The organism is Bacillus sp. AK031 (assembly GCF_053903065.1).
Window position 1 is genome coordinate 916,045 of record NZ_CP096424.1, and the last position, 115,343, is coordinate 1,031,387.

At 42.5% G+C, this 115,343-nt stretch carries 102 protein-coding genes and 1 other annotated feature (1 of these 103 running past the window's edge); of the genes, 72 read left to right on the forward strand and 30 right to left on the reverse strand.

What is annotated here, in order from left to right; genetic code table 11:
• Positions 1–158 precede the first annotated feature (158 nt).
• Together M1E09_RS04630 and M1E09_RS04635 are read left to right on the forward strand one after the other, a co-directional pair.
• Positions 159–1,097 carry an ABC transporter ATP-binding protein gene (locus M1E09_RS04630; protein ID WP_456273690.1) on the forward strand — a complete coding sequence of 313 codons (939 nt, stop codon included), beginning with the start codon at positions 159–161 and terminating at the stop codon, positions 1,095–1,097.
• Complete coding sequence (locus M1E09_RS04635) at positions 1,067–1,807, forward strand: ABC transporter permease (RefSeq protein WP_456273691.1); 741 nt, start codon at positions 1,067–1,069, stop codon at positions 1,805–1,807. Before M1E09_RS04630 ends, M1E09_RS04635 begins: the two co-directional genes overlap by 31 nt.
• A gap of 49 nt (positions 1,808–1,856) precedes the next feature.
• Here M1E09_RS04635 and M1E09_RS04640 read toward each other — a convergent pair whose 3' ends face one another.
• Complete coding sequence (locus M1E09_RS04640) at positions 1,857–2,345, reverse strand: hypothetical protein (protein ID WP_456274902.1); 489 nt, start codon at positions 2,343–2,345, stop codon at positions 1,857–1,859.
• Positions 2,345–2,818: a hypothetical protein gene (locus M1E09_RS04645; protein ID WP_456273692.1), complete on the reverse strand. Its 474-nt coding sequence runs from the start codon at positions 2,816–2,818 to the stop codon at positions 2,345–2,347. The genes M1E09_RS04640 and M1E09_RS04645 overlap by 1 nt, the downstream gene beginning before the upstream one ends.
• 200 nt (positions 2,819–3,018) lie before the next feature.
• Between M1E09_RS04645 and M1E09_RS04650 the strand changes: the two genes are divergently transcribed.
• The gene (locus M1E09_RS04650) at positions 3,019–3,438 is read left to right on the forward strand and encodes an SRPBCC family protein (protein WP_456273693.1); all 420 of its coding nucleotides are present in this window, start codon (positions 3,019–3,021) and stop codon (positions 3,436–3,438) included.
• Positions 3,439–3,816, forward strand: a complete 378-nt coding sequence (locus M1E09_RS04655; RefSeq protein ID WP_456273694.1) for an ArsR/SmtB family transcription factor — start codon at positions 3,439–3,441, stop codon at positions 3,814–3,816. It begins immediately after the preceding gene.
• A 154-nt stretch (positions 3,817–3,970) separates the two neighbouring features.
• Here M1E09_RS04655 and cysK read toward each other — a convergent pair whose 3' ends face one another.
• Complete coding sequence (cysK, locus tag M1E09_RS04660; protein ID WP_456274903.1) at positions 3,971–4,903, reverse strand: cysteine synthase A; 933 nt, start codon at positions 4,901–4,903, stop codon at positions 3,971–3,973.
• Positions 4,904–5,132: 229 nt separating this feature from the next.
• Between cysK and thpR the strand changes: the two genes are divergently transcribed.
• The 5 genes from thpR (at position 5,133) to M1E09_RS04685 (ending at position 10,775) form a co-directional block, all read left to right on the forward strand.
• The gene (gene thpR / locus M1E09_RS04665) at positions 5,133–5,690 is read left to right on the forward strand and encodes an RNA 2',3'-cyclic phosphodiesterase (RefSeq protein ID WP_456273695.1); all 558 of its coding nucleotides are present in this window, start codon (positions 5,133–5,135) and stop codon (positions 5,688–5,690) included.
• A gap of 64 nt (positions 5,691–5,754) precedes the next feature.
• Positions 5,755–6,738 (forward strand): NERD domain-containing protein, encoded by a 984-nt coding sequence (locus tag M1E09_RS04670; RefSeq protein WP_456273696.1) that lies wholly within the window; start codon positions 5,755–5,757, stop codon positions 6,736–6,738.
• A complete protein-coding gene (locus tag M1E09_RS04675) occupies positions 6,735–7,682 on the forward strand; it encodes a diacylglycerol/lipid kinase family protein (RefSeq protein ID WP_456273697.1) in 948 nt (315 codons plus the stop codon). The genes M1E09_RS04670 and M1E09_RS04675 overlap by 4 nt, the downstream gene beginning before the upstream one ends.
• A 25-nt stretch (positions 7,683–7,707) precedes the next feature.
• A complete protein-coding gene (gene pulA / locus M1E09_RS04680) occupies positions 7,708–9,855 on the forward strand; it encodes a type I pullulanase (RefSeq protein WP_456273698.1) in 2,148 nt (715 codons plus the stop codon).
• A 146-nt stretch (positions 9,856–10,001) separates the two neighbouring features.
• Positions 10,002–10,775, forward strand: a complete 774-nt coding sequence (locus M1E09_RS04685; protein WP_456273699.1) for a phosphotransferase — start codon at positions 10,002–10,004, stop codon at positions 10,773–10,775.
• On the opposite strand, the gene M1E09_RS04690 is transcribed toward M1E09_RS04685, so the two are convergent.
• The gene (locus M1E09_RS04690; protein WP_456273700.1) at positions 10,772–11,050 is read right to left on the reverse strand and encodes a YtzH-like family protein; all 279 of its coding nucleotides are present in this window, start codon (positions 11,048–11,050) and stop codon (positions 10,772–10,774) included. The two genes, M1E09_RS04685 and M1E09_RS04690, sit on opposite strands and share 4 nt — an antisense overlap.
• 388 nt (positions 11,051–11,438) lie before the next feature.
• Positions 11,439–11,564 (reverse strand): hypothetical protein, encoded by a 126-nt coding sequence (locus tag M1E09_RS04695; protein ID WP_456273701.1) that lies wholly within the window; start codon positions 11,562–11,564, stop codon positions 11,439–11,441.
• Between the two features lie 379 nt (positions 11,565–11,943).
• Between M1E09_RS04695 and trmB the strand changes: the two genes are divergently transcribed.
• Both trmB and M1E09_RS04705 read left to right on the forward strand, forming a co-directional pair.
• On the forward strand, positions 11,944–12,588 hold the full coding sequence (gene trmB / locus M1E09_RS04700; protein ID WP_456273702.1) for a tRNA (guanosine(46)-N7)-methyltransferase TrmB: 645 nt from the start codon (positions 11,944–11,946) through the stop codon (positions 12,586–12,588).
• A 100-nt stretch (positions 12,589–12,688) separates the two neighbouring features.
• Complete coding sequence (locus M1E09_RS04705) at positions 12,689–13,531, forward strand: YtnP family quorum-quenching lactonase (protein WP_456273703.1); 843 nt, start codon at positions 12,689–12,691, stop codon at positions 13,529–13,531.
• A gap of 47 nt (positions 13,532–13,578) precedes the next feature.
• On the opposite strand, the gene M1E09_RS04710 is transcribed toward M1E09_RS04705, so the two are convergent.
• Positions 13,579–13,893 (reverse strand): hypothetical protein, encoded by a 315-nt coding sequence (locus tag M1E09_RS04710; protein ID WP_456273704.1) that lies wholly within the window; start codon positions 13,891–13,893, stop codon positions 13,579–13,581.
• 177 nt (positions 13,894–14,070) lie between these two features.
• On the opposite strand from M1E09_RS04710, the gene M1E09_RS04715 reads away from it, so the two are divergent.
• Together M1E09_RS04715 and M1E09_RS04720 are read left to right on the forward strand one after the other, a co-directional pair.
• Entirely contained in the window at positions 14,071–15,144 is a 1,074-nt protein-coding gene (locus tag M1E09_RS04715) for a M42 family metallopeptidase (RefSeq protein ID WP_456273705.1), read from the forward strand.
• Positions 15,145–15,555: 411 nt separating this feature from the next.
• Positions 15,556–16,077, forward strand: coding sequence for a DUF84 family protein (locus tag M1E09_RS04720; RefSeq protein WP_456273706.1), 522 nt, complete (start codon positions 15,556–15,558; stop codon positions 16,075–16,077).
• Between the two features lie 320 nt (positions 16,078–16,397).
• Here the strand turns inward: M1E09_RS04720 and M1E09_RS04725 are convergent, their stop codons facing one another.
• The gene (locus tag M1E09_RS04725) at positions 16,398–16,844 is read right to left on the reverse strand and encodes a YtoQ family protein (RefSeq protein WP_456273707.1); all 447 of its coding nucleotides are present in this window, start codon (positions 16,842–16,844) and stop codon (positions 16,398–16,400) included.
• A gap of 189 nt (positions 16,845–17,033) precedes the next feature.
• Between M1E09_RS04725 and M1E09_RS04730 the strand changes: the two genes are divergently transcribed.
• The 9 genes from M1E09_RS04730 to murC all read left to right on the forward strand — a co-directional run bounded on the left by M1E09_RS04730 (position 17,034) and on the right by murC (position 27,346).
• Positions 17,034–17,546 (forward strand): hypothetical protein, encoded by a 513-nt coding sequence (locus M1E09_RS04730; RefSeq protein ID WP_456273708.1) that lies wholly within the window; start codon positions 17,034–17,036, stop codon positions 17,544–17,546.
• A 165-nt stretch (positions 17,547–17,711) separates the two neighbouring features.
• Complete coding sequence (locus tag M1E09_RS04735) at positions 17,712–18,728, forward strand: PTS transporter subunit IIC (protein ID WP_456273709.1); 1,017 nt, start codon at positions 17,712–17,714, stop codon at positions 18,726–18,728.
• A 1-nt stretch (position 18,729) separates the two neighbouring features.
• Positions 18,730–19,041 (forward strand): thioredoxin family protein, encoded by a 312-nt coding sequence (locus M1E09_RS04740; RefSeq protein WP_456273710.1) that lies wholly within the window; start codon positions 18,730–18,732, stop codon positions 19,039–19,041.
• Between the two features lie 192 nt (positions 19,042–19,233).
• Complete coding sequence (locus M1E09_RS04745) at positions 19,234–20,040, forward strand: DUF1444 domain-containing protein (protein ID WP_456273711.1); 807 nt, start codon at positions 19,234–19,236, stop codon at positions 20,038–20,040.
• A gap of 2 nt (positions 20,041–20,042) precedes the next feature.
• Complete coding sequence (gene ytpR / locus M1E09_RS04750; RefSeq protein WP_456273712.1) at positions 20,043–20,654, forward strand: YtpR family tRNA-binding protein; 612 nt, start codon at positions 20,043–20,045, stop codon at positions 20,652–20,654.
• Positions 20,655–20,892: 238 nt separating this feature from the next.
• Positions 20,893–23,730 (forward strand): DNA translocase FtsK, encoded by a 2,838-nt coding sequence (locus M1E09_RS04755; protein ID WP_456273713.1) that lies wholly within the window; start codon positions 20,893–20,895, stop codon positions 23,728–23,730.
• A 328-nt stretch (positions 23,731–24,058) separates the two neighbouring features.
• On the forward strand, positions 24,059–25,162 hold the full coding sequence (locus tag M1E09_RS04760; protein ID WP_456273714.1) for a nicotinate phosphoribosyltransferase: 1,104 nt from the start codon (positions 24,059–24,061) through the stop codon (positions 25,160–25,162).
• Positions 25,163–25,174: 12 nt separating this feature from the next.
• A complete protein-coding gene (locus M1E09_RS04765) occupies positions 25,175–25,837 on the forward strand; it encodes a hypothetical protein (protein WP_456273715.1) in 663 nt (220 codons plus the stop codon).
• A gap of 198 nt (positions 25,838–26,035) precedes the next feature.
• Entirely contained in the window at positions 26,036–27,346 is a 1,311-nt protein-coding gene (murC, locus tag M1E09_RS04770; RefSeq protein ID WP_456273716.1) for a UDP-N-acetylmuramate--L-alanine ligase, read from the forward strand.
• A 172-nt stretch (positions 27,347–27,518) separates the two neighbouring features.
• On the opposite strand, the gene M1E09_RS04775 is transcribed toward murC, so the two are convergent.
• On the reverse strand, positions 27,519–28,634 hold the full coding sequence (locus tag M1E09_RS04775) for an aminopeptidase (RefSeq protein ID WP_456273717.1): 1,116 nt from the start codon (positions 28,632–28,634) through the stop codon (positions 27,519–27,521).
• Between the two features lie 280 nt (positions 28,635–28,914).
• On the opposite strand from M1E09_RS04775, the gene M1E09_RS04780 reads away from it, so the two are divergent.
• Genes M1E09_RS04780 through ytxJ form a run of 3 tightly spaced genes read left to right on the forward strand, consistent with a single transcriptional unit; the run spans position 28,915 to position 30,324 of the window.
• Positions 28,915–29,427 carry a DUF948 domain-containing protein gene (locus tag M1E09_RS04780; RefSeq protein ID WP_456273718.1) on the forward strand — a complete coding sequence of 171 codons (513 nt, stop codon included), beginning with the start codon at positions 28,915–28,917 and terminating at the stop codon, positions 29,425–29,427.
• Between the two features lie 26 nt (positions 29,428–29,453).
• Entirely contained in the window at positions 29,454–29,948 is a 495-nt protein-coding gene (locus M1E09_RS04785; RefSeq protein WP_456273719.1) for a YtxH domain-containing protein, read from the forward strand.
• Entirely contained in the window at positions 29,920–30,324 is a 405-nt protein-coding gene (gene ytxJ / locus M1E09_RS04790; protein WP_456273720.1) for a bacillithiol system redox-active protein YtxJ, read from the forward strand. The genes M1E09_RS04785 and ytxJ overlap by 29 nt, the downstream gene beginning before the upstream one ends.
• Positions 30,325–30,393: 69 nt before the next feature.
• On the opposite strand, the gene M1E09_RS04795 is transcribed toward ytxJ, so the two are convergent.
• Entirely contained in the window at positions 30,394–32,544 is a 2,151-nt protein-coding gene (locus M1E09_RS04795) for a cell division protein FtsA (RefSeq protein WP_456273721.1), read from the reverse strand.
• A gap of 501 nt (positions 32,545–33,045) precedes the next feature.
• Here M1E09_RS04795 and M1E09_RS04800 point away from each other — a divergent pair.
• Both M1E09_RS04800 and ccpA read left to right on the forward strand, forming a co-directional pair.
• Positions 33,046–34,110: a bifunctional 3-deoxy-7-phosphoheptulonate synthase/chorismate mutase gene (locus tag M1E09_RS04800; RefSeq protein WP_456273722.1), complete on the forward strand. Its 1,065-nt coding sequence runs from the start codon at positions 33,046–33,048 to the stop codon at positions 34,108–34,110.
• 239 nt (positions 34,111–34,349) lie between these two features.
• The gene (gene ccpA, locus M1E09_RS04805) at positions 34,350–35,348 is read left to right on the forward strand and encodes a catabolite control protein A (protein ID WP_456273723.1); all 999 of its coding nucleotides are present in this window, start codon (positions 34,350–34,352) and stop codon (positions 35,346–35,348) included.
• Between the two features lie 228 nt (positions 35,349–35,576).
• On the opposite strand, the gene M1E09_RS04810 is transcribed toward ccpA, so the two are convergent.
• The 3 genes from M1E09_RS04810 to M1E09_RS04820 are packed head-to-tail and all read right to left on the reverse strand — an operon-like array spanning position 35,577 to position 38,059.
• Positions 35,577–36,755 carry an acetoin utilization protein AcuC gene (locus tag M1E09_RS04810; protein ID WP_456273724.1) on the reverse strand — a complete coding sequence of 393 codons (1,179 nt, stop codon included), beginning with the start codon at positions 36,753–36,755 and terminating at the stop codon, positions 35,577–35,579.
• Positions 36,752–37,399, reverse strand: coding sequence for an acetoin utilization AcuB family protein (locus tag M1E09_RS04815; RefSeq protein WP_456273725.1), 648 nt, complete (start codon positions 37,397–37,399; stop codon positions 36,752–36,754). Before M1E09_RS04815 ends, M1E09_RS04810 begins: the two co-directional genes overlap by 4 nt.
• Before the next feature lie 27 nt (positions 37,400–37,426).
• The gene (locus M1E09_RS04820; RefSeq protein WP_456273726.1) at positions 37,427–38,059 is read right to left on the reverse strand and encodes a GNAT family N-acetyltransferase; all 633 of its coding nucleotides are present in this window, start codon (positions 38,057–38,059) and stop codon (positions 37,427–37,429) included.
• Positions 38,060–38,297: 238 nt separating this feature from the next.
• Here M1E09_RS04820 and acsA point away from each other — a divergent pair, with 238 nt between their 5' ends.
• Positions 38,298–40,016 carry an acetate--CoA ligase gene (acsA, locus tag M1E09_RS04825; protein WP_456273727.1) on the forward strand — a complete coding sequence of 573 codons (1,719 nt, stop codon included), beginning with the start codon at positions 38,298–38,300 and terminating at the stop codon, positions 40,014–40,016.
• A 248-nt stretch (positions 40,017–40,264) separates the two neighbouring features.
• Positions 40,265–41,455: an IS4 family transposase gene (locus M1E09_RS04830; protein WP_456272525.1), complete on the forward strand. Its 1,191-nt coding sequence runs from the start codon at positions 40,265–40,267 to the stop codon at positions 41,453–41,455.
• Positions 41,456–41,680: 225 nt separating this feature from the next.
• Here M1E09_RS04830 and M1E09_RS04835 read toward each other — a convergent pair whose 3' ends face one another.
• Positions 41,681–44,659: a transglycosylase domain-containing protein gene (locus tag M1E09_RS04835; RefSeq protein ID WP_456273728.1), complete on the reverse strand. Its 2,979-nt coding sequence runs from the start codon at positions 44,657–44,659 to the stop codon at positions 41,681–41,683.
• A gap of 322 nt (positions 44,660–44,981) precedes the next feature.
• Positions 44,982–45,203, forward strand: a binding site (T-box leader).
• A 78-nt stretch (positions 45,204–45,281) separates the two neighbouring features.
• Here M1E09_RS04835 and tyrS point away from each other — a divergent pair.
• The gene (gene tyrS, locus M1E09_RS04840) at positions 45,282–46,544 is read left to right on the forward strand and encodes a tyrosine--tRNA ligase (RefSeq protein WP_456273729.1); all 1,263 of its coding nucleotides are present in this window, start codon (positions 45,282–45,284) and stop codon (positions 46,542–46,544) included.
• 829 nt (positions 46,545–47,373) lie between these two features.
• Here the strand turns inward: tyrS and M1E09_RS04845 are convergent.
• The gene (locus M1E09_RS04845; RefSeq protein WP_456273730.1) at positions 47,374–48,084 is read right to left on the reverse strand and encodes a TerC family protein; all 711 of its coding nucleotides are present in this window, start codon (positions 48,082–48,084) and stop codon (positions 47,374–47,376) included.
• 324 nt (positions 48,085–48,408) lie between these two features.
• Positions 48,409–49,011, reverse strand: a complete 603-nt coding sequence (rpsD, locus tag M1E09_RS04850; protein ID WP_456273731.1) for a 30S ribosomal protein S4 — start codon at positions 49,009–49,011, stop codon at positions 48,409–48,411.
• 694 nt (positions 49,012–49,705) lie between these two features.
• Here rpsD and M1E09_RS04855 point away from each other — a divergent pair.
• Both M1E09_RS04855 and megL read left to right on the forward strand, forming a co-directional pair.
• Positions 49,706–51,613, forward strand: a complete 1,908-nt coding sequence (locus M1E09_RS04855; protein WP_456273732.1) for a sensor domain-containing diguanylate cyclase — start codon at positions 49,706–49,708, stop codon at positions 51,611–51,613.
• A 258-nt stretch (positions 51,614–51,871) separates the two neighbouring features.
• Positions 51,872–53,059 (forward strand): methionine gamma-lyase, encoded by a 1,188-nt coding sequence (gene megL, locus M1E09_RS04860; protein ID WP_456273733.1) that lies wholly within the window; start codon positions 51,872–51,874, stop codon positions 53,057–53,059.
• A 927-nt stretch (positions 53,060–53,986) separates the two neighbouring features.
• Here megL and M1E09_RS04865 read toward each other — a convergent pair.
• Positions 53,987–54,496 (reverse strand): cupin domain-containing protein, encoded by a 510-nt coding sequence (locus tag M1E09_RS04865; RefSeq protein ID WP_456273734.1) that lies wholly within the window; start codon positions 54,494–54,496, stop codon positions 53,987–53,989.
• 173 nt (positions 54,497–54,669) lie between these two features.
• A complete protein-coding gene (locus tag M1E09_RS04870; protein WP_456273735.1) occupies positions 54,670–55,149 on the reverse strand; it encodes a GAF domain-containing protein in 480 nt (159 codons plus the stop codon).
• Positions 55,150–55,432: 283 nt separating this feature from the next.
• Between M1E09_RS04870 and refZ the strand changes: the two genes are divergently transcribed.
• Positions 55,433–56,071 carry a forespore capture DNA-binding protein RefZ gene (gene refZ, locus M1E09_RS04875; protein WP_456273736.1) on the forward strand — a complete coding sequence of 213 codons (639 nt, stop codon included), beginning with the start codon at positions 55,433–55,435 and terminating at the stop codon, positions 56,069–56,071.
• 6 nt (positions 56,072–56,077) lie between these two features.
• Here refZ and hisJ read toward each other — a convergent pair whose 3' ends face one another.
• The gene (gene hisJ, locus M1E09_RS04880) at positions 56,078–56,869 is read right to left on the reverse strand and encodes a histidinol-phosphatase HisJ (protein ID WP_456274904.1); all 792 of its coding nucleotides are present in this window, start codon (positions 56,867–56,869) and stop codon (positions 56,078–56,080) included.
• Between the two features lie 225 nt (positions 56,870–57,094).
• Between hisJ and ezrA the strand changes: the two genes are divergently transcribed.
• Positions 57,095–58,795, forward strand: coding sequence for a septation ring formation regulator EzrA (gene ezrA / locus M1E09_RS04885; protein ID WP_456273737.1), 1,701 nt, complete (start codon positions 57,095–57,097; stop codon positions 58,793–58,795).
• A 43-nt stretch (positions 58,796–58,838) separates the two neighbouring features.
• On the opposite strand, the gene brnQ is transcribed toward ezrA, so the two are convergent.
• The gene (brnQ, locus tag M1E09_RS04890) at positions 58,839–60,170 is read right to left on the reverse strand and encodes a branched-chain amino acid transport system II carrier protein (RefSeq protein WP_456273738.1); all 1,332 of its coding nucleotides are present in this window, start codon (positions 60,168–60,170) and stop codon (positions 58,839–58,841) included.
• Positions 60,171–60,558: 388 nt separating this feature from the next.
• Between brnQ and M1E09_RS04895 the strand changes: the two genes are divergently transcribed.
• The 6 genes from M1E09_RS04895 (at position 60,559) to rarD (ending at position 67,908) form a co-directional block, all read left to right on the forward strand.
• Positions 60,559–61,710, forward strand: coding sequence for a cysteine desulfurase family protein (locus M1E09_RS04895; RefSeq protein ID WP_456273739.1), 1,152 nt, complete (start codon positions 60,559–60,561; stop codon positions 61,708–61,710).
• Positions 61,707–62,918 carry a tRNA uracil 4-sulfurtransferase ThiI gene (gene thiI, locus M1E09_RS04900; protein ID WP_456273740.1) on the forward strand — a complete coding sequence of 404 codons (1,212 nt, stop codon included), beginning with the start codon at positions 61,707–61,709 and terminating at the stop codon, positions 62,916–62,918. Before M1E09_RS04895 ends, thiI begins: the two co-directional genes overlap by 4 nt.
• Before the next feature lie 85 nt (positions 62,919–63,003).
• Complete coding sequence (locus M1E09_RS04905) at positions 63,004–63,210, forward strand: alpha/beta-type small acid-soluble spore protein (RefSeq protein WP_148945666.1); 207 nt, start codon at positions 63,004–63,006, stop codon at positions 63,208–63,210.
• 306 nt (positions 63,211–63,516) lie between these two features.
• Positions 63,517–65,100 carry an acyl-CoA synthetase MbcS gene (mbcS, locus tag M1E09_RS04910; RefSeq protein ID WP_456273741.1) on the forward strand — a complete coding sequence of 528 codons (1,584 nt, stop codon included), beginning with the start codon at positions 63,517–63,519 and terminating at the stop codon, positions 65,098–65,100.
• 210 nt (positions 65,101–65,310) lie between these two features.
• The gene (locus tag M1E09_RS04915; RefSeq protein ID WP_456273742.1) at positions 65,311–66,906 is read left to right on the forward strand and encodes an amidohydrolase; all 1,596 of its coding nucleotides are present in this window, start codon (positions 65,311–65,313) and stop codon (positions 66,904–66,906) included.
• 78 nt (positions 66,907–66,984) lie between these two features.
• Positions 66,985–67,908: an EamA family transporter RarD gene (gene rarD / locus M1E09_RS04920; RefSeq protein WP_456273743.1), complete on the forward strand. Its 924-nt coding sequence runs from the start codon at positions 66,985–66,987 to the stop codon at positions 67,906–67,908.
• 135 nt (positions 67,909–68,043) lie between these two features.
• Here the strand turns inward: rarD and M1E09_RS04925 are convergent, their stop codons facing one another.
• A complete protein-coding gene (locus M1E09_RS04925) occupies positions 68,044–68,844 on the reverse strand; it encodes an NAD kinase (RefSeq protein WP_456273744.1) in 801 nt (266 codons plus the stop codon).
• Positions 68,845–69,066: 222 nt separating this feature from the next.
• Between M1E09_RS04925 and sppA the strand changes: the two genes are divergently transcribed.
• Entirely contained in the window at positions 69,067–70,077 is a 1,011-nt protein-coding gene (gene sppA / locus M1E09_RS04930; RefSeq protein ID WP_456273745.1) for a signal peptide peptidase SppA, read from the forward strand.
• Positions 70,078–70,096: 19 nt separating this feature from the next.
• The gene (locus tag M1E09_RS04935; RefSeq protein WP_456273746.1) at positions 70,097–70,603 is read left to right on the forward strand and encodes an RDD family protein; all 507 of its coding nucleotides are present in this window, start codon (positions 70,097–70,099) and stop codon (positions 70,601–70,603) included.
• Positions 70,604–70,636: 33 nt separating this feature from the next.
• Here M1E09_RS04935 and M1E09_RS04940 read toward each other — a convergent pair whose 3' ends face one another.
• Together M1E09_RS04940 and M1E09_RS04945 are read right to left on the reverse strand one after the other, a co-directional pair.
• Positions 70,637–71,077 (reverse strand): SRPBCC family protein, encoded by a 441-nt coding sequence (locus M1E09_RS04940; RefSeq protein WP_456273747.1) that lies wholly within the window; start codon positions 71,075–71,077, stop codon positions 70,637–70,639.
• A 349-nt stretch (positions 71,078–71,426) separates the two neighbouring features.
• Entirely contained in the window at positions 71,427–72,212 is a 786-nt protein-coding gene (locus tag M1E09_RS04945) for an SRPBCC domain-containing protein (protein ID WP_456273748.1), read from the reverse strand.
• Positions 72,213–72,368: 156 nt separating this feature from the next.
• Here M1E09_RS04945 and M1E09_RS04950 point away from each other — a divergent pair, with 156 nt between their 5' ends.
• The 6 genes from M1E09_RS04950 (at position 72,369) to M1E09_RS04975 (ending at position 78,213) form a co-directional block, all read left to right on the forward strand.
• Positions 72,369–73,085, forward strand: a complete 717-nt coding sequence (locus tag M1E09_RS04950; protein ID WP_456273749.1) for a DUF2953 domain-containing protein — start codon at positions 72,369–72,371, stop codon at positions 73,083–73,085.
• Between the two features lie 98 nt (positions 73,086–73,183).
• Positions 73,184–73,675, forward strand: coding sequence for a GerW family sporulation protein (ytfJ, locus tag M1E09_RS04955; protein WP_456273750.1), 492 nt, complete (start codon positions 73,184–73,186; stop codon positions 73,673–73,675).
• A 211-nt stretch (positions 73,676–73,886) separates the two neighbouring features.
• Positions 73,887–74,387 carry a thiol peroxidase gene (gene tpx, locus M1E09_RS04960; protein ID WP_456273751.1) on the forward strand — a complete coding sequence of 167 codons (501 nt, stop codon included), beginning with the start codon at positions 73,887–73,889 and terminating at the stop codon, positions 74,385–74,387.
• Between the two features lie 145 nt (positions 74,388–74,532).
• Positions 74,533–75,519: a class I SAM-dependent methyltransferase gene (locus M1E09_RS04965; protein WP_456273752.1), complete on the forward strand. Its 987-nt coding sequence runs from the start codon at positions 74,533–74,535 to the stop codon at positions 75,517–75,519.
• A gap of 501 nt (positions 75,520–76,020) precedes the next feature.
• A complete protein-coding gene (locus M1E09_RS04970) occupies positions 76,021–77,208 on the forward strand; it encodes an acetate kinase (protein WP_456273753.1) in 1,188 nt (395 codons plus the stop codon).
• A 165-nt stretch (positions 77,209–77,373) separates the two neighbouring features.
• Positions 77,374–78,213, forward strand: coding sequence for an EcsC family protein (locus M1E09_RS04975; protein WP_456273754.1), 840 nt, complete (start codon positions 77,374–77,376; stop codon positions 78,211–78,213).
• Between the two features lie 38 nt (positions 78,214–78,251).
• Here M1E09_RS04975 and M1E09_RS04980 read toward each other — a convergent pair whose 3' ends face one another.
• On the reverse strand, positions 78,252–78,707 hold the full coding sequence (locus M1E09_RS04980) for a universal stress protein (RefSeq protein ID WP_456273755.1): 456 nt from the start codon (positions 78,705–78,707) through the stop codon (positions 78,252–78,254).
• 108 nt (positions 78,708–78,815) lie between these two features.
• On the opposite strand from M1E09_RS04980, the gene M1E09_RS04985 reads away from it, so the two are divergent.
• A complete protein-coding gene (locus M1E09_RS04985) occupies positions 78,816–78,974 on the forward strand; it encodes a hypothetical protein (RefSeq protein ID WP_456273756.1) in 159 nt (52 codons plus the stop codon).
• A 360-nt stretch (positions 78,975–79,334) separates the two neighbouring features.
• Here the strand turns inward: M1E09_RS04985 and spoIIP are convergent, their stop codons facing one another.
• On the reverse strand, positions 79,335–80,240 hold the full coding sequence (spoIIP, locus tag M1E09_RS04990) for a stage II sporulation protein P (RefSeq protein ID WP_456273757.1): 906 nt from the start codon (positions 80,238–80,240) through the stop codon (positions 79,335–79,337).
• The gene (locus M1E09_RS04995) at positions 80,233–80,757 is read right to left on the reverse strand and encodes an RNA polymerase sigma factor (protein ID WP_456273758.1); all 525 of its coding nucleotides are present in this window, start codon (positions 80,755–80,757) and stop codon (positions 80,233–80,235) included. Before M1E09_RS04995 ends, spoIIP begins: the two co-directional genes overlap by 8 nt.
• A 265-nt stretch (positions 80,758–81,022) precedes the next feature.
• On the opposite strand from M1E09_RS04995, the gene M1E09_RS05000 reads away from it, so the two are divergent.
• Positions 81,023–81,145, forward strand: coding sequence for a hypothetical protein (locus tag M1E09_RS05000; protein WP_456273759.1), 123 nt, complete (start codon positions 81,023–81,025; stop codon positions 81,143–81,145).
• Positions 81,146–81,162: 17 nt separating this feature from the next.
• On the opposite strand, the gene M1E09_RS05005 is transcribed toward M1E09_RS05000, so the two are convergent.
• The gene (locus M1E09_RS05005; RefSeq protein ID WP_456273760.1) at positions 81,163–82,503 is read right to left on the reverse strand and encodes a purine-cytosine permease family protein; all 1,341 of its coding nucleotides are present in this window, start codon (positions 82,501–82,503) and stop codon (positions 81,163–81,165) included.
• Between the two features lie 290 nt (positions 82,504–82,793).
• Between M1E09_RS05005 and ald the strand changes: the two genes are divergently transcribed.
• The 4 genes from ald (at position 82,794) to M1E09_RS05025 (ending at position 86,587) form a co-directional block, all read left to right on the forward strand.
• Positions 82,794–83,912 (forward strand): alanine dehydrogenase, encoded by a 1,119-nt coding sequence (gene ald, locus M1E09_RS05010; RefSeq protein ID WP_456273761.1) that lies wholly within the window; start codon positions 82,794–82,796, stop codon positions 83,910–83,912.
• 176 nt (positions 83,913–84,088) lie between these two features.
• Positions 84,089–84,772 carry a metal-dependent hydrolase gene (locus M1E09_RS05015; RefSeq protein WP_456273762.1) on the forward strand — a complete coding sequence of 228 codons (684 nt, stop codon included), beginning with the start codon at positions 84,089–84,091 and terminating at the stop codon, positions 84,770–84,772.
• 177 nt (positions 84,773–84,949) lie between these two features.
• A complete protein-coding gene (locus M1E09_RS05020; protein WP_456273763.1) occupies positions 84,950–85,195 on the forward strand; it encodes a hypothetical protein in 246 nt (81 codons plus the stop codon).
• Between the two features lie 72 nt (positions 85,196–85,267).
• On the forward strand, positions 85,268–86,587 hold the full coding sequence (locus M1E09_RS05025; RefSeq protein WP_456273764.1) for a DRTGG domain-containing protein: 1,320 nt from the start codon (positions 85,268–85,270) through the stop codon (positions 86,585–86,587).
• Between the two features lie 81 nt (positions 86,588–86,668).
• On the opposite strand, the gene M1E09_RS05030 is transcribed toward M1E09_RS05025, so the two are convergent.
• On the reverse strand, positions 86,669–86,974 hold the full coding sequence (locus tag M1E09_RS05030; RefSeq protein ID WP_456273765.1) for a YtpI family protein: 306 nt from the start codon (positions 86,972–86,974) through the stop codon (positions 86,669–86,671).
• A 106-nt stretch (positions 86,975–87,080) separates the two neighbouring features.
• On the opposite strand from M1E09_RS05030, the gene M1E09_RS05035 reads away from it, so the two are divergent.
• Positions 87,081–88,019 (forward strand): DHH family phosphoesterase, encoded by a 939-nt coding sequence (locus M1E09_RS05035; protein WP_456273766.1) that lies wholly within the window; start codon positions 87,081–87,083, stop codon positions 88,017–88,019.
• Positions 88,020–88,985: 966 nt separating this feature from the next.
• Here M1E09_RS05035 and ytrI read toward each other — a convergent pair.
• Together ytrI and M1E09_RS05045 are read right to left on the reverse strand one after the other, a co-directional pair.
• Positions 88,986–89,492: a sporulation membrane protein YtrI gene (ytrI, locus tag M1E09_RS05040; protein WP_456273767.1), complete on the reverse strand. Its 507-nt coding sequence runs from the start codon at positions 89,490–89,492 to the stop codon at positions 88,986–88,988.
• Positions 89,489–89,824, reverse strand: coding sequence for a YtrH family sporulation protein (locus tag M1E09_RS05045; protein ID WP_456273768.1), 336 nt, complete (start codon positions 89,822–89,824; stop codon positions 89,489–89,491). Before M1E09_RS05045 ends, ytrI begins: the two co-directional genes overlap by 4 nt.
• A 221-nt stretch (positions 89,825–90,045) precedes the next feature.
• On the opposite strand from M1E09_RS05045, the gene dnaE reads away from it, so the two are divergent.
• The 8 genes from dnaE (at position 90,046) to M1E09_RS05085 (ending at position 101,605) form a co-directional block, all read left to right on the forward strand.
• Positions 90,046–93,399, forward strand: coding sequence for a DNA polymerase III subunit alpha (dnaE, locus tag M1E09_RS05050; protein ID WP_456273769.1), 3,354 nt, complete (start codon positions 90,046–90,048; stop codon positions 93,397–93,399).
• A gap of 168 nt (positions 93,400–93,567) precedes the next feature.
• Entirely contained in the window at positions 93,568–94,806 is a 1,239-nt protein-coding gene (locus M1E09_RS05055; protein WP_456273770.1) for an NAD(P)-dependent malic enzyme, read from the forward strand.
• 8 nt (positions 94,807–94,814) lie between these two features.
• Complete coding sequence (locus tag M1E09_RS05060) at positions 94,815–95,459, forward strand: FadR/GntR family transcriptional regulator (RefSeq protein WP_456273771.1); 645 nt, start codon at positions 94,815–94,817, stop codon at positions 95,457–95,459.
• 148 nt (positions 95,460–95,607) lie between these two features.
• Entirely contained in the window at positions 95,608–96,477 is an 870-nt protein-coding gene (gene accD / locus M1E09_RS05065; protein WP_456273772.1) for an acetyl-CoA carboxylase, carboxyltransferase subunit beta, read from the forward strand.
• Complete coding sequence (gene accA, locus M1E09_RS05070) at positions 96,471–97,451, forward strand: acetyl-CoA carboxylase carboxyl transferase subunit alpha (RefSeq protein ID WP_456273773.1); 981 nt, start codon at positions 96,471–96,473, stop codon at positions 97,449–97,451. Before accD ends, accA begins: the two co-directional genes overlap by 7 nt.
• Positions 97,452–98,231: 780 nt before the next feature.
• A complete protein-coding gene (gene pfkA / locus M1E09_RS05075) occupies positions 98,232–99,191 on the forward strand; it encodes a 6-phosphofructokinase (protein WP_456273774.1) in 960 nt (319 codons plus the stop codon).
• Positions 99,192–99,243: 52 nt separating this feature from the next.
• Complete coding sequence (gene pyk, locus M1E09_RS05080) at positions 99,244–101,004, forward strand: pyruvate kinase (RefSeq protein ID WP_456273775.1); 1,761 nt, start codon at positions 99,244–99,246, stop codon at positions 101,002–101,004.
• A gap of 214 nt (positions 101,005–101,218) precedes the next feature.
• Positions 101,219–101,605 carry an FxsA family protein gene (locus M1E09_RS05085; protein ID WP_456273776.1) on the forward strand — a complete coding sequence of 129 codons (387 nt, stop codon included), beginning with the start codon at positions 101,219–101,221 and terminating at the stop codon, positions 101,603–101,605.
• An 85-nt stretch (positions 101,606–101,690) separates the two neighbouring features.
• On the opposite strand, the gene ytvI is transcribed toward M1E09_RS05085, so the two are convergent.
• Positions 101,691–102,815 carry a sporulation integral membrane protein YtvI gene (gene ytvI, locus M1E09_RS05090; protein WP_456273777.1) on the reverse strand — a complete coding sequence of 375 codons (1,125 nt, stop codon included), beginning with the start codon at positions 102,813–102,815 and terminating at the stop codon, positions 101,691–101,693.
• Between the two features lie 704 nt (positions 102,816–103,519).
• On the opposite strand from ytvI, the gene citZ reads away from it, so the two are divergent.
• The 9 genes from citZ to polA form a co-directional block, all read left to right on the forward strand.
• The gene (gene citZ, locus M1E09_RS05095; RefSeq protein ID WP_456273778.1) at positions 103,520–104,638 is read left to right on the forward strand and encodes a citrate synthase; all 1,119 of its coding nucleotides are present in this window, start codon (positions 103,520–103,522) and stop codon (positions 104,636–104,638) included.
• 155 nt (positions 104,639–104,793) lie between these two features.
• Positions 104,794–106,062: an NADP-dependent isocitrate dehydrogenase gene (icd, locus tag M1E09_RS05100; protein WP_456273779.1), complete on the forward strand. Its 1,269-nt coding sequence runs from the start codon at positions 104,794–104,796 to the stop codon at positions 106,060–106,062.
• A gap of 95 nt (positions 106,063–106,157) precedes the next feature.
• Positions 106,158–107,096, forward strand: coding sequence for a malate dehydrogenase (mdh, locus tag M1E09_RS05105; protein WP_456273780.1), 939 nt, complete (start codon positions 106,158–106,160; stop codon positions 107,094–107,096).
• A 785-nt stretch (positions 107,097–107,881) separates the two neighbouring features.
• Positions 107,882–108,358, forward strand: coding sequence for a MaoC/PaaZ C-terminal domain-containing protein (locus M1E09_RS05110; RefSeq protein ID WP_456273781.1), 477 nt, complete (start codon positions 107,882–107,884; stop codon positions 108,356–108,358).
• A gap of 185 nt (positions 108,359–108,543) precedes the next feature.
• Positions 108,544–109,263 (forward strand): response regulator transcription factor, encoded by a 720-nt coding sequence (locus M1E09_RS05115; protein ID WP_456273782.1) that lies wholly within the window; start codon positions 108,544–108,546, stop codon positions 109,261–109,263.
• A complete protein-coding gene (pnpS, locus tag M1E09_RS05120) occupies positions 109,260–111,050 on the forward strand; it encodes a two-component system histidine kinase PnpS (RefSeq protein ID WP_456273783.1) in 1,791 nt (596 codons plus the stop codon). Before M1E09_RS05115 ends, pnpS begins: the two co-directional genes overlap by 4 nt.
• A gap of 392 nt (positions 111,051–111,442) precedes the next feature.
• Complete coding sequence (gene hflK, locus M1E09_RS05125; RefSeq protein WP_456273784.1) at positions 111,443–112,405, forward strand: FtsH protease activity modulator HflK; 963 nt, start codon at positions 111,443–111,445, stop codon at positions 112,403–112,405.
• Positions 112,398–113,333, forward strand: a complete 936-nt coding sequence (hflC, locus tag M1E09_RS05130) for a protease modulator HflC (protein WP_456273785.1) — start codon at positions 112,398–112,400, stop codon at positions 113,331–113,333. Before hflK ends, hflC begins: the two co-directional genes overlap by 8 nt.
• Before the next feature lie 170 nt (positions 113,334–113,503).
• A protein-coding gene (gene polA, locus M1E09_RS05135; RefSeq protein ID WP_456273786.1) for a DNA polymerase I crosses the window boundary here: on the forward strand, positions 113,504–115,343 show its 5' portion. 788 nt of this gene lie beyond the right edge of the window; the window shows 1,840 of its 2,628 coding nt (coding positions 1–1,840); it begins with the start codon at positions 113,504–113,506; its stop codon lies off the right edge, out of view.

The following is a 115,343-nucleotide window of genomic DNA, read 5'->3' on the forward strand; positions in this document are numbered from 1 at the left end:
TCATAAATATTAGCATGAGAAAATGTTTCGGGAGAGCGGCAGTTAATTCATCTGAAACTTTATTCTCATTTTTCCGTACATAAACTATAGATCTGGAAAATTATTGAGTGGTTCATGGAAAGTATTAATTATATTTGCATTTTAAAGGGGAGAAGTGTGTGGAGAACGTCATTACGGTAGAAAACTTATCCAAAAGCTTCGGCCAGGTTCAAGCGGTGAAAAATGTTTCATTCGCAGTAAGGAAAGGGGAAATTTTTGGCATTATCGGGCCGAACGGAGCGGGCAAGACGACCACGCTGGAAATGCTCGAGGGTATCAGCAAGCCTGATCAGGGGAGAGTCGATGTGCTTGGACTTGTTCCGAGCAAGCAACTAAGGGAGTTGAACAAGCGAATCGGTGTTCAGTTTCAGGCTACCTCCATTCAAAAGAAGATGAAAGTAAAAGAAGCACTGGATTTGTTTGCTTCTTTCTATAAGGAATCGACCAAAAAAGAGTATTTGATTGACCTGTTGAACCTGGATGAGAAATTGAATGTCCGCTTTGAGGATCTTTCGGGCGGATGGAAGCAGAGAGTGACATTGGCCCTGGCGACCCTGCACAGCCCGGAAATTTTATTTCTTGATGAACCCAGCATGGGACTCGATCCCCATGCGCGCAGAGAAATGTGGTCGTTGATTCAATTGTTAAGAAATCAAGGGTGCACAATCGTTGTCACGACTCATTATATGGAAGAAGCTGAAAAGCTTTGTGACCGTGTTGCCATGATCTACAGCGGAGAACTGAAGGCGCTGGATACGCCTGGCGAGCTGCTGAATAACAGTGCAGCTCAATATATTGCATTTGAAAGTGAACAGCTGGCTGATGATTTGTTGAGTTCTTTTCCTCATGTAGTCCGCATAGACAGAGAAGATAAGCTCATCAAAGTGTTCAGTGAAAATCAGCAGGAAACGGCTTATTTTATTTTTCAGTATTGCCATGAAAATGAGATCACTCTGTCGAACTTCAAGTTTGAAAAAGGCTCTTTAGATGATTTGTTTGTTGAATATTTGGAAAAGGAGAAAACAGAATGGCAGCAATCGCAAAGCTTGCAAGTTTAGAAACCAAAATGTTTTTCAGGGACCGCCTTAGTGTTTTTTGGACATTTTTGTTCCCTGTGGCGATGATTTGGCTGTTCGGATCCATGTTTGTCGGACAAGAGATGGACAGCACGACGTTCGCCGAAATGTTCGTTCCTTCCTGGATTGGCGTTAATATTGTCACCACCTCCTTTTTTACATTGGGGACAGTATTAACAGGCTATCGTGAAACAGGGGTATTAAGGCGCTATCAGTCTACACCTCTACAACCGTGGAAAATCCTTGCTGCCCATACCTTCCAAGGGACCGTTATTTTCACGATATCTGCGGTTCTTTTGATGGTTTTCGGCATGCTGATGTATGATCTGTCCTTCCCGGCTTATATTGGAAGTACTTTACTGGCTTTGCTGATCAGTATTCTGGCATTTTTCCCGTTTGCCTTGTTCATGACATCTCTTGCTAAAAATACGCAAGGGGCAGCAGCAATCAGTTCATTATTCCTGAACCTGATGTTGTTTTTGTCAGGAGCGACCTTTCCTCTCGAACTTATGCCAACGATCCTTCAATATGTAGCAAAGATATTGCCGCTCTACTATGTAATCCAAATGCTGCGAGGCACTTGGAGTGAGGCTCCCATTACCGATTACGGCCTTGAAGCATCAGTCCTGATTGGTATCGCTGTGGTGTCGACTATTCTCGCTTCCCGGTTTTTTCGGTGGAGTGATAAATAAGAATAATTTATCGAAAGGGCGCTGCCGTAAATGCACCGCCCTTTTGTTGTTATTTCAAATCGCGCAAATTCCTGACAAGCTGATAATACAAGGCCGTAGCGGATTGAATTATTAAGAATACAGCCAATGAATAATAGATTTTATAGCCATTTTGATAATGGGTCAACCCCATTATGGAAGAGACCTTCTCCATGGCCATCCCTATCACAGACCAGCCAAATACGTAGAGGATAAAGCCCGCACCCCTTATTTTGAAAACTTCATAGAAGTACACGAAAAAATAAGAGAACGCGGCAAATAGAAAATAACTCAAGAGGTCAAAAAATTCATATCTGTTAGAATCGTTTACTCTATAAAAATCGATCAATCCTCCGCCGATGGTGAAGTCAAATAACGTAGAAACAGAAAATCCCCACACCAAAAACAAAGCGGTTATATTCGTTGGAAGTTTTTTAGGCAATATGAAAAATGCAGAATACGCGGCCGCCAGCATGATCAAAATATAAATCTCATTTTTATCAAAGGCTTCCCATAACATCAACTCTCACTCACCACATTCCTGGTAATCTTACTGATCAGCTTATATGAAAGAGCAGAAGCGAAAATCAATAGCAAATAATACAGTGCATCGAATCCTAAGTTCCATCTCTTATATGTCAGAATATCCAAAGAGGTGGAAGCAAAACTGATTGCAACAAGAGTTATAACTGAAATAATAGAAATCATGATCTTCTTTGACCAAGAATCACTTTTTAGGATGAAGAGCACATATATTAAAACTGTCAGTGGGATGATGATACTTCGATTCAGAAGATAGGCGGTATAGGGCATTCCCTTTTCTGTTAAAGAAATCAAATTCATTTCGTCGATGATAATCCAGGAAAAGTTGATGCTCAAGGTCAAAGTTATGAAATATGTAAATGTATTTTCAACTATTTTTTTCATGCTTGATACTACGGCAAAGATTGAAATGACGAGCCAGGTCAGGAAGAAGAAAACGGTAAAACCCATAATAAGCCCCCAAAGAAATTTTTACTGTTAGTATGACCGTATGGAAGTAGAAAATGCATGATCGCTTGATATGGTTTTTTTAAATAGAGAATAAAAAATAGAAGAATAGCTAAAATAAAGTAGATATGAAACCAAAAGGTGTTATAATATGGTTTATATGAAACCAAAAGGTGTTATATATTTATAGGAGGGCATTTATAATGAATACATTGGAAGATATTAAACAAACAGTTATATTTAAAGCTCCGATTGAAAAAGTTTGGAATACGGTATCAACGTCTGAGGGCATTGCTTCCTGGTTTATGCCGAATGATTTCAAACCTGAGGAAGGGCATGAATTTCATATTCAATCTCCATTCGGACCTTCTCCGTGCAAGGTATTGGAAGTTGAGGAGCCGACTAAGATTTCATTTGCTTGGGATACTGATGGCTGGGTTGTTCATTTTATATTGAGAGATCTTGGAGAAGAGACTGAGTTTACACTAATACACAGCGGCTGGAAGGAACCAGATGATATTTTGCCTAAAGCACGTGAGAAAAGCAGTATTGTAAGAGATAGAATGAATGGCGGATGGGTTGGAATCGTCAACGAGAATCTTAGAAAGGTGCTTGAAGGGTAAGTGGGAGCAGCGAAGCATGATGTATTTCAGGCGATTGCCGAACCGACCCGCCGGGAGATACTGCGGCTTCTGGCTAATGACAATCTTTCCATTGCAGATATCACTTCACATTTCCAGGTAAGCAGAACAGCGATTGCAAAGCACTTACACGTTCTGTCTGAAGCAGAACTGGTAAAAGCCGAAAAGGCCGGAAGGGAAAAAATCTATCATCTTAACCCTGAACCGCTGGGTGAGGTAAAGCAATGGCTTTCTTACTATGAACAATTCTGGAGCAATAGATTATCAATTCTTAAACATGTCGTTGAAAATGAAAATGATTCTGAGACAGAATTGCAATTGCTGAAGGAAGAGGATGGAGACAATAAGAAAAAACTTTAAGGTTCAGGAGCTTTTCGTGCTCTTGAGCTTTTTTGTAGTTTGGAGTTTTACAAGAAAATGCTACCTTACTGCTTATGGTGTGCGTTAAGAAAAATTAAAATAAAAAAGATGCGGATTTCCTCTACAAGAAGGAAGTCCACATCTTACTATACTTTTAGAATCGAAATAAGTCGCTGCTAAGATATCTTTCCCCGGTATCACAAGCGATACAAACAACCACATCATCAGTGGATAGCTTTTTCGCAACCTGGATCGCAGCATAGCAGGCAGCCCCTGATGAAGGACCTACGAGGATCCCTTCTTCACTTGCCATGCGGCGGGCAATATCATAAGCGTCTTCATCTTCAATTTTGTGGATTTCATCATAAACATCCTGATTCAGGATCTCAGGGATGAATCCGGGGCTGGTCCCGACCAGTTTATGCTTTCCTGGCTGGCCGCCTGAAAGGACAGGAGAACCTGCGGGCTCCACGACATGAACCTCTAGGTCCTCGTAATGTTCCCTTAAGACTTCCCCGGTACCTGTGATGGTGCCTCCCGTACCGGCCGTTGCCACAAAAGCTGATAACGGTTTTCCGAGTTCTTTCATAGCTTCGATGATTTCTAAAGCTGTCGTTTTTCGGTGAGCGTTCGGATTCGATTCATTCTCAAACTGCATCGGCATGAAGCTGTTCGGAATTTCATCTGTCAGCTCTTTCGCTTTTTGGATGGCTCCAGGCATTTTCTCATCGCCAGGTGTCAGGACGACTTCCGCACCATAGGCTTTTAACAGGTTGATTCTTTCTTGAGTCATGGTATCCGGCATAACGAGAATCGCCTTATAGCCTCGTGCAGCTGCATTCATCGCAAGGCCGATCCCTGTGTTTCCGCTCGTTGGTTCAATAATAGTGGAACCCGCTTTCAACAACCCGGCATTTTCTGCTTCAATAATCATTTGAAACGCAGCGCGGTCTTTTACACTTTTACTCGGGTTATAGAACTCGAGCTTTACATATACATCCGCTCCGCCTTCAGGGTTGAGGCGGTTTAGTTTTACCAGCGGCGTATCGCCAATTAAATCCGCTATATTATGCACAACTTTCATTATATGATCTCCCTTTCTTTATATAGAAAACGAATAATGTTCCTTTATATTATGTTACTAATTCTAACAAATCTTATCAAATATATCAGTTTTCTTGTATTCCTTGGAGTGTTTAACTTTATAGCCTAAAGGTAAATAAGAATGGCAATAATGAGGATGGAATGATTCTATATTTTTCCTAAGTCAAGTTTGATAAAATAAAAATAATGATAAATCCGGAAAGGCGTGTACTATGAAACGGCATCACTACTTTTATGCAGTCCCGCTTCCGAAAGATACGAAACAGCAAATTGATCAATGGTCTTCTGATACCAGGGCGGCGCTATCTTTTCAGCGCTGGGTTTACCCCCAGGATTTGCATATTACTTTGGCATTTTTGGGTGGCACAGAAGAAGAACCATTGAAACAGGCAACTCAAAGAATCCATAAGGCAACTGATTCTTTCTCACCATTTTCACTGAAAACAAGCAATCTGGGAGTCTTTGGCAGCCCTTCTTCTCCCCGCATTCTTTGGGCAGATGTAAGTTCTTCGCCCTCACTTGTGGAATTGAGGGACATGGTTTATAAAGCATGTCAGCAGGAGGGATATGAGCTTGATAAAAGGCCATTCAATCCTCACATCACCATCGCCCGAAAATGGGCGGGTGAGAATCAGTTCGAAGAGGATATACTAAAGCCTTTTTCCCTATCCACTCCATTGCAATTCGAGGTACAAGAACTGGTACTTTACAGGACACACTTGGACCGGATACCAAAATATGAAGTTGTTGAGCGTTTTCATTTAGGTTAAAGGAAAAAGTCTTCGTATTTTAATCCTTTAGATAAACATATAATGCAAGAGGGGAAATAATATTATGGCACAGTTAATAAAGCTGCAAGATTATGTTTCAAGATATGAGCTGGACACTTATCGGTATCCTTCCCAATTTGTCCGGTTAAAAAAGCAGCAATGGGAAAAATGGAAAGAAAGCTGGGAGCAGGGTGAACTGCTTTCTCATGAAGAAACAGCCGATACCGAAGAAGTAGAAGAGAAAAAGAGTTTCATTTCCAAATTTGGAGGCATCTTTAGGCGCCGTGAAAAAGAAGAGGATTGGACAGAAGCGGAAATGGCTGAGGTTTCCCATGATGAAGAGAGTGACATGAACCTCAGTATTTCTGAACTTCCTTCTACTGAAGAAGAATTGAAACATCTTTTCCTTGATCAGCTGTTTCATTTTCAACTCAGGTGGGCATCCTCTACACTTGTAGAAAAATCTTATGTTGACAAAAGCTATATGTCGGATGAAAGATTGATGTACTTCTTGAAAAGGTTTCCAGATTCTATTTTTCTGCTTTACTTTCCTGTATTCAAGTTCAAAAATGCCCCTATGGAAATGGACATCCTGCTGTTAACCCCGACCGAAATCTGGTGCTTAACTTTTCTGGAGGAAGAGGATGGAGCTGCGTTCATCGGTTCTCAGGATCGATTCTGGATGAAGAAGCTTGGAGACAAGGACACCAAGGTCCTTAATCCTATGATTTCACTTAACCGGATGGAGTCGGTGGTATCTTCGGTTATGAACCACTTCCAAATTGACTTTCCACTCAGGAAAGGAATCATCTGCCGGAATGGATACGTCGATTTCCATGAGGGACCGCAAAACCTTTCTTTATTAGATAAAAGATCACATGAAGGGTGGTTCGAAAAAATGCGTTCTTCCCATACTCCTATCAAGAGTGTTCAGTTAAAGCTGGCTAAAGGACTGCTGGATTTTTGTCAAAGTACCTCTTTCAAACGTTCAGGATGGCAATCTGATTATGAACCAGCTTTAGAGGCAGATCGGGAAGAAGAACAATGAGAACCGTATACATCATCAATATCAATGCGAAAAATGCCTACTCCACTAAGGTGTGGAACCGGCTGAGCAAGCAGCTGGATGTATCTGATGAGGACGTGTTTTACACCCGCTCAGTATCAGAACTTAAGGACATCATTCAACATGCGGTGGAAACCAGCGGTGATGAAAAGCTCTTTATTGTGGGAGTAGGCGGGGACGGGACAATCAGTGCATTGATTAACCATTGTCTCGGTTATGAAAATGTATCGATCGGGTATTTTCCCGCCGGCAGCGGGAATGATTTTGCCAAAGGATTTTCATGGCCAACAAATGCAAGACAAGGTGCTGAAGTGATTCAAATGTATCAGCGCAATGAAATCAGCGAAAAGTTTTATGATTCAGGACAGTATGTGTTGAAAGGGTATCGCAAAGGCTGCTTTGTGAATAGTATGGGAGCAGGGTTTGATGCACAAATCACGAAGAAAGCGAACAATTCCATTATAAAAAAATGGCTCAATAGATTATCAATGGGGAAGTTCATTTACGCCATCCTCGTAGTTTTTGAAGCGTTTACTTATAAACCGTCTTTGGTTGAAGCGGTCATTGATGGGGAAAAGAAAAAATTTGAGCGAACGTGGTTTATGACTATTTCCAATCAGCAATATTATGGAGGAGGAATGAAGATTTCTCCTGGAGCGGACTCGTCTGATGGAATGCTGGATCTTACTGTCGTTCACAGTTTGTCCAGACTGAAGCTCCTGATTGTTTTCTTATCTGTATTTGCCGGGAAACATACCGGATTCAAAGAAGTTGAAACGTATAAAGTAACTGAAGTTAAGCTGAATTCCGTCAACTCGATCCCTGTACAGGCCGATGGCGATTATATAGGGAAAATTGATAAAGGCGGCAATCTACATATCACAGTCCAGCATCATAACTGGAGATCGGCTGAGATGAAGTGCTGAGAGAGAAAATGGGGAGGTGACTCTTTTGTTGATCATTCAAAGAAGATTTTTTGCCTATTTAGACGAAATGAAAACGGTAACCATCCTGCTTCCCCACTCTTACTTCGAGGGCAATTCTTCTGCTTTTTATATAAGAGAAGGCGATAGTGAAAAGCTCCCTCTGAAAACCGTTGAAATGATTCCCTTGCAGGAGCAGAATAAATATATTTGTTCACTCAATTTTTCACCTGAGCTGGGAAAGACGTATTACATTGAAGATTCGCATGGAAACGAAACGGATCTGCAAATTGGTGCAGTCATCAGAACGGATGAGTTCGATGAAGAATATTTTTATGGCGGCAATGATTTAGGGGTTACCCTTGAAAGCGAACGTACAGTATTTAAAGTATGGGCTCCTACAGCAACTGGAGTACTCTTGAAATTGACCGGTCCTGATATGAAATCTCAGGAAAAGCATGAAATGGTGAGAGGCGAAAAAGGGGTATGGACCTTTTCCCTTAACAGAAATGCGGATGGCTTTTTCTATCGGTTTCTGACCTGCATTAATTTAAATTGGCAGGAGGCAGTTGACCCGTATGCTAAGTCAGTCTCCCTCGACAGCAGGTGGGGAGCTGTTGTCGATCTTAAGAGGTGCATTCCTGACATTGAACCGCTTCCTCCATTGGAATCCAAAACAGACAGTATCATTTACGAACTTCATGTAAGGGATTTTTCAATCCATAAGGACAGCGGGATGAAATATAAAGGGAAATACAGCGCTTTTACGGAAAAAGGAACAACGACGCCTGATGGCTTCAGTACCGGTATTGATTACTTGAATGATCTAGGGGTTACTCATGTGGAGCTGCTCCCTGTCAATGACTTTGAAGGGGTGTCAGACCACAACACGGATGGAAGGTATAACTGGGGGTATAATCCTTTATACTTCAATGCACCGGAAGGAAGTTATTCTAGCAGGCCTGAAGATCCTTATTCAAGGATAAAAGAGTTGAAAGCCCTGATCCAATCACTCCATGAAGAAGGAATCAGGGTTATCCTTGATGTTGTGTACAACCATGTCTATATAAAAGAAAATTCTTCCTTTGAGAAAATTGTGCCCGGATACTATTTCCGCCATGACGAGAATGGAATGCCTTCTAATGGGACTGGGGTGGGAAATGATATTGCTTCAGAGAGAAAGATGGCTAGAAAGTTCATCGTCGATTCTGTCCAATACTGGCTGGGTGAGTATAAAGCAGATGGGCTGAGATTCGACTTGATGGGGATTCTTGATATCGAGACCATGAACCTGGTGCAGCAAGAAGCTGAAAAGATTTTGCCAAATGTCTTGATCATCGGTGAGGGCTGGGATCTGAACACCCCGCTTCCTCCAAAAATGAAAGCGAACCTCCGCAATTCAACCAAGATGCCGGATATCAGCCAATTCAATGACAACTTCCGGGATGGAATTAAAGGAAGTACCTTTAATCTGTATGATAGAGGTTTTGCCCTTGGCCACAGCGGCCTTGAAAAAAAGGCGGCTGAAGTACTCACGGGGAGCATCGGTTTGACAAAGGAGGGGAGTCTCTTCCTTCACCCGTCTCAAACCGTCAATTATGTTGAATCACATGATAATCATACGCTATGGGATAAGATTACAGCCTGCTGTTCGGATGAATCTGAGGCAGCGAAAAGGCATGTTCTGGCTACAACGATGGTGCTGGTATCTCAAGGGATCGCTTTTTTGCATGCCGGCCAGGAATTTTTCCGGACGAAACAAGGCGTTGAAAACAGCTATAAGTCTCCTGACGAAATTAATCAACTTGATTGGCATAGAAGAACCTTATATCAGGATAAGGTAAATTATATAAAAGGCCTGATTGCCATCAGGAAGGCTCACGGGGCTTTCCGGTTCAGCACAGCGAAGTTAATCCGCAAACATGTTCAGCCGAATTACAGCCTGCCGGGTATGGTGACGTTGCATTTTGATAATGTAAAAGCTTATGGACCATGGAACGAAATGTTTGTCGTCTTTCATGCAGGTGAAGAGGAAAAGATACTCGACATTCCGGACGGGAATTCCCCTTGGAAAGTCATTTCTGACGGGGAGAAAGCAGGGTTGGAGACTCTGAAGACCCTCACCGGCAATACACTGGCGGCTGCACCTGTCAGCTGCTATATCTGCTGCCGGTAGTTTTAATAGGACTTGACGAAACAGGGCAAGAGACGATAATATTGAAAAAGATGGCTATTGTACTTTGTGCCCAATAGCTGTCTTTTTTATTTTGAAAAGAAATTATTCTACTATAAATGAAGCGAACCAATAGAAGGTGAATATTATTGGAACACTTATTTGATCAAGAATGGGAAATTGTTCCAGCTGGAGGAGCGACAGGGGAAGCCTTTTTTGCCCAATGCCAGGAACAGAAGCTTTTTCTAAAAAGAAATTCTTCTCCTTTTTTAGCTGTATTATCAGCAGAAGGAATTGTCCCTAAACTTGTCTGGACTAAAAGAATAGAAAGCGGCGATGTCATTACAGCCCAACACTGGCTGAATGGCAGGGAGTTGAATCCGGTCGAAATGGAAGAAGAGCGTGCGGCAAAGCTTTTGAAAAAAATCCATTCTTCCAGACCTCTTCTAACAATGCTCGAGAGATTGGGGAAAGAGCGATTTCAGCCGGAACACATGTTGACCGAACTGGAAACCGGTCTTGATTTTGACTTGATTTCGCATCCGAAGGTGAGAGAGGCTTTATTCTTTCTTCAAACTGAACTCGCCAATATCACTCATGACGAGTATGTTGTCTGCCATGGAGATGTAAATCATAACAACTGGCTGCTTTCTGATAACAACCAGCTGTATCTGATCGATTGGGATGGCGCCATGATTGCCGATCCCGCCATTGATATTGGCCTTCTGCTTTATTGGTATATTCCTGAAGAGAATTGGGAAACTTGGCTTTCCCAATACGGAGTGCCTTTAACAGACAACCTGAAATTACGGATGAAGTGGTATGTGGTTTCCCAGACACTGTTATCAATTCAGTGGCATAAAGGGAAAGCGCGTTTCCATGAAATGAACCACTGGATTGAATATCTTCATACCATTATTTAAGATAAGGTGTTCATATCCTGGACCCATTGAGACAGGTGTTGCTTCTGAGAGGTGATATGGTCATCCAGATTGGATGAATTGATTCCATTTTGGCTGTAGGTATAAACCTCCTGGAGAATCGGTTTAATACCATCGCCGATATTGGTGTTCACCATCAGTGATTTCACCAGACGTTCCAATTGCTCACACTCTGCAACAGAACCGCAGCAATCATCCGAGTGATTCTGTAATATATCCTTTAATAAGTTCATTTGATCTTGATGTCCGAGCGGCATACTAACACCCTTTCCGGTTTATAGATAAAAAGAATTCACAATTAGTTTGTGAATTCTTTTTTTGTTTATGCATGGAGGATAGATGGGTGACTGTCACCACCCGGAATATGTCGGTTTTTGTCGATGGTGTCCAGGAGAATCATCAAGAAATAGCGGACTTCATTGTCATCATCTGTCAGAGAGAAATGATATCGTTCGCATGCTCTCGGCGAAGGGCATCATCGAGGCCGAAAAGAGAAATAATGCTGTTCGCCTAACGAGCGAAGTACATCAATGGCGCAGCCACTCAATAATCATGTCTTCCCTTGTACCCAAGTATATACCTTAATAAAAAAGCCGCCGCAAGGTTGAGAAGCATCTCTCAACCTTGCGGCGGCTTTTAGTTATCTTATATTGAAAACGAACGCTGCGTAAGTTTCTCGACAGGATATACTGTCAGGCTGTAGCCTACGAACGCAACCGCCATTCCAGCCAAAATAGAAACCTCTGCAACCATGTTGATTAATTTACTCATTCAATTTTCATCCCCTTTGTTTTTTTTCCAAGACCGTACAAAACAATTTACATTAATAACCTTAACAGAAGCACGCCACAATCTAAATTGTGATACATAAGGTCTCAGCACCCCTATCTCGGATAACCTTTTATGTAAACGCATACAAAACCGAGATCTATATAAATACTTGTATATCCTCGTGAATACTTCGGATTATAGAAATAAATAGGTTTATTAGCATTGTTTGCGGGTATATTTTGTCAATGCTTGCAGAGAAACAGATGTCATGGTATTGTTTTGTCGATAAGAAATTATAAAATTGATCAGCTTTTTTAAAAAATCCTGTCCATTTAAGAACATATACTTTAAAAGAGCCTAAGAAAAATGAGGTGTCTAAATGCGTTTAAGAAATAAACCATGGGCAAGCGAAAAGCTTAATGACTATCCTCAATATGTCATTGCCCAGCCTGAAGAACATAAAGGAAAATGGAATGAAGTTTTTGGTAATGATAATCCTCTTCATATAGAAGTCGGAACCGGTAAAGGACAGTTTGTTACGGAAATGGCCAAAGCCAATCCTGATGTCAATTATATAGGAATTGAACTATATGAAAGTGTCATTGTTTCTGCGTTGGACCGAATTATTGAAGCGGAAATTCCAAATGTGAAACTGATGAATGTCGATGCCAAAAACCTAAAAGAATACTTTGAGAAAGATGATGTGGATCGTGTGTATTTGAATTTCTCTGATCCATGGCCGAAAAGCCGTCATGAAAAGCGACGACTTACATTCAAGTCCTTTCTGAAGCTGTATGAAGATATACTGGTTAATGAAGGAGAAATTCATTTTAAGACAGATAACCAGGGGCTGTTCGAGTATTCTCTAATGAGCTTCTCTCACTATGGACTTCTGTTGAATTATCTAAGCCTTGATCTTCATAACAGTGATTTTGAAGGAAACATCATGACAGAATATGAAGAAAAGTTCTCATCAAGAGGACAAAGAATCTACCGGTGTGAAGTGAAATATCCAAAAAAATAAACGAGTAAAAGGAGCAGTTCAACAAATGGACTGTTCCTTTTTTTGGTTCAAATGTTTGAATATTTCTGATAATATGATGAAGAAGAAAGGGGAGAGAGCAATGGAATCATTGGAACTGAATGGCCTGACCTTTACCTGGCTTGACGGAGGGGTTACCAGAATGGACGGCGGTGCAATGTTCGGAGTTGTGCCAAAACCGCTATGGTCCAGAAAGTATGAGGTAAATGAAAGAAATCAAATAGAACTAAGAACCGATCCGATCTTCTTCCAGCTTGATGGGAAAAATATATTAATTGAATCTGGAATCGGAAAAGGAAAGCTTACGGACAAGCAAAAAAGGAATTATGGGGTAACTGAAGAGTCTTCTATCGAAGAGTCCCTGGAAAAGGTGGGGATGACGCCGGAAGACATTGACCTTATATTAATGACTCATATGCATTTTGATCATGCATGCGGATTGACAAAATATGTCGATGGAGAGCTTCAGCCGGTTTTTCCGTATGCGGAAATATACACATCCCAAACAGAATGGGATGAAATGAGAAATCCTAACATACGTTCAAAAAATACATACTGGAAAGAAAACTGGGAACGCATCGCTCACCAGGTCAAGACATTCACCGAGGAAAAAGAAGTGCTGAATGGCGTTAAAATGATTCATACAGGAGGACACAGTAACGGCCATTCGATCATCTTGATTGAAAGAGGCGATAACAAGCTCATTCACATGGCAGACCTTATGCCTACCCATGCCCATAAGAATCCTCTATGGGTTCTCGCTTATGATGACTATCCGATGACCTCGATTTATGCAAAAGAAAAATGGATCGAAAAAGCAATTGATGAAGGATACTGGTTCCTGTTTTATCATGATGCTGTTTATCGTGCTCTGAAGTGGAGCGTACAGGGGGAGATAGAGAAGGAAGTTGCAAGAGAAAGATAATAAAACCAAAAACGGAAAGGCATTTTAATGCCTCTCCGTTTTTTTTTTTAGGATAGCTGTTGAACATCAAGAATGCTTCCGCTGTGCGAGTCAGCAATAAACTCATACTGCTGAAGGTCACCATCTTTATGGCGTGAAATCCCGCCGCGGTATACCTTTGTTTTCACAGGGTAGACTTCATAGCTTTCCGGCACCATGCCGATCCATGAACCATCAATTGGGCCCTCTTTTTTGAAGGCATTCTTAACATTTTGCAGGACTTTTTCAGGAGAATGCAACGTGTTTTTATCAGCGATGTCTTTTAGCAAATATCCTCCGGCGATTCCTAATCCTGCACCGAGTATAAAAGATTTCCAATTCATTACGTTTCCTCCTAGGCGAATAGTAATTGACTTTATTATACTAAACTTTTTGATTAGGTACATCCTATAGAGGCCGGAACCGTAAAAGTTGAGTAAGAATGGTGGAAAGTCGCTTGAAAGTTCTGTAAAATGGATAATGGAGATTATCAATACATACATAAAGGGGTTAAAGCCAATATGAATCAAGAGACACTGGAATTATTTCGTACACTGACTGAATTGCCTGGCGCACCGGGTAACGAACACGCTGTACGTAAATTTATGAAAGAACAGCTGACTAAATACTCTGATGAAGTCATCCAGGACGGACTGGGCGGCATTTTCGGTGTGAAAAAAGGAAAAGAAAACGGCCCGAAAGTAATGGTTGCCGGACATATGGATGAAGTAGGCTTCATGGTTACTTCAGTAACAGAAAACGGGATGATCCGCTTCCAGACACTTGGCGGATGGTGGAGCCAGGTCCTATTGGCTCAGCGCGTACAAGTGATCACAGATAACGGCCCTGTAACAGGGGTTATCGGATCGATTCCACCTCATTTATTGGAAGAATCACAAAGAAGCAAGCCGATGGATATCAAAAATATGCTGATCGATATCGGTGCTGATGATAAAGAAGATGCGAAGAAAATCGGAATCAAGCCCGGCCAGCAAATTGTGCCGATCTGTCCTTTCACCCCTATGGCAAATGAAAAGAAAATCCTTGCCAAAGCTTGGGATAACCGTTACGGATGCGGACTTTCAGTTGAACTTTTAAAAGAATTAAAAGATACAGACCTTCCAAACACTTTATATTCTGGAGCTACTGTTCAGGAAGAGGTAGGTCTTCGCGGTGCACAGACTGCTGCCAATATGATCGACCCTGATATCTTCTTTGCGCTTGATGCTAGTCCGGCCAATGATATGTCCGGCAGCAAGAAGGAATTCGGCCACTTAGGAAAAGGAGCACTTCTCCGTATCCTTGACCGTTCAATGGTTACTCACAGAGGAATGAGAGAATTCATCCTTGATACTGCTGAGTCTAACGATATTCCTTATCAATATTTTGTTTCCCAAGGCGGTACAGATGCTGGCCGCGTACACATCTCCAATGAAGGTGTGCCAAGTGCTGTCATCGGAATTTGTTCCCGATACATCCACACTGCAGCGTCCATGATCCATATCGATGACTATGCAGCTGCGAAAGAGTTGATCACAAAGCTTGTTAAAGAATGTGACCGCTCAACAATTGAAAGCATCCGCCAAAATTCTTAATAGTTACAACCAGAAAGAGAGGGGAAACCTTCTCTTTCTTTATGTAAAGGCCCTGTTATAAGTAAAGTTGATTTATGAATATATTCATATGGTGCTACCTGATTTCCGCTCCAGGTGTTCGACTCCGCGGGGCGGGCGGTGAGCCTCCTCAGCTTCGCCTGCGGGGTCTCACCTGTCCCGCTAATCCCGCAGGAGGTCGCACACCTTCCGCTCCAATCAACCATTGTTTCTATACTTCACTGAATTCTTGAGGTTCTAGAACTAATAAAGTATTTGCTTTAATAAATGGATCCGCAGCACCTAATTACTAATAACACAAGTAGCATCAGACCATTACTGCAATTTATTAATGGATAAGATAAACAACATCGTCAACTAACAGAGCCTAGGTGAAAAATAAGGAGGTTCAAAATGATTATCGGCATCGGAACTACGAATAAAGCCAAAATAGCTGCAGTCCGAAATGGATTTGCTGAATTAGTGAATGAAAAATTGATATTTGAAGCTTACAAAACAGAGTCAGGTGTAAGCGATCAGCCTTTTTCCGATGAAGAGACAATCAAAGGTGCGATTAACCGCGCTTCCTCTGTATTGAAAATGGCAAATGCCAATATAGGTATCGGGTTGGAGGGCGGAGTGGTCCAAACAGAGTTCGGCATGTTTTTGTGCAACTGGGGAGCTCTTTATGAAACAGGAATGAATCCGATTATTGCCGGAGGAGCAAGAATTCTTCTTCCAGAATCAGTTTCACAGAGGCTGCTTAACGGTGAAGAGCTCGGGCTGGTCATGGATGATTATTGCCAGAAAGAAGGAATCCGCCATCACGAGGGTGCCATGGGCATCTTCACAAGCGGCGCGGTAAACAGGGATGAGATGTTTCAGCATACAGTTAAACTCCTTGTCGGTCAGAGGCAGTATCAGAGAAGAGGCTAATTTAAGGAATTTCTTATTCTTTTTTAAAGACTCTTTTCTAAAAGATTGTTGCTTTTAATGCTATTTTACCCTCTACCCTATAACGTAGGAGGATTGGAGCGGAAGGGGTGCGACCTCCTGCGGGACTAGCGGGACAGGTGAGACCCCGCAGGCGAAGCCGAGGAGGCTCACCGCCCGCCCCGCGGAGTCGTGCGCCTGGAGCGGAAATCCATCACTTTTAAACAGCCACAATCTTTGCGAAAAGAACGTTTTTAAAAGATATTTATAACCTCACTAGAAACCATACAAAAAAGGAAGCTCAATGGCTTCCTTTTTTGTCATTATTCCGCTTCATAGATATAAGAAAGAGCTTTGATTGCCTGATTTACCGTTTCGACTGTAACATTTGCTTTATTGGAAAGCTCTTTTAATGGATGATGCAACTCCTTAGGGCGCACCAGGATAAGAGGCTTTCCTTTAGCGATCGCCGCACTTGCATCCATTGCTGTGTTCCATTGCTTATACTTTTCCCCGAAAAGGGCAATGACAAGGTCTGCTTTGTGCATGAGTACTTCAGTACGCAAATTATTAATGTTCGAAGCCGCTTCGTCCTTGAATACCGCATCCGGCTGCTCTCCAAGAATTTCTTCACCGATATTGTCAGAACGGCCATGGTTCTCCATCGGTCCTACAAAGGTGATAGGCAGCTGAAGCGCTTTCGCCTTTTCTTTGATCTCATCTCTCCAATTAGTGTGAATTTCGCCTGCTAAATAAACCGTTAAATCCATTTGATTAACCTCCTCAAGATTTCTGTTGTGTTTATTTTATCATGAATGGAATCTGTAAACGAATGGAAAGGCTCCCAATTATCTTATGATTGTCGAAAAATGGGGAATATTAATAATAGAGGGTTGTCAATAGTGCTTTTTGAGGAGTATGATAGAAAATGAATGATTGTTAGGCTAGGAGGGATTTGGATGTCGAAATCGATTATTGGTACGTTTATTGTTATTCTTTCTGTTCTGATGGCCACAGGGTGCAGCAGCGCAACGTTGGAGGAAAGCCAGGAAGAAGCTGTGAAAGCTGTAACAGAAACCTTTGAAAATCCTGTTGGGGAAGCAGAAGAAGAAACAGAAAATTTTCAGTTTCATCTCCCATCCGGATCTTCTGTAAAAGAGAAAAATGCCAATAATGTCATAATTGAAGACGGAAATAATACATTTATCTTATTTTATAATCAAAATGTCAATAGAGACAGTGAACAGCTTTACGAGCTGGCTGTAGAAGATGAAACAAATATCCTTAAACAGGAAACGTTCAAGGCTGATGACAGATTTGGTTTTTTCATCATACGCGAAGTTGAAGAGGAACAGTATGAATTAACTGCCGGGATTGGCGGAATTAAAATGACCACGCTTTCAGTCAAAGATGAATTAGTCGATGACAGCGAATTTCTAATGGAAGTAGTGTCATCTGTACAAGATAAATAGATGCCTTAGGCAACGCTTGATTTAAGAATCAGGCGTTTTTTATTTGTTTATTAAGGAAAACTATGAAAGATACTGGAGAATATAGTAGACTTTTCATACAGGTGTCTTTACACTAGTAAAAGGTTCGCATTACTGTTTATTTGGGTTCAAAAAAGGAGGTTTATCATGAAAGATTTCTTAGAAAAAAAAGGCGTCAAGCTTTCTGCCAAGGCATACTTTATTGATGCTCTGTCTTTTATGGCATTAGGATTGTTTTCATCATTAATTATTGGACTTATTATAAAAACGCTGGGACAACAGCTTAACATTGATTACCTGGTGGAAATGGGTGACCTTGCAATCAGCCTGATGGGCCCTGCCATCGGTGCCGCCATTGCATATGGCCTTGGAGCCCCTCCACTCGTTCTGTTTGCGGCGGTCGTGACCGGTGCTGCAGGTGCAGTTCTCGGGGGGCCAGCTGGTGCTTATGTTGCTGCTGTCCTTTCGACGGAAATTGGAAAGCTGGTAAGTAAAACAACAAAAATTGATATTATCGTAACGCCTTTGACAACAATCTTTGCCGGCTATACAGCGGCTGCCCTGATTGGCCCTTGGATTGGGGACTTCATGGTCCTGTTCGGCAGCTGGATTGAGTGGGGAACCGAGCAAAGGCCAATCATCATGGGTGTACTGGTTGCCGCATTGATGGGATTGGCTTTAACAGCTCCGATTTCTTCTGCAGCAATAGCCCTGATGCTCGACCTAAGCGGTGTTGCGGCAGGCGCGGCGACGATTGGATGCAGTGCGCAAATGATTGGGTTCGCTGTCATGAGCTACAGGGAAAATAAGTTCGGCGGATTACTTGCCCAAGGGCTTGGTACTTCCATGCTGCAGGTGCCGAATATCGTAAGAAACCCGCGAATCCTTATTCCGCCGACACTAGCTGGAATGATTCTAGCTCCCATCGGTACGACTGTCTGGATTATGGAAAATAATGCAGCCGGTGCCGGAATGGGAACAAGCGGTTTTGTCGGACAGATTATGACGTTGCAAACAATGGGTTTTTCCGCTGACGTGTTGGTTCAGATCATTCTGTTGCATATTGTTGGACCTGCCGTTCTGACACTGATAATATCTCTTTATATGAGAAAAATCGGATGGATTAAATCTGACCAGCTCTATATTAGTACAGGAGGAAGATAAAATGAAAAAACTCACTAGCATGGAAGAGTTCAATGAAATGAAAAACAAAGGGAAGCATATCTTCATGTTCTCTGCAGACTGGTGTCCGGATTGCCGCATCATCGACCCAGTTCTTCCTGAAATTGAAGGAAATCATTCCGACTATACGTTTATATACGTTGACAGAGACGAATTCATTGATTTGTGCGGAGAGCTGAGTGTTTTTGGAATTCCCAGCTTCGTGGCTTTCGAAGATGGAAAAGAACTTGGAAGATTTGTCAGCAAAGACCGCAAAACCAAGGAACAGATTGAAGAGTTTATCCAAGGACTATAATCGTGCTGGACAGAGGTGCACCCGTGCCCCTCTGTTTTTTTATGCCTGCGTGAAAGTCGATTGTGCGAACTGTCTCCCCTTGACAGCTACGAATGAAGACGTCATATTTTCCCCTTTCATTTTGTATAACAGGCTATTTATTGTACAATAAGTACGATTAAAGTATGCTCCTGCAAAGAGGAGGAAAATAAAATGGATGCTAAAAAAATGAGAAGGAAGCTTGAAGAAAAACTGGCTTCTTCTGATCGTAAGTTTATTTTTGACAGAGAAAAAGAAGTATTGCGTATAGAAAGCACGAAAACCGGAAAAGGAATCAGTGTAACACTGGCCCCGATCGTCGCCAAGTGGGAAGTGTCAAAAGAAAAGGCGGTTGATGAGGTCGTTTATTATGTCGAAGAAGCACTGGATGTGATGGGATATCAGCATACACTCTCAGATAAAGAGAAAAAGATTTTCCCGGTTATCCGTTCGACTTCTTTCCCGAAAGAAACTCAGGAAGAAGTTCCTTTTATCACGGAGAAGCATACAGCAGAAACCCGTATTTATTATGCGGTCGACCTTGGGACTACATACCGGATGATAGATGAAAAGCTCTTACAGGCGGAAAAGTGGACTGAAGAAAAAGTGAAGGAAGCAGCACTTTTCAACCTGCGTTCACTTCCAATCAAGTTAAAGCAGGATACTCTGGCTGGAAATGTGTTTCACTTCTTGAATACCAATGACGGCTATGACGCAAGCAGAATCCTGAACACCTCATTCCTGAAAGATATGAAGGAGAAATCGGAAGGTGAGATGACGATTTCTGTACCTCACCAGGATGTATTGATTATTGGTGACATTAGAAATGAAACAGGGTATGATATTCTTGCTGAATTGACAATGAGCTTTTTCACAAACGGGCAGGTTCCGATTACATCTCTATCTTTTCTATATGAAGATAATGAATTGGAACCGATCTTTATCTTGGCCCAAGACCGTAAATCTGGAAGGGAGAACTAAGAATGAACGTATTTTATAATTTGGAAGGCATAGGAGATACTTTAATCATTACTATGGTTCCGGGATTTGAAGGCGAAAAATCATTTGATAAAAAGGGAGACGCAGTAAAGATCTTCAATGAGAACACCGGCGAAACTCTCGGCTATAATCTATTTAATGCTTCTTCATATATGGCGATTGACAGCAGCGGGCAAGTTGAAATGAACCAGGACAAGCTGAAGGAAATTAATGAAGCGATTCAACAGAACGGCTTTGAAGAAGTACTGGAAGCAGACTTCTCTCCAAAGTTCGTGATAGGGTATGTCCAGGAAAAAGAAAAGCACCCAAATGCAGATAAATTAAGTGTTTGTAAAGTGGATGTTGGTGCTGAAACGCTTCAGATCGTCTGTGGGGCACCAAATGTCGACAGCGGGCAAAAAGTTGTGGTGGCGAAAGTCGGTGCTGTAATGCCGAGCGGAATGCTTATCAAAGATGCAGAACTAAGAGGAGTTGCCTCTTCAGGCATGATCTGTTCAGCGAAAGAGCTTGGCATGCCAAACGCACCTCAAGAAAAAGGGATTCTTGTATTGAATGATGATGCAGAGACTGGAGAAGCTTTCTCCTTTGAACAGTAAGAATTATATTAGAACTGCAGGTTTAATCGAAGAATTGACTCAGAAGGGAGCTGGCTTCCTGGCTTGAGTCAATTTTTTTGTCGTAGAAAATTCCATGGAGGATGAGCAGCATGACTCATCAACAATGCTGGCATCCGTAACCAGTTATGGACAAAATCTCCCATTATGGTGATTTTACTCGAATTTTTTCTTTTAACTGTTAAAATAAAGAGTGATTACAGTAGAGAGAGTGATAGCAGTGAGTTGGTTTAAAAAAGTTTTTGGAAGATCAAAAGAAGAAAATGTTCACTCAGAAGAGCCATTATATAAAGAAGAAAAATTAATAGATAAAAAGACTGAAAAGAATAAAGAAATAGAAGCAAGGATTTCCTATCAATACCCAAAAGGGGAGTTTCGTTTCCCGGTCATTCCGGATAGGAGAGACGTTCACCGTGAAGAGCGGCAGTCAAGGTCAGAACAAAGAAGACAGCGCCGTGAGCATTCAAGATACGAGGGAAGAAAGGCAGAGCATGAAGAAAAGGTTCAGGAGGATATAAAGAAGAGAGAGAAAGCTCCTGAAAGAGAAGAGGCATTTAAACGTCCTTTCCGGCCTACGGAAATTCCATCACCAATATATGGATTCAGTAAACAGGCACAGCAAGAGCCCGTTCAATATGAATTGAAGAGTACTGAACGAAAGCGCTGGGGACAGGAACAAGGTGAGATTCCAGTTACAGATGAAGTGCAAACAGAACAAGAGACTGTAAGAATAAAAGAATCTCATGAATTATCAGGAGAGTCTGAAGTGGTAAATGAACCGGCACCTGTACTTGCAGAGAGTTCTTATGAAGCCCCTTTGCTTCAGGAAACAGTGGAAGTCCAAGAGCATACAGAAAGAGCGGACTATTCTGAACCGCTGAGTGATTCTGTCCGTAACCCAAATGAAATCCAGACAAGCACTGAAAAGGAAAATGCAGAACCTGCTCAAGAGGCAGACAGCTTAACAACCTCAGCGGAACCGGAATTCACACCGAAAGAAGACGAACTTGAGGTTGAAACAATTGAGGAAACTGAAGATGAAGAAATCAGCAATAGCTTTGCAATTGACGAACAGCAAGCTGAAGAAGCTGGAGAAACAGAAGAAGGGGATGCTCAAGCAGGCTCTTCCAATCGTTCTCACCTCCCGTTCAATGTCCTGATGCTGAAGCAGGATAAGCGGAACCTGGAGAGAAAGAGATTCACTGAAACAGCTATGGGGACCATTCAAGCGAGTCAAGAAACAGAAGAGAAGGCTTCCGTTGAGGAAACAGCTGTTACTGCATGCGAAGCCGAACCAGCGCCAGTTGAGCTGCAGGAAGAGCCAGCTGTCCAAGAGAGCAGTATGAATACGTCCGAAGATACAAACGAAATCGAGAAAAGCACAGAGCCGGATAACAGAGAACCTGTGAATGATCTTTCTGAAGAAAGCCAAGAACCGGTGAAGTCATCTTCACGCTCTCATCTTCCATTTAATGTCCTCATGTTAAAGCAAGATAAGAGGAAGATGAACCATAGCAATCCGGACCCGAATGCGGCAGCAGCCCAACCTGCGAAAAATGAGCAGGCACAAGCTGATGATAATGCTTCATTAAAAAATTATGAAGCTCTTTCAGAACAAAAAGATCAGTATGAGGGGTACACATTTCCCCAGGTGAACTTCCTGGCACCGCCGGTCATGAAAGAGTCCAGTGGCGAATGGCTTGAAATTCAACAAAACTTACTGAATGATACGCTGGCAAACTTCAATGTCCGGGCGAGTGTGGTAAATGTTACTGAAGGTCCTTCGGTGACCCGGTTTGAAGTACAGCCGGAGCCAGGGGTTAAAGTGAATAAGATCACTAATCTGTCTGATGACATCAAGCTTAGCCTTGCAGCAAGGGACATCAGGATTGAAGCGCCGATTCCAGGGAAGCACACAATTGGGATCGAAGTGCCGAATAAGCAGAGCCGTCCCGTGTCGCTGAGTGAAATCATTTCAAGCAGCCCATTCCAGGACAGTTCTTCCCCATTAACGGCTGCTCTGGGATTGGATATTTCCGGTGAACCAATTGTCACAGACCTGAACAAAATGCCGCATGGACTGATTGCTGGTGCTACAGGATCCGGGAAGAGTGTCTGCATCAATTCTATATTGATCAGCCTCCTATATAAGGCTTCGCCTCAGGACCTGAAACTGCTGCTGATCGATCCGAAAATGGTCGAACTCGCTCCTTACAACAGGATGCCGCATCTTGTCAGCCCGGTCATTACAGATGTCAAAGCGGCAACGGCAGCCTTGAAATGGGCAGTTGAGGAAATGGAAAGAAGATATGAACTATTTGCTCATACTGGTGTCAGGGATATCAGCAGATATAATTTGAAAGCAGAAAGAAGCGGTGATAAGAACCAAAAGCTTCCTTACCTTGTCATTGTGATTGATGAGCTGGCCGATTTAATGATGATGTCTCCAGCTGATGTAGAAGAAGCGATTTGCCGTATCGCCCAAAAGGCCCGGGCATGTGGAATTCATTTGATCATAGCTACTCAGCGGCCTTCAGTTGATGTCATTACCGGTCTGATAAAGGCAAATGTTCCGACGAGAATTGCATTCTCTGTATCATCCGGTGTTGATTCACGAACGATCATCGATTCCAGTGGTGCTGAGAAACTGCTAGGAAAAGGGGATATGCTGTTCCTCGAGAATGGTTCTTCCAAACCTGTAAGACTGCAAGGGACATTCGTCTCCGATGATGAAATTGATGACATAGTCAACCATGTTAGAGAACAGGGAGAACCCAACTACTTATTTCAGCAGGACGAGTTGCTGAAGAAAGCGCAAGTGGATGACCAGGAAGATGAATTGTTCCTCGAAGCATGCGAGTTTGTCGTTGAACAGGGTGGAGCATCGACCTCATTGATTCAAAGGCATTTCCGGGTCGGGTACAATCGTGCAGCAAGGCTGATCGATATGATGGAAAGCCATGGAATTGTATCTGAAGCGAAAGGAAGCAAGCCCCGCGATGTGTTAATTTCTGTCAAGGAGCTTCAGGAGCTTCAAGAAACTAGTACTATAATCTGATAAGTGGTATTCTTATAAGGCAGTCAAAATACTTTAATGGATACATCCATTTATATAACAGGAAGGTGAAGGATGTTTACAAATCGTTCTTCACTTTTTTGTTCAATGATTTTTTTGAAAAAATACTGTTTAAAACAGATTGGTTATAATAGACTTTTTATCTTGCTATAGTTTATAAAGTGTCGATATTCGCTGCAGGCGTCTGACTCCTTCGGGAGAATCGTGAACGTCCAGTTACAGCGCCGGCCATTCGGGTCTGATCAGGCGCATCCACTTTTGATTGCAATCAAAATAGACATGTAACAGTTGATGGTAAGGAGCTTTTAGGATGAAAGAAATACAATTAAAACTTCAAGGTAAACTAAAAAGACTGACGAATGAAACGTTTAAGTTTGACGAAAGGGTCAAGGAAGGTTGGTTTTCTGCCGTTTATTTTTTGAAGACGAGAGAGATTGCCAAAAAATATAAGGCAGACAGCACGATTACAATGCAGTTCTTCCAAAAGGAACACGCTGTCCTTTGCGGCACGGATGAAGTGATTGCGCTGCTTCATACTTTTGCTGACAATCCGGAAGACCTGGAAATCCATTCCTTGAAGGATGGAGATCAAGTATCTCCATTCGAAACAGTACTGACTATAAAAGGACGCTATCAGGACTTTGGTTACCTTGAAGGAATTATTGATGGAATCCTTGGGAGAAGGACATCGGTTGCAACCAATGTTTACAAGCTGATGAAGGCTGCCTCCCTGTCAGGAAAACAAAAGCCTGTCATTTTTATGGGGGATCGTGATGATCATTACACTCAGCAGGCAGGGGACGGCTATGCCGCTTTTATCGGCGGATCGACCGCCCAAGCCACTCATGCAATGAATGAATGGTGGGGGAAGCAGGGGATGGGGACGATGCCGCATGCCCTTATCCAGCTCTTCAATGGGGATATTGTTGCAGCAACACAAGCCTATAAGGAAACATTTCCTGAAGATGAGCTGATTGCCCTTGTTGATTACAATAATGATGTCATTTCCGATGCATTGAAAGTTGCCAGGGAGTTCGGTGATGAATTGAAAGGGGTCCGTGTGGATACTTCCCGTACAATGATTGACAAATATTTTGTCAGGAATCAACAGGTTCTCGGCACTTTTGATCCGAGAGGCGTCAATGCAGAGCTTATCCATGCCCTGCGAGGGGAACTAGATGCGGAAGGATTCAATCATGTTAAGATTGTCGTTTCTGGCGGATTTACTGAAGACCGGATTCGATCCTTTGAAGAGAATGAAGTGCCAGTCGATGTGTATGGAGTCGGTGGAAGCCTCCTTAAAGTCAATATTGGGTTCACGGGTGATAATGTTATTCTTGACGGGAAGCCGCAAGCTAAAGCCGGCAGAAAGTTCAGGTGGAATGAAAGACTGGAAAAAGTCGAATGGCAATAGGTGTGAAGACGAGTGGAGAAGAAAGATTCGCTGATCAACTTAACCTCTTATAAGCAAAAAAAGCAGCTGCAGGCTGAAATGCACGCATATGAGCTGTATCAGCAGAGCCTTGCCTATCTGGAACGGGAGACGAACATCCGTGAGAAAGTTCGTGCAAAGTTTCTTTTCTCCAAAAAATTCTCTCTTTCTCTGGAAGGTGTTTCAGCTGGTTCACAGCTGGATTACCTTTTCAGGCAATGGCTCTTGTTTGACTATAAAACAATTGAGAGAAAGACAGTGTTCCACCAGTTTTTGAATGCAAATGCTGACAATATAACAGAGACTGGCCGGATGCTCGGTGCCATGTTTCTGACCGCAGCTTGGGATGCGGTGGAAGTGCTGGAAAACGATAGCGATGAAAAATCATTAATTGTACAGAATATATTACATAAGCATATAGAAGAGGTCCTGGATCCTTCCAAAGGGACATCCTTGAAAGTGGGAGACCTTATTTTTATCAGAAAAGTTCCTTTAGTGACAAAAGGAATGTTAATCGGTCCTCCTTTCAGGGTAAAGGATGGAGAAATATTTAACAGTCTTTTGGATGATTATCAAAGCATGAGCAATGACAGCGGCATGACCTGGCGGAGCTTTTCAAAGGAATTTGCCGCCAAATTTATCGCTCAATCAATATAAAGTCGTACTTGTCGTTCATAGCCACTGGCATAAAAAGATGATATAATCTTTTCATTATAACGCGGTCAATACTGAAGCTGGTTGTTGTTCATTAAGTTACTTTGTTTTTGGCGGTGCGGTGTGAAAGATTTACTGGCTGGCAAAAATGGATTAATGTCATATACTGCTTACAGATAGATGATTGTTGGAGGTTCTAATATGACAATATACCATTTCGTTGGAATAAAGGGATCTGGAATGAGTGCGCTGGCCCAGGTGCTTCACGATATGGAGTATGAAGTACAGGGCTCTGATGTGGAGAAATACTTTTTTACACAAAAAGCTCTTGAAGATTCTCAAATAAAAATCCTGCCTTTCCAGAAAGAGAATATCGGGCAGGATATGAATGTTATTGCGGGAAATGCTTTTCCAGATACACATGAAGAGATAGAAGAAGCAAGAAAACAAGGGCTGCCTGTAACAAGGTATCACAGTTTCCTTGGTGATTTCATGCAGGAATTTACGTCTGTGGCTGTAACAGGGGCGCATGGGAAGACTTCGACAACCGGCCTGCTGGCACACGTAATCAGAGGCGCAAAGCCTACTTCCTTTTTGATCGGGGATGGAACAGGCAAAGGGGAAAAAGATGCTGAGTACTTCGTTTTCGAAGCATGTGAGTATAGGAGACATTTCCTATCTTACTACCCTGATTATGCCATCATGACCAACATTGATTTTGATCACCCGGATTACTTCGCGAATGTTGATGATGTTTTTCAGGCATTCCAGGAAATGGCGATGCAAGTCAAAAAGGGAATCATTGCATGCGGCGATGATGAACATTTGCAAAAAATTCAGGCAAAAGTTCCAGTTCTTTTCTACGGCTTCGCCGAGGAAAATGACTTCCAGGCAAGAAATGTTGACAAGACGCCTGAGGGGACAACTTTTGATGTATTTGTGCGGAATGAATTCTTTGCCTCATTCTCTATTCCTGGCTATGGTGATCACAGCATCTTAAATGCATTATCCGTTATTGCCCTATGCCACTATGAAGACATCGATACAGAAGTGGTTAAGGAAAGACTTGCGACATTCCAGGGGGTAAAGCGCAGATTCTCTGAAAAGAAAATCGGTGATCAGATATTAATTGATGACTATGCCCACCACCCGACGGAAATTAAGGTTACGATCGAGGCAGCAAGACAGAAATACCCGGACAAGGAAATTATAGCGGTATTCCAGCCTCATACGTATACAAGGACGCAGACATTCTTAAATGAGTTTGCCAACAGCTTATCAGAAGCTGACCAGGTCTACCTATGTGAAATCTTCGGATCTGCCCGGGAAAACCACGGAAAGCTCTCCATCCATGACCTTATAGGGAAAATTGAGAATTCTGAAATGATTGATGAACAGAATACAAAAGCGCTCTTGGCCCATAAAGATGCCGTTTTAATCTTCATGGGGGCCGGAGACATCCAGAAGTTCCAGGATGCATATGAAGAAACACTGCGAGATCATGTAGAATAAATCAACCAAGCTGACAGCCGATGTGCTGTCAGCTTTTTCGTGAGGAATTGCTTTAGCACGCTAATTCGTTATAGGGGACTGTCCCTCTTAGTGCTTTAAAGTATTAAAGTGAAGAGAGTGAAAAAACACCCCGCTCCTCAAGAAGGCGGGGTGTTTTGCAGGGGCTTCATTCTTACTTCAGATTTTCCGGGTTCAACTGCTGGAGTTCAGGAAGGGTGAAACGGCCGTCTTTGCGGATCAGCACATCGTCAAAGTAGATCTCGCCGCCGCCGTATTCAGGTCTTTGGATATTGACCAAATCCCAATGGATGTTCGAATGATTGCCGTTATAAGCCTGTTCATAGCATTCACCAGGGGTGAAGTGGAAGCTGCCGTCAATCTTTTCATCAAAAAGGATATCCTGCATCGGATGGAGGATGAACGGGTTAACTCCGATTGCGAACTCCCCGATATAGCGTGCACCATCATCAGTGTCAAAGATTTTATTGATTCTGTCAGTATCATTTGCAGTTGCTTCAACAATTTTTCCATTTTCAAAGTTGAGAACAACGTTTTCAAACGTAAATCCGTTATACGGTGAAGGAGTATTGTAAGAAATCTTTCCGTTTACAGAATCTTTAATTGGAGCTGTGTAGACCTCTCCGTCCGGGATATTAAGGCGTCCTGCACACTTAACCGCTGGAATATCTTTGATGGAAAAAGTCAAATCCGTGCCTTCACCGGTGATTCTTACTTTGTCTGTTTTGTTCATTAGTTCCACCAAACCGTCCATGGCTCTGTCCATCTTCGCATAATCAAGGTTGCAGACGTCAAAATAAAAATCTTCGAATGCTTCGGTACTCATTTTGGCAAGTTGAGCCATGGAAGCATTCGGATATCTTAATACAACCCACTTCTTCTTCGGAACACGGATTTCACGATGTACCTTTTTGCCTATCGTATTTCCTTGGATCTTCATCTTCTCAGCCGGGACATCTGCATGCTCGTTGATATTATCGCCAGAGCGAAGGCCGATATAGGCGTCCATTTTGTCCATCACGTTAGCTTCGAACTCTGCCATCATATCGTATTGTTCTTCCTGGGCTCCCATCAGAAGGGAACGGTCCACCGCGTGGTCTTTCAGCAGCACGAAGGGGTATCCGCCTGCTTCATACGCTTCGGTTACCAGCGCGGTTACAAGCTCTCGCTGCAATCCGAAGTTTTCAATCAGCACTTTTTCGCCTTTTTGCAGCTGTACGGAGTATTGAATAAGATTTTTTGCAAGCATTGCAATACGCGGATCTTTCATATGTATACCTCCCAATTCTGTTCTTTGACACTGCAGCTTCCTGATAGTCAAAGTTGCTTTTATATAAAGCCTATCCATATTGTAACCGAAAACACCACAATCTTTGTACAGAAAGATTTCTCGGGGCTTTTTGAAAAAAATAAATTCGTTAGTTAAAAAGAAAACGGGAAATAATAAACTGCAGAATCATGCAGGAGAAATAGGATCCGATAGAGAAACTAGTGTTTAAGGCGGCTTTAGGCCGGGTAAAGAAAAGCTATAAACAGGAGGTGCTGAAAAGGTGGAAATTATTTTATATTTGAGTGTAGCATTGATTGCCATTGCATTTTTAATCCTGGTGATCAGTCTGACAAAAACCCTTAAGTCGGTCCAAACGACTTTAGATAGTGTTTCCCATACGCTTGACGGCCTGGAAACACAATTACAGGGAGTGACAAGAGAGTCTGCAGATCTCCTACATAAAACCAATAAACTTGCAGAAGATATTCAGCAGAAATCGGAGGAATTGAACACTGTTGTTTATGCTGTAAAAGATGTAGGAAGCTCGATTCAAGGACTAAACTCTTCAGTGAAAAAAGTGACAACTTCCATTTCTACGGAATTGGAGAAAAACCAACATAAAATCTCACAAGTTGTACAGTGGGGGAAAGCCGCTATGGAACTGAGGGATAAGTGGAAGCAGAAGGAAAAACCTTATCACGGTACAAGAAATGCTTATACAGCCGAAGAAGCAAAAGCGTCCGCTGAAGCAGACAGAAGAGAGAAGATGATCAGAAGAGCAAGACAGAACTAATAATATTTAAAGGGGAGGATGTAAGAATGACACAAACGACAAATGACCAATACAAGAACCAGGTGAGCCACGGCCATCAAAACGGCGGTACAAATACTAATACGCATGAGGGAAGCATCAATGCGAAGGACTTCCTAATCGGTTCCTTAATCGGGGGAATTGTCGGAGCAGCAACGGCATTATTCCTGGCTCCAAAATCCGGAAAGGAACTGCGTGATGATTTAAATACGCATGCTGGTTCACTGAAGGAGAAAAGCAGCCAATGGAGAGAAACTGCCATGGAACGCGGAAATGATTTAGCTGCAGCAGCGAAAGAAAGAACTTCAGGTATTACAAAAACAGTTCAGGAGCAATCCAATAACCTGGTTAATAAAGTGAAATCAAGAAATACTAATGAGGACACGGAAGGTGAAGAGCAGCTTCCTGTAGAAACAGAACAGAATGAGGCTCAAGAGCTTAACGACAGGCTTGAAGAAACAAAGAAAGCCTTTGATGAAACAGAACAATCTATCCATCAATAATGAAGATGACGGTGAAGGCGGGTACCTGCCTCGCCGTTTTCTGCTGAAAGGAGAGGTAATCATGAAGAAAGTGGAAACAATTGAAGAGTTTAACCAGATTCTTGATAACAAAGAAAAATTCTTTTTCCTGAAACACAGCTTGACCTGCCCTATCAGCGGCAGTGCTTTTGAAGAATATCAGAAGTTTGCCAATGAGGCGGAAGAGCAGGAAACATACTATCTTGCTGTACAGGAATCAAGGGAATTGTCCAATCATATTGCAGAAGCTTTTGGTATTAAACATGAATCTCCGCAAGCCTTCCTGTTTAAAGGTGGAAAGCCTGTATGGAATGATTCCCATTGGAACATTACCAGCAAACAACTGAAAGGCTTGTAAACAGAAAAGACTGAAGCCATGGGTTTCAGTCTTTTTTGATGAGTTGACCGCGGGGTGAGAGCATTTTAGTTATACAGACAGTGGCCATCTGATTTCAAGTTGATCTCCGGTCTGGATGCTTTCGTAAAAAGTGGTTTCTTCCCCATTTTTCAAAAGAAGAAATTTACCTTGTGAGTTGGCTGGCATTTTAATATCAACATGTCTGAAAAGGTCCTGAAAAATGAAAGGGCTGCGCTCTTTTGAAATTGCCGTTAATTTGTCGCCGGTATAGACTAAACTGTTTTCGTCCAATTTATCTCCATTACGAAAGACCTCCATTATTTCTTTGGAAAGTTCCAGTTCTTCGCCGTTGAAAAAAATATTGATCTTATCGTATAAATTCATCTGTTTTTTTTCTATAATCATTTTTAAAGCGGGAACCTCAGGCTTTTTCATCTCAATGACATCGCCGTTCTTAACCACGGTTGACAATTTTGATTCTCTTCCGTTGACAGTTGTTCTCCCGGAGTAAGCAGGAATAAAGGTTTCTTTCTCATTTATGGTGATATGATAGGAACGTAAATGCTGAAGCAATTCATTTTGGTTTATCCGCTTCAGTGCTGTCTCTATCGTAAGAAGCGGTTCAACCTCAATAACATCTCTGTCTTGCACAACCATATCGATAGAAGCACTCCTGCCGTTAATCATTAAGGTCATTGGAATGGTGTGAAATTCGCCGTTGATTGTCAGGTTGATTTCCGGCTGTGTCTCAATTAGATCTGAAACCTTAATATGAGGGGCTTCTCCATCTTCACCTTTAATGACGGTTATTCTGTCTCCATTCTCAATAGGTTGATCCAGTCCGCTCCTCAGGCCATTTTTCAAAATGGAAGGAGCCATACCATGCTTTCCTGGAAGAGTGATGGACTGTCCATTAACGGACACAATCATGGCCATCCCAGGCTTTCCGTACAATTTGTTTACTTTTAAGCCGGCTGCAAGCAGACAGTCCCCGATGGTAAGTTCTTTGACTTCAAACAATCGGACAGGCTGTTCATTTACATAGGCAGTAACGTACTGTACAGGAGCTTTTTTGGCTGCAATGGCAATACCGATTGGTGTTACCAGTTCTGGTCCTTTTGAGACATTATCGAGGATGCGCAAATCCTGAATGGCGTCGATTCCCCGGACAGCGACCCGATTTAGCGGAAGCTGGAGAGCGGCAGACAGCCTTTCTGGTAATTCAGGTGTAAGGCTGCCTCCCCCGACAAGCATAACGGCTTTAGGTGACTTACCGTTATTCAGCCTCAGGATTTCTTCTGTAATTTCACCTGCTAGATGGTCAATGGAACCTGAAATTTTTTCAACGACTTCATGGCGTGATACTTCTGACTCGAACCCGAGAATATCAGAAACGGTAATTGAGTCATTATTGATTAATTCCCGCTTGGCTTTCTCTGCCAGAGGGAAATCAAGAAGAAGCTGATCGCTTATGGCTTCAGTTATTTCGTCTCCTGCGGTGGGAACCATGCCAAAGGCTATGATGGTTCCCATATCGGTTAGAGCAATATCGGAGGTGCCGGCGCCTATGTCGACCAATGCGACGTTCAGTCTTCTCATGGAGTTGGGAATGAGCACATTGATCGCGGCAATAGGTTCAAGAGTCAAGGCTTCCATCTCCAATCCTGCTCGATTAAGGGCAGCAAGCAAGGATTCAACTACAACTTTCGGAAGAAAGGTAGAAATGATTTCAACTGCAGCCTGCTCTCCTTGCTGATCTACGAGGCTGCCAATCTCTTCTCCATCCAGCTTATAATACAGCACAGAATAGCCTACACAATAATAGTGATAGGTTTGGTTTTCGCTTTGAGCAGCATGAGCCTGTGCCTGTTGGACAGCACTTAGCTCCAAGTGCAGGACGTCTTCTTTAGTAAGGAGCGGTTTCCCTGCAATCGCTATTGAGGCACTGGCCATTTCGGTCTTCAATGCTCTTCCCGCTGCAGCGACACAAACCTTTTTAAGAGGGCCGTGTTTCTTTTCCATTTTTTCTTTAATAGAAGAAATGACGGAGGCAACAGCTGGAACATCATGAATTTGACCGTCGAGCATGGCTCGTTCTTTATGTTCTTTTGAAAGTATATCAATGACTTCATATTTCTTGTCTTCATTTTCTGTCAGAATAATTCCAACGACAGACCTTGTCCCGATGTCAAGGGCGAAAATTTTTGTTTTCTCTGTCATTTACAACACCCACTTTTATTATTTCAGTTTCTTGTATCATGGCGTTCTAGAAAGCTGTTGTTTTCTCTGTTCTTATGATGAAAATTTTTTGCAGTTCTACCAGTTAAGAGTATGATTTCCGCTCCAGGCGCGCGACTCCGCGGGGCGTGCGGTGAGCCTCCTCGGCTTCGCCTGCGGGGTTACGTTCCGGTGGGTACGTAACCTTGGTCTCACCTGTCACGCTACTCCCGCAGGAGATCGCACGCCTTCCGCTCCAATCGAACTTATAAAACTATTTCAAGAATAAGCAGAACAAATATTCCATAACTTTTTTCTTAATAAAGTAAGCCATTCAAAAATAACTTTAACGCGTTGATGAGGTAAAGCATCTTTCGTGACTTTTACCTTCCATTCCATTATAATAAACCCTATTATAAAAAATGTATCATACTTTCAATTAAAAAGTATGCTGTGGTTGAAATTAATATATTAAAGGAAACCATAAAGAGAGGATGTTTGGTTGTGAGTAATAAGGAGCTCGATCAGCTGAGAAGCAGGGTCGATGATATAAACTTGAAGCTATTGGAAAGTATCAATGAACGGGCCAGCCTGGTCCAGGAAATTGGCCGAGTGAAAGAAAAGCAGGGAATGAATCGTTTTGATCCTGTGCGTGAAAGAGATATGCTGAATAATATCATTGCCCATAATGACGGACCTTTTGACAACACGACTATTGAACATATTTTCAAAGAGATTTTCAAAGCGGGCCTTGACTTGCTTCAGGATGGCCATCGTAAAGAACTGCTTGTTTCACGCAAAAAGAAACCGAGCGATACTATCGTCAAAGTAAAGGGTGAGGAGATTGGGGACGGAAACCCTCACTTTATCTTCGGACCGTGTGCTGTTGAATCTTTTGACCAGGTAACGGAGGTTGCCCGTGCGATTCGAGGGAAGGGGCTGAACCTTATCCGCGGAGGTGCTTTCAAACCGCGCACATCACCATATGATTTCCAGGGGCTTGGGTTGGAAGGCTTAAAAATATTGAAGCAGGCCGCAGATGATCATAATTTGGCCGTTGTGAGTGAAATCGTTAATCCGGCTGATATCGAGCCTGCATTGGAATATATTGATATCATCCAGATTGGTGCACGTAATATGCAGAACTTTGAGCTGTTGAAAGCTGCAGGTGCTGCAAGAAAACCTGTCCTGCTGAAACGAGGGTTGTCAGCAACACTTGAAGAGTTCATGAATGCAGCGGAATATATCATTTCACAAGGAAACGGAGATATCATTCTTTGTGAACGAGGAATCCGGACTTATGAACGAGCCACCAGAAATACACTTGATATTTCGGCTGTTCCGATTTTGAAGCAGGAAACGCATCTTCCGGTATTTGTAGATGTCACCCACTCCACCGGAAGACGTGATTTATTGCTTCCGGCAGCCAAAGCGGCTCTTGCAATCGGAGCTGACGGTATAATGGCAGAAGTGCATCCTGATCCTGCTGTCGCATTATCTGATGCTGCCCAGCAAATGAACCTGGAGCAATTTGATCATTTCTATCATGAGCTGACCGGAAAAAAATAAGGCATATACCCAATTTGGCCATCAATTCATTTTGATGGCCATTTTTTATAAAATATTTTCCTAAAGCTTCCTATACCTATTTCAAATGTAGATTTATTGCAGGAGGGAACGCACTAAAGTATGATTAAGCTAGCTTTGTACTGATTAAATTAGAAATCTTCATTATATTTTTTAAAGATGGTAAATTAGTGTAAAATACAAATAACAAGATTAACCGAACTAATAGAGGAGTGGATTCCATGAATGTGACTATATATGATGTAGCCAGAGAAGCCAATGTTTCCATGGCGACCGTTTCCCGTGTCGTCAACGGCAATCCTAATGTAAAACCGGCAACGAGGAAAAAAGTAGTAGAAGTGATCGACAGGCTCGGATACAGGCCCAATGCGGTGGCAAGAGGCCTTGCCAGTAAAAAGACAACAACAGTCGGCGTGATCATTCCTGATATTTCAAATATTTTCTTTGCAGAGCTGGCAAGGGGCATTGAAGACATTGCAACAATGTACAAGTATAATATCATCCTAAGTAATTCAGACCAAAATACGGAGAAAGAATTACACCTGCTGAACACGATGCTTGGCAAACAGGTGGATGGGATTGTCTTCATGGGAGGAAATATTACGGAAGAGCATGTAAGGGAATTCGAGCTTTCCCCAGTACCAATCGTGCTGGCCGGAACCATTGAGGATTCCAAGAAAATGCCATCAGTCAATATTGATTATAAAACGGCTGCCTATGATGCCGTTAAGGAATTGATTGACAAAGGCCATAAACAAATAGCTTTTGTGAGCGGGCCTTTCCATGATAAGGTCAATAATGAGGCGAAGCTGCCAGGATATAAGCAGGCATTAGAAGAAGCTGGAATCCAATTTAGTGAAGACCTGGTCATTGAAGGGGATTATACTTACGATTCCGGACTTGAAGCATGGCAGAAATTGCGCGAGTTAAAAAACAAGCCGACAGCTGTCTTTACAGGAAATGATGAAATGGCTCTCGGAGTCGTTCATGGCGCCCAGGATGAGGGAGTCGAAATCCCTGCTGAAGCAGAAGTTATCAGCTTTGACAATACAAGGCTTGCATTGATGGTACGTCCACAGTTGACGTCCGTGGTCCAGCCTCTGTATGATATCGGGGCAGTTGCTATGCGCCTCCTGACCAAATATATGAATAAGGAAAAAGTAGACGAGCATATTGTCGTTCTTCCGCATAGAATTGAACAAAGAGGTTCTACGAAATAAAATCAATAGTAAAAACGCGACTGGATGGCCAGTCGCGTTTTTTTATTCACACTTTAAAAGTTTCAAAATGATCGTTGTTCCATCAGGCAAATGTTAACTTAAAAGCCTTTGTTTTTGAAATCTCATGAATAAGCAGGCCTGGGTCAATTTCTGGATATTTAAATCTGGTGAAACGTTAAGTGTATACAAGACTGAGTATACAGATGATTTCAACTCCAATGCAATCCCTCACTGAGCGGACGATTTTTTATTATTGTTCTGCCTCAGCTGATAAAGAGCTTTTTCAAGAGTCTGAAAGTTCTTTTCAGTAATTTCCGGTTTGCGCGGAATTTCAGGATAAATCCCGTTTGGGTCATCCCAGCTTATCGGCAAAGTGAGAGGAGCTTGTTTCTGCCAGCGCTGTGTCCAATTTTGAGGGAATGCCTTCAGGGAATCCTTTCGCCCCGCCATTTCCATCCATACCAGGCTCCAGGCACGGGGGACTACACGCCAAATATCATATCCTCCGCCCCCTACAGCAATCCAGCGGCCATCACAATATTGGTGGGCCAGTTCATGAGCGATTTTCGGAATTTCATGGTAAATCTTCATAGTGGAAGATAAATGTGTCAACGGATCGAAATAGTGGGCGTCCGCACCATTCTGCGTCAAGATGACGTCCGGCTTAAAGAACTCGATGATCTCCCTGAATGCTGTTTCATATGCTTGGAGAAAAGATTCATCTTCCGTGAAGGCATCAAGAGGGATGTTAAAAGAAAAGCCGTAACCCTTCCCATGTCCTCGTTCATTGATGTTTCCTGTGCCGGGGAACAAATACCTGCCGGTTTCATGGATGGAAAATGTACATACTTCCGGGTCATCGTAGAAGGACCATTGAACACCATCTCCGTGATGGGCATCCGTATCCACATACAAAACCCTTGCATTATATTTCTCCTGCATATACTTGATGGCAACGGAACTGTCATTATATATGCAGAAGCCTGATGCCTTTCCTTTGAAACCATGATGCAGGCCGCCGCCGAGATGGGCGGCATGTTTGGCCTTCCCTTCCATGACGCAATCGACTGCCGTCAATGTTCCGCCGACAAGAAGCGCACTCGCCTCATGCATGCCTTTAAACACAGGTGTATCTTCCGTGCCGATGCCGAAACTCTCAAGCCTATCAGGGGAAAGGTTTCCGTTTCCCGCTGCTTTGACAGCGCTTACGAAAGAAGGGTCGTGAACAAGGTGCAGCTCTTCATCCGTAGCAATCCTCGGTTCAACCATATCATCCTTTGAAAGCGCACCCGCTTCCTCCAGAAGGTCTATGGTCAGCTTCAGCCTGAATTGGTTGAAGGGATGGCTGTCGGAAAAGCGATATTCCAAGAGTTTATCAGAGTAAACAAATAGAGCTTCCTTTGTCATGATGACATACCGGGCATGTTAGGCCAGAGAACGACATACCCTTCCTTTTTCAAATCTTCTATGACAGCCATAGGATTGATGGTCCTGACCCTGAATACGAGGATTTTATAGTTTTCATCTTGTCTGTCAGGATAGACTAGCACACTATGTATATTTGCATTATGTTTGCGGATGATGCCTGCAACCTCATACAGCACTCCTGAGCGATTCTCAACCTTGACTTCAATTTGTGAACCCGGCTGATGCGCTCCCGTTAATTGAATCAATGTATAAAGTAAATCTGTCTCTGTAATGATTCCTATTAATCTATTTTCCTTAACAATGGGAAGGCAGCCGATTTGGTGCTCATAAAACAGGGCGGCAGCCTCTTCGACAAAATCCAATGGGTGCCCTGTAATGACATTCGTCTTCATGATCAGTTTCAAGGGATTCTGAAGCTCTTCAGCAGCTTTGTCTTTTTGGAAAATCGAAGGTGTTCCATCCTTTACATCCCTGTCACTGACGATTCCAATGACAGCCATATTGTCATCGACGATAGGAATATGCCTTATCTTCTTGTCCCGCAGCAGCTTGATAGCCTGTTCGATCGTGTCTTCAGCCCTTAGTGTCTCAACTTCAGTCTTCATTATTTCTTCTACTATCACGGTATTCCATCCCCTTTAACAGAGTCATTAATACATATAACGGTTCATGAATCTCAATCTGTCGAATTTCTGCACAGATTCACTTTCTATTCTATTTCCAATTCGCACCATCAGGCAGTTTGCCGGATGTGAACTGATTTCAGGGTCGTCTGTTGCATAATACTCCAAACCGCCAGCATTCATCATTTTTTCCATGATTTTTCGGTATTCCCATACATTCAGGCCCGTTCCTTTCAGGTCCCAATGCCAATAATATTCAGTTGTGATGATGATATAATCTTCCATCGCATCATCCATCATCGATACTTTAAGAAGATTTTTGCCGACAGCTGCCCCTCTGAATTTAGGGACTACTTCAATTGCGCCAAGTTCAATCAGTTCCTCCATCTTTCCTTGAGACCACCGTTCGAGGGGGTCGGGATAGAGATATGTAACATAACCGACAACCATGTTACCCTCTCTGGCGATTATGATTCTTCCTTCTGGAAGCCCAGCGATTTCAACTAATGCCTTATGTTGTTTTTCAGGTGATCGGAACGCTGTCAGGTCTTCATGGAAATCCAAATCAATTAGTTCACTTGCTGGAACAGGTCCTTCTATGATCAAGTTTCCTTTTGGAGTCTTTAGTTCCATCGCATTATACGTTTTTTGATGGTTCATTCGGTCACCGCCTAAAAAAATAATATTCTTATTCCTATTATTACATAAGTCCAGCAGACTAAATAGAAGCCGAGTGCATCAGCACAGGTCTTCTTCAATATATTTTCATAATGGAGAATAAGTTTACATACCAATATTATAACAAAAAGTAAAAATCGGACAATTTTTAAAATTGAGAAAAATAGATTTTTGTACTATAATGATATAGTAATTTCTTACATAAGGAGGAATATCTCTAATGAAGTTGGAAGCGCTGCCAGCAACTCAAGGAAACTACAATCTTACTAATTATGAAGATACGTCCAAGGATTTTGACTGGAATGAAGTGAAAAAGAATTTTTCCTGGAATGAAACAGGCCGTGTGAATATTGCTTATGAAGCGATCGACCGGCATGCAGAGTCATTCAGAAAGAACAAAGTGGCGCTGTATTATAATGACGACACCAGAGATGAAAAATATACTTACAGAGAAATGAAGAACCTGACAAACAAAGCAGGGAATGTCTTAAAAACGTATGGGGACGTTGAAAAAGGCGACAGAGTGTTTATATTCATGCCCCGTTCACCGGAATTATACTTTACAGTTCTCGGGGCACTGAAACTTGGTGCCATCGTTGGACCGCTTTTTGAAGCCTTTATGGAGGGTGCTGTGAGAGACCGCCTGGAAGACAGCGAAGCGAAAGTGCTTGTCACTACTCCTGAGCTGCTTGACAGGGTCCCTGTTGATGAGCTGCCGGCTCTTAAGCATATTCTCCTCGTTGGCAAAGACGTTGAAGAACAAGGCAAGTATACGGATTTCCTGACGCGTTTTAAAGAGGCGAGCGATAAATTGGATATCGAGTGGGTGGACCTGAATGCCGGCATGATCCTTCATTACACTTCCGGCTCCACTGGTAAACCGAAGGGCGTCCTGCATGTCCATAATGCGATGCTGCAGCATTATCAGACGGCGAAGTGGGTCCTTGACCTGAAGGAAGAGGATGTTTATTGGTGTACAGCTGATCCGGGCTGGGTAACGGGGACTTCCTATGGGATTTTCGGCCCTTGGCTGACAGGTGCATCAAATATCATTGCCGGCGGAAGGTTCAAGCCGGAAAAATGGTACAACACTATTGAAAAATATGGAGTTACGGTTTGGTACAGTGCCCCGACAGCGTTCCGCATGCTTATGGGGGCAGGGGATGAAGTCGTGAAGCAATCTGACTTAAGTACTCTGAGACATATCTTGAGTGTCGGCGAGCCTCTTAACCCTGAAGTGATCCGCTGGGGCATGAAAGTTTTCCACCTTCGCATCCATGATACATGGTGGATGACCGAAACAGGGGGGCAGGTCATCTGTAACTACCCATGCATGGAAATCAAGCCTGGTTCTATGGGCAAACCTATTCCAGGCATCAAGGCGGCGATTGTCGATGATCAGGGAAATGAACTTCCTCCATACAGAATGGGGAACCTTGCCATCAAAAAGGGATGGCCATCCATGATGAATGCAATTTGGAAGAATGAGCAGAAATATGATTCCTACTTCATGCCTGGTGACTGGTATGTTTCAGGAGATTCTGCATACATGGATGAGGACGGATACTTCTGGTTCCAGGGCAGGATTGACGATGTGATCATGACCTCCGGCGAAAGGGTAGGACCATTTGAGGTCGAAAGTAAACTGGTTGAACACCCGGCAGTAGCGGAAGCTGGCGTCATCGGGAAGCCTGATCCGGTCCGCGGTGAAATCATCAAGGCGTTTGTCGCTCTCCGTGAAGGATACGAAGTGACAGATGAATTGAAAGAGGAAATTCGTCAATTCGTTAAAAAGGGACTGGCCGCGCATGCTGCACCAAGAGAAATCGAATTCAAAGAGAAACTGCCGAAAACACGCAGCGGCAAAATCATGAGACGCGTGTTGAAAGCTTGGGAGCTCGACCTTCCAACTGGCGATTTATCTACTATGGAAGACTAATAACTAAATGAATATAAAGAAATGCAAAAAAAACACTCAGCCACAACTGAGTGTTTTTTTGGTGGTGTCACTTTAACACTTTAAAGCACGAAGAGGGACTGTCCCTCACTAGCGATGCATGTGTTACAAAATATGGAAGCCTGTGGATAAAAAAATAAAAATACTTTCCTAAACGCAAAAAAAGCCCTAATGTAGAAGATGCAGGACCATACTTGTTCCCAAATCTTCTACAAAAGGAGCTCATCACAATGAGTAAAAGTATAGGTCATGAAACGTTAATTTGTCAATGTTTAAAATTATTGCCAACCGAACACCTGAGATGTCCACTACTGGACTACAGAAAGAAGCTCAAAACAGAGTCCTTAATCAAAGTTTTTATCGCTGGCCAGTTAGATCAGTGGAATTCGTACAATCGTATGGAAGAGAAGCTCTTCGCCCATCCTTCCTTACGCGAGGAGTTGGATCTCGATATGATCAGCGGCTCGCAATTAAGCCGCCGAATCAACGATCTTCCGACCGAAACTGTAGAGAAACTTTTCTATAAAGTTGTCGAGATACTTCTCCACCTTACACGCGACCAAAAAGGGATTTCAAAAAAAGTGGGGCTCCTCAAAATCGTTGATTCTACAGAACTGAAGCTGCCTAAAAGCTTGTGTGAGTGGGCAACGATTTCGAAGGATCATACGGCTGTAAAAATGCACACGAGGTTAGTTGTTACCTCACCAAATACGGCCTTTCCAGACAAAATCATTCCTTCTACGGGCAATGTCAGTGACTTTGAAAGTGCCAAATACCTCATCGAAGATTCTTATGCCACCTACGTAACGGACCGGGGCTATTCCTCCAAAATGAATCTGGAAGAATGGCTGAGGAGAGACATTTCTTTCGTTACGAGAATCTCGAAAAATTTGAGGGTATACATTGAAAAAGAGTTTGAACCAACTCATCCTTCTGTCACCAAGGATGCCATTGTCTATTTCGGCACCTCTCACCATCCTGTCCGATACATCGAATTTACGGATGAAAAGGATAGGGTGTATCGAATCTTAACCAATCGATGGGACCTTGAAGACACTGAGATTCTAGATATTTATAAAAACAGATGGATCGTTGAGCTCTTCTTTAAATGGATAAAACAGCACCTGAAATTCACTAAAATTTGGAGCACAAAGCCCCAAGGAATCTGGAATCAAATGTTCTTATCGGTCATTGCCTTTGGTCTATCTGTGATCGTTAAACTTATGACACGATCCACCAAGACTACATGGGGATTCTTTCAAGCACTTCAAACCTATCTCTATAAAACGTATAGCGATTTATTAGTAGAATTAGGGAGAAAGAAGAAAAAATCAAAAGGAAGGCAAAAAGTCCCGATCCCTTCGAAATCTAAACATGATTTTGGAACTGTAGCCATGGTAAAAGGAAAACGACGAATTTAACTATAAGTATGTAAAAAAATGGGAACAAGGTCTTTTACAACCATGTTACCATTTTTTAATTCCGGAGCTGAAACGAACTGTAAAAATTTTGAATAAATTTAAGAAATTTACATATATGCATCGCTAGTGACTGTCCCTCTTTTCGCTTTAAAGTGTTAAAGTATGGCGATAGAAAAAAGGGTAATCTGCAAAGGCAGATTACCCTTTTTCTTGTTATTGATATAGTCAGCCCTGGCTATTGCCAGTTTCTCCAGTACCTGAACCATCTCCGGAGCCTGACCCTGATCCTGATCCTGATCCAGTGTCATTTCCTGAATCATTCTCTCCGCCGTCACTTCCAGAGTCCGAGCCATCATCCTGTCCGGAATCGTCTTCTGAATCTCCTGTATCCGGCTTAGGTTCTTCCGGTTTATCTGGTTTTTCGTCCTCTTTAGGTGGCTTAGGTTCCTCTTTCTTCTTACCGATTCTTACTGTATTAGATTTGCCCGACTGCTTGCCGGCTACATCTACTGCAACAACGTAATATTCTCCGTCACCAAGTGTCGATACCAGATTCTCATCTGATTTTACGCTGGCGACTTTTTGTCCGCTTACCGTGAAGACGCGGTACCCGACGACATCTTTACTTGCCGATGCTGTCCAGCTGACTTTGTTTCCGGAAGCACTTGCTTTGACTGTTCCAGGAACAGCTCCGTCATCTTCAATTTTGTTTTCAGCGACAAGAATATTTTTATATCTTTCCTCATCAGCAGGTATCAATTGACGAGGGTCGGCTTTAATTCCATTAAGGATATTCTCGACAAAGTCAGGGTTCAGAATGACTCCCGGCTGTGAGAATTCTTCCGGTGTAGAATCAAGAGCCAGATATTTATCGCCATTGATCATTACATAACGGCTCTTCAGCAGGCTGTCGTCCGTCTTATTCGGAACATATTGTGCGTTGAATAAGTCACTCTTCACAAGTCCTGCCTGGCTGCATGCCTCTGAAGGCAGAAGACCGGAGATTCCGCAGAAGGAGCGGTTAACGATCCCCCCTGGTGACTGGAATGTGTCTTCAGGATCAATTAATTCAGGAGCAAGATCACGAGCGTCATTCAGCATGTAAGACCATAAGCGGATATTTCTCAAACCATAATGTCCGTAAGTGTCCATCGCCCTGTACATTGACTTTGGATCATCATATCCAAACCAGGTTCCAAATGTGATGTTCGGATTGGATGCGATAAACCAGTGGTCTTTATACTCCTGGGTCGTTCCCGATTTACCAGCCCAGTCTGAAGCGAAGTTAAGGAATTTTTTGGCATAACGGCCTGTTCCAGCATAGTGATCAAGTGTATCGCGCATCATATCGATCGTCAGATAAGCAGTTTGAGGACTGAATACCTCGACAGGCTCAATCTCATGCTGATAGAGCACTTCGCCTTCTTTGTTGACAATCTTATCGATCATGTAGGCGTCAATGAATTTTCCGTCGTTGGCAAAAGTTGTATAAGCATTGGTGTTCTCTTCAAGAGTTACTCCCCGCTTCATACCTCCAAGCGCAAGGGCATAGTTCTCTTTTTCATCACTTGTAAGTGTTGAAAAGCCCATTTTTTCAAGGAACTGAATAGGCTGTTTGTTGAAAATTTTTGTGTAAAGGCGGGCTGCCGGAATGTTCAATGACTCAGCCAGTGCAAATCTTGCCGGAATAAGGCCGTTGTAATCGAACGAGTAGTTTTGAGGCTGCCACATCACACCGTTTCCAGCCATAATCGACATTTCAACATCGGGAAGAGGCGAGCCTGGCCCGATTTCGCCGAATTCGAGCGCTGGTGCGTACACAAGCAATGGCTTCATTGTTGAACCATTTTGTCTGATTGACTGTGTAGCATGGTTCAGCTGTTCTTGTTTAAAGTCTCTTCCGCCAACGAAACTAATGATTTTCCCCGTCTGGTTTTCAATCATGATCGCTCCGACCTGAACAGGATTTGGTACTTCGACTTCCTCGCCTGTTTCAGGGTCGATTTCGGTACTTGTAAGGGTTTGTCCATACATTTCATATGCATCTTTTGTCTTCTGCATACTGTCATAAATATCTTTGTTGACCGTTGAGTGGATTTGGTATCCCCGCTGTCTCATCTCCCGGTCGGCAAGAGTGATATACTTTTCATATAATTCATCATTATTGTCCAGGTCATCTTTTGAGTAGCCGTCTTTATCTGCCAGCATTTCAGAAATGATCACCTTGGCGCGGCTTTCGATTTCCGCAGTCAGCCAAGGGTAGTTATCATTAGAAGAAGGCTTTGGCGCAATGAAATCCTGTGAGATATCATAGTTTGCTGCTGTTTCATACTCTTTTTCTGTGATATAGCCCTCTTCAAACATCCGGTACAAAACAGTCTGCATTCTTGTCAGGCCCGGTTCAAGGTTTTCCTTGACATCCCCTCCATTGGTAAAAGGGGTATAAGCGAATGGGGCCTGTGGAAGTCCGGCGATGAAAGCAGCCTGAGGCAGGGATAAATCTTTAGGCTCTACGCCGAAGATGCCTTTTGCCGCTGATTTGACTCCCGCGATATTACGACCGGAAGAGTTTCGGCCAAGCGTAGCTACATTCAGATAGGCTTCCAAAATTTCATCTTTTTCAAAGAACCTCTCTAATCTCAGAGCCAAAAGAATTTCCTTGGCTTTCCGGTCAAAGGAAACTTCATTTGTAAGGATCTGATTTTTGATCAGCTGCTGAGTCAGAGTGCTTCCGCCTGATTGAGTGGCAGAATTCGTGAATTCCTGAACGATGGCGCGAAGAATTGCTTTTGGCACGACACCATTGTGCTCATTAAAGTATTCGTCTTCTGTCGAGATGATTGCATTTATGAGGTGATCAGAGACCTCGTCAATATTGACTTCTTCACGCTCTAAATCCGTCCTCATTTTACCGAGATAGACATCATTGGCAAAATAGAGCTGTGATGTTTCTTCATAGTTGTATATATCCTGTTTCATGTTGTCGTAAGGGCGTATCGGTTCTTCTTTTACCAGAGAAGCGAAATAGCCTGCTCCAACGCCGCCAGCGAATGCTGTTACAAGAACAGCTACCATAATAAAAATCAATAATAAATTCCAAAGAACACCGTACGTGATTCTGGCGCGTTTTAAAAATCTATTGTTAATAAAGAACTTGATGACAGGCTGAGACCGCTGCAGTAAAGATTGAAATTTTTCCTTCATATTTTACACTCCTCCTAAAATCAACTATATTATAGCATATTTCGACCGTGTGATGACTAAAATAAGGAATTTACAACAGTGCTTAGAAAGAACCCCCAATGTACCACGGCTTCCCCTTAACGGTATTTTTTACCTGAGTCTGTTTAAGCTTAAGGCAGCCTTTTGAAGGGTTGCTGTTTTTTAGCCCGGAAGTACTTTAAATAGCAGGAGCGATCAAAGTTGCTCATCCGGTATGGGAAACAACAAAAACATCATTAACAAGAAGGGGAAATTGACAAACATGCTCCGGCTGTGATAAAAAAGGAATATCTGAATTTCATAAGAAAATGCTTTGACAGGAATAAGTAGTCCCGTTATCCCTATTACAGAGAGTCAGTGGCAGGTGGAAACTGACATACATAACGTGATGAATTACCTCCTTGAGCTTTTGCGGCGAAAGACCATAGGCATCGATTAGCTGCAAACGGGAAAACCGTTATATTATTAAGTGAAGGATACGATTATCCTTAAGTTGGGTGGTACCGCGTGTTAAAGCGTCCCTGCATATGAGCAGGGGCGTTTTTTTGTGGAGAATTTTCTCCCTATACAAAATATTGCAGGACAATACAGGAGGAAGAGACGTATGGATCTATTAAAAGATTTAGAATGGCGTGGAATAACGTATCAGCAAACAGATGAAGCAGGATTGAAGAGCCTGCTGGACAAAGAAAAAATATCAATTTATTGCGGAATTGACCCTACTGCGGACAGCATGCACATCGGCCACTTGCTGCCATTCCTGACGCTAAGGCGCTTCCAGGAGCACGGCCACCGTCCGTTGGTCCTGGTCGGCGGCGCAACAGGCCTTATTGGTGACCCAAGCGGTAAAAGTGAAGAGCGTAAATTACAGACGGTTGAAGACATTCAACACAATGCAGAGAGCATCAAGAATCAGCTTAAAAGCATTTTTGACTTTGAAGGAGATAACGGAGCGGTTATGGTCAATAACTTTGACTGGATCGGCCCTATGGACATGGTTACATTCCTTCGTGACTTCGGAAAGCATATCGGCGTGAATTACATGCTGGCAAAGGATACGATTTCATCAAGGCTCGAGACAGGGATTTCTTACACAGAATTCACTTATACCATTTTACAAGCGATGGACTTCAACCATCTGTATGAAAACTACAATTGCAAGTTGCAAATAGGCGGAAGTGACCAGTGGGGCAATATTACGACAGGCCTGGAATTGATCAGGCGCACAAGGGAAGAGGAATCCAAAGCATTTGGTTTCACGATCCCGCTTGTGACGAAAGCGGATGGCTCTAAGTTTGGTAAAACCGAGAGCGGTGCAATCTGGCTTGATCCTGAAAAAACCTCTCCTTATGAGTTCTATCAATTCTGGATCAATACGGCGGACGCGGATGTCGTAAAATACCTTAAATACTTTACGTTCCTGGATCATGAAGAAATTGAGCAGCTGTCTCAAGCTGTTGAAACGGAACCTCATTTGCGAAAAGCACAAAAAACGCTGGCAGAAGAAATGACAAAGCTGATTCATGGAGAGGAAGCATTAGAGCAGGCAATCAAGATTACAGAGGCTCTCTTCAGCGGTAACATCAAAGAGCTTTCTTCAGCAGAAATCAAGCAGGGCTTCAAGGATGTTCCTTCATTCACACAGCCTAAGGATGAGGAAGTTGGATTGGTTGATCTTCTGGTTAACACAAAAATTTCTCCATCGAAGAGACAGGCGAGGGAAGATATCGGAAATGGTGCTATTTATATCAACGGCGACCGCACAACCGATCTTCAGCATGTCATGTCGGAAGCTGACAGAATCGACGGCCAGTTTACGATTATCAGAAGAGGGAAGAAAAAGTACTTTATGATTCAGTATTCTTAATCACCGGTACTTTGCCACCTGGTTCTAGGATTTAGGGCTGGCTGGTGAATAAAAGGAGTTTATGTGCCACCTGGTCCGGAGGTAGGAGAGATAGGTGGTCAACAAAAGGCCTTTGTTTGCTATCTGAGCCTGTTTTAGAAGGGATAGCTGGTAAATAAAAGGAGTTTATGTGCCACCTGGTCTGGAGGTAGGAGAGATAGGTGGTCAATAAAGTGCCATTGTTTGCTATCTGAGCCTGTTTTAGAAGGGCTGGCTGGTGAATAAAAGGAGTTTATGTGCCACCTGGTCCGGAGGTAGGAGAGATAGGTGGTCAACAAAAGGCCTTTGTTTGCTATCTGAGCCTGTTTGAGGAGGGATAGGTGGTGAATAAAAGGAGTTTATGTGCCACCTGGTCTGGAGGTAGGAGAGATAGGTGGTCAATAAAGTGCCATTGTTTGCTATCTGAGCTGTTTTAGAAGGGCTGGCTGGTGAATAAAAGGAGTTTATGTGCCACCTGGTCCGGAGGTAGGAGAGATAGGTGGTCAACAAAAGGCCTTTGTTTGCTATCTGAGCCTGTTTTAGAAGGGATAGCTGGTAAATAAAAGGAGTTTATGTGCCACCTGGTCTGGAGGTAGGAGAGATAGGTGGTCAATAAAGTGCATTTATCTACCACCTGACCTTGGCATAGAAGGGATAGCTGTTCAATAAAGTATGTGTATATTCCGTTTGATTCTGAGTTCAAGAAGACAGATGGTTAATATCCCATATGGTCTCACTCGTTAATATCTAGAGAGAACTTAATACACAAGGAAACAAAAAAGGTGCTCCCAAAGGGGGCACTTTTTCTATATTAATGAGCTTGGACACTCTCACGTGTATGTTTCTTATTAACTAGGAATCCAGCAAGAAGTACAGCTGCAGTCAGAAACAAGATAATCAGGTAAGTATAAGGGCTGTGTGACATATCCAGCAATGCTAAAAACTGTTTGTCCGCCATGATCATCTCACCTGCAGTCCATGCGAGAATACCCGAGCCTATATAGGCGATCCAGCGATATTTTTCAAGTAATCGGACAATCGCTTTAGAACCGAAAATCATAATCGGAATACTGATCAGGACTCCAAGTGCAATCATGTTAATATTGCCGTGTGCAGCGCCAGCAACTGCAACAACGTTATCCAGGCTCATGACAGCATCGGCGATAATGATGGTCGTAATCGCTTGCTTCAAGCCGGTATGTGATTTGATGTCTGCTTCCTCTTCTTCCTCCACCAGTACCTTGTACGCAATCCACAATAGCAATACGCCGCCGATTAAGTGGACATATGGGATTTGAAGCAGATACACAATAATGGCTGCAAATAAAATTCGAAGAATGACAGCGCCTGCTGTACCAAAGAAAATCGCTTTGTTTTGCAGGTCCTTCGGTAAATTTTTCGTTGCCATGGCAATGACTATGGCGTTATCCCCAGAAAGGATAATATCAATTGCGATGATTTTCAAAAGTGCAACAATAGCTCCTGAGGAAACAATAAATCCTGCAGAAAATAAAAAGTCCATTTGTTCCATTCCTCCTCCAGAAATTCAAATGCTTATATTAGGTGATCACCGTTCGTTGCAGTGGAGGGTATCACCATATGTAAAAAAACAACAACTTATCTATCATACCATAATGAGGTGTGACTTTTAATAAAATAATATTTTCGATGATGATGAGAGGGGGAGTATACATCTAAATGATCTATAAGAAGATTTGTGCAGACACAGAAGTGAGGAGGAGATTTGAGGCTCAGAATTTATGGCGGAAGTTTGTGCGTGTGCAGCAGCATAAAAAATGCAAAACAAAAACCCCATCCGGAATAGAATGGGGTTTTTTCTGGAAGATTAGCGAGAGTAGAACTCAACGATAAGTGCTTCATTAATTTCAGCTGGTAGTTCAGAGCGCTCTGGTAAGCGGATGAAAGATCCTTCAAGCTTGTCAGCATCGAAAGTCAAGAAGTCAGGAACAAAGCTGTTCACTTCAAGAGCTTCTTTAACGATGTTAAGGTTGCGGGATTTTTCACGAACACCGATTGTTTGACCAGCTTGCAGACGGTAAGATGGGATATCTACGCGAGATCCATCAACAGTTACGTGACCGTGGTTAACAAGTTGGCGTGCTTGACGGCGAGTACGAGCCAAACCAAGACGATAAACAACGTTATCAAGGCGTGCTTCAAGAAGTGCCATGAAGTTTTCACCGTGTTTACCTTGCATTTTGCCTGCTCTGTCGAATAGGTTACGGAATTGACGCTCAGTCACTCCATACATATGACGAAGCTTTTGCTTCTCTTGTAATTGTAAACCATATTCAGAGATTTTTTTGCGTTGGTTAGGACCATGTTGTCCAGGAGCGTAAGGACGCTTTTCTAATTCTTTACCTGTACCGCTTAGAGAGATTCCAAGACGGCGGGATAATTTCCAGCTTGGGCCAGTATATCGAGCCATTGAAGACTCCTCCTTCGTGTTTTTATTTTGTTGTAAAATAAAAACCGTGTGTGAATTAACAATTATGAGTATTATGTTTTCATGTACCTTCGCTCCAGCAGCAGAGAGTTACAAGATACACCTCAAGAAGAGGAACAAAATACAGCATAAAGGACTTCACAAAGGCTGCATTTATTTTACACAAAGAATATTATATGTTTTTGATGGAGCTAAGTCAAGGGGAAATCGTATTTTCTGAAATTCTGGTTTGGGAATATGGAATATTTCTATTTACGGCCTAGGAAGAAGCCAGCTCCTTTCTTTGGCATTCACCATTTAACAGTTCTGTTGGTCTTATGAAACTATATTAATTGGCCATTCATGATCTAGAAGACTCAAAAAAGGATTTATTACAGTATGTATTTTCACATTTAAAAACTATTGTTAATTTACAATATTACATAGGAAACGGAGATTTCTTTATGATATAATTATATATGATGGAATTACTTTCATATAAGTGATTAAAGCCGTTCATCATTATCAGTGCAGCCAGTCATCTGGCTTTGCTGATAATGATGAAAACTTGGGAAATTACTCAGGATGCACACAAAATTTGAGATTTGTCATTTGAGGATTAAGAAACAGATCAATTGTCGTTAGTGCTTTGCCAAAGGAAATCCATTAGAAGAAGTGAAGATATGAGGGACATGCCATGGTGAAAAATGATCGGATGGATACGAAGATGAGAGAGTTGGAATGGAACAGTGAAACCTTCTTAAACTCTTATAAAGCCCAATTATTTGATTTAGTAAATGAAGAATTCAAGGGTGACGGCACCAATTACAGCTTATGTTTGTCCTGCTGGATGGGGGTCATCCAGCATTTGCTTCAGGCTGATACAGTGCTTTATTACCGCTGGATGGAAAACAGCTACCAGCTTACTGAGGTTATTTCTTCTTCTCATCACCCCATTTCTGTCATGGTCGATACATTGGATGATATTTTTGCAGGAAGCGAAGAGGATTATGTACGCGGGAAGGATTTTTCATCTTCTTTTATTGATTTCGATCTCGGCTTCAAATTAATGGATGCCAAGCGGAGCCCTCTTGGAATTCTATTGGTTTCTGATGTCCGGTCAGCTGATATTTTGAATTTATCTCCAAAAGCATTTCAAGGTTTTGCTGCTCAAAGTTCTGCTTTTATAGGGAAAATGAATTATTTTTACCAAATAGTTGAAGAGGAACACCGCTACCGCGAACTTTTTAAAGTCAACGAAACTTTCCATTCTTCCATGGATATCAATATCTTGTTGGGACAGATCATCAATACTCTGCAAAGGGTGTTTCCCGAATATGGGTTCTTGTTATTGCTTTCCAATGATAACGATAAGAATCACGGAGATCTTCCTATAAAAGATTTTGATTATGATCGTGCTAATACAGCGGCGATGCAAGCGTTTGTTAATGGTACTACTGAAATTGAAAGTCATCATTCAGAACAAAAGTTTACGCTGTATGCTCCATTAAAGGGGAAACAGGGGGTTTATGGGGTACTGGAGGTTGCTTCTGCCACTCAATTCAGATTTCCTGCCAATCATATGGAATTCATTCGTTTACTGGCCTATACGGCTGGAAGTGCTCTTGAAAATGCCAAACTATATCAGCAGTCAAGACGCTTGATTTCCGATTTGCAGCTGATCAATGAAACTTCCCATAGACTTAATTCTAATCTTCGGATGACAGAAACACTGGCTTTTTTAAAGAAGCAGATCAAGCGTTCTTTTCAGGCATCTTCCATCGGATTTGTTTTTGTGGATGAGCAGGAAGAATGCAAGGTGCTGCCTGAAAGCTCCGCGTTTTTTAACAGTTTCGAAGGTGCTACCTATATAAATTATGTGAAACGCCATATCTCCAAAGACAAGGAATCCATCTTTATTGGCGACATAAGCGGAAAGTTTGGAAAAGAGTTATCATTTCTTTCCCTAATGGCGGTCCCGATGATACAGAACGATTCGATGATCGGTTTTTGTGTGGTACTGCATCAGCAGCCTTATTCTTTTTCTTTCGATATGTATAAGCTTTTGCAATCGTTCATCCACCATTCCACTTTGGCGCTGACGAATTCTATGCTGCGTGAAAAGCTGGAAGAGCTGGTTATCACCGATCACCTGACTCAGCTGTATTCAAGGCACTTCCTTGATGAAGAAATGGGCAGGTCAATGAGAAATGATGCGCAGGGGACACTTCTGCTAATGGATATTGACGACTTCAAAAAGATCAATGATACCTATGGCCATCAAACGGGTGATGAAGTCCTTATTCAAGTCGCAAAAGCAATTATGAATGAATCGCACAAAATCGGCTTTGCCGCCAGATGGGGTGGAGAAGAGCTGGCAGTCTATCTGCCTCATCAAGATATGGAAACAGGACTTGAAACAGCTGAACGGATTGTGAAAAAAGTTGCGGTGGCTACGAAACCATCTGTGACAGTATCCTGCGGTGTCTCTTCATGGCAGCGAGAAGTAGAGGATCATGTGAAAGACTTGGTCAAAAGAGCGGATGCCTCAATGTATTATGCAAAAAATCATGGGAAAAATCAGGTCTCGAATACCGTGGAATAACAAAATGCAGCCTTGGAGCCATTTATGCTCCGAGGTTTTTGTTTGGAAAAATACAATAGTGACTTGCGGTGAAAACGCTTTCTTTTTCAGGGATAATATCATATGCTATAAGTGAATTCTTAGAAGGATAAATAGGCCGGATGGTATGAACATCCAAAGGGTGCCTCCGGATAGACCCTGAATTCATTTGGGATAGATGATAAATTTCTGCAAATTGGCAGAAGGAATTCGGTTATTAGATAACAGGAGGAGAAAGATATGAAGAAGGACTATGAAAGGTTTGAAACAAAAGTCATTCATGAGGGTTACAATTCCACAGATTTTAATGACAGTCTGGCACCTCCGCTTTATCAAACTTCGACATTCACCTTTAAGAACGCGCAGCAAGGTGAAAGAAGATTTGCGGGAGAAGAAGGCGGTTATATCTACTCCCGCCTTGGCAACCCTACGGTAACAATGCTAGAAGATCGAATGGCCTCCCTTGAAAACGGGGAAGCGGCACTTGCTTTCGGTTCAGGCATGGCCGCTGTATCTGCAGTCCTGCTTTCGATGACCAAAGCCAATGACCATATTCTGTGTTCTCAGGGGGTCTATGGCTGCACATTTGGCCTTCTTAATCTTATGAAGGAGAAGTATGGGATCGACCATGATTTCTCAGCAATGGATAGTGCTGAAGAAATCAGAAAAACAATTAAGCCTGAAACGGTTTGTATATATATAGAAACACCGATCAACCCAACCATGAAACTGATTGACCTTGAACTGGTTGCTGATATCGCAAGGGAAAAAGGCATCCCTGTTATCGTGGATAATACATTTTGTTCCCCCTACTTACAAAAGCCGCTTGATTTGGGCTGTGATGTGGTGATACACAGTGCGACTAAATATATTTGCGGACATGGAGATGTGATTGCAGGTATCGTCGCAGGCAAACAAGAATTGATGGATGAAATTCGGATGACGACACAAAAGGATATCGGTGGAGTGATTTCCCCATTCGATGCATGGCTTCTATTAAGGGGATTGAAAACACTGCCAGTGAGAATGGACCGTCATTGCGAAAACGCTGAAAAAATAGCTGGCTTCCTTAAGGAGCAGCCACAGGTAGAGATGTTGTACTTTCCTGGGGATGCCGATAATCCTCACTACGAAACTATGAAAAAGCAAATGATCAAACCGGGCGGACTGATTTCGTTCACCATCAAAGGGACAAAGGAGACGGCACAGCAATTCATGAATGAATTGAAAATGATAAAAATTGCAGTGAGCCTTGGTGATGCGGAAACCTTGATCCAGCATCCGGCAACTATGACACATGCTGTCGTACCGGAAGAATCAAGAAAGAAGATGGGTATATCGGATACTCTATTAAGAATCTCAGTAGGACTGGAAGCCTGGGAAGACATACGGGATGATATCCAACAGGCTTTAAGCAAAGTTGAATAATCATCATTAGAATAGTGGGAATCAAGGCAGAGCCGCAGCTGAAGGCTCTGTTTTTTCTTGTTTGCCTCTATAAGTGTGTTCTGGTTATTAAGATTGAGTTCTTCATTAACCCCTCCTTGAAATGGAGTACTTTTTATTATGGTGTGTTTCATGTTAACCCCTATTACAAAGTAGGGTCTTTCAACAATGGTGCGATTCGGATTGAATCTAATCATAGTATTACAGAGGATGTTTCCTTTAATAATGGTACGATTCGGATCTAATCATAGTATTACAGAGGAAGTTTCCTTTCATAATGGTACGATTCGGATCTAATCATAGTATTACAGAGGAAGTTTCCTTTCATAATGGTACGATTTGGACCTAATCATAGTATTACAGAGGAAGTTTCCTTTCATAATGGTACGATTCGGATCTAATCATAGTATTACAGAGGGGTTTTTCTTTTATAATGGTACAATTCGTTTCTAAACATAGTATTACAGAGGGTGTTTCCTTTTATAATGGTATGATTCGGATCTAATCACAGTATTACAGAGGGTGATTCCTTTTATAATGGTACGATTCGGATCCAAACACACTATTACAAAGGAATCCCGGTTATCATGGTATGTTTCTTACCTAACCATTAGTATTAAAAGTGAACCTCCCCTTAAAAATAGGAAGTTATTTCCTCCTCGCCAGATATGCGGGCTGGACTTTTAATGATTACTGCTTTGGAAATCTTTTCGGCATGGCTAAAAAACGGATGGGAGTTTTACTTTAGTAAGCAATTCATCTTATCAAAAGTGATAACGTCCAAACAATGCCTGTATAACTTTCTGCACACGGGGACGTTCTCGAAGGTCCCGCTGTGAAACCGTTGAAAAAAATATATGATTCATAGAAAATATCCCGAAAAGAAGGCAGCCTCTTTTCGGGATTTGCTTATGTCTTTTGATTCCAAGCGGAAAACAGCGGCCCGCCTTTTCCATACACGGGATCATGCGAGGGCAGTGGAACTTCCTTGATCTCAATGAAAAGCTGCGTCCTTTGATTATTTTCATCGGTCTTTAAATTATGGTCCATTCCATCAGGATAAGCACCCGCTACCTTGAAGTCTTCACTGGAATTCAGTCTTTTGTGTCCTGTGCCGGCAGGAAGAACGAGAACATCGCCTGGCTTGACCTCAACCTTCTGGCCGCTTTCTCCACCGACTATAACGGTAGCCGAACCTGTGGCTACCCCTAGGACTTCATGGGTATTGCTGTGGAAATGGTGGTAATCGAACACACCGCCTTCCCAGCTGTTTCTCCAGTTGTTCTTGTTAAAAATGCTTTCAGCTTTTGCTGGATTGTCCTTAAGGGCACCCCGGTAGAAAAGGACGGGCAGATCCGGGTTGTTTGGAATGGATCCGCTCTCTTTGAAATATAAAGTGTCGACATCTTTGTATTCCATTTCCATCCTCCTTTACAGTCGTATACTCGTGGAATTCCCTTGAGGTTGTTGGTGTAAACTTACTCTGGATGAAGAGTGATATCCAGGCAGCCAAAAAGTCTTCTCCCTATTCCAAAAACGAAATATAAGCAGCTAAATAAAAAAAGCCGGGAGTAACTCTCCGGCTCTGGGATTTATAAGTGTTTAATCAATGCCTGAACAAATTCTTCAAGCTTGACTTTGTCAGTCTCATCAAACCTGTTTTTTTCGGGACTGTCGATGTCCAGAACCCCGATCAGCCTGCCCTCTTTTACAATTGGAACGACAATTTCAGATTGGGAAGCTGCATCACAGGCAATGTGGCCCGGGAAAGCATGTACATCTTCTACTACATAGGTTTTCTGCTCTTTAGCGGATGATCCGCACACGCCTCGGCCCAGTGGAATTCTGACACATGCAGGAAGCCCTTGGAACGGTCCGAGAACAAGCTGGCCATCCTCCATTAAATAAAATCCTACCCAGTTGATGCGGTCCAGAAATTGATTTAGCAAAGCGGAAGCATTACTAAGGTTGGCAATCGCGTTGTTTTCCCCTTCTAAAAGAGCATCTAATTGTTTGATCACCAGGTTATAGTTTTCTTCGCGGGTACCCTGATACATTTTTGATTGAAACATAGAACTCCCCATTTCTACATGATTTGATTATTAAGGCATAATTTCATCGATATCCTACAAGATTGGCAGGAAAGTGTCGAGAAATACATAAAGGAATATCCACAGCAACCCCGAATGTTTATGTATTAACCATCCTGTTTATTTGTATGGGATTAGTCTTTTACAGAGAAACCCATTCAGGCCAACAGGATCCATTATAACTTTCTGTCTCAAATCCTGATGAACCATTTTTAGCATATATTCATAATTGATTCAACTAATAAAATTTGAAAGTAGTGAGGACATGGAAAAACCTGCGGCACAGAGCATGACCAAAGAAAACATCCTTTTGTCGGCTGTATCCCTCTTTAATACCAAAGGATACAATGGTACATCAGTCAGGGACATTGCCAAAAAAGCTTCCGTCAATGCAGCGAATATCTCTTATTATTTTCATGGTAAACAAGGGTTGCTGGAATCCTGTTTTACCCGTTTTTTTGAATCCTATTTGGAATGTCTCGAAGCACAGGCGGATTCGTTGGAATATACACCCGCCGATGAGTGTTTAAAGAGAGCTGTCTATAATATTCTCCAATTTCAAAGTGAGAACCATCTTCTTGCCCGCTTTGTGTGGAGAGAAGTTTCCATTGATTCACAGGTGGTCAGGGAGATCATTTCCTCCTATTTGGTCAAAGAGCGATTTTTGTTGAAAAGGTTCTTTGACGCAGGGCAAGACCAGGGCAGGTTCACATCCATGCCGGTAAGTATTTTTATCATCCAGTTAAAGTCCATGATCTCCATGCCTTTTTTAAACAGCCAATATTTGCGGGAAGTATGGCATGTGTTTCCTCAGGAGCAGTTTTTCGTCGACCGGTATTACGCATCCCTTGAACAATGGATTGATCAATGCCTGCTCGTAAGGAAGGCAGCTCCAGCGCAGTAAACGGAGTTATACAAACATTCGGTCCCTGCCCTGTCCCAGATCTTTTGCTTGGTGTGCATCAGAACCGTAAACAAGTGGGATTCCCATCCCGGCTGCTTTTTTGGCGACTTCCGGCGGTGGGTAGGCAACTCCACACCCCGGTTTAAAGAATCCCGCACCATTGTAGTCCAGCTTCATTCCCTTATTGGAAATTTCTTTAAGGATGTCCTGGAGGTTTTCCTCGAAAGACTTGGACGGGGGGAAATCCTTTTTGAACTTATCCGCCAGCGTCAAATGCCCGATGCGGTCGGGCTTAAAGCGCCCAAGGTCTGATTGTACAGATTTCATCACTGTCCTATAGTAAGATTGATGGATGCTGTCCACAGAGCCATAGTATCCAATCATTCTTCCAAAATTATCCCTGCTGAAGTCCAGGCAGTCGTAGGCCCCCTCTTTCAGTAAAAAGTGGACCGACAGCAGGCTGTCATCAAGACGGGGCCCAACATGATCAAGAAATTGCTTTGTCTCCTGCTCGAATCCTTCAATATAATCAATTTCCAATCCCTTTTTTATTATTATCCTCCCTTCGTATTCGCTCTTAAGCTCCTCAAGCTCCGTGAGATACGGCTCCAAATCATCTGCCTTCATTCCGCTGTCTTTATCGGGAACAGGATCTTCAAATCCTTCAGGAAGCGGTGCATGTTCTGTAAAAGTAATCTCTTTATATCCCAGTTCAATCGCCCTGTTAATATAGTCATGAAATGAATCTTTTGACCCGTGTGGGCAATAAGGACTGTGAATGTGGCCATCTGCTTTCATCCAATCCCTCATTTCCTTTTCCTGTAATTTCGATATATAATAGTAAAATATCAATTTTTTCGACTAATAGGTAGTCTTTTATAATAAATCTTTGGTTTGAAGAGGAAAAATTGCAAATAAATCGTCAAAAAATGTCGTTATCATGGTATCATAATAAAAGCTATGATGTGAGATTTTACAGTTTTTACATAGAGCAGACCAAGTTAAAGAAGCAGGGGGCTTACGATGGAATTTATCATCGGAGGAATTATACTTTTAATCATTCTATTTATAATCGGGTTTCTTATAAGAAGAAAATATTATCATCACGTCGACCGGTTGGAATCCTGGAAGGTAGATATCATGAACAGGCCAATCCTGGATGAACTGTCAAAGGTGAAGCAGCTTAACATGACAGGACAAACGGAAGAACTGTTCGAAAAGTGGCGAAAGGGCTGGGACGACATCGTGACGGGAGACCTTCCTGAAGTCGAGGAGCTATTGTTTGATGCAGAAGAATACATTGATAAATTCCGTTTCGGTTCGGCAAAAGAAGTTCTTGCAAAGATAGAGGGGATTCTTAATCTGACAGAAGAGAAAATGGAAAGAATCCATTCTGAGGTGGAAGAGTTAGTTGGAAGTGAAGAAAAGAACAGGCTTGAAATCGAAGAATTGAAAGAGGATTTCAGAAAGAGCAAGAAAACGCTTCTGGCACACCGTCATTCCTATGGTAAGGCCGCCTATGGGCTTGAAGCAAAATTGGATGATATGTCGGAAAGAATTGAAAACTTCAATAAACTGACTGAAGAAGGGAACTATCTGGAAGCAAGAGAGCTGGTTCTGGGCTTATCGGCGGAAATTCAGGACATTGTCACTAAGATGGAATCCATTCCTGACTTGCTGACAGAATGCCAAAATTCTCTGCCCGCACAGCTGAGCGAAGTTGAATCGGGTTACAAAGAGATGGAGTCACAGGGGTATGTTCTCAAGCATCTTGGCATTAACACGGAAATTTCCAGATTAAGAGAAGAGCTTGCGGCTTGCCTGGATTCCTTAGAAAAACTCCAAACTGATAAAGTAGTAGATGAAGTGGGCGGTTTGAAAGAGAACGTTGAACTTCTTTACGATCTCCTTGAAAAAGAGGTTCATGCCAAACACTTTGTCCTTCAGAATGAAGAAAAGTCCGCAGTGCTTCTTGAGGGCGTAAAGGCTTTCAATAAAGAGATTAAACAGGAAACCGAGTTCGTCCAGCAAGGATACCATTTGCAGGACGAGGAGCTCCAGGTACCTGTGCAGCTTGAAAAGAAGATCACCAATCTTTTCAAACGGTTTCAGCAGCTGCAAGCTAAAATGGAAGAGAATGAGTCAGCTTATTCTTATTTAAGTGAAGAACTGCAGGATATCAACCAGCAATTAGAAAATATCCAAAAGGAACAGGATGTTTTTTCTGAGCAGTTGCAGGCTCTCAGAAAAGAGGAAATAGAGGCAAAAGAGAAGGTTACAGAACTCAAGAAGAAAATCGGTGAAGCGAGCAGGCTAATTTCAAAGAGCAATGTTCCAGGCCTTCCTACAGATTACAATGCTCTCCTTGAGGAAGCTCATAAGAATATTATCGAGGTCGCAAGGGCATTGGAAGAAAAACCGCTCAACATGCACGTTGTCCAAAAATACCTTGAGACAGCGGTAGACACGGTCGACCATTTCCATAAGAAAACAACGGACTTGATTGAGACCGTCATGCTGGCAGAAAAGGTTATACAGTATGGCAACCGATACCGCAGCAGATATGGAGAGGTATCGCACAAACTTCAACAGGCTGAGTCTGCATTCAGAAGTTTTGATTACAGAGAGGCACTGGAACAGGCTGCGACAGCTATTGAAGAAGTCGAGCCAGGTGCGATTAAGAAGATTGAAAGTATTGTAAATGAAAAGGTAAATGAAGCATAAAAAAAGATCCCGGCTGGTTTGGTACCAGATCCGGGATCTTTTTTTATGCTGTTTTCTTTTTAGCTCCAAGCATAGCTGACAAGAGGAACCCTGCGAGTGCTCCTATAATGGCAGGAAGCAGCCAGCCTATCCCTTCGTTGAATAGCGGGAGAATATTCAAGTTTTCATTCAAGGCTTCAAATTCAATTCCTGCAATCTTTAACCCGTCAATCAAGCTGATGATGAAAGTGGGAATCAACGCACCGATGTAAACCCCTGAGTAGCCGTTAAACCAGTTATGCATGAAGGACAACAGTATCAACACAATCGCCAGCGGATAAATCACTATCAATACAGGCAGTGAGACAGAAATGAGTTGTGTCAGGCCGATGTTGGCAATGATCATACTAAAGATGCTGATGATAATGACAAGTATACGGTAAGAAACAGGCAGCAGTTTTGAAAAATACTGTGCACAGGCGGAAACAAGTCCAACAGATGTTGTGATACAAGCAAAAGTGATGGCCAGTCCTAAAATGATCGTTCCGATTTGTCCGTACAAATGAGTGGCAGCACCAGACAATATCGCCCCTCCATTTTCCTGGACACCAATGGCTTCCGTACTAGTAGCTCCGATATAGCCAAGTGAAATGTAAACAAGTGCCAAGCCGGCAGCGGCAATCACACCTGCTGAGATGCAGGCTTTTGTAATGACAGCCTTTGATTCAAAGCCTTTTTCTCTGATTGCATTGATGACAACGATTCCGAATACCAGCGCAGCGATTGTATCCATCGTCAGGTATCCTTCAAGAAATCCCTTAAAGAAAGGACTGTCAAGGTAATCGCCTGTTGGTTCCTGGAAGTCACCCATTGGAGAGACAACGCTTTTGATCACCAATATGGTTAAAATCACAAGCAGGGCAGGTGTAAGAACTTTACCAATCCGGTCCACAAGCTTAGCCGGATTCATTGCCAGCCAAATAGTAAGTCCAAAGAAGATGATGGTGTAAATGAATAAGGACATGCCGTATTTATTGATATCTTCGGATAAAAAGGGTGTTATACCTATTTCATAGGCTACGGTACCAGTTCTCGGAATACCGAAAAACGGGCCGATTGCAAGATACATGATGACGGTGAAAATGACGCCGTAAACAGGGTTTACTCGCTTTGCCAGGGTTTCTAAATCGCCCCCTGTTTTGGCAATGGCGATGATCCCCATAAGCGGAAGGCCAACACCTGTAATTAAAAATCCAATGATTCCCGTCCACATATTGTCTCCTGCCTGTTGGCCGAGGAATGGCGGGAATATCATATTGCCTGCTCCCAAGAAGAGAGCGAACAGCATAAGACCTACAGTAAAAATTAAATTAAATGATAGCGCTTTCTCTTTCATATGAAAAACCCCCTAGCTGCAATGCTGAATCAAACTTTAATATCTTAACACAGGAATATCAGAAATTGTCGAAATAATTAAAAGTTAAAATATTCAGTTTTTTAAAATAATATTTTATATGGATTCTTACTTACACTTTCACAAAAATATAAGAACTATTCATGTATGTCAATAGGTCTCAGGGTGGGATTGCATTTCCAAAGATAATTTTTCGTGAAGACTCCATGATGTTTCTTCCTGCATCCACCATTAGACGAGGGAAGAAGAAAAAAGTATGGTACTCGAATTTTTAAAAAAGCAGATTTGTGATAGTATAATCTTTTGTAAACAATACAATAAGAAGATACTATCTCATGGACTCCATTACATGATCAGAAGGTGTAAAGAAATGATATATTTTGATAACAGTGCTACCACAAAACCATATAAAGATGTCTTGAATACCTTTTTAAAAGTAAATGAAGAGTATTTTGCCAATCCTTCCTCAATCCATGCACTGGGAGGACGGGTTGAGACGCTGGTTGCCAAATCAAGGAAGCAGGTAGCCGATTTACTGAACATAAAAGAATCTGAAGTATTTTTCACTTCAGGCGGTACCGAGTCGAACAACCTTGCCATAAAAGGCGCTGCACTTCAGTACCGGAATCGGGGCAAACATATAATTACAAGCGGAATTGAACATCCCTCCATTATTGAAACATGTGAGCAATTGAAGGAACTGGGATTTGAGATCACATACCTTCCTGTAACCTCGACGGGACATGTTAAAGTGGAGGATGTCCTTAAGGCCATTACAAGGGAGACAATCCTTGTATCAATCATGCATGTTAACAATGAAACAGGAAGCGTTCAGCCTGTTGAACAAATCGGGCTGGCTTTAAAGGCTTATCCGAAAGTCATCTTCCATGTGGACCATATCCAGGGAGCCGGAAAAGTTCCTCTATCGTTTCGTGAAGCCGGCATTGACCTTTGTTCTGTCTCAGGCCATAAAATTCATGGATTGAAAGGTACAGGCATGCTGTATATTAAAGAAGGTCTGGAAATTTCCCCATTATTGTCAGGCGGGGAACAAGAGCGGAAAATAAGGAGCGGGACAGAAAATACAGGCGGAATTGTTTCGTTTGCCAAAGCGCTCAGGCTGCATCAGGAGAAAAGCATAGAAAAGCTGGAGGATATGAAAGAGTTGAACACTGTGGTGCGTTCTGAATTAAAAGGAATTGAAGGTATAACGATTCATTCACCTGAACAGCAGTCAGCCCCCCATATTGTCAATTTCTCAGTTAAAGATATCCGTGGTGAAATTTTTGTGCATGCCCTGGAAGAATTTGGTATTTATGTATCGACAACGAGTGCCTGTTCTTCCAAGAAGAATGTGCCTTCAAGAACGCTGCTTGGAATGGGTGTAAAAGAAGAGCTGCTTGATACATCTGTAAGGGTCAGTTTTTCTTTTGAAAATACGCTGGAAGAAGTGAAACAATTTACGAAGGCCATTGAAAAAGTGAAAAAAAATCTTGAGGAAACGACGAGGAGAAAAAGATGATTTATGATCAAATCTTAGTAAGATATGGTGAAATTTCAACAAAAGGACGCAATCGTAAAGCCTTTACCAAAAAATTACGAGAAAATATTCTGTTCATGCTAAAGGACTTTCCAAATATTAAAATAAGTGCTACAAGAGACAGACTGCATATTTATCTTCATGGTGAAAACGGTGAAGAGGTGTTGAAGAAATTATCGAACGTATTTGGGATACAATCTTACAGTCCAGTGGTCAAAACGGGTAAAGATATAGAAGAAATCAAGGAGGCTGCTTTAAACTTGATGGCAAAATCCCATCAAGATGGACAGACTTTCAAGGTTTCAGCGAGAAGAGCAGACAAGACATTTGAATTGGATACAAATGAAATCAATTATGCTGTAGGTTCTCATGTATTGAGGAATATGGAAGGGTTGAAAGTAGATGTGAAACAACCTCACGTCAAACTCAATATTGAAATCAGAAAAGAGGGAGCCTATCTTTCAAGCGAAATCTATCAAGGGGCAGGCGGAATGCCGGCAGGTGCAAGCGGCAGAGCGATGCTTATGCTATCGGGCGGTTTGGACAGTCCTGTCGCGGGCTATTTGATCATGAAGCGCGGGGTCGAGGTGGAGGCTGTCCACTTCCATAGCCCTCCTTTCACCAGCGAAAGGGCCAAACAGAAAGTGATTGACCTTGCAAAATCTTTGTCTGTGTTCAGCGGAAGGATCAATCTGCATATTGTTCCATTCACGGAAATTCAGCAGGCGGTCCATAATCAGGTGCCCGAGAATTACACGATGACCTCAACAAGAAGAATGATGCTGCGAATTACTGAAAAGTTAAGAGAGAAACATAACGGTCTCGGAATTGTTACAGGAGAGAGCCTTGGACAGGTTGCGAGCCAGACATTGGAGAGCATGCTTGCCATCAATGAAGTGACAAACACTCCGGTCCTCAGGCCGCTGATCGCCGTGGATAAGCTTGAAATCATTGATATTGCAAAACAAATCGGGACACATGATATTTCAATATTGCCATACGAAGATTGCTGTACAATTTTTACTCCGCCTGCACCAAAGACAAAACCAAAAAAGGAAAAGATACAGTACTATGAAAGCTTTGTTGATTTTGATACCTTGATTGACACAGCTGTAGCACATACAGAAATGCTTGTAATTGATGGCGGTTCATTGCATGATGATAACGCCGATCTTGATGAGCTGTTGTAAATTCTTTGAGAAGAATTACCAATAAGATTCTCGAATGAAGCCATGTATTTTCGCACATTCTATACTCACAAGGAGGTGAAAACACATGGCAAACAACAACAGCTCAAACCAACTAGTAGCTCCTGGAGCTCAACAAGCGATCGACCAAATGAAATACGAAATCGCTTCTGAATTCGGTGTACAACTTGGTGCAGATACAACTGCACGCGCTAACGGTTCTGTCGGTGGTGAAATCACTAAACGTTTAGTTCAAATGGCTGAACAACAAATCGGCGGAAGCTACCAACAATAATCTAACTAAATACAATGGCTACAAGGAGCGGGGAGACCCGCTCCTTTCTTTATGTTGATTTTTTGTTGAGCACTATTATACAAATTTGGATTGAAGCGCCATTTGGGGTTATTGATTTTCTAGTTAGCGTCATACCTCCGTTTAGGGGTTGCCGATTTTCTATCTAAAATGTGAATAGGGAGCATTTTGAAATGAGAAATCTGGATCATTTTGGATTTTGAATAAAATTTCCATGCTAAATAATTTAAAATATTACAAAAATTTAGTATAATGGGAGTGAATACATACAAAGGGGGAAACAATATAATGAAAAGAGAAGATTTGCTCTCACCTGAAAAGTATAATTTAATTAGTGAAGTCGAAAAATTTGCCGGCAAACCGGGCAAAAAAGCGATTCTATGGAAAGATGATCAAGGCGATCAGAAAGAAATTACATATGAAGATTTAATGAAAAATGCGAATAAAATTGGAAACGCATTCAAAGATCAGGGGCTGGAAAAAGGCGATGTTGTCCTTGTCATGATTCCAAGGCTTATTGAAGCTTATGAAACCTATGTCGCTGCGTTAAAAACAGGGCTTGTGGTCATCCCGAGTTCCGAAATGCTGCGTTCTAAAGATTTAAAGTACCGGATAGTACATGGAGACGTTAAAGCAATTGTTTGCTATGCACCATATACAGACCAATTTGATGAAGTGGATGAAAGTGCTGGACTTAAAAAGTTTGTCATCGGGGAAGAGAAGGATGGCTGGCTGTCACTGGAAAAGCTGATGAGCGATGCTTCAGACGAGATGGAACTGGCAGATACGAGAAGGGATGATATGGCTTTCTTGTCATATACGTCAGGTACTACGGGAAATCCAAAGGGTGTTGTGCACACCCATGGTTGGGCTTATGCCCATTTGAGAACAGCGGCGAAAAAGTGGCTCAGCATTGAAGAGGGAGATACTGTATGGGCGACAGCAGGCCCTGGCTGGCAAAAATGGATCTGGAGTCCGTTCCTGTCAGTATTGGGGTCTGGTGCAACCGGACTTGTTTACCAAGGGAAATTCGAACCAGGTACTTACCTGCAGATGCTTGAGGACCACCAGGTGAATGTTCTTTGTTGTACTCCAACGGAATACCGCTTGATGGCAAAGGTGGATGACCTTGGACAATATAACCTTGAGCATCTCCATAGCGCGGTGTCAGCCGGGGAACCCTTGAACAGGGAAGTAATCGATGCTTTCCAAAAGCATTTTAAAGTGGATGTCCGCGATGGTTACGGGCAAACAGAAAATACCCTTCTTGTCGGGATCATGAAAGGGATGGAATTGAAACCTGGTTCAATGGGCAAACCGACACCGGGCAATACAGTCGAGATTATTGATGAAGAGGGCAATCCTTGTGCTGTCGGAGAAGTTGGAGATATTGCCGTGCACGTCGACACGCCTGCTTTATTCAAGAACTATTATAAAGACCCTGAGAGAACGGCCATGCAGTTCCGAGGGGATTATTATATAACTGGCGATAAAGCGAAGAAGGATGAAGAGGGATACTTCTGGTTTGAAGGCAGAGGCGACGATATCATCATCAGCTCAGGCTATACAATCGGACCGTTTGAGGTTGAAGACGCTCTTGTCAAGCATCCTTCCGTAAAAGAGTGTGCTGTTGTAGCAAGTCCGGACGAGGTCAGAGGAAATATCGTTAAAGCCTTTGTTGTTTTACGCGATGGCGTGAGTCCTGAAGACCCTGAATTGGTCAAAGCACTGCAGGACCATGTGAAAGAATTGACTGCTCCATATAAGTACCCAAGAAAAATCGAGTTTCTTGATGAACTTCCAAAAACGACATCAGGAAAAATCCGTAGAATCGAGCTGAGGCAAAACGAAAGAAAAGCCCTGAAAAGCTAAGTGGAATATGAAAATTTTGATGGCTGATATTTCAGAAAACGAAACACTTTAAACTAGTAAAGCGTTATAGTAAAATAAAGAAAAAAGACGGGATTGGCTCCCGGCTGGATAGAGAAGCGGCACTTTTTTGCCCATGAACCAACAACCTCTATCAAGACGGTGAGCCAGTCCCTTTTTGTATATTCTATGTTTATGACAAGGAGTTTTCATATGGGCACTTTATGGTACAATGGAACATTTTACACAATGACAGAAGAGGGTGCTTCTGTTGAAGCTGTTTACACAGAGAATGGTTTTATAAAGGCAGCTGGTCCCTTACAAGAGTTAAAGGATGTGTTTGCTGCAGAGATATCAGAAAGAGTGGACTGTGGAGGAAACACAATCCTCCCTGGCTTAGTCGACAGCCATATGCACCTTATAGGACACGGAGAGACATTGATCAAGCTGGATCTTTCTAAAATGGCCAGTAAAGAAGAGGTCCTCCAGGCTATAAAGGAGAAAGCAGAGAATACCGTGAAGGGCAACTGGGTTTTTGGTGAAGGCTTCAATGAAAACCTATGGGAAAACAATGCAGTCATCACAAGGCAGGAAATCGATGAAGTTGTTCCTGAACATCCGGTCCTCCTGAAAAGAATCTGCCGTCATGCGATGGTCGCCAACTCTCATGCACTGGAAACTGCCGGTATTGATCAACACACGCAGGATCCGGCAGGAGGGTTGATTGAAAGGGATGAAAATGGTGAGCTGAACGGACTGTTAAAAGATACGGCACAAGATCTGCTTGTGGATGCAATTCCTGCTCCTTCAGCAGAATATTTGGAGGAAGCCATGACCAAGGCGATCGAGAACTGCTGGAAACTCGGTCTTGTCGGGGGGCATACCGAGGACCTGAGCTACTATGGAAACTTCCAAAAAACGTATCAAACATTTATGAATGTGATTGAAAAAGGCGGGAAAAAGTTCAGATCTCACCTGCTGGTCCATCAAGCAGTTATTGATGACTGGAAGGAAGAAGGTTTTTCTTTCATGGACGGGACACCGCTTGTTGAATTCGGTGCCATGAAAATTTTTGCCGATGGAGCACTCGGTGGAAGAACGGCTTTATTGAGCCATCCTTATAATGATGATCCTTCGACAAATGGAGTCGCCATCCATACTCAAGAACGGTTGGCGGAACTGGTTAAAAAGGCTAGGAGCTACCATCTGCCAATCGCTGTCCACACAATCGGTGACCAGGCGTTTGAAAATGTCCTGGATGTAGTGGAAGAGAATCCGACAGTCAATGGAAGACGAGATCGTTTCATCCACGCACAGCTGCTGCGCAGGGAACTGATTGACAGAATCAAAGGCCTGCCGCTGATCCTCGATATCCAGCCGAGATTTGTTCCTTCTGATTTTCCTTGGGTGATTGACCGCATTGGAGAAGAAAATATGGAATATAACTATGCATGGAAGACACTGCTGGATGAAGGAATCCCTTGTGCCGGAGGTTCGGACGCTCCGATAGAACCGGTTAATCCGCTGCTGGGCATCCATGCAGCTGTTACAAGAACCAATCCATCGGACCCTGAGAAAACCGTCTATATCCCGGAAGAAAGACTGTCGGTTTACGAGGCTGTCTCTTTATTTACTAAAGGAAGCGCATATGCATGCCATCATGAGCATGACCACGGGATGATTAAGGAAGGATATCGTGCTGACTTCACTGTTCTGTCCGGAGATATTTTTAAAGTCACAGAGGACAGCCTGCTTGATATTGAGGTAGCTATGACGGTTGTTGATGAAGCGATTGTTTATCAAAAATAGTGCAGTAATTTTTGATTGCCCTCTGGAAGCAACCGGGATATAATGAAATTATTTCGGAAACTGAAATAATTTTAGGGGGTGGCCGGCATTAAAACAGAAGAACAAGCTGGTATATTGTATACTGCATTTTCATACTTTCTGTGGGGAATCCTGCCGATCTATTGGAAATGGCTGAATCATGTCCCGGCGGATGAAATACTGGCGAACAGAATTTTCTGGTCCTTCTGGTTCATGATCGTGTTTCTGATCGTCATCAAAAAATTTCCTGTGTTTTGGAAGATGCTGATAGGGATGATGAACACAAAGAAGCAGCTGGCTGCATTGGCAACAGCATCTCTGCTGGTCAGTACGAACTGGTTCATTTATATCTGGGCTGTAAATACAGACCAGATGGTGGAAGCCAGCCTCGGATATTATATAAATCCTCTTGTCAGTGTATTGCTTGGAGTATTTATCCTAAGAGAAAAGATGACAAAGGCACAGGTTGTCTCATTCATTTTAGCAGCCGTTGGCGTCATTGTTCTGACGGCTTCATATGGAAGATTCCCCTGGATCGCCATCGGATTGGCACTCTCATTCGGATTATACGGCCTGGCAAAAAAGCTGATCAAAGTCGATTCAGATATTGGATTGACATTGGAAACGATGACAACAGCGCCGTTTGCGTTAATCTATCTTTTCTATCTATCTTCACAAGGGAATATCTCACTATTCCATCTTTCGGCCGGAACCGATTTATTGCTGATTGCAGGAGGAGCAGTAACAGCTGTGCCTCTGTTATATTTTGCTAAGGGAGCCCAAAGAATTCCACTCTATATGGTGGGGTTCCTGCAATATATCGCTCCGACGCTGACATTGATCCTGGGTGTGTTTTTATATGGAGAACCATTTACCCATACCCATTTGATCGCTTTTACCTTCATCTGGTCAGCGCTGACGATTTTCTCTGTTTCCCGGATGAAGAGAGTGAGGCGGCGGAAAGCGCAGGAGGAATGTGCGTAGAAAATAATTTGAAGAAACCCGGCAGCCTGATTTGGCAGCCGGGTTTTTTTATTGCTAAATAACCAACATCTATAGAACCAATGATAAAAGTAAAAAAAGAGAAGCCGTTTCTCCCCGGCTTCTCATATCACCTGACTACAAAAACGTCCTTTTGACTTTTTCCCAGAAAGAGTTGTCTTTTAATTTTACCGTCTTTATCTTCTCTTCGCTCAACTCGATCTCTACTTGCTTCACATGCTGAATGCCCAATGCTTCATTATCCATTCCCATTGAAGGATAGTCATTGCCGTCCTGTACGATGTCCAGCTTCAGCTTTCGGTTTCCGCTTAAAATGAAGGAGGAGCCAAGCGTACGGTATCGATTATTATTTAAGGATGCAAGTTCACTGACCTGCAAGCATGGCAGCATCGGATCGACCACCGCTCCGTTCACCGATTTATTATAGGCCGTACTTCCAGTCGGGGTAGCGATGACCATTCCGTCTCCCCGGAAGGTTTCAAAATGCAGATCATCAATATGTACTTCGATCACGAATGTTTTGATAATCCCTGAACGGATACTGAATTCGTTCAGGCATTTAAAGCTTGTCTGGTCATCGACTGTCACATTAATAGTTGGATAGCGGCGTACTTCTATTTGTTCCTCAGTCATGGCTTTGATCATTTTTTCGGTATCATCGATATGGAAATCACAATACATACTTAAGTTTCCTGTGGTTGAGATGCCTGCATACAGACAGTCTTGTCGGAAACCTGTGTTTCTTACAGCCTGAAGAAAAGCCCCGTCACCGCCCACACTTACCACGATGTTCGCTTCTTTGGCATTTTTGACAACTTTGAACCCATGCTGCTCGGCAAGTGCTGATAACTCTTCGATCTTTTTCAGTGTGTCTGGATCTTTAAGGGTATAAAAGTAGAGATTGCGTCTTTCAGTCATGTTTCTGCCTCCTCAAATTTGTCTGCTGAAGTGATGAAATTTTTCCAATCATGATAGATTTTGCTAGAATGGTGATTATATGCAAATGGAGTCGCTGCTTTTAGGTTAATGTTCTTGGTGACCGATTTTAGATGCAGCCATAGTTATTTTATCATGATAGTGAAACTTTATGATAGGGATGTACGTATGCAACATGAACAGAATAAGAGGAGGAAACGACATATGAGCGGAAAACGTTGGACTGCACTTGCTATTGCAGCAGGATTATTTTTGTTTTCAGTAGCCGTCAATTTTGCCAGTTCGGCAATGACGAATGATTTCAACCAGGCTTTCGAAGAGATGTTTGCCGGTACTGAAAATCCTTTCACAGAAGAAGTGATTGAAGAAGGGAACGCATCTAAAAGGATTGCGGTCCTGGAAGTTGACGGTGTCATTCAGGATGTGGATACGGCCGCGTCAATCTTTGAAAGTGCAGGATATAACCATGAACTATTCATGGAACAGCTAAAGGCAGTTCAAGAAGATGACAGCATAAGAGCGATCATTTTAAAAGTCAATTCACCTGGAGGAGGGGTGGTGGAAAGCGCCCAAATCCATGAAAAGCTTGTAGAAATACAGGAAGAATCCAAGAAGCCGGTATATGTTTCAATGGGATCGATGGCCGCTTCAGGAGGCTATTATATTTCTGCACCGGCTGAAAAGATTTTTGCCAGCAAGGAAACACTGACAGGCTCACTTGGCGTCATTATGCAAAGCATCAATTACTCTGAGTTAGCTGAAAAGTATGGAGTCGACTTTGTAACGATCAAAAGCGGTCCGCACAAAGATATCATGAGTCCGACCAGGGAGATGACAGAAGAAGAAAGAGAGATTCTCCAATCCATGGTAAATAACTCTTATGAAGGATTTGTCGATGTTATTGCCCAGGGACGGGGAATGTCAGAAGGGCAAGTCAAGAAAATTGCAGACGGCAGGGTGTATGATGGCATCCAGGCTAAAGAAAATAATTTAATAGATGATTTTGGTTATATCGAGGATGTTATTGCTCAAATGAAGAAAGATCTAAAGTTGAAAGATGCACAGGTGATTGAATATACAAATGACGGCGGATTTGCTTCTTTATTGAACATGGGTGCCAAAAGACTGGCTGGAGGGGATATTGAAGCGGCAGCTCTGATGAAAATCTTGTCTCAGCCTAATTCACCACGCTTGATGTATCTCTATGCCGAATAATCTAAGGGGGGTGCATTCAATGAATGAATTTGATAACCAGCAAGTGCAGGCGGGAGAAAGTCACGTGAAGTCACAGCCTGATGAGTTTGAACTTGGAGGTTTCTGGCTGAGGTTCTGGGCATACCTTCTTGATTTGATTGTCATCTCAAGCATCGGGAGGTTGATTGTTAATCCGGTATTCAGGGCCCTTGACCTCTCGTTGATTAAGGGTGAAATGTTCGCACCCATCTCGATCCTGAGTGCTGTGGTTTTTTATGGATACTTTGTGCTGATGACAAAGTATTTAGGGCAGACACTTGGTAAAATGGCGTTCGGGTTGAAGGTCATCGAATTGGACGGCAAACCTCTCGATTGGGGGACTGTCTTTTTCCGTGAACTGATAGGCAGATTCATTTCTGCAAGTTTCTTTATTTTATATATTGTCGTTGCCTTTACGAACAAAAAACAGGGGATACATGATTTGTTCGCCGATACGACCGTTGTAAAAGAAAAGAGAGCGGCTTTATATAAGCCGGCAAATATTTAAAAAGAAGCAGCCACACAGATGGCTGCTTCTTTTCTACCCATTCGTTTCTAATATTTTTTTGATTCTCTCTAAGTCTTTCTTGTTTTCCTTTTTCATCATTGGTGCCATGAAGGGAGAAAATAGTTTTGAAAATCCCGCTGGTTCTCCTTTATTGCGCAATCCCATCAGAGTGTGTCCGCCATCGATGGATTTCCATGTATAGGTGGTTTCCATGGGAAACGGTCCCTGTGCTGTTCTCATGACAAGCTTTTGTTCTGGGAGGAACTCTTCTATTTGATAGGTATAGGCAAGCTTCTTGCCAAGGAATTCAGCTTTAAAGGCAATTTGAGAACCGATCTGAATCGGCTTTGGTGTCATCCATTCAGCTTTAGAGATATTGCTGTACCATTGTGGGGCGTTATCAGGATTGGCAGCGTAACTTGCAACTTTAGAAAGTGGTGATTTAATAATTGTTTCTGTATAAACGTTTACCATTTATGACCTCCGGCATCCATGCACTGAAATATTTTGGGTGTATTGCCTATTAATAAAATGATGTCTGATTTCCGCTCCAGGTGTGCGACTCCGCGGGGCGGGCGGTGAGCCTCCTCGGCTTTGCCTGCGGGGTCTCACCTGTCCCGCTAATCCCGCAGGAGGTCGCACACCTTCCACTACAATCAACTGTCATATTACTCTGAAACTAAAAGAGTTTCTGTAATTGAAAAACGAAGAGATTCCGATATTGATTCAATATGCTTATTCATAAATAGCGAAAGCAGGATCAAAGCAAGTATACTTTATATCAATGGATAACATATTTACTAAAGCTAAAATAACAACATTATTAACTGCCTTCTATATAATTTTTAAGCAATGTGCCCAGGAGGTGTTTCCACCCTTCTGTATGGCTTTCTTCCCAATTCTCTTCAATTACTCCTGATGCAGTGTGGGATAGCTGTAATGTGGTCGTCCCATTTTCCTCGGTGAGGCGATAGGTATATGCACTGTTGACCGCTCCCTGCATGCCAAGATGGCCCTGAATACGTATTTCCTCAGGAGCATTCACATAGTAAACATTACCCCAGATGGCTCCCGCATTTTCATCCCATTTTTCAATGAACTGTCCCCCGGGTACGGGATTCAGAGTCAGGGATGATTTTTTTCCTTCCGGAGCAAGGCGGAATTCCCACCAGTCTTCAACCTTGTCAGTCAGTGCTTTGAATACCTGCTCCCGTGTTGCATTAATGATGGTTTCTTGTTCAATTCGAAATATCTTACTTTGTTCTTCGGTTTTCATTTTGCTGCCTCCTTCTGATTGTTCTGCTGCCGCCTTTAAGTTAAGCAGAGATGAAGCGGATGATTCCATGTATTTTCCTACCCAGCGATTGTGCATTTCCTGAAGCGGGACCGCATTCAGGAAATTGACCTTATACTTGCCTTTTCGCCTGGAGAGAACGATCTTTCCTTCTTCTAATGCAGTTAAATGCTTCATAATGGCATAACGTGATACTTCAGGGAAATGTTCATTGAGCTCCCCGGTAGTACTCGGCGATTGCTTCAGAATATCGAGTATACGTCTGCGTATTGGGTGGGACAATGCTTTGAATAATGGTGTGAGATGATCCTCCATTTGATGACCCTTTCATTTAGTTAATGGCTTATATTTAACATGTGACTAAATGGTAACATGTTATTGATTTAAAAAGCAATATAGATTTTTTAACCGTAATTTAGGAATTGGGTTTAACTCGCATGAAAAATGCCCATAATGGCAAGTTGAAGGGTTGTGAAAAAAGTGAATGGGTGGATCATTGCGCTGTTTCTAGTTTTAGGCCTGATTTCTTTCTTATTGATTATCATTTTAATAACCAAGCTGACGATTACAATTTCACTTTATCATGGAAATGATAATGACCATATAACTATTAAATTCAGGGCCTGGTTCGGCCTCGTAAAATATAAGGTAGAGGTTCCATTAATTAAGATCGATGATGATGGGCCTAATATTGTCTTTGAGGAGAAGACGCAGAAAGGCAATGAAGGAAAGGGGAAGGAAAAAGACAAACTGAAAAAGGAAACGCCAGAAGAGATTCTGACTTCCTTAAAAGATTTTCGGGAATTGCTGGAGCATGTGGCAGGACTCCATCGGATTATCAGAAAGTTCTTGAGTAAAGTGAAGGTTTTCGATGTAAAGTGGCAGACTGTTTTTGGGACCGGTGATGCTGCAACCACGGGAACCATGACAGGGCTTGTATGGGGGGCGAAGGGAAGCATAATCGGTGTCGTAAGCCATTATATGAAACTGCAATCTATTCCTGAAGTTGCGGTTCTTCCATCCTTTCAAAAAGCAATCATTCAAACGGATTTTTCATGTATCATAACTTTTCGGGTCGGGCATGCTATATTAGCAGGAATCAAATTAATCAAATTTTGGAAAGGCGGCAAACCGAATTTCCAATCAAAGTCGTTATCAATGGTTTCTAAAGAAAACCACTCCGTCTAACAAGACGCACACTTTACCACACTAACGCGCTAAGAGGGACTGTCCCCTATGCCGCTTTAGAGTGGTAAAGCGTACATAACATTTTAGGAGGTAATCTTATGTCTGATCATCCAATTGAAGGACTTATGACCACAGCAATGGAAAATCTGAAAGAAATGATTGATGTCAATACGATTATCGGAGACCCAGTTGAAACGCCTGATGGAAGTGTCATTTTGACAGTTTCAAAGGTCGGTTTCGGTTTTGCCGCAGGCGGCAGCGAATTTATCATAAGCGGCAAAGGTGATAAAGAAGGCCAGGATGGCAAGGACGGTAAGCAAGGAAAGAAAGAACAGCCCTTTGGCGGCGGTAGCGGTGGCGGAGTTTCCATTACTCCGATTGCGTTCCTTATCGTAGGCTCAAAAGGAGTTAAAATGCTGCATCTTGATGAAAATACACACTTATTCGAGAAGATTCTTGACTTGGCTCCGGGGGTTCTTGAGAAAATTCAAGGGATGATGAAGAAGAACAATCAAAATAATGGCCAGGGCCAAGGCCAAAGTCAGCAGCAACAGCAGCAAAACGGCGGACAAAACCAATTTGATTTCTAACTCGAGACATTATTAAAGGTAAATGAAGGACTGGAACACTCGTTGATCCATAACGGGTCTTTCAGTCCGAATTTATTTTTTATTGAGCATGATCACTACGTAAAAGAGCGATATGACACATCATTAAACTCCAAAGTCGAATTAGTTGCTTCCGGGCAACCCCGTTTTGTACGATGTAAGAGATTCATACTTATAGAGGAGGTATTTCAATATGGCTGACATTACGTTTAAAAATAACCCAGTTACACTATTAGGCAATGAAGTTAAACCTGGTGACTCTGCTCCTGATTTTACGGTTTTAGCTAATGATCTATCAGAGGTATCTCTCAACGATACGAAAGGCAAGGTGCGTTTGATCAGTGTTGTGCCTTCTATCGATACTGGAGTTTGTGATGCCCAGACACGCAAATTTAACGAAGAAGCAGGAAAACTTGAAAGTGTGGAAGTACTTACCATTTCAGCTGATTTGCCTTTCGCCCAGAAACGCTGGTGCGGAGCGAACGGAATCGAAAATGTCCAAACGCTATCCGATCATCGCGACATGTCTTTCGGCGAAGCGTTCGGGGTGCATATTAAAGAATTGCGCTTGCTTGCCCGCGCTGTATTTGTAGTCGACAGCAATGACAAAGTCACTTATGCTGAATACGTCAGCGAGGCAACAGACCATCCTGACTATGATGCAGCGATCGATGCAGTGAAAAAAGCTCAGTAGCTTCTGTTCCAATACAGCATGATCAAACTGGCCCGGGACCTTTTCCTTCAGGGTCAGTTTTTGTTATTAAGCGCAACATCTTTGACACCTGTACAGGCAAAGGTAAAATAGAGGGAGAATCAATAGTAAAGGAGACAGAGAACTTATGACAGTTTCTCCAACAGAAAATCTTTTCAATGTGTTAGATGAAACAGCATTGATTTTACAAGAAGAATTGTCTTGTACATATTTAGAAGCCATCGCCGAGAGCGGTGAAAATCTTTTTCATCAAAATGTGGTTCAGGATGAGCTCAATGAATTGACGCAGAAACGGCTTCAGAAGAAATATGCTGAAGCGGGCCTGGACGATATGGGGAAAGAACAAATCAGAAAAGCATTGCAGCTGGCCATTTTAAAGGGGATGAAAGAAAGTTCTCAGCCCAATCACCAAATGACTCCTGATGCAATCGGTATGTTCATCAGCTATCTAGTCGGAAAGTTTACGAAAGGTTTAAAAGAACTGCAGCTCTTAGACCCGGCAGTAGGGACAGGGAATCTGCTTACGACAGTTCTTAACGGATTGACAGACAAGGAGGTATCATCAGTTGGAATCGATATCGATGATCTGTTGATTAAGTTATCGTACGTCGGCGCCAACCTCCAGAAGCATCCGCTTCAGTTGTTCAATCAAGATTCATTGGAACCTTTGTTCATCGAACCTGTTGATGTGGTGATCAGTGATTTGCCAGTAGGGTATTACCCTAACGATCTTAGAGCTGCCGACTATGAGCTCAAAAGCGATCAAGGACATTCATTCTCTCATCATCTATTCATAGAACAAAGCATTAAGCATACCAATTCGGGCGGTTACCTGTTTTTCCTTGTGCCAAACCACCTATTTCAGTCGGAAGAAGCCAAGAAGCTGCACGATTATTTTAAAGAGCAGGTTTATATCCAAGGGCTGCTCCAACTGCCGCTGTCATTATTCAAAAATGAAAAATCCGCTAAGAGCATCCTGATTTTACAAAAGAAAAAAGCCGATATCAAACCTCCTAAAGAAGTCTTGATGGCTAACATGCCATCGTTATCGAACCAAAAGGCGATGGAAAATATGCTGGCTAAAATGGATCAGTGGTTTAAAGAGAATAAATAGGGGAAACAACCTCATAAGGGCAGAGTCATCAATGTAACTATTGGCGGCTTTGTCCTTTTTTATATTGAACAGGGGTTTAATAGTGATTTCCGCTCCAGGCGTGCGACTCCGCGGGGCGTGCGGTGAGCCTCCTCGGCTTTGCCTGCGGGGTTACGTTCCGGTGGGTACGTAACCTTGGTCTCACCTGTCACGCTAATCCCACAGGAGGTCTCACGCCTTCCGCTCCAATCAAATAATCTTTAATTAATGCCGGTGTAAACAGAATAAAACCCACAATCTTTTAAAAACAGTCAATCCACAATATCCACGAAAACACCCTTTTTATTTTTCTGAAAATATTTATTTTGCCATGAAAACGATAACAACTGAACCTTCCTCTTGAAAAGCATAAGAAGCAGTGATTAAATGAAAAATTGAGAGATATAAAGCACTGAAATGAACAAACTAGTATAGAAAAGCAATAAAGGCAGATCGATCAGAAAAAAAGGAGCGGTATAGAATATGGCAAAAATCATTGCAATTAATGCTGGAAGCTCGTCACTTAAGTTCCAGCTTTTCGAAATGCCTCAAGAAGAGGTTATTACAAAAGGACTTATCGAACGAATCGGACTGAAGGATTCTGTTTTTTCCATTTCAGTCAACGGAGAAAAGCAAGAGCAAGTAACAGACATCCCAAATCATGAAGTGGCAGTAAAAATGCTCCTTGATAAGTTGACATCAGCAGGGATCATCAAATCGCTGGATGAAATTGAAGGAATCGGGCACCGGGTCGTACACGGGGGCGAGGTCTTCAGTGATTCAGTAGTCATCACTGAGGAAGTCATCCAAAAAATTGAGGAGCTTTCTGAACTGGCTCCGCTTCATAACCCTGCAAACATCACTGGAATCAGATCTTTCCAGAGTGTTCTGCCTGATGTCACGGCGGTTGCGGTATTCGATACAGCATTTCACCAGTCAATGCCGGAAAGTTCATTCCTTTACAGCCTGCCGTATGATTACTATGAGCAGTACGGTATCCGTAAGTACGGTTTCCATGGTACTTCACACAAATACGTATCTGAAAGAGCAGCAGAAATGCTTGGCCGACCAAAAGAGCAGCTGCGGCTGATTTCCTGTCACTTAGGAAACGGTGCAAGTATTGCGGCAATCGAAGGCGGAAAGTCCATCGATACGTCTATGGGCTTTACACCGCTTGCAGGAGTCGCAATGGGAACGAGATCAGGCAACATCGATCCTGCCCTTATTCCATTCATCATGGAAAAAACAGGAAAGACAGCCGATGAAGTCCTCGATGTACTGAATAAAAAGTCAGGAATGCTGGGTGTTTCAGGCCTTTCAAGCGACCTGCGCGATATTGAAAAACAAGCCGAAGAAGGCAACGACCGAGCTGAATTGGCATTGGAAGTATTCGCTAACCGCATCCACAAATACATCGGTTCCTATGCATCCCGTATGTACGGCGTAGATGCAATCATATTCACTGCGGGCATCGGTGAAAACAGCCAGATTGTCCGTGAGAAAGTTCTTAAAGGACTCGAGTTCATGGGCATCTACTGGGATCCTGCACGGAACAAGGTAAGAGGAGAGGAAACGTTCATCAACTATCCTCATTCACCTGTTAAGGTCATGATCATCCCAACGAACGAAGAAGTCATGATTGCCCGTGATGTCCAGCGTTTGACTGTGTAAAAATATTCGGCATTTTTTTTGATTACTAAGACTCCAGTTATGGGGTCTTTTTTGTATTTTATGATTTTACAATTTCCCTGCTAATGATTAATAGTCCAGGTAGGATGAAACTTCTTGTTATGGTATATTAAAGAAAATGATGTCTACTATAGGAGTTGAAAATCGATGGAATGGTCTGAAAGAGATGAACAAGTTCTCGAGGAAATCCGGCAGTGGCAGGATTCCCTGTATGATTATGAAGCGAATGATCTCGAAAATACATACGTCAAATGGCTTGACAGTGCTTTTTCCAACCTGCCAATCGAAGTTCAGGAGCAGTTCTTTCAAAAATTAGATGGCTGGCTGTTTCACTTGCATTCTTTACTGCAAGGATCTCAGCTGCAGAATGATGCGAGAGAGCGTATCCTAAAGACAGCACGGGCATTCAATCAGGAAATAGACAGCTTTCATGATCTCCATTTATTGACGATTGACCAGCTTCATTACATTGCGATGCAGCATTCCGGCAGACACCAGCTTTACTCTTTCCTTCAAGGAGGAATGACTGGGACGGGGGGAGCTGCTGCCCTGAGCACGGACCTTCCTGCAATGGCTGTCATTAACTTGCGCTCTGTACAACTGATCGCTATTTCCTATGGTTTTGACGTGCAGACGCCTTTTGAGATGATGACCTCTTTAAAAGTTTTTCATGCAGCAACCCTTCCGGCAAGGTTAAAGGCTGAAGCATGGGAAGAACTAATGGAAGATTTGCAGCGAAAAGAAAATGACTATTTTTACGATGGAACAGAAAAGCTGACCGATTATACTTGGCTTGAAGGGCCTCTTAAACACCTTTTAAAAGCAATGGCCATCACAATGTTCCGGAAGAAACGGTTTTCTGGTATGCCGCTGATCAGTATGGCACTCGGGGCAGGCGTCAATTATCAGTTCACCAGGAAAATGAACGATTTTGCGGAAAAATATTATCAATACCGCTATTTGTCCAGTAAACGAAGTGATTACTAAAAAAGCAGAGCCGGAACCGGCTCTGCTTTTTTAGCTTGTTATTGGTCGTCCGTCCTTACGACAAGGACGTCACATTCTGCAGATCGCGTGATATGTTCAGATACGCTTCCAATCAGGAATCGTTCCATCGCACTCAAGCCTGTTGCACCACAGACAATCAAGTCTGCATTCACCTTTTCCGCTCCATCTTTTGGAATGACGACTTTAGGGGAACCATATTCGACCAGTGTCTGCAGTGTCTGGACTGAAGTCAAACCTGCTTGTTCCGCCTTCTCTTTATACGAAGTCAGTAGCTCTTCGGCGTATTGACTGGCCCTTTCACTAACTGACTGTTCGTAAGATTCAACTGCTGCAAATGACCTGGAATCAATGACATGGATAATGGAAAGTTTTGCATCATTCCGTAAAGCGATGTCTATAGATTTTGTAAATGCCCATTCAGCTTCTTTCGATCCATCAACCGCTACAAGGATGCTCTTATATTTTAAAGTCATGGCTCATCCCTCCTTGCCTATATTTTACTATATATTTCCTCTAATATCTGGTACAAAATTTCAAAAGCTATTAGTAGTTGTTTTTCCTAAAAAGGAGGGCCTTAAACCATGGACAAGAAGAACCGTTTGAAACAGCAAAGCTTCTATGATGAAAATGCAGCTGAGCAGACATCTGCTCAAATTATGGATTCTTATGAATCAGGGCTGCATGATGGCGAGGCTGGGCCGCTAAGCTCGGGCGTCGATCCGGAAGAAGGAAAATACTGATTTTGATGAGGTTGGGACAAAACAATAATAAAAGGCTCTTTTCGCAATGATTGTGGCTGTTTAAAAGTAATGGCTTTCCGCTCCAGCCGTACGACTCCGCGGGGCGGGCGGTGAGCCTCCTCGGCTTTGCCTGCGGGGTCTCACCTGTCCCGCTAGTCCCGCAGGAGGTCGCACGTCTTCCGCTCCAAGCCTCCTACGTAAAATGGTATGGGGTAAAATAGCATTTAAAGTAACACTCTTTTAAAAAAGCCTGATAAAATGAATAAAACCGTATGAAGTCAAGTAAATAATCTTGAACTCATACGATTTTATTTCGTTATTTCAACTTAAATTAAATAGTTTTCAACTTATGTCCCATCCTCATTTATTCTGATGTATTTCAGTCAGTACCTGTGCAAGGATATCTGCGGTCCTGTATTCTTCTTCGAGCGTATTTCCGGCTCCTCCAATGTTGATGGAGAGTGTCCGGTCGAACAAATCCTGGTTGTATGTGGATTGTACAGGCGAACTGTTTTTAACGAAGACTCCTCTTGAAAGTCCGGGGACCTTTTCTTCGATTTCTTTATGGACTAGTTCTGCAAAGTTCAATACTTCATCTTCATTTTCTGCAAAGGAAGAAATAAAAAAAGCGACTTTACCAAAATTCTCTCCTCCATATTCCAAAGTAGTCGCTTCTCTCGTCTGGCTGTCTCTATGGATATCGATTATCATGTTTAATGATCGGCTGTTAGTGTTCAAAATTTCAGCGACAGCAGAGCGGGACACTTTATATGATTGGGAGTAATCGAGATTCTTTTTTTCCAGTTCTGAGATGTAATCCCGCTTATCATGCTGCACGCTCACCCCGTTATTTTCCAAAGATTGTGCAAGGCGCTCACCGACCAAGCTAATATTAACTTTTTTACTGTGTGCCTGGTCAGCATTTGTTACTCCGATTTCACTCATGAAAGATTCACGGCTGTGTGTATGATAAATGAAAATATCAGCCTTTGAATTCTCCACGACGGTATCCAACCCTGCGTATATCCCTGTATTCTTCACCGACTCAAAAAGAAAGGAGGTTCCGCCAAAACTCAACCATAAGACAGCGGCCAGGCTGCTCAGTATGCTTATTGCCAAGGCGGCTTGTTTGTTGAACTTCTTTTTCTTAAGATGCTTTTCTTCTTCATCCATTAATAATAATCGTGTTTCTTCTGTGAATCTTTCAGATGGTAAAAACTCATCAGAATGTTTCAGGTGTTTGAAAAAATATTGATCATCATGCATTTTTTAGTACCTCCTCCAGCTGAGTGGCTCCAATATCCTCTTTCAGTTTTTTTAATGCCCTGTGATAGGTGACTTTTACTTTAGAAGCACTGCAGTTTAAGATTTCAGCTGTTTCGTTAATAGAAAATTCGTTGATTCCGCGAAGGATGATTACGGTCCGATAGGAGGGTTTCAGTTGTAAGACCGCCTGGTGGATCATTTTTTTATTTTCATCGTGAATGATCAGTTCTTCAGGACTGAGATGATTGGAAGATAAGTTCTTAAAGAAAGATTCTTTAACGATAGAGTTGAAGCGCTTTTTGCGAAAGTGATCAATCGCTGTGTGCTTTGCTATGGAAAAAATCCAAGTGGTGAGGCTGCAAGAGCCATTGTAGGATGAAATTGATTTTATTACTCTCATGAAAACGTCTTGTGTTAAGTCTTCTGCCTCATTTTTGTTTCCGGTAAAACAAATCAAAAACTTGTAGACATCTTTGTGATGCTTTGAATAGAGTTGTTCGATAGTATTTCCTTTCAATCTCTTCCCCCCTTTTACATTCAGTTATTAATCGTTTCAAAAATGAAAAGGTTACACTTTATTTGAAAATGCTTTAATTTTCTTTTTGAGTTCACACTGTATTAAAGAGAGTGTATTAACTTATTATTCGTGTAAAAAAACAAAACACTATTTAGTAGAAATCTGGATATTGATTAAAGTTATATATACAAGACACAAACCTATTTCCCTTTAAATACAATACAATATGTTGTTTTAAAGCAGTGTGAGGGGGAAGAGTGTGTGAATGAAGGCTAAAAGAATCGTGAATCGGTTAAAAATGGCCGGTAACGATTCATCTGCCCTTCTGTTGATGGATCAGGAGCTCGGGCAAAGGCAAGCTGCCGGGGAAGCTCCTGCGGCAGGATAATAAGAAGGCCGCCATCCTTAAAGGGCGTGGCGGCTTTTGTTATCGTTCATTATTTGTTTAGCAGAGGTCCTTGAAACCAGGCTGTACATCGCGAACGTTAAGATGAAACTGAGGAATCCCGGAGACCATCCTTCTGGAATGAGGAAATAGATCACAAGGGCAATCGCCAGTGTATACACTGCTTTCATATTGTACTGAAATGTGCCGGAAACCAGCTTAGCCAATTCTGCTTCGGGGATTTTCATTTTCTTTACATAGATAAAGTCAGCGACGATGACGGCCGACAATGGAATGACAAAGGCCCCAAGCAGGGAGATATAATCTTTTGCATTGTCCACAAGGGCTGGAAAACAGCTTAAGACGATACCAGCTGCACCGAACACCAGTGCACTTCTCACTCTTCCAAGTAAAGGAATGGCGTTAAGCAGGCTGTATCCTCCCGTATAAGCATTACTTAGATTGATTGAAATCATTGACACAATTGCACATATACCGATTAAGGCAGTCAACAAAGCAGATCCAGTTTGTTCTGTTGCCGCGACGAACGGATTCAGATTTTGAAAGAGGGCAGCACTGAATGTCCCGAGCAATGCAGTCATGAAAAAGCCGAACACATTGCCGGCAAAGAGGCCCCAAAAGCCCTGTTTCCCTGTTTTCGCATAGCGGGTAATATCCGAGGACGCACTTACCCCTGATACATATTGAACGAATGCCAGACTGGCAAAGAACACAAAACTGCCAAAAGAAAAGCCTTCTGCTGTGAACAATATGGAGCTGCCAGTACTATCAGCTGCTGAAGTGATGAAAATGATCAGAATGGCCGCCTGTCCGACCAGCAGGAATGGCATGAACAGTTTAGTAGCCTTTTTTACCGCATCAAAACCGATCAAAGCCAGAATCGTCATAATTAGTGCAAGTGAAATGGCTATTGGAACAAGAGGCAGGCTGACTCCCCATGTTTTATTGATGAGCGAGAGAATGACCAGCGTCCCCCCGATTGTCTGTACACTGAACCAATAGAGAGAGGTTAGTGACCTGACAGGCGATGCTACATACCTTGAAAGCTTGGTCCCTATCATTGAACGTATGACATACTGTGCTGGCAATCCATACTTAGAGCCTGGCAATGAAAGGACGGAAACGAAGAAGAATGCAAGACTTCCTCCAAGCAGTGTACTGATAATCGCCCAAATCATCGATAAGCCCCCTTCTAAAACTGCCAGGGCAGGAACAAGAAAGTTGCCTGAATTGACAGAGAAGGCAAGTTGTATGATGAAATAATCAAACCACGTCGTCGTTTTTAAGTTTTCAGGAACGGACTCCAGGCCCAATCTTTCGATAGCTGGAGATTTCTTCATAGAGGAATCCCTCGTTTCTTAGAAATTCATGCTCTTCCTATTGTATAGAATCTGAGCAAAAAGGGAAGGATAGAATGTTATTGCGCGAGCATTTTTAATGAAGCTGAAGCACTATATACAGACATATACGAAAGTACTGCCTCCCTTTGAATGGAAAGGGAAAATTCAGGCTTTTCTGTCTAAATGTAAATGCTTACATTTTCTTTAAAATTGTTTAGCATTTTAAGAATGATAGTGTTATATTAATTAAGAAGTTTTACATATGGATTCGAAATAAGGAGGTTTTTTAAATGCGTATCGGAGTACCGACAGAAATTAAAAACAATGAAAACCGAGTGGCAATGACACCGGCAGGAGTGGTGAATCTTACCCAGTTCGGTCATGAAGTATATATTGAATCCGGGGCGGGCCTCGGCTCTGGTTTTACAGACGAAGATTATACAGCTGCTGGAGGTCACATTGTTGGAAGCGCATCTGAAGCATGGTCCATGGATATGGTCATGAAAGTAAAAGAACCGCTGCCAAGCGAATATCAGTATTTCCGTGAAGGGTTAATCCTATTTACATATTTACATTTGGCTCCAGAGCCTGAGCTGACTAGAGCTCTTATTGAAAATAAAGTGGTCGGTATTGCTTATGAAACAGTTGAAGTGAACCGCACATTGCCGCTATTGACTCCAATGAGTGAAGTGGCAGGAAGAATGTCCACTCAACTTGGTGCTCAATTCCTTGAGAAAATCCATGGCGGAAAAGGAATTCTTCTATCCGGGGTTCCGGGTGTTATGCGCAGCCGCGTTACTATTATTGGCGGTGGTGTTGCAGGAACAAATGCTGCTAAAATTGCTGTAGGAATGGGTGCACAAGTAACGATTCTTGACTTAAGCCCGGAACGCCTGCGCCAGCTTGATGATATTTTTGGAAGCGACGTTCAGACATTGATGTCCAACCCGCTTAACATTGAAAAAGCTGTTGCAGAGTCTGACCTTGTCATCGGCGCAGTATTGATTCCGGGAGCGAAAGCACCGAAGCTTGTAACAGAAGATATGATCAAATCCATGATGCCTGGATCAGTGGTTGTGGATATCGCCATCGACCAAGGCGGAATCTTTGAAACAACAGACCGAATCACGACACATGACGATCCAACTTACGTAAAACATGGTGTTGTTCACTATGCTGTTGCGAACATGCCTGGTGCTGTTCCTCGTACATCAACTATCGCCCTTACAAACGTAACGGTTCCTTACGCAATCCAAATTGCCAATAAAGGCTACAAGCAAGCGTGCCTGGACAATCTGGGATTGTTAAAAGGAATCAACACATTGAACGGATACGTTACTTATCAAGCGGTAGCAGAGTCGCATAACCTGGATTACTCAGATACAAAAACATTGCTCGATCAAATTTAATGATGCAACAGGCTGTCCGCATGAAGTGGGACAGCCTGTTTTTTTGTTTCGCTCTTGGAAGACTTTTAAAAAGAGAAATTAACGGGTAAAAAGGAAAGGGTGCTGATATAAGAAGGATATTAGCCGGCAGCCAAGAATTAGTTAATAGAAAAAGTATTCCAAGGAGGCTTCTGTATATGAAAATTTCCTTTCATGGACATTCTGTAGTAAAAGTAGTGACTGACAAACACACCATTCTGATCGACCCGTTTATTTCCGGTAACGAAATGACGGATTTGAAGGCTGAAAATGAAAAGCCAGATGTTATCCTGCTGACTCACGGCCATAATGATCATGTTGGAGATACGGTCGAATTGGCAAAGAATAATGATGCACTTGTAGTGGCACCATATGAGTTGGCTACATATTTAAGCTGGCAGGGAGTGAACACACATCCCATGCATATAGGCGGTGCCTATGAGTTCGAATTTGGAAGAGTGAAGCTGACTCAGGCATTCCATGGATCCTCTTATGAAACCGAGGATAACCAGATTATCTATACAGGGATGCCAGCTGGAATTCTGTTGACTGTTGGAGGAAAAACAATTTATCATGCTGGAGACACGGCACTGTTTTCCGACATGAAGCTGATCGGAGAGAGAAATACTATCGATGTAGCCTTTCTGCCAATCGGCGACAATTTTACAATGGGACCTGAAGATGCTGCAGCTGCAGCCGAATTCCTGAAGGCAAAGACTGTTGTGCCGATCCATTATAATACCTTCCCGCCGATCAAGCAGGATCCCGGGAAGTTCATTTCGATGCTGAAAGAAGAACAAGAAGGCAGAATCATGAACGCAGGCGATGAAATCGAACTGTAGGGATATACAGAACACTGGTCCATTTTGGGCTGGTGTTTTTTGTTTCAGTCTTCGTTCAGTAACTGTTATTCCTGCTCTGGATGAATTAAGAAAAGTATCTGTGCAAACCTTGAAAAAAATTAATGAGAACGGGTTGTCCCGCATACATATTAAACAAGCTGGTAAAGGAGGAATAACATGAAAAAGCAGCGATATATTATATGTTTATTACTGGCGGGAATGATGCTTTACTATGCGGTTCCCCGGATGAATGTGTTTGCGGAAGGATTGCCCGGACTGTTTGCAATCGGCTGGCTTGCTTTTGCGGCTATTGTCATTGCCGGAAATCTGTCTGCATTGCTTTTCACCCCTCAATCAGAAAAAATTCAAGGAAATCAGCGCGGAAGAAGGAAAGATGTAAGAAAGGTACGTTCTTTTAGCTGACAAAATTGAAACCCCAAGCTTTTCACTTTATAATTAAATTATCATTATGGCAGTTTAAAAAGGGTGAAAAGCTTGGCAACCAAACATGAACAGATCATTGAATATATAGATACACTTCCGATCGGAGAAAAAATTTCCGTCCGGCAGATAGCGAAAGCCCTGAATGTAAGTGAAGGTACGGCTTACAGGGCCATTAAGGATGCCGAAACAAAGGGATATGTCAGCACGATCGAAAGAGTCGGCACCATCAGGATCGAAAGAAAGAAGAAAGAAAACATTGAGAAACTAACGTTTGCAGAAGTGGTCAATATTATTGATGGACAAGTACTGGGCGGAAGAACAGGCCTTCACAAAATGCTGAACAAATTTGTGATCGGGGCCATGAAGCTTGAAGCGATGATGCGTTACACAGAGGCAGGAAATCTGTTGATTGTCGGAAATCGGACGAAAGCTCATGAACTGGCATTAAAAGCTGGAGCAGCTGTCCTGATTACCGGGGGCTTTGATACAGACGAAAGTGTCAAGCGGATTGCAGACGAACTTGAACTGCCGATCATCTCAACCAGTTACGACACATTTACAGTGGCGGCCATGATCAACCGGGCAATTTATGATCAGCTTATCAAAAAAGAGATCATTCTCGTTGAAGACATTTTGACAGCGGAAGACCAAACCGTATTTTTACAAGTGGGGGATACATTGGAGGACTGGTATGAGAAGAATCAGTCTACCTTTCACAGCCGCTTCCCGGTCATTGACCGTAACAGAAAAGTGCAGGGGATTGTTACCTCAAAGGATGTTATGGGGCAGGAAAAAGATGTCGCGATTGAAAAAGTGATGACGAAAAAACCGATAACCGTCAGTGTCAATACAAGTGTTGCTTCTGCGGCCCACATGATGATCTGGGAAGGGATTGAAGTTCTGCCGGTAGTCGATGACCAGAACAGGCTGCAGGGGATCATCAGCCGCCAGGATGTCCTGAAAGCCATGCAAATGATTCAAAGGCAGCCTCAGGTCGGTGAAACGATAGACGACAATATCACCAGCAATATGGCCTCTGTCGAAGGGAAAGATGGAGATGTTGTCAGCTACCAGTTCCCGGTGACCCCGCAGATGACAAACGGACTGGGGACGATGTCTTATGGCGTTTTTACAACCCTGGTGACAGAAGCGGCCAACCGTGCGCTGAAATCCTATAAAAAAGGCGATCTGGTTGTCGAGAACATGACGGTGTATTTCATAAGGCCGGTTCAAATGGAGAGTGTCATAGATATTCACCCTAAAGTGCTGGATGTCGGCCGTAAATTCGGAAAAGTGGATGTCGAAGTCTATCATGAAACCGTACTGGTAGGAAAAGCAATGATGATCTGCCAGCTGATTGACAAGCATTGATGCAAAATTGACTACATAGAAACAGCTGCACAGAGAATGACAAAAAAACCTGCACCCAAATGGAGTGCAGGTTTCAAGCTATTATTGGTTATCCAGTTCCTGGGCCTCTTTCTGTGCCTGAGGAAGAAAATGCTTGTACACTTTCCAACCCATCCAGGTGCTTCCCAACCCGATGGCGATAAACACCGCAGCAATAAAATAAGTGAATCCGCTTTGGAAAAGAAACAGCTGATTGATCCCGAATAAAGCGACAAACAGGCCAAGCGCAATACTCGATTTGCCAGAGAGCCATTTTTTCTCAATAAATCTGTTGCTTCTTACCGATTTCACTTTATAGTAAATGTAAAAAGAAAATGAAAGTATAATCAAAAAAACCAATACAGGCATAGCAAAGTCCTCCAAAATATCGTTTGTGAATCATTCCTTACTATTTTAACGGTATTTCTGCCGGATTCCAAATGAAAGTTTTATGTCTATTAAAAAGGAGTATGTCATGAAAGATAAAATCATTGAATTGATAAAAGAGTATAAAACCATCATCGTGCACCGCCATGTCAGACCAGATCCTGATGCCTATGGTTCACAAGGAGGGCTTGTTGAAATCCTGAAAGCCTCTTTTCCAGAAAAAGATATTTATGCTGTAGGGGAAGAAGAGCCGACATTGCATTATTTAAGGAGACTGGATAAAATTGAGGATCAAGTTTTTGAAGGGGCCTTAATCATCGTGTGTGATACGGCTAATTCAGCAAGGATCTGCGATGAAAGATATAAATTGGGTGACAAGTTGATCAAAATTGACCACCACCCTAATGAAGATCCATATGGAGACGTCCTTTGGGTTGATACGGAAGCAAGCTCTGTCAGTGAAATGATCTACTTGTTCTATCAATATGGAAAAGACAAAGGGCTAAAAATAACAGATGAAGCGGCAAGGCTGCTGTATGGCGGGATTGTCGGGGATACAGGAAGATTCCTGTATCCAAGTACAACCCAGCGCACATTTGATATTGCAGGAGAGCTTATTCGCTTTGGGTTTGACCGAAATGAGCTTTATAACAAGATGTATGAAACAGATCCTGGAGTGCTCAAGCTTCAAGGGTATGTACTTCAAAACTTTGAAATGCTTGAAAATGGTGTCGGCTGCATGACCATTACACAGGAGATATTGAGTCGCTATAATCTCGTCCCTGCCGAGGCATCCCTGCTTGTCAGTTCGCTTGGAAATGTAAAAGGGATAAAGGCATGGGTATTCTTTATTGAGGAAAGCGACCAAATCAGAGTAAGGCTCCGTTCCAAAGGGCCTGTCATCAACACTGTCGCGAAGAAATACAACGGCGGCGGACACCCGCTTGCAGCCGGGGCATCCATCTTTAATTGGCAGCAGAAGGATGAAGTGCTGCATGATGTGATGGAAGTTTGTAAAGAGAATTAGAGTGTTGTGGCTCGCCTGGTGGCGGGCCATTTTTTTGTGCGCATGTGTGCTTTAAAGCAATTAAATAAAATAAGAGGGAGGGTAAAGACATTTAGCAAGAGGAATGTAGAACTAAATGTCGCTAGAGAGCGTGTAAAGACATTTAGCAAGAGGAATGTAAAACTAAATGTCCCTAGAGGGCATGTAAAGACATTTAGCAAGAGGAATGTAGAACTAAATGTCGCTAGAGGGCGTGTAAAGACATTTAGCAAGAGGAATGTAAAACTAAATGTCCCTAGAGGGCATGTAAAGACATTTAGCAAGAGGAATGTAGAACTAAATGTCGCTAGAGAGCGTGTAAAGACATTTAGCAAGAGGAATGTAAAACTAAATGTCCCTAGAGGGCATGTAAAGACATTTAGCAAGAGGAATGTAGAACTAAATGTCGCTAGAGAGCGTGTAAAGACATTTAGCAAGAGGAATGTAAAACTAAATGTCCCTAGAGGGCATGTAAAGACATTTAGCAAGAGGAATGTAGAACTAAATGTCGCTAGAGGGCATGTAAAGACATTTAGCAAGAGGAATGTAAAACTAAATGTCCCTAGAGGGCATGTAAAGACATTTAGCAAGAGGAATGTAGAACTAAATGTCCCTAGAGGGCATGTAAAGACATTTAGCAAGAGGAATGTAGAACTAAATGTCGCTAGAGGGCATGTAAAGACATTTAGCAAGAGGAATGTAGAACTAAATGTCGCTAGAGAGGGTATAAAGACATTTAGCAAGAGGAATGTAGAACTAAATGTCCCTAGAGGGGGTGTAAAGACATTTAGCAAGAGGAATGTGATATTAAATGTCTTCAGAGGGGAGGTAAAGACATCTAGGAAAAGGAAGGTAGAATTAAATGTCCGTAGAAGGCCTGAAAAGAACTTTCAGTTATATATAATCCCCAAAACCAAAAAGCACCCGGAGAAAGATCTCCAAGTGCGCTTACCCCTCATACTCCAATTCAAGAAAGACCTGGATAACAGTGAAAAAGTAGATCTCCTTTACCTTTACCTTGTATCTCTTGTCATTGATCTTCAGTGTTTTATTTTCGATTGTTTTCTTGATGAGCTCTTTGTTTTTGTAGACTGAATCAAGGTCTTTTGCCAGAAGGGGACTGAGATCCCCTTTAATTTCTTCCTCCGCTTCAAAGATGCTCAATGAATCTTCAATTCGGTATTCCTTGGCATTGACGATTTTTAATTTGATGTCCTGGACAGTCAGGAGTTCGCTGTTTTTTTTGTTCAACAGTTTAAACTCTTCCTGCCAATGCGAAATGCCTTGATTCAAATCACTGATTCTGTCTCGCTGCTTTTCAATTGTGGCGGTTTGCTTTTCCTGGAGAACGCCGAACATAAACAGGAAGATTGTCCAGCTGATCACTCCGCCTATCAATGCACCTGCAAAGAATCTCTGCCACCCGGGCTGTCTATAATATGGCGGGATTCTCATGGGGAAATGTGCTCCTGTGTAAGCCAGTATATGAATAAGGCTGCAGTCTGGGCCCCGCCCATGGCGGCCAGGATAAGCAGGAACTGTTTAAAGAGCTCTTTTGTCTCACCATTAAGAATTCCTTTTTCAAAGCTATAGAGAGTATCGAAAGTCCCTCCAATTGCTGCTATGATCGCCCAGATTCTCAGGATGCTGGACAGCCGGGAGATTTCGGTCAATAAGGGCTGTCCGGTCATAAACGCTGCCAGTCCTCCAAGAAGGCAGCCTCCCAGCAGGACCCCCATTGCGATAAAGTAACTTTTAAAAAGTTCAGGAAAGAATGCTTCTGCCATTCTGATCATCTCCGAATATAAAATTCTCTATGCCTTTGATTACAAAGAAAAACCATTATCCCGTTAAACTACCATCATATTTTCTCTTATAAAATATATATATGGGACCAGCCTCTTACATATGAAGGAAACGCTTGCCGAAAAAAGCGAACATATTTTCTTTTTTACTTATAGTTTCTTATAATGAAAGGAGGAGAATGAGAAAAGGAGTGTGAGTGCTCATGTCGTTTGTTCACTTGCAAGTGTCAAGCGCTTTCAGTTTATTATCGAGCACAGCTTCGATTAAAACGCTTGTCCAAAAGGCCGTGCAAAGCAATTATCGCGCGTTGGCCATTACGGATCATAACGTTATGTACGGAGTGGTTCCTTTTTACAAGGAATGCATGAAAAATGGGATCAAACCGATTATCGGACTCACAGCTGACGTAATGAGCGAATTGGCAGAAACAAGCTATCCGCTTGTCCTGCTGGCTAAAAACGAGACAGGGTACAGAAACCTGTTGAAAATTTCAAGTGTCATCGGAACAAAGTCACCGGAAGGAATTCCATATAGATGGTTAAAAGGCTATGGAGAAGGGCTCATAGGAATCACTCCTGGTATAAAAGGAGAAATTGAACAGCATTTACTTTCAGGTGATGTCGACAAAGCAGAAGCAGTCCTGGTGAAAATGCAGGAGGTGTTTGGGAAAGAGTCTTTTTATCTTTCCCTTCAAGACCATGGCCTGCCTGAAGAAAGTATGATAAAAGAAAAAACTGAGAGACTGAAGCAAAAGTTCGGGATCAGGCAGGTTGTGACCAATGATGTACAGTTTACGGAGAAGGAAGATGCCTTTGCCCATGAATGTCTCCTGGCGATAAGGGACGGAGTGAAGCTCAGTGATGATGAGCGGGAAACTCTCGCAAATGATCACTATTATTTTAAAAGCAAAGAAGAAATGCTGAATCTGCACGGAGATGATGTGGATGCACTTGAGAATACGATTAAAATAGCGAACGACTGCCATGTAGAAATCGCTTTTCATCAAAACCTTCTTCCGAAGTATCCTCTTCCAGAAGGAGAATCGGCAGACCGATACTTACAACAGGTATGTTTGAATGGCGTGAAAGATAGAGGCCTGGAGAATAAGGAAGAGTATGCAGAACGTTTGAAATATGAATTGTCCGTCATCCAGAAAATGAATTTCAGTGATTATTTCTTGATTGTCTGGGATTTTATGAAGTTTGCAAGGGACCAGCATATCCTGACTGGACCTGGAAGGGGCTCTGCTGCTGGGTCACTGGTGGCCTATGTGTTGAAAATAACGGATGTAGACCCGATCCGGCATGGGTTATTATTTGAACGGTTTCTCAACCCTGAAAGGATTTCCATGCCTGATATCGATATTGACTTTCCCGATTACCGCCGTGAAGAGGTCATCGAATATGTCCATAAAAAGTATGGAGACCTGCATGTTGCCCAAATCATTACGTTCGGAACGCTGGCGGCCAAGGCAGCACTAAGGGATACAGCGAGGGTCTTCGGCTTCAATTCAAAGGAACTGGAGCAGCTGTCTAAGTTTGTTCCTTCCAGGCATGGCTTGTCTTTGAAGGCAGCATATGAAGACTCTGCAGATTTCAGGGACTTCATTAATGAATCACAACACAAACAAAGGCTATTTCAAACAGCGTTGAAGCTTGAAGGACTGCCCCGGCATGCCTCCACTCATGCTGCAGGTGTTATCATCAGCGAAAAGCCGCTGGTCGATTTGATTCCTATTCAAGCAGGCCAAGGCTCTGCACACCTGACTCAATATCCAATGGAGATATTAGAAGAAATCGGCCTCCTGAAAATGGATTTCCTGGGGCTACGCAACTTAACGATTCTCGACCGGCTTGTCACATCCATAAAAAAGGGGACAGGAAAGAGATTTACACTTGATGCCATTCCGTCCAATGATGTAAAGACATTTGCGTTATTGAGCCAGGGAAGAACCGACGGTGTTTTTCAACTGGAGTCTGATGGAATGAAGAATGTCCTGGTGAAGCTGAAGCCAACTTCCTTTGAAGATATAGTAGCTGTCAACGCCTTGTTCAGGCCAGGGCCGATGGAGAATATCCCGACATTCATTTCCAGAAAGCATAAGCAGGAGAAGATTGAATATCCACATCCTGATCTTGAAGAAATCTTGGGGATGACCTATGGGGTTATCGTCTATCAAGAACAAATCATGCAGATTGCATCCAGGATGGCAGGTTTTTCTCTTGGGGAAGCAGACCTGCTGAGAAGGGCGGTCAGCAAAAAGAAAAAAGATGTGCTGGACAGTGAACGGAAACATTTTATCGATGGAGCATTGAAAAAGGGTTATTCGTTTGAAACTGCTGAAGAAATATATGACCTGATAGTCCGGTTCGCCAATTACGGATTTAACCGGTCCCATGCAGTGGCCTATAGTATGATTGCTTACCAGCTGGCTTACTTAAAAGCGAATTATCCTTCGTATTTTCTTGGAGCGCTGATCACCTCCGTAATCGGAAATGATACGAAGGTTGCTCAATATATCCGTGAGGCGAAGCAAAGTAATATTGACATCCTGCCTCCGTCTGTAAATCACAGCCATTTCTTTTTTAAAGTAGAGAGAAACAGCATACGATACAGTCTGGGAGCGATCAGAGGTGTGGGAGCGGCGGCCCTGAAAGAAATTCTGCAGGCGCGCCAGGAAAAGCCCTTTACGGATTTGTTTGATTTCTGTTTGCGAGTATCTCTAAAGGCAGTCAATCGGAAGACGCTTGAAGCCCTTGTGTTCTCTGGTGCTTTCGATGACTTTGGCGAAGACAGGTCTACTCTGCTGGCAAGCCTGGATGTAGCCATTGAGCACTCTGAACTCGTCAGGCCGCAGGATCAGGATTATGATTTATTTCAGGAAGAAGAGGCTTTCTTTCTGAAACCAAAGTATATGGAAGTAGAAAGCATGCCTCTCGAGAAGAAGCTCGAATATGAAAAACAGGTACTGGGCTTATATTTATCAGACCACCCTGTCTCTCCTTATGAAAAAATATTTAAAGATATTTCAGCCATCGATCTCTTCGATCTGGAAAGCGGCAATAAAAATGTAAGGACAGGGGTATACATTACATCGGTTAAAACGATCAGGACTAAAAAAGGGGAAGTGATGGCCTTCATCACTATAAGTGATTCGAGCGGGGAACTGGAAGGTGTTGTTTTTCCGAATGCCTATAAACAGTTCTCTTCACAGCTGAAAGAAGGAAATATCGTTATGCTGGAGGGCTCTGTTGAAGAGCGTAATCAAAAAACGCAGTTTCTGGTCAATAAAGCTCTATCAATAGAAGAAGCCAAGGACCTATCAGAAAAAATAAACAGACGGCTCTTTTTAAAATTACAACAATCAGCAGGCGATGAACTTGCTGCAGTACAAAAGACATTAAAAAAATTCAGGGGAACTGTTCCTGTCATCATTCATTTCGACTCCGAAAACAGAACCGTGCAGCTACCGAATTATCACTGGGTAAATCCGGTTTCGGAATGCTTACGTGAATTGAAGGAGATAGTAGGCGAGAAAAACATTGTGCTGAAATAATCTATCAGAAACTGGACAGTTTTCTGAAGCAAGATAATAAGATTTCCTTTACTTACTACATCTTTTATTATATTGTTTAAGAGGAAAAGGGTGGTCAGACCACCTGCCGCACTACTATTACTTATTAGAATAAATACGCAAATGCATATACTTAAGGAGTGAACCATCTTGTCATTACGTGAAGAAGCGTTGCATATGCACAGGATAAACCAGGGGAAATTAGAATCTAAATCAAAAGTTGATGTGAAGAATGCAAAGGATTTGAGTCTGGCATATTCACCTGGTGTAGCAGAACCATGTAAAGTGATTTATGACAAACCTGAAACAGTTTATGAATATACAATGAAAGGAAACATGGTAGCAGTTGTTTCCGATGGTACAGCCGTCCTGGGGCTTGGAAATATCGGGCCGGCAGCAGCACTTCCAGTTATGGAAGGAAAAGCGGTGTTATTTAAAAGCTTTGCCGGCGTGGATGCATTTCCAATTTGCCTGGACACCAATGATGTAGACAAGATTGTAGAAACAGTAAAATTAATGGAACCAACATTCGGCGGCGTTAATTTAGAAGATATAGCAGCACCAAATTGTTTTGTGATAGAAGAACGGTTGAAAAAAGAAACCAATATCCCAATCTTTCATGATGACCAGCACGGTACTGCAATCGTAACAGTTGCAGGACTCGTCAATGCACTGAAGATCGTCGGTAAAAAGATGTCCGAAATCAAGGTTGTGGCAAATGGTGCTGGAGCAGCTGGAATTGCCATCATAAAGCTTCTTCACAATTATGGCGTCCGCGATATCGTCATGTGTGATTCAAGAGGAGCTATCTATGAAGGGCGGCCTAATGGAATGAACACAATAAAAGACGAAGTGGCGAAGTTCACTAATAGAAACCGTATAGAAGGCGGACTTGAAGACGTAATCAAAGATGCGGATGTGTTCATCGGCGTTTCTGTTGCAGGTGCACTGAACCAGGAAATGGTACGATCCATGAAAGAAGATCCAATCATATTCGCCATGGCTAATCCGGTTCCGGAAATCATGCCGGAGGATGCAAAGGCTGCCGGCGCCAAAGTAGTGGGGACAGGACGCTCGGATTTCCCTAATCAGGTCAATAACGTTCTTGCCTTCCCTGGTATCTTCCGAGGTGCCTTGGATGTCCGTGCCACACATATCAATGAAAAAATGAAGCAGGCAGCAGTAGAGGCGATTGCCGGGCTTGTTGCAGAGAAAGACCTGGACTCTGACTATGTTATCCCGGCTCCATTCGATGCACGGGTCGCCCCTGCAGTGGCTGCAGCAGTGGCACAGGCTGCCATGGAAACAGGAGTTGCAAGGCTTAAGGTCGATCCCGAAGAGGTACGCAAAAAAACAGAACATTTAGCCGTTATTGGAAAGGGTGAATGATCCAAAGGATGGACTCACCAAAACCAAATTCAAAGGTATTTATTGAGATTGTAGACAGAATCAGGGATATGATTTCCAAGGATGGTTTGCAGCCTGGAGATAAGATACCTTCCGAAAGAGAATTATCTGAACGCCTGAAAGCCGGGCGTTCTTCTATTAGAGAAGCGTTAAGGGCGTTGGAGCTCCTGGGCCTGATTGAAACCAGGCGGGGCGAAGGGACCTTTTTAAAAGATTTCCGCAAGCACCATCTGGTTGAGCTGCTTGGAACGTTCATTTTGAAAGAAGGACAGGCAAGGGATGATGTTCTTCTCACAAAAGAATGGCTTGAAAAAGAAAGCCTGATGACTATCATGAAACAGGACATCAGCATGGAAAAACTCCAGAACAGCTTGGATGCAGGGGTTTTTAATACCATAGATGAGTTCATTCGGGAACTCATCCGTCACTCTAATAATCTGCTTGCTGAAAAAATCTGGTATATCTTATCACAATATGGTGCAATGGTGGCACAATCTCATGAGTTCAATGAAGAACTCATGATGAATTGCACAGGTCTTCTTGCCTCTCTTGATAAAAATCAGGAAGCTGAGATGTGGGAATATTACTATTTAATAAAGAAATTCTCTCATTTCCCTGAGGAACAAGAGGGCTGAAATTTGTCGATGAAATGCCGACATGTTCCTACATCATTTTTGAGAGAGTTGCGTTACAGTTGAATATAAATGATCTGTTAATGATCCCTGGAAAATAATAGATAGAATACGGTATAAATTAATAATTGTGTGAAGAGGAGGTCTCACTTTGCTTAAGGATCTTTTTGTAAAAACAAAGAAGAAAAAGTATGCAACCATTCCGTCCGATGCAGCTAAACAAGACGTACCGGAAGGAATCATGACCAAATGTCCAAATTGCAAAAAAATTATGTACACAAAAGAACTTCAAAAGAACATGAAAGTGTGTCTGCATTGTGATTATCACCATCGTATGGATGCATTTGAAAGAATATCCTGCACTATGGATGAAGGAAGCTTTCAAGAGCTGGATGCAGGCTTGATTTCTGAGAATCCCTTGAACTTCCCTGATTACATAGAAAAGCTTGAAAAAGATCGCGAAAAAACCAATATCAATGAAGCGGTTATAACGGGTGCCGGAACCATCGACGGTTTCCAGGCGGTCGTTGCGATTATGGATGCCCGCTTCCGAATGGGAAGCATGGGATCGGTTGTAGGTGAAAAGATTACCCGGGCTATTGAAGAGGCTGATAGAAGAAATTGCCCATTTATCATTTTTACTGCGTCTGGCGGTGCCCGTATGCAGGAAGGGGTCTTATCCCTTATGCAAATGGCTAAAACATCCGTTGCATTAAAGCGCTTCAGCGATAATGGAGGATTGTTCATTTCAATCATGACACACCCGACAACCGGGGGGGTTTCAGCGAGTTTCGCATCGCTTGGAGATTATAATTTTGCTGAACCGGGTGCCCTTATCGGATTTGCAGGAAGAAGGATTATTGAACAAACAATCAGAGAAGATTTGCCTGAAGATTTTCAGACTGCTGAATTTCTTTTAAAGTATGGTCAATTAGATGATGTTATTTCACGATTGGACCTTAAAGAGAAGATTTCCACGATTTTGGAGATTCATCAATGGGATGGTGAACTGACATGGTAAGTGAAATGGAATTTGAAAAGCCTGTAATACAGTTAAGAAATAAAATTTCCGAGCTGAAAGAATTCACGAAGAAATCGGAAGTCGACCTTTCCTCGGAAATTGAAAAATTGGAAAATAGATTGGAAAAACTTGAGAACGAGCTTTATGAAAATATGAAGCCTTGGGACCGAGTTCAAGTGGCAAGGCATCCTAACAGACCGACAACTTTGGATTATATCAATCACCTGTTCACTGATTTCCATGAACTGCATGGAGACCGCCTTTATGGGGAAGATGAAGCAATTGTTGCCGGAATCGCTAAATTCAAGGGGCTTCCTCTTACAATCATCGGCCATCAACGAGGGAAAGACACGAAAGAGAATATCCGCCGTAACTTTGGGATGCCGCATCCAGAAGGTTACCGCAAAGCCCTCAGGCTGATGAAGCAAGCCGACAAGTTTGGAAGGCCGATTATCTGTTTCATTGATACAAAGGGTGCATACCCTGGAAAAGCTGCAGAAGAACGCGGTCAAAGTGAAGCGATTGCCCGTAATCTGTTTGAAATGGCTGGGTTGAGTGTTCCGGTCATTTGTATCGTCATTGGTGAAGGCGGAAGCGGCGGGGCTCTAGCATTGGGAGTAGGAAACCATATCCATATGCTTGAAAACTCGACTTATTCCGTTATATCTCCTGAAGGTGCTGCTGCCTTGCTTTGGAAAGATTCCACACAGGCCAAGCGAGCAGCTGAATCGATGAAGATAACAGCGCCAGACTTAAAAGAACTGGGGATAATCGACCAGATCATCCCGGAAGTGAAAGGCGGGGCCCACAGAGATGTGAAAACCCAGGCGGACAGCATCGGGGAAGTCATCAAGGCATCTCTTGAACAACTGGTGCCGCAAACACCCGATCAGTTAATTGAAAATCGTTATGAAAAATATAAATTAATGGGTGAATATACCGTTTTAGATGAATACACAAGGGTAAATTCTTAAGCGTGGACATGTCCGCGCTTTTTCTTATTTCTGTTTTATCAGAAAAATTGGTACTGAATGTTAAGGGGAATTTTCATTTCTCAAATTTAATGTATATGCAAGATACTGATGTTGTTAAGTGTTTAATTACCTCTGTTACTAGTAATAGGTGTTCTGGGACCAAATTATTGAAGCAAACATGTTTCCTAGTTCTACAGCCTTAAGATTTCAGTGAAATATAGAATCAACGGTTGATTGGAGCGGAAGGTGTGCGACCTCCTGCGGGATTAGCGGGACAGGTGAGACCCCGCAGGCGAAGCTGAGGAGGCTCACCGCCCGCCCCGCGGAGTCGCACACCTGGAGCGGAAATCCGGCAACACCATCTAAATAGGTACGAGCTTTTTAAAAACAGAGGATAGAATAAAACGCGTTTCAATATGAAAAAAATTATCATGCTTCATTAGTTGCATAAAAGTAGATTGGAACGGATATCAGTCAATCATTAATTATGGAAGCAAATAAGTGCCCACTATGTTAAAAAATGTATATTAGATTAATGTAAACGCATTCTTTTACAGTTAAACGCTTTCATTATTTAGATTATTAAATCTTTTTGAAAATGCGCGCTATATTCGTTGTTAGCGGTCATTCTTCATGTTATTTTAGAAATAATCCAATGGCTTTTTGCCTATAATAGTAAGTGTTGATTCTGTTTCCTCATTTCTTCTTCTTTCAGAGATCCCCAATAGAACTATTAACAAAATTTATAATACATAATAAATGATTAAGAGGTGTTTGATTATGAAAAGAATTGGTGTATTGACCAGTGGCGGAGATTCTCCGGGAATGAACGCTGCCGTCCGTGCGGTTGTCAGACAGGCTATCTATCAAAACATGGAGGTATACGGCGTTTATCAAGGGTATAATGGCTTGATTACAGGAAATATCAAAAAGCTCGAACTTGGTTCAGTTGGGGATATTATCCATCGTGGAGGCACAATGCTTTACACGGCACGGTGTGAAGAGTTCAAAACGAGGGAAGGCCAGCAAAAAGGAATCGAACAATTGAAGAAACATGGTATCGAGGGTCTTGTCGTTATAGGTGGAGATGGTTCATACCGGGGTGCAAAAGCATTAACCGAGTTAGGATATCCTTGTGTAGGTGTCCCGGGTACAATCGACAATGATATCCCCGGAACAGAATACACCATCGGATTCGATACAGCATTGAATACAGTCATTGATGCAATTGATAAAATCCGTGATACCGCCACGTCCCATGAGAGAACTTTCATCATTGAGGTAATGGGGCGAAATGCCGGAGATCTGGCACTTTGGGCAGGGCTTGCCGGTGGGGCTGAAACGATCTTGATTCCTGAGGATAAGCATGATATGGATGATATCGCAAACCGTTTGAAAAAAGGGCAGGAACGCGGCAAGAAACACAGTATCATCATCGTGGCTGAAGGAGTTATGGGTGGAAATGAATTTGCTGCCAAATTGAAGGAAGCAACAAACCTGGAGACACGCGTTTCGGTACTTGGACATATTCAGCGCGGAGGAACACCGACAGCATCCGATCGGGTACTTGCAAGCCGTCTCGGGTCTCATGCTGTCAACCTGCTGAGAGCAGGGAAGGGCGGAAGAGCAGTCGGAATTGAGAAAAATGAACTGGTTGATTATGACATTATAGAAGCATTAGCTAAAGAACATGTGTTAGATTTAAGTATGTATAAGCTTTCAAAAGAGTTATCTATCTAAAATTTAAATCCAGCTTGAATATGACAGGAAATATCCAGGAGGTCATTAAGTAATGAGAAAAACAAAAATCGTATGTACCATTGGTCCGGCAAGTGAAACAGTTGAAAAACTAACGCAATTGATTGAAGCGGGAATGAATGTAGCCCGTTTGAACTTCTCTCACGGCGACCATGAAGAACATGGAGCACGAATCAAAAATATTAGAACCGCCGCTGAAAAGACAGGTAAAACAGTTGGAATCTTATTGGATACAAAAGGTCCTGAAATCCGGACTAACAATATGGAAAACGATGCAATTGAACTGGAAAAAGGCTCTGAGATCATTGTATCCATGACAGAAGTACTGGGTACGCCAAAAAAATTCTCTGTAACCTATGGCAGTCTTATCAATGATGTAGAGGTTGGATCGAAAATTCTTTTGGATGACGGATTGATCGGGCTTGAAGTCATCTCACTGGATAAGGATGCAGGAGAAATCAGAACAAAAGTGCTTAACTCTGGAACACTGAAAAACAAAAAGGGTGTAAACGTGCCTGGAGTGTCGGTTAACCTGCCGGGAATCACGGACAAAGACGCCAAGGATATCATTTTCGGAATTGAACAGGGAGTCGATTTTATCGCAGCATCCTTCGTCCGACGTGCAACAGATGTTTTAGAAATTCATCAGCTGCTTGAGGATCATAATGCAAAAGATATCCAAATCATTCCTAAGATCGAGAACCAGGAAGGTGTCGATAACATTGACGAAGTATTGGAAGTTTCTGATGGCCTAATGGTTGCCCGCGGAGATTTGGGCGTAGAAATTCCTGCAGAAGAAGTCCCTCTGGTTCAAAAAGCATTGATCAAAAAATGCAACGCACTAGGGAAGCCGGTCATCACAGCTACACAAATGCTTGATTCCATGCAGCGCAACCCTCGTCCTACTCGTGCAGAAGCAAGTGACGTGGCGAATGCGATATTTGACGGAACAGATGCTATTATGCTTTCAGGAGAAACTGCAGCCGGCACATATCCTGTTGAAGCAGTTCAGACGATGAACAATATTGCTTCCCGTGCAGAAACAGCGCTTGATTACAAAGAGATCCTGTCCAACCGCAGTAAAGACAGCGGCCATAACATGACGGACGCAATTGGGCAATCGGTGGCGCACACAGCTATCAATCTGTCTGTGAATGCGATTGTGGCACCGACAGAAAGCGGGCACACAGCCAAGATGATCTCAAAATACCGTCCTCAAGCACCAATTATAGCTGTAACAGCGAGTGAATCTGTATCCAGAAGGCTTGCATTGGTCTGGGGTGTCTATCCGCAGGTGGGAAGAATGGTATCGACTACTGATGAAATGCTGGAGATGGCAGTCGAAGAAAGCCTGAATTCCAGTGTCATCAAACATGGCGACCGCATCATTATTACAGCCGGAGTACCTGTCGGCGAATCTGGTACGACAAACCTCATGAAGATCCATGTGGTTGGCGACATCATTGCGAAAGGTCAGGGTATTGGCCGAAAGACAGCTTACGGAAAAACAGTACTAGCCAGAAATGCTGCAGAGGCTAATGAAAAAGTGCAGCCTGGTTCTGTACTCGTAACAGTAGGCAGTGATAAAGACATGGTGCCGGCCCTTGAAAAATGCTCTGCATTGATTACAGAAGAAGGTGGATTGACAAGCCATGCCGCTGTTGTCGGGATCAACATTGGGATTCCTGTCATTGTAGGGGTAGAAAATGCCATGTCACTGCTGCAAGATGGCCAGGAAATTACGGTGGATTCCTCAAGAGGGGTTATCTATGACGGCCATGCAAGTGTACTGTAATTAAAAAAATGACTCAGCAATGTCTCTCTTTGAGCGGCATTGCTTTTTTATGCATAAACTTGGGAAATGGCCAGTGTAAAAATGTACGAAATCTGGCTGCCGTACTCAGTTTTCTATAACTGTTGCAAAATTGTCGCATCGCGGCATCAGCCTGGCTTTTGTGCATATGTTATAATAAATACAGGTTGTCCAAAAAAATGGGGGAATCAACGATATGAGATATATGATGTTCTTTTTGATCGTAGTGCCTGCGCTTGAAATTGGCCTTCTCATCCTTTCCGGCCAGACATTCGGCGTGTGGGCGACAATCCTGATGATTATCGCTACAGGGGTTTTAGGAGCCTATCTGGCAAAACGCCAAGGCTTACAGGCAATACAAAGTGTGCAGGAACAAATAAGATTCGGCCAGGTTCCTGGCGATGCCATAGTAGACGGTTTGTGCATATTGGTCGGCGGAGTGGTCTTGCTGACTCCTGGATTTATAACGGATGCAATAGGCTTTTTGCTTCTATTTCCACAATCCAGAAGGCTCATAAAACCGTTTATACTGAAGGTTATTAAGAAATGGATAGATAACGGCAACGTTATAATATACCGATAATACAAGAAAGGATCCGTTCGAAATGAACGGATCCTTTTAATTTTTTGCAGATTTCGTCAAATAAGAAAAGCTTTAAATAATTTTTTTATTCCCTGATTTCAGGCTTTCCTGTAATAAATGCCCAAAGATCATGGAACACTCCGGCATTCTTTAGTGTTGAAAGAATGACTAAAGTAACAGGGCCCAAAATCAATCCCAGGAATCCGACAAGCTTAAATCCAACAAATAATGCAATCAAGGTTGCGAGAGGATCCAGGCCGATGCTTGAGGAAAGCACTTTCGGTTCCATAATCTGTCTCTGAACGACAACGACAAGGTAGAGGACTCCCAATCCGACACCCATACCGATATTGCCTGTAATTAATTCATAAAGAATCCAAGGAACAAAAACCGCACCTGTGCCAAGGTAAGGCAGAATATCGACAAGGCCGATTACCAACGCTATAGTGATCGCGTAATCCACTCTCAGTATCAATAAACCAATCAATACGATGACCGCTGTGATGGATATTAGTGTGAATTGTGCACGGATGAAGCCGACCAATGCCTTTTTCAGATCGACGAACACTCTTCTCCCGCTTGTTGCGGCTTTTACTGGAACATACTTAGAGAGCTTATCTGAAAGATGGTACCAGTCTTTACTGATAAAAAACGTTGCTAAAGCTGAAAATATTAATACGGTAGCAGCATTCGGAATCCAGGAAACAAGGTTCGGAAGCTCCTGGAAAAAGTTTTGTAGAAAGTTGCCTGCAGTTGAAGCAATTCTCTCTCCAGCTGCTTGAATGTTTTCCAGAATGGCTCCCTGCTGGCCTTCTTCTAAATTCTTGAAAAGCCCGCTGATCTGATGATAGAAAGGGATAACCTGTCCGGCAATGAAGTTTTCCATATACTCAACAATTGTTTGTACATGTTCAGGCACCACTTTTGCCAAGTAGTTCGCCCCAGCCACAATTTCAGTAATAAGCAAGGTGATAAGGCCGATGAAAATGGCGATAATCAGAAAAAGTGCCACAGCAACTGCCAAACCCCTTGGCATTTTCGCCTTCGTCTCAAGAAGATTCACAACCGGGTTCATGAGGAAAGCAATTACTAGAGCGATAATGAATGGATAGGTAACTTTTGAAACATAAAAAATCGCAATTCCCGTTAAGATGATGACTGCAATCACAAATAAGAAGCGTAAGCAACGGTAGATGAATTCTAAATTCATTAATGGCCCCCTTTCGAATTTTTCTATATATTACTAATTATATTTTAGCTGAGGAAGGTAATGAAAGAAAGTTGAATTGCGAATGAAATAAATATTTAAAAAACTCTCCAAAATAGAATTCCTAAATTGCTGCAATAACAATTGGCCATACTATAAACATAAAAGCAGTAGGCGTTCTGAGAGAACTGAAATACTGATAGATATCCTGTTTATGCAGGGGTTACCAACAACTCTCTTATCGTAAGCATCATTGCAGAACAGCGTTATCCTTTTCACATCGGGAAATCGTGTCTCAACTGTAAAAAGTATGGCAGAAATTCTATGCTACTATAGCTGATCGATCTCAAACGGTTGATTAGAGTATATTTAAATACTATGTTACGATAGAGTATAAGAAGCACAGGTTTATTTTTCTAATAAAATAATTATTATAGAAATTAATCCGTTTTCATTCACAAAAGTCTGATAATTGTTTATAATAGAAAATGAAAGCGCATCCCGTGCTTGAGGTCTGCATAATATACAGATATTTATTTGTATCAATGCATGAATCTTTGCTGAGCGAGCGCTCGATTGCGCATGTTTTAAACAATTATACTTAACTTTTGAAACAAGCCGTTTTAAGAGACTCAAGTACTCTTGAAGCATAGTTCATTATATAATGGACGACTTGGCAATAATTCAGATAAAGGAGAGGTTTTACTATGACAGCAACTCGTGGTTTAGAAGGAGTTGTAGCAACTACATCTTCAATCAGTTCAATCATTGATGATACTCTTACATATGTTGGCTACAATATCGATGATTTGACAAACAATGCCAGCTTCGAAGAAATAATCTATCTATTATGGAACCTTAAACTGCCGACAGCTTCAGAGCTGGATCAACTTAAGAAGGATCTGGCTGAAAATGCTGCTCTTCCTAAGGAAGTAATCGAGCACTTTAAGATGTATCCAATTAAAGATGTTCATCCAATGGCTGCTCTAAGATCTGCTGTATCACTTCTTGGACTATATGATGAAGAAGCAGATGTGATGGAAGAGGATGCAAACTTCCGCAAAGCAGTCCGTCTTCAAGCCAAAATCCCGACGATTGTTACTTCTTTTGCTCGTATCAGAAGCGGAAAAGAACCAATCGCTCCAAGAACAGATCTTGGTTTTGCTGCAAACTTCTTGTATATGCTTACAGGCAATGAGCCTGCTGATATTGAAGTGGAAGCATTCAATAAAGCGCTTGTCCTTCATGCAGACCATGAATTAAATGCATCTACATTCACAGCTCGTGTATGTGTAGCGACTCTTTCTGATGTTTATTCCGGTGTTACTGCGGCAATCGGAGCGTTGAAAGGACCTCTTCACGGCGGCGCCAACGAACAGGTTATGAAGATGCTTACTGAAATTGATTCAGTTGATAATGTTGAGTCTGTAATCCGCCAAAAGCTCGACAACAAAGAAAAAATTATGGGCTTTGGACACCGTGTTTACCAAAAAGGTGATCCGAGAGCAAAGCACCTGAAGGAAATGTCTAAGAAATTGACTGAGCTAAGAGGCGAAAGCAAATACTATGAAATGTCTACTAAGATAGAAGATATCGTGACATCTGAAAAAGGCCTTCCGCCGAATGTCGATTTCTATTCTGCTTCTGTTTATCACAGCCTGGGAATCGATCATGACCTTTTCACACCGATTTTCGCGGTAAGCAGGGTATCCGGATGGCTGGCTCACATTCTTGAGCAGTATTCCAACAACCGCCTGATCCGTCCTCGTGCGGACTATACTGGTCCTGGAAAACAGGCATATGTTCCTGTAGACCAACGCGGTTAATATTTTACAAAAAGCTAAATATTTGGTGTAATGACAATGGAAGAAGCTTTGCCTTTTATAAGGCGGGCCTTTCCGTCAACAATAAAAACGGGTCTGACTCACAAGGTGTTCAAGCCTTTTGTCAGTCCCTTTAATATGAAGATGGAGGTAATAGTATGTCTGAAGGTCAAAAAATTTCTGTTGAAAATGGTAACTTGAATGTGCCAAATAACCCAATCGTCCCATTTATCGAAGGTGACGGTACGGGTCCTGATATCTGGGCTGCAGCTTCCCGTGTCTTAGATGCAGCGGTTGAAAAAGCTTACAATGGTGAGCGCAAGCTTGTATGGAAAGAAGTCCTGGCTGGTGAGAAAGCTTACAACCAGACTGGCGAGTGGCTTCCAAGTGCAACTCTTGATGCTATCAACGAATATTTCATCGCAATCAAAGGGCCTCTAACAACTCCAATCGGCGGCGGTATCCGTTCTTTGAACGTTGCTCTTCGCCAGGAATTGGACTTGTTCACTTGCCTGCGTCCTGTACGCTACTTTGAAGGAGTTCCTTCTCCTGTAAAACGCCCTGAAGATACAGATATGGTCATCTTCCGTGAAAATACTGAAGATATCTATGCAGGTATTGAATTTGCCAAAGGTTCAGATGAAGTGAAGAAAGTCATCTCTTTCCTTCAAAACGAAATGGGCGCTAACAAAATCCGTTTCCCAGAAACATCTGGTATCGGCATCAAGCCAGTATCGGAAGAAGGTACAAAGCGTATTGTACGTGCAGCAATCAACTATGCAATCACTGAAGGCCGTAAGTCTGTAACACTTGTACATAAAGGCAACATCATGAAGTTCACTGAAGGTGCCTTCAAGAACTGGGGTTACGAAGTTGCTGAGCAAGAGTTCGGTGAAAAAGTATTCACATGGGCTGAATATGACCGCATTAAAGATGAGAAAGGCACTGACGCTGCTAACCAAGCTCAATCTGAAGCAGAAGCAGCTGGCAAAATCATCGTAAAAGATGCTATCGCAGACATCTTCTTACAACAAATCCTTACTCGTCCTGCTGAGTTCGATGTAGTAGCTACAATGAACTTGAATGGTGACTATATCTCAGATGCTCTTGCAGCACAAGTAGGCGGAATCGGAATTGCTCCTGGTGCGAACATCAACTACGATACAGGACATGCGATCTTTGAAGCTACTCACGGTACTGCACCTAAGTATGCTGGCCAAGATAAAGTAAATCCTTCTTCAGTAATCCTTTCTGGTGTACTTATGCTTGAACACCTTGGCTGGACTGAAGCTGCAACAATGATCACTAAATCAATGGAAAAAACTATCGCTTCAAAAGTTGTAACATACGACTTTGCCCGTCTTATGGATGGAGCTACAGAAGTTAAGTGTTCTGAATTCGGTACTGCATTAATCGAAAACATGTAATATGGCTCTAGTAGTTTCTGCTTGAGAATGGAAAACGGCTTGCATTAGTGCAAGCCGTTTTCATAAATCCAAACTTATTAATGGGGGAGATTCTTATGGCAATCAGACGTAAGAAAATTTCAGTTATCGGCGGGGGGTTTACAGGAGCGACAACAGCATTGATGCTTGCTCAAAAAGAACTTGGAGATATTGTGCTGGTAGATATTCCACAGATGGAAGACCCTACAAAAGGTAAAGCATTGGATATGGAAGAAGCAAGTCCTGTCCAAGGATTTGATGCCAAAATCATCGGTACATCAAACTATGAAGATACAAAGGATTCCGATATTGTCGTTATCACAGCAGGCATCGCCCGTAAGCCGGGTATGAGCCGAGATGATCTTGTTCAGACGAATCAAAAGATCATGAAGTCTGTAACACAAGAAATCGTAAAGTACTCACCAGAATCTATCATCATTGTTTTGACTAATCCGGTTGATGCTATGACTTACACAGTATACAAAGAGTCCGGGTTTCCTAAAAACCGCGTGATCGGTCAATCTGGTGTGCTGGATACAGCGCGTTTCCGTACATTTGTTGCCCAGGAATTGAACCTTTCTGTTAAAGATATTACTGGATTTGTATTAGGCGGACATGGAGATGACATGGTTCCACTTGTGCGTTACTCCTATGCCGGCGGAATTCCATTGGAAAAATTAATACCACAAGATCGTCTGGATGCCATTGTAGAGCGTACGCGCAAAGGCGGCGGTGAGATTGTTAGTCTGTTAGGAAATGGAAGCGCCTATTATGCGCCTGCAGCTTCTCTGGTTCAAATGGTAGAGGCTATCCTGAAAGACCAGCGCAGAGTAATCCCTGCCATCGCTTATCTCGAAGGCGAATACGGCTTTGAGGGAATCTACCTTGGAGTACCTACAATTCTTGGCGGGGGTGGATTGGAGCAGATCATTGAATTGGAATTGGAAGAAGACGAAAAAGCTGCACTTTCCAAGTCTGCTGATTCTGTCCGCAATGTAATGAAAGTACTAAAATAACAAGAGTAAAACCGGATTCGGCATTCGAATCCGGTTTTTTAGTACATTAGATGTGGTGGGAAGAGTAGATGTATGTCTATTGGCGTTAGGAAAAGAGGTTGAATCAAGGAGTTATTCGGACAGAAGCAGCGGAATGGTTGAGGCTAGAGTCCGAATCAGGGTGGCATTCGGACAGAACCAGCCGAAGAGCATAGGCTAGAGTCCGAATCAAGGTGGCATTCGGACAGAAGCAGCCGAAGGAAAGAGACTAGAGTCCGAATCAGGGTGGCATTCGGACAGAAATAGCCGAAGAGCAGAGGCTAGAGTCCGAATCAGGGTGGCATTCGGACAGAAGCAGCCGGAGGAAAGAGACTAGAGTCCGAATCAGGGTGGCATTCGGACAGAAGCAGCCGGAGCACAGAGGCTAGAGTCCGAATCAGGGTGACATTCGGACAGAACCAGCCGGAGGAAAGAGACTAGAGTCCGAATCAGGGTGGCATTCGGACAGAAGCAGCCGGAGCACAGAGGCTAGAGTCCGAATCAAGGTAGCATTCGGACAGAAACAGCCAAAGTACAAAGACTAGAGTCCGAATCAGACCAAAGATCCACACTCAAAAGAATCCAATAATAATGTAAATGCAGGGCTAAAAATACCCGGATCACTCTTAAAAACACTAATTTGTTTTTTTAAGAGAATTTTCCCTTTGTAAGGGTATGCTATTAATGGTAATATATAAATAGACAGAGAATAAAGATTATTTTCTTTATTCTTAATTGTAAACGGTTACAACGGAGGTGCACCAGCTATGTTATTAGGTAAAAAAAGAAAGCCAGGAAGAAAGATTGATGATATTTCAGTAGGTGAAAAGCTGACGCTTACAGAAAAGATTGAAGATAAGGACCTGCTCCTTTATCTGGGTTTAACGAATGATGCTAATCCATTATATATTCAGCACGATTATGCATCTCAGACACCATTTAAGAAACCATTGGTACCAGCTATCATGCTGACAGGAATCATTAATTCTGCTGTATCGAAATATTTGCCGGGACCAGGATCCCATATAATGAAACAGGAACTTGAATTTCCGAAGCCTGTATATCACTATGATACGGTCCAGTTTCTCTTTGAAGTGAAAAATATCGACAGCAGCAGCCACTTAGTTACAATTGATGTCATTGCAACCAATGAGCAGGAAGAGACAGTTATTAAAGGATCGATAGATGTATGTCCTCCTCATAAATTAGAGAAGATGAATGGAAATGCTTTAGAAAACTTCTAATTAAAGAGATAAAAGACTAACCGGCAGTGTTTTTGCTGGTTAGTCTTTTTTTATGGGAAGGAATAATAATGGTGAAATACAACCAGGTTGTGAAGAAAGCCATTTTTTATATTATAATGAAAGTATAACTAAATAAATTCTTGGATGATGGGGTTTTTAATAAGGGTATATGGAGGAACACTTTCATGAGCAAAAAAATTCTAATAGTAGACGACGAACATTCCATCGTCACTCTCCTAAAGTACAATCTTGAGCAAGCTGGATATTCAGTGATGACGGCAAACGATGGTGAAGAAGGAAGAGACTTGGCGCTTCAGCATATGCCAGATCTGATTGTTCTTGATTTGATGCTCCCTAAGATTGACGGAATTGAAGTGTGTAAACAAATTCGCCAGCAAAAAGTGATGATTCCCATTTTGATGTTGACGGCGAAAGACGATGAATTCGATAAAGTATTGGGTCTGGAACTTGGCGCTGATGATTACATGACAAAACCATTCAGCCCGCGGGAAGTCGTTGCGAGAGTTAAAGCCATTCTGCGAAGAAGCCAGGCGGTTATCGATGCGGCTGAGCATTTGCGGACTGAACAAAAAGATTATTTGCAAGTGGGAGAATTAAAAGTGTTTCCTGAACACTATGAAGCTTACTTCGGTGAAAGGCAGCTTGAGCTCACGCCTAAAGAGTTTGAACTCCTGATGTATTTGACAGAAAACAAAGGCAGAGTTTTAACACGTGATCAGCTTCTGAGTGCTGTCTGGAATTATGACTTTGCCGGAGATACGCGCATAGTGGATGTACATATCAGTCATCTGCGTGACAAAATTGAAGACAATACCAAAAAGCCGGCTTATATCAAAACAATACGGGGGCTGGGCTATAAATTAGAAGAGCAAAAAGGATCATGATCAAATTTCGCTCCAGACTGCTTTTTGCACTAATAATGCTGATTTTTGTTGTCCTTATCGGGCTCGGGCTGCTTCTTGGACAGATTTTTAAAAGCTATTATTTGCATTCTTTTAATAACCGAATAGAAAAAGAAGCAAAGTTGATTGTCAGTGAGGTGCTTACTTCCGGACAGCCAGATTCAATTACGAATGAACAAGTGGCTGAAATTAGCAGCCTGCTGGATATCAGGGTAACCATTACTGGTCCTGAAGGGCAAATATTGAAAGACAGCGGTCCCTTTGAAGGAAAGGATGAAGAAGAACAGAGTCAAGCCATTTCTGAGATTGCGGAAGAATGGAACAATGGCCTTGAACAAACAGAGCTGACGAAAAATGGAAGTGAAGTTATTTACTATTGGCAGCCTGTAGGCGATAGAGATGAATCTTCATCATTATTGATACTCAGTTCCCGAATTGATACTCTCGTAGCGGGCTATAAACAGATTTGGATTGTCCTGTCTGTCTCACTTGGCATGGCACTGGTTGTCATTATCCTTCTTGGCTCTAGAATTACATCACGATATACAAAGCCAATTGACTCAGCGACTCAAGTTGCAATGGAGCTTGCCAAAGGAAATTATCGAGCGAGAACCTACGAAGATAAGATGCATGAAACAAGCATGCTGAGTACATCAATAAATATTCTCGCCCGTAATCTTCAGGAAATGATTTCTTCACAGGAAATCCAGCAAAACAGGCTGACGACACTGATTGAAAACATGGGAAGCGGGTTGCTGCTGATAGACCACCGTGGTTTTGTAGTGCTCGTAAACCGTGCATTCAATGATTTTTTTTCAATCAATTCGGGACAGTTCGTAAATAAAAGGTACCATGAAGTGATTGAGTTTCCTGAAGTGAATAAATTAGTTGAAGAGATTTTTATGACCGAACAAAAGGTCAGGAAACAATTGCTTCTTCCTCTTCAAATCGAAAGGAAGCACTTTGAAGTCTATGGTGCTCCAATTATCGGCCAACATGAGGAATGGAAAGGGATTGTGCTGGTTTTTCATGATATTACCGAACTGAAGAAGCTAGAGCAGATGAGGAAAGATTTTGTCGCGAATGTTTCACATGAATTGAGAACACCTATTACTTCTATAAAGGGATTCAGCGAAACATTATTAGATGGTGCCATGAATGATAAAGAGGCCTTGACGACATTTTTGACGATTATCCTTAATGAAAGTGACAGGCTGCAATCGTTAATTACGGACTTACTGGATTTATCTAAAATGGAGAAACAAGGCTTTGAGCTTAATATTGGTAATTATGATATTGCCGGGATTTTAAAAGAAGTTGTTGCTATTCTTGAGAAGAAACCGGAAAAGAAGGATATTGATTTAATTCTTGACGTTCCTGAATCAGCTTTCGCAGAAGTTGACTCTTTCAGGCTCAAACAGGTTTTTATCAATCTAATCGGCAATGCGATGATCTATACGCCTGAGAATGGCCGCGTTTCTGTTGAATTATTCCAGACCGAAACGACTGTTGTGGTGGAGATAGAAGATAATGGCATCGGCATAGAAGAAGAGGAAATTCCGAGGATATTTGAACGATTTTACCGTGTTGATAAGGCAAGGAGCCGTGACTCTGGCGGCACAGGGCTTGGCCTTGCTATTGTAAAGCATTTGATTGAGGCCCATAAAGGGTATATCGGGGTTGAAAGCAGGGTAAATGAAGGGACCAAATTCACTGTGACTTTGTATAAAAAGTTCTTGGAAAACAGTACCGGTTTATCTAAAGAATAGAAATTTTACACAGGCTTTACAATAATTTCAACGCAGCTTAATAATAGGGTGATAATATACTTAGTGAAAACCCCTTCATCCAAGGAGCCTAGAAAAGGTGAGAACTGACCCCGTTCTCACCTTTTCGCTTTTTTGGGACAGCTACTAGGAAACGATGTTTTTTGGCTCATTCGTGTGAAACTCTGTTTCACACGTTTTTCAGCTGAAGCTGAAAAATAGCATTGCATGGAAAAGCGGTCTGCGAAAGTGAACTTTCACTGCCCGCTTTTCCATGTAATGCTAAATGAGCCAAAAATCAATACAGTCAATTGGATATATTTTTGCAATGATTTTGAAACCTATTTGTTATTTAATCGTATAGTAGGTAGCGACATAGAGAGAGGGGTATGGAAATGAGCCTGAAACAAATATATAAGGTAACGGGAATGGTTGTGGGGGCAGTTATTTTGCTGATTGTTTTATTTACATCCTGGTTCACGGTGGATGAGTCAGACCAGGCAGTCATTCTGACATTTGGGGAGGCCGGGGAACCGATAACAGAATCCGGTTTGAAATTCAAATTGCCATGGCCGGTTCAGTCGGTGGAGAAATTATCAAAAGAAACGTTCAGTCTTCAGTTTGGCTATGAAGAAAAAGATGGGAAAATTACTGAATTTCCTAAAGAGACCAAAATGATCACAGGTGACGAATATATTGTTCTGGCTGATATGGTCGTTCAGTGGAAAATTACGAATCCTGAAAAATATTTATTCAATGCAGAAGACCCTGAGGAGATTTTATATGATGCGACTTCTTCTTCTTTAAGAAGCATCATCGGAAGCACTGAAATTGATAAAGCATTGACCTCCGGGAAAGCGGAGATCGAAGCGCAGGTGAGGGATTTGCTCGTAACATTAATCGATAAATATGATATAGGTATATCGGTCTTAGGGGTGAAGCTCCAGGATGTCGAGCTCCCCAATGAAGATGTCCGAAAGGCTTTCACAGACGTAACGGATGCCAGGGAAACAATGAATACCAAAATCAATGAAGCTGAGAAGTATCAAAATCAGAGGCTGAATGAATCACAGGGTGAAAAAGATGCTATCATTTCCAGGGCAACAGGAGATAAAGCAGCCAGGATTGAGCAGGCCCGGGGAGATGTAGCTGTCTTTGACAAATTATATGCTGAATATGTAGGAAATCCCGAAATTACAGAGCAGCGACTCATTTTGGAAACACTTGAGGAAGTGTTGCCGGATGCAGAGGTATACATCATGAATGATGATGGAAACACGATGAAATACTTTCCGATTCGTCCTTTAGAAAAAGAGAAACCTGTTCAAGGTCAAGAAGGGAATGCTAATAATGAGTGATTCCAATATTACCAACTTGAATGATATGAAGAAACCTGAAATTGAATGGAGAAAGTATACGAAGCTGGGGATCTTTTTAGTTGCGATAATTGCAACATTGCTTCTCATACTTCTCAATGTATTCATTGTTAAAGAAGGAGAATACCGAGTAATACGCCAATTTGGTGAAGTAGTAAGGATAGAAGAGGAGCCGGGCCTTAGTTATAAAATTCCATTTATCCAGTCTGTCTCCACTCTTCCTAAATATCAGATGACCTATGATGTATCAGAAGCAGAGATAAATACTAAAGACAAAAAAAGAATGATGATCGACAACTATGCCGTTTGGAGAATAGAAGATCCTAAAAAAATGATTTCCAACGCCAGAAATGTCATTAATGCCGAAGCCAGAATGGAAGAATTCATTTATTCTGTTGTCCGTGCAGAACTGGGAAAATTAAAATATGTTGAGATCATCAATGATGAAAAGTCAGCAAGGGGCAGCCTGAATGACAAAATTACCGAAAGAGTCAATGAACTTCTTGAAAACGGAAACTTTGGGATCGCTGTAAAAGATATCAGAATGAAGAGAACCGACTTACCTGAAACGAATGAAAGAGCCGTTTACACAGCTATGATTTCGGAAAGGGAAAAGACAGCCCAGGAGTATTTATCCAGGGGGGATGCCCAGAAGCAGAGAATCATGGCTGATACAGACCGGGAAGTAACGGAATTGCTCGCCAAGGCAAAAGCGGATGCCAATGTTATCAGAGCCGAGGGAGAATCCGCTGCAGCAAAGATTTACAACCAGTCATTCTCCAAGGACCCTGAATTCTATCAGTTATTCAGAACTCTTGAGTCCTATAAGAAAACGGTCGATGGAGAAACTGTTATCGTACTTCCATCCAACTCTCCATACGCACAAGTGTTAAGCGGCTATACCGAGTAAAACATAAATTCTCAAGAAAGTTGGCGCTTGCCGTCACCAGTACCGTTATTTTTCCTTTCTATTCTGAACATGATAGAATGAAGGAAAGATAGCGGTTTTTTTGTCGTTTATAACGCTGATGAAATCAGCAGCCTTATAAAGGAAAAGACCTTGATCAGGGAGGTTCATTAATGAAGAAGAAGTTAGTTCTAATTGATGGTAACAGTATTGCTTATCGCGCTTTTTTTGCTTTGCCTTTATTGAACAATGATAAAGGGGTACATACGAATGCAGTCTACGGCTTCACAACAATGCTTCAAAAAATCATGACAGAAGAAAACCCCACTCATATCCTGGTCGCATTTGATGCCGGAAAGACGACCTTCAGACATAAAACCTTTGGTGACTATAAAGGCGGCAGACAGAAAACCCCGCCAGAGCTGTCTGAACAATTTCCCTATATAAGAGAACTGCTGGACGCTTACCAAATTCCGCGCTATGAACTGGAAAATTATGAAGCGGATGATATTATCGGGACCCTTTCACTTCAAGCGGAAAAAGCCGGATACGAAGTGAAGATTATTTCCGGAGATAAAGACTTGACGCAGTTAAGTTCTGAAACCACGACAGTCGGCATTACCCGAAAAGGCATCACGGATATCGAGATTTATACTCCGGAACATATCATGGAGAAATGGGAAATCACTCCTGACCGGATCATTGATATGAAAGGCTTGATGGGAGACAGTTCTGACAACATACCGGGGGTTCCGGGCGTCGGGGAGAAAACGGCAATCAAGCTGTTGAAGCAGTTTGGGACAATCGAAAAATTGCTTGAATCCATTGACGATGTCAGCGGCAAGAAACTGAAAGAAAAGCTTGAAGAGAATAAAGAACAGGCAGTCATGAGTAAGGAGCTTGCGACTATTCTTCGTGAAGCACCAATAGAAGTCACTCTTGAAGATCTTAATTATGAAGGGAGCGATGAGACAAAACTCAAAGCATTCTTTAAAGAATTGGGGTTTAACTCCCTGCTTGAAAAGATGGGAGACACAATTGAAGAGGAGCAGGATTTGCAAGATGTTTCTTATGAAATCCTGACAGAAATCAAAGAAGAACATCTCGCAGCCGACTCTTCTCTCTATGTGGAGGTAATGCAAGAAAACTATTTTAATGGAGACATTGCCGGGATCACCATGAAAAATGATTCCGGAAATTATTTCTTTACACTTGAGACCGCCTCTTCCTCCGACGAATTCAAAAGCTGGGCAAGTGATGAGACGAAGAAAAAAGCGGTCTTTGATGCTAAAAGATCGATTGTATCTTTGAGAAAGCAGGGAATAAAGCTCGTGGGAATTGAATTTGACTTGTTGATTGCCTCTTACATCCTTAATCCTGCTGAAGCAGCAGATGACTTTGCGGCCGTAGCGAAAAAGCACGGTGCATCAGCGATTGAATCCGATGAGGCCGTTTATGGAAAAGGTGCAAAACGGAAGCTCCCTGAGGAAACAAAACTCGCTGAACATTTAGCCAGAAAAGCAAATGTAGTGTATGAGTTAAGAAGCACTTGTGAAGAAGCCTTAAATGAAAATGATCAATATCAGCTTTTCACAGACCTGGAACTCCCGCTGGCCATCATCCTTGCTGATATGGAATATGCCGGTGTTGCAGTAGATGTGGAGCGACTAGAAGAAATGAAGAAAGAGCTCGCTCAAAGGCTTAATGAAATGGAAATGAAAATATATGAGCTGGCTGGTGAAGAATTCAATATCAATTCTCCGAAGCAGCTTGGTGTCATTCTTTTTGAAAAATTAGAGCTTCCGGTCATCAAGAAAACGAAGACTGGATATTCCACGTCAGCAGATGTATTGGAAAAGCTGCAATCCAAACATGAAATAATTGATCATATCCTTCACTACCGCCAACTTGGAAAGCTGCAATCAACTTATATTGAAGGGCTTCTAAAAGTTATACATCAAGATACGAACAAGGTTCATACGAGGTTCAACCAGGCCTTGACCCAGACAGGTC

Excerpts from the sequence above, each read along its gene's own strand:
- M1E09_RS04635 (WP_456273691.1), top strand. The coding sequence starts at position 1,067 with ATGGCAGCAATCGCAAAGCTTGCAAGTTTAGAAACCAAAATGTTTTTC.
- M1E09_RS04640 (WP_456274902.1), bottom strand. The coding sequence starts at position 2,345 with ATGTTATGGGAAGCCTTTGATAAAAATGAGATTTATATTTTGATCATG.
- M1E09_RS04645 (WP_456273692.1), bottom strand. The coding sequence starts at position 2,818 with ATGGGTTTTACCGTTTTCTTCTTCCTGACCTGGCTCGTCATTTCAATC.
- M1E09_RS04650 (WP_456273693.1), top strand. The coding sequence starts at position 3,019 with ATGAATACATTGGAAGATATTAAACAAACAGTTATATTTAAAGCTCCG.
- thpR (WP_456273695.1), top strand. The coding sequence starts at position 5,133 with ATGAAACGGCATCACTACTTTTATGCAGTCCCGCTTCCGAAAGATACG.
- M1E09_RS04670 (WP_456273696.1), top strand. The coding sequence starts at position 5,755 with ATGGCACAGTTAATAAAGCTGCAAGATTATGTTTCAAGATATGAGCTG.
- M1E09_RS04675 (WP_456273697.1), top strand. The coding sequence starts at position 6,735 with ATGAGAACCGTATACATCATCAATATCAATGCGAAAAATGCCTACTCC.
- M1E09_RS04690 (WP_456273700.1), bottom strand. The coding sequence starts at position 11,050 with ATGCCGCTCGGACATCAAGATCAAATGAACTTATTAAAGGATATATTA.
- M1E09_RS04695 (WP_456273701.1), bottom strand. The coding sequence starts at position 11,564 with ATGAGTAAATTAATCAACATGGTTGCAGAGGTTTCTATTTTGGCTGGA.
- trmB (WP_456273702.1), top strand. The coding sequence starts at position 11,944 with ATGCGTTTAAGAAATAAACCATGGGCAAGCGAAAAGCTTAATGACTAT.
- M1E09_RS04705 (WP_456273703.1), top strand. The coding sequence starts at position 12,689 with ATGGAATCATTGGAACTGAATGGCCTGACCTTTACCTGGCTTGACGGA.
- M1E09_RS04710 (WP_456273704.1), bottom strand. The coding sequence starts at position 13,893 with ATGAATTGGAAATCTTTTATACTCGGTGCAGGATTAGGAATCGCCGGA.
- M1E09_RS04715 (WP_456273705.1), top strand. The coding sequence starts at position 14,071 with ATGAATCAAGAGACACTGGAATTATTTCGTACACTGACTGAATTGCCT.
- M1E09_RS04720 (WP_456273706.1), top strand. The coding sequence starts at position 15,556 with ATGATTATCGGCATCGGAACTACGAATAAAGCCAAAATAGCTGCAGTC.
- M1E09_RS04725 (WP_456273707.1), bottom strand. The coding sequence starts at position 16,844 with ATGGATTTAACGGTTTATTTAGCAGGCGAAATTCACACTAATTGGAGA.
- M1E09_RS04730 (WP_456273708.1), top strand. The coding sequence starts at position 17,034 with ATGTCGAAATCGATTATTGGTACGTTTATTGTTATTCTTTCTGTTCTG.
- M1E09_RS04735 (WP_456273709.1), top strand. The coding sequence starts at position 17,712 with ATGAAAGATTTCTTAGAAAAAAAAGGCGTCAAGCTTTCTGCCAAGGCA.
- M1E09_RS04740 (WP_456273710.1), top strand. The coding sequence starts at position 18,730 with ATGAAAAAACTCACTAGCATGGAAGAGTTCAATGAAATGAAAAACAAA.
- M1E09_RS04745 (WP_456273711.1), top strand. The coding sequence starts at position 19,234 with ATGGATGCTAAAAAAATGAGAAGGAAGCTTGAAGAAAAACTGGCTTCT.
- ytpR (WP_456273712.1), top strand. The coding sequence starts at position 20,043 with ATGAACGTATTTTATAATTTGGAAGGCATAGGAGATACTTTAATCATT.
- M1E09_RS04760 (WP_456273714.1), top strand. The coding sequence starts at position 24,059 with ATGAAAGAAATACAATTAAAACTTCAAGGTAAACTAAAAAGACTGACG.
- murC (WP_456273716.1), top strand. The coding sequence starts at position 26,036 with ATGACAATATACCATTTCGTTGGAATAAAGGGATCTGGAATGAGTGCG.
- M1E09_RS04775 (WP_456273717.1), bottom strand. The coding sequence starts at position 28,634 with ATGAAAGATCCGCGTATTGCAATGCTTGCAAAAAATCTTATTCAATAC.
- M1E09_RS04785 (WP_456273719.1), top strand. The coding sequence starts at position 29,454 with ATGACACAAACGACAAATGACCAATACAAGAACCAGGTGAGCCACGGC.
- ytxJ (WP_456273720.1), top strand. The coding sequence starts at position 29,920 with ATGAAACAGAACAATCTATCCATCAATAATGAAGATGACGGTGAAGGC.
- M1E09_RS04795 (WP_456273721.1), bottom strand. The coding sequence starts at position 32,544 with ATGACAGAGAAAACAAAAATTTTCGCCCTTGACATCGGGACAAGGTCT.
- ccpA (WP_456273723.1), top strand. The coding sequence starts at position 34,350 with ATGAATGTGACTATATATGATGTAGCCAGAGAAGCCAATGTTTCCATG.
- M1E09_RS04810 (WP_456273724.1), bottom strand. The coding sequence starts at position 36,755 with ATGACAAAGGAAGCTCTATTTGTTTACTCTGATAAACTCTTGGAATAT.
- M1E09_RS04820 (WP_456273726.1), bottom strand. The coding sequence starts at position 38,059 with ATGAACCATCAAAAAACGTATAATGCGATGGAACTAAAGACTCCAAAA.
- acsA (WP_456273727.1), top strand. The coding sequence starts at position 38,298 with ATGAAGTTGGAAGCGCTGCCAGCAACTCAAGGAAACTACAATCTTACT.
- M1E09_RS04830 (WP_456272525.1), top strand. The coding sequence starts at position 40,265 with ATGAGTAAAAGTATAGGTCATGAAACGTTAATTTGTCAATGTTTAAAA.
- M1E09_RS04835 (WP_456273728.1), bottom strand. The coding sequence starts at position 44,659 with ATGAAGGAAAAATTTCAATCTTTACTGCAGCGGTCTCAGCCTGTCATC.
- tyrS (WP_456273729.1), top strand. The coding sequence starts at position 45,282 with ATGGATCTATTAAAAGATTTAGAATGGCGTGGAATAACGTATCAGCAA.
- M1E09_RS04845 (WP_456273730.1), bottom strand. The coding sequence starts at position 48,084 with ATGGACTTTTTATTTTCTGCAGGATTTATTGTTTCCTCAGGAGCTATT.
- rpsD (WP_456273731.1), bottom strand. The coding sequence starts at position 49,011 with ATGGCTCGATATACTGGCCCAAGCTGGAAATTATCCCGCCGTCTTGGA.
- M1E09_RS04855 (WP_456273732.1), top strand. The coding sequence starts at position 49,706 with ATGGTGAAAAATGATCGGATGGATACGAAGATGAGAGAGTTGGAATGG.
- megL (WP_456273733.1), top strand. The coding sequence starts at position 51,872 with ATGAAGAAGGACTATGAAAGGTTTGAAACAAAAGTCATTCATGAGGGT.
- M1E09_RS04865 (WP_456273734.1), bottom strand. The coding sequence starts at position 54,496 with ATGGAATACAAAGATGTCGACACTTTATATTTCAAAGAGAGCGGATCC.
- M1E09_RS04870 (WP_456273735.1), bottom strand. The coding sequence starts at position 55,149 with ATGTTTCAATCAAAAATGTATCAGGGTACCCGCGAAGAAAACTATAAC.
- refZ (WP_456273736.1), top strand. The coding sequence starts at position 55,433 with ATGGAAAAACCTGCGGCACAGAGCATGACCAAAGAAAACATCCTTTTG.
- hisJ (WP_456274904.1), bottom strand. The coding sequence starts at position 56,869 with ATGAAAGCAGATGGCCACATTCACAGTCCTTATTGCCCACACGGGTCA.
- ezrA (WP_456273737.1), top strand. The coding sequence starts at position 57,095 with ATGGAATTTATCATCGGAGGAATTATACTTTTAATCATTCTATTTATA.
- brnQ (WP_456273738.1), bottom strand. The coding sequence starts at position 60,170 with ATGAAAGAGAAAGCGCTATCATTTAATTTAATTTTTACTGTAGGTCTT.
- M1E09_RS04895 (WP_456273739.1), top strand. The coding sequence starts at position 60,559 with ATGATATATTTTGATAACAGTGCTACCACAAAACCATATAAAGATGTC.
- thiI (WP_456273740.1), top strand. The coding sequence starts at position 61,707 with ATGATTTATGATCAAATCTTAGTAAGATATGGTGAAATTTCAACAAAA.
- M1E09_RS04905 (WP_148945666.1), top strand. The coding sequence starts at position 63,004 with ATGGCAAACAACAACAGCTCAAACCAACTAGTAGCTCCTGGAGCTCAA.
- mbcS (WP_456273741.1), top strand. The coding sequence starts at position 63,517 with ATGAAAAGAGAAGATTTGCTCTCACCTGAAAAGTATAATTTAATTAGT.
- M1E09_RS04915 (WP_456273742.1), top strand. The coding sequence starts at position 65,311 with ATGGGCACTTTATGGTACAATGGAACATTTTACACAATGACAGAAGAG.
- M1E09_RS04925 (WP_456273744.1), bottom strand. The coding sequence starts at position 68,844 with ATGACTGAAAGACGCAATCTCTACTTTTATACCCTTAAAGATCCAGAC.
- sppA (WP_456273745.1), top strand. The coding sequence starts at position 69,067 with ATGAGCGGAAAACGTTGGACTGCACTTGCTATTGCAGCAGGATTATTT.
- M1E09_RS04935 (WP_456273746.1), top strand. The coding sequence starts at position 70,097 with ATGAATGAATTTGATAACCAGCAAGTGCAGGCGGGAGAAAGTCACGTG.
- M1E09_RS04940 (WP_456273747.1), bottom strand. The coding sequence starts at position 71,077 with ATGGTAAACGTTTATACAGAAACAATTATTAAATCACCACTTTCTAAA.
- M1E09_RS04945 (WP_456273748.1), bottom strand. The coding sequence starts at position 72,212 with ATGGAGGATCATCTCACACCATTATTCAAAGCATTGTCCCACCCAATA.
- ytfJ (WP_456273750.1), top strand. The coding sequence starts at position 73,184 with ATGTCTGATCATCCAATTGAAGGACTTATGACCACAGCAATGGAAAAT.
- tpx (WP_456273751.1), top strand. The coding sequence starts at position 73,887 with ATGGCTGACATTACGTTTAAAAATAACCCAGTTACACTATTAGGCAAT.
- M1E09_RS04965 (WP_456273752.1), top strand. The coding sequence starts at position 74,533 with ATGACAGTTTCTCCAACAGAAAATCTTTTCAATGTGTTAGATGAAACA.
- M1E09_RS04970 (WP_456273753.1), top strand. The coding sequence starts at position 76,021 with ATGGCAAAAATCATTGCAATTAATGCTGGAAGCTCGTCACTTAAGTTC.
- M1E09_RS04975 (WP_456273754.1), top strand. The coding sequence starts at position 77,374 with ATGGAATGGTCTGAAAGAGATGAACAAGTTCTCGAGGAAATCCGGCAG.
- M1E09_RS04980 (WP_456273755.1), bottom strand. The coding sequence starts at position 78,707 with ATGACTTTAAAATATAAGAGCATCCTTGTAGCGGTTGATGGATCGAAA.
- M1E09_RS04985 (WP_456273756.1), top strand. The coding sequence starts at position 78,816 with ATGGACAAGAAGAACCGTTTGAAACAGCAAAGCTTCTATGATGAAAAT.
- spoIIP (WP_456273757.1), bottom strand. The coding sequence starts at position 80,240 with ATGCATGATGATCAATATTTTTTCAAACACCTGAAACATTCTGATGAG.
- M1E09_RS05000 (WP_456273759.1), top strand. The coding sequence starts at position 81,023 with ATGAAGGCTAAAAGAATCGTGAATCGGTTAAAAATGGCCGGTAACGAT.
- M1E09_RS05005 (WP_456273760.1), bottom strand. The coding sequence starts at position 82,503 with ATGAAGAAATCTCCAGCTATCGAAAGATTGGGCCTGGAGTCCGTTCCT.
- ald (WP_456273761.1), top strand. The coding sequence starts at position 82,794 with ATGCGTATCGGAGTACCGACAGAAATTAAAAACAATGAAAACCGAGTG.
- M1E09_RS05015 (WP_456273762.1), top strand. The coding sequence starts at position 84,089 with ATGAAAATTTCCTTTCATGGACATTCTGTAGTAAAAGTAGTGACTGAC.
- M1E09_RS05020 (WP_456273763.1), top strand. The coding sequence starts at position 84,950 with ATGAAAAAGCAGCGATATATTATATGTTTATTACTGGCGGGAATGATG.
- M1E09_RS05030 (WP_456273765.1), bottom strand. The coding sequence starts at position 86,974 with ATGCCTGTATTGGTTTTTTTGATTATACTTTCATTTTCTTTTTACATT.
- M1E09_RS05035 (WP_456273766.1), top strand. The coding sequence starts at position 87,081 with ATGAAAGATAAAATCATTGAATTGATAAAAGAGTATAAAACCATCATC.
- ytrI (WP_456273767.1), bottom strand. The coding sequence starts at position 89,492 with ATGAGAATCCCGCCATATTATAGACAGCCCGGGTGGCAGAGATTCTTT.
- M1E09_RS05045 (WP_456273768.1), bottom strand. The coding sequence starts at position 89,824 with ATGGCAGAAGCATTCTTTCCTGAACTTTTTAAAAGTTACTTTATCGCA.
- dnaE (WP_456273769.1), top strand. The coding sequence starts at position 90,046 with ATGTCGTTTGTTCACTTGCAAGTGTCAAGCGCTTTCAGTTTATTATCG.
- M1E09_RS05060 (WP_456273771.1), top strand. The coding sequence starts at position 94,815 with ATGGACTCACCAAAACCAAATTCAAAGGTATTTATTGAGATTGTAGAC.
- accA (WP_456273773.1), top strand. The coding sequence starts at position 96,471 with ATGGTAAGTGAAATGGAATTTGAAAAGCCTGTAATACAGTTAAGAAAT.
- pfkA (WP_456273774.1), top strand. The coding sequence starts at position 98,232 with ATGAAAAGAATTGGTGTATTGACCAGTGGCGGAGATTCTCCGGGAATG.
- pyk (WP_456273775.1), top strand. The coding sequence starts at position 99,244 with ATGAGAAAAACAAAAATCGTATGTACCATTGGTCCGGCAAGTGAAACA.
- M1E09_RS05085 (WP_456273776.1), top strand. The coding sequence starts at position 101,219 with ATGAGATATATGATGTTCTTTTTGATCGTAGTGCCTGCGCTTGAAATT.
- ytvI (WP_456273777.1), bottom strand. The coding sequence starts at position 102,815 with ATGAATTTAGAATTCATCTACCGTTGCTTACGCTTCTTATTTGTGATT.
- citZ (WP_456273778.1), top strand. The coding sequence starts at position 103,520 with ATGACAGCAACTCGTGGTTTAGAAGGAGTTGTAGCAACTACATCTTCA.
- icd (WP_456273779.1), top strand. The coding sequence starts at position 104,794 with ATGTCTGAAGGTCAAAAAATTTCTGTTGAAAATGGTAACTTGAATGTG.
- mdh (WP_456273780.1), top strand. The coding sequence starts at position 106,158 with ATGGCAATCAGACGTAAGAAAATTTCAGTTATCGGCGGGGGGTTTACA.
- M1E09_RS05110 (WP_456273781.1), top strand. The coding sequence starts at position 107,882 with ATGTTATTAGGTAAAAAAAGAAAGCCAGGAAGAAAGATTGATGATATT.
- M1E09_RS05115 (WP_456273782.1), top strand. The coding sequence starts at position 108,544 with ATGAGCAAAAAAATTCTAATAGTAGACGACGAACATTCCATCGTCACT.
- pnpS (WP_456273783.1), top strand. The coding sequence starts at position 109,260 with ATGATCAAATTTCGCTCCAGACTGCTTTTTGCACTAATAATGCTGATT.
- hflK (WP_456273784.1), top strand. The coding sequence starts at position 111,443 with ATGAGCCTGAAACAAATATATAAGGTAACGGGAATGGTTGTGGGGGCA.
- hflC (WP_456273785.1), top strand. The coding sequence starts at position 112,398 with ATGAGTGATTCCAATATTACCAACTTGAATGATATGAAGAAACCTGAA.